Origin of the sequence: Exiguobacterium abrahamii, assembly GCF_015645365.1 — a bacterium.
Lineage (GTDB): Bacteria > Bacillota > Bacilli > Exiguobacteriales > Exiguobacteriaceae > Exiguobacterium_A > Exiguobacterium_A abrahamii.
On sequence record NZ_JADOYC010000001.1, the window covers coordinates 861992 to 977334 of the forward strand.

Genomic DNA, 115343 nt, shown 5'->3' on the forward strand with positions numbered 1-115343 from the left:
AGAAACACGGTAAAGGGAATCAAATCGAAGGTGTCATTCAACCTGGACAACGTGTCGTCGTCATCGAAGATTTATTATCGACGGGGATGTCTGCAATCGAAGCGGCGGAAGCCTTGCAAGCGAAGGGAGCAGATGTCATTCGCATTCAAGCGATCTTCTCGTACGGAATGGAGCGCTTGTCAAATAATCTCCGCGACGCAAAGATTGAAGCGGATGCATTACTGACGTTCGAAGCGTTACTCGAAACCGCACATCAACAAGGCGATATTACTATAGAAGAGCAAAAACAGTTGGCGGATTGGTCGAAAGATCCAGTCGCTTGGAGCGAACATTTTACAGCGAACGTCTAAAATCGATAGATTCCGTCGGACGACCTACGATTTCTAGTGAATGTTTTGGTACACTAGAAAAATAAAGGAGGTCGTCGACTATGGTGACGCATTATCGTGATTATGAACAGTTCAAAAAGGTCGTCCTCCCGTTTTTGCTTGAACGTCCGGATACCCATCAGTTGATTCTTGGCATATTAGAACGTGGGGATGAACCGCTTTTGATGGCAACGGCACAAGAAGGCGATCATCGTCTCGTCATATTGCAAACGATACCGGAGCAAGCCATCGTCGCAGGCGATGTGTTCTCAAAAGAGGGAATCCGAAAGCTTGCCAGAATTTTGGATAGCCCAGGATTTGTCGGAGAACAGGCCATCTTAGCGCCACTGTTACTCCCACATTCCATGTATGAGGTACATATGGAACAAGGGATGTATGCACTGACGAAGGTCGAAATGCCACAGGTTCCGAAAAATGTCGTCTTCCGAACGACTTCGGACGATGAAAGACAACAAGCCTTAGCGTTTGCGTCCGGATTTTTATATGAAGTTGAAACACGACCTTCTGAGCGACAGCTTACGCAACTCCATCAGTCGATGACGCGACATATCCAGCAAGGAAGCTTGTTCGGACTGTTTCGTGGAGATGTGCTTGTCGCGATGGCGGCAGCGACACGTCCGACGCAAACGGGGATTACGATTTCTTACGTCTATACGCCGAAAGAACTGCGTGGAAATGGGTATGCCTCTTATCTCGTCGCCAAACTATCTGAACATTTATTACAGTCTTATCCGGTCGTGACGCTCTACACTGATTGGTCGAATCAAACAGCGAATAAGATCTATCAGCATGTCGGTTTCGAGCTAGTCGGACGATCCTTACATATCAAGAAACAAGACCGCTACCGGTAAGTATCGAGTTTCTTGTTTCGATGTCTAGACATTGATATGCACAACAACAGCCGATCATCCTGTTATCTAAGGACGATCGGCTGTTTCATGTCAAACTGAGAAATCAATTGAATGTAGCGATGATTTTACCACGGACGTGGCGTTCAGATAAACGTTGTAATCCTTTGACGATGTCAGCTGCTGGAATCTGTTCTGTAACGAGTGGATCGAGTTCTTTCGTTGCGACGAGTTTTAATAATTCGCTTGCCATATGACCGAGGTTTCGGATCGCACGGTCATCTTCGCTGGCATAAGCAGCCGCGAGTGCCACTTCATGGATCGAAGGGGAGAGCGTGAACGGCTTGATGACCGACTGATCGGGACCACCGGCGATGAATGCGAGTTGCCCCGAGAAGGCAAGACGTCCGAGATCCGCTGTTGCTTCATCTCGACCGACCGTATTGAAAATCAAGTCAGCACCGCGACCGTTCGTCCAATCGCGAATGACATCCGTGACATTTTCTTTTTTGTAGTCGATGGCAAGATCGGCGCCGAGTCGCTTGACCCACTCATGGTTTTCTGTCGAAGCAGTCGTTGCGACTGAGAGACCAAGGCGTTTTGCGAGTTGAATGCCGATGCCACCGACACCACCTGCACCAGCATGAATGAGGATCGTTTCTTTCCCTGTCGTGTTCATCTTCTGAACGATGGCTTCATAGGCAGTCATGCCTGCGCAAAGAATCGCAGCGGCTTCAGCGAATGAGACGTCTTCCGGAATCAGGGCGAGGGCACGTGTATCGACGAGTGCATATTCAGCAAAAGCACCATCGCGTTGCAGATTCGTATGAATCGCTACACGATCGCCGATTTTTACTTCTGCGCCGGGTCCGATTTGTTCGACGACACCAGCTAGATCGACGCCTGGAATATGCGGGAACGTCCAAGCTGGATTGTTGGTCGCCTTATAGTCGACGGGATTCAGTGCGACAGTCTTGACGCGAATCAAGGCTTGACCTTCTCCTGGCGTCGGTGTTGCGACTTCTTCGAATGTCCATTGATCAATGGCTGTACCTGAGTGATTTAACCATGCTTTCATGTTTAATACGCTCCTTCCGAATACGTGAGTTCATACGAGTGAGAGTAGATTTCGACGAGGTTACCGAATGGATCCTCACAGTAGACCATTCGATACGGCTTGTCTCCCGGATAGTATTCGCGGATTGGCATCCGTTGTTTGCCACCGTGGGCGACGATTTTTTCGACGAGACCTTCGACGTCTGGATCTTGGATCGCATAATGGAAGATACCTGTTTTCCAGAATTCGAAGTTGTTCTCGGGCTGTTCATTGTTCGGGAACTCGAACAACTCGATGCCGATGCGGTCACCCGTCGCCAAGTGGGCAATCCGGAACTTGTTCCATCCTGCACCAAAGACATCCGTACACATAACACCAATGGCAGAGTCATCTTCGAGGACATCAGATGGTTCCATGATGATATACCAACCCATCACCTCTTGATAAAAACGGACGGCTTCGTCGAGATTCGGTACGGAAAGACCGATGTGCGAAAAATTACGTGGATACGTCATGCTTAACACTCCTTTTGCAAAATGATTTACGCATACTCTAACTTACGCTACACTCGATTGCATAGTACGCACTTTGAAGTAACTACTCTGGAGGAGAGAACAACATGTCGACAGAACAATTTCCGGTCAATCGGGCGCTCGCCATCATCGGCGGAAAATGGCGTCCACAATTATATTGCACGTTAGAGAACGGTCCGAAACGTTTTTTAGAGTTACAACGTGCCATTCCCGGGATTTCTCGGAAAGTCTTGACGGATCAATTAAAAGAACTCGAACGTCTCGGAATGATTGAACGGATTGAGTATGATGAAGCCGTCTTACATGTCGAATACAAATTGACAGAAGCAGCATTTACACTGCAACCTGCCATGAAAGGTTTATGTGCATGGGGGGAAGGGAATGAATTATCCGAATCCTAAACGAGAGGCAGTGACATTCATGAAATTGACTTATCACGGACAATCGACAGTAACAATCGAGACGAACGGGCATCATCTCGTCATCGATCCATTCTTTAGCGGTAACGATAAAGCGACGACGAATCCCGATGACGTCAAAGCGGATTTCATTCTTTTAACGCATGCGCATGCCGATCATATGCTTGATGCAGAGCGAATCGCGAAAGCGACGGGAGCGACAATCATCGCTACGCATGAGTTGGCGACGTATCTGAGTTTCAAAGGACTCAACGTTCACCCGATGAACCTCGGCGGACAATTTGAATTCCCATTTGGTAAAGTGAAGATGACACAGGCATTCCATTCATCAAGTATCATCGATGAAGAGAAACAAACGATTACGTATATGGGGATGCCAGCTGGATTCTTGCTGACGATCGAAGGAAAGGAAATCTATCATGCAGGCGATACGGCACTGTTCGGGGATTTAGCCCTTTATGGCGCTCATCACGAAATCGATTTAGCCTTCTTACCGATCGGTGATAACTTCACGATGGGTCCGGATGATGCGTTGATCGCTGCAGATATGTTGCAAGCGAAAGCCGTCGTACCAATCCACTACGATACATTTGATTTAATCAAACAAGATGCGAACGCATTCTGTGAAAAGATTGAAGCACAAGGTCAAACGGGTCATCCGCTCGCGATCGGCGAGTCACTCGAATTATAATCCGTTCTTAATCACAGGAGAGGAAACGTCAATGTTCCTCTCCTTTTTGTTGATTATTCTTCTGGAATGTCAGCGGTTCATCCGATGACGCTTCCTTCTTCCGCCCGATGGCGAAACGGTGAACTTCTTCTATGATAAGAAGGGGGCTGTTGACAGCCGATTCAGATATTCGGAATAATGGTAGACATGAGATGGAGGGGCTGACATGGAAGAGCATAATAGTAGGAGTGTGCGGAAACGAAAACAATCGTCGTTCACACGCTTAAAAAATAAACAAAAACAAAAGATGGATGCACGGTTGAACCGGATTGGAGAAAAAGGACCAGTGAAGCGACCGCTTTATTTATACGGTGGTGTCATTCTCGGACTTGTCGTCATCTATTCGATCACATTGCTCGTCTCAACGGAATTGTTATCGCGCGGCGAGTCATTCAAAACGACGAATCGCTATAAATCTCTCGCCATCGAGGCACCGCACGCAACGGTACAATTCGTTCGAAGCACAGACGGAAACGTCCAAATCAAACTCGTCGATAGTGCGTCGAGTGGGAAGCGACTGAAAATCAGTACATCGACGAATACGGTGACGGTGACAGGACGAGATGGTTGGCTGTCTCGACTTGGCAATCGTCCGAGCGAAAAAACAGCAGATTACACGATTCAAGTGGGACTACCAAGTTATATGAACCGTGTCGATGTCGATGCCGGTACATTGAAAGGAATGGGCATCTACGCAAAAACGATCGAGATGGACGGAGAAGCGATGAGTCTCGATAAAGTAAAAGGTGATGAGATTACACTGAATGCAACACGTGCGATTTCTGTCAAGGAAATGGACGCCGTCCATGCGCAGGTGACAGGCGAGAGTGTCTCGCTGGCAGACTATATGGCGAAGTTGAGTCTTGACGTTACGACGATTGACGGCGCGACGAAGCTAAAACCAAATAAATCAGCCGGTACGATTACGATCGACACGGGAGGCGATATTAAAGCCTCTGACCGATATACGAAACAAAAGAATAAGGATGAGACGATTTATGAACTGTCGAAACAAGAAAAACCGGAAGTGACAGTCAATAGTGAAGTCGGGCAGGTGACGCTCGAGTGAAATTAAAGTTTCGGATTGGACTTCGAACGATTAAGACCGGCATCGCGGTAGCTCTTGCGCTCAGCATCTCTTGGTATGTCTTTGGTATTTATTCAGGAATGGGGGCTGTCGCGGCAATCGTTGCGATGCAACCGACGATTCATCGCTCATTTAAAATCGTCTTCAATCGGATTTTCGGAACGGTACTTGGACTAATGTGTGGACTCGCCATCGTTGCGACGCTTGGCGCAAATCCACTGACGATCGGACTTGCCGTCGTCGTCTCGCTTGTCCTCAATTCGATGATTGGACGAACGGATATGTCGACGTTTGCAGCATTTGCGATCGTCTTGATGTTCGAGAGCCCGACCGCTGACTACGTCCACTATGCCTTATCACGGTCGTTGTTGACCGTCGTCGGTGTGTTATCTGCCGTCCTCGTCAATTACATCGTCTTCCCGCCACATTATGAAGACCGCTTACTATTACTCGTCAAAAAAACGACGCAACAACTGATGGAGGACTGGCGGAGTCTTGTACAAGATGACGCACGTCTGCTTGCTGTCCGCAAACAGATCCTCAAACATGAAGAGATGATGTTGATGCTCCAAGAAGATCAAAAGTATCCCTTGATGGCAAGTGGACAAAGTGAAGCGTTCATTCGACTGAAGGAGCTTGTCGATCTTGAAGACAAGTTGCTCGTCTTGCTTGAAAGTATTGCCAGTCATCGGGATATCCCGATGACGGAGGAACAGGAAAAGACGCTCGGTCAGGAAATTGATTTCTTACTCAGCCATCATTACGATGTCATCTTCTCCCACGAACGAAAACAGGCGATGTTCTCATTCGATCAAGAATTAAGCGAGGCGAAGGATATCATTCATGGGCATTTGCTCGATTACCGGGAACAATTAGAAAAAATGAAGTGAAGATGAAAAAGCGCTGTTTCTCCTAAGTAACATTTAGGAAAAACAGCGCTTTTTTGTGTAGCGTCATTGACGCAAGGACTGGACGACATCTGGATCAGGTGTGACATATAGCGTCGTTTGATCCGTGTAGATGACGAATCCGGGCTTTGCACCACTTGGTTTTTTGACATATCGTAGTTCCGTGAAGTCGACCGGGACTTGGCTTGACTCACGTGCTTTCGAGAAATAAGCCGCGACGATCGCTGCTTCCTTCAACGTCGTCTCGTCCGGTGCATCACTTTGAATGATGACGTGCGATCCCGGGATATCCTTCGTGTGTAACCATGTATCAGACCGGCGTCCGAACTTGAACGTCGCGTAATCATTTTGTTTATTGTTTTTTCCGACGAAGAATGGAAGACCAGTCGAAGAACGGTATTCTTCGAGTTGTGGAAGCTGCGGTTTCTTTTTCTTCTTTTGTCGTTCGCGCAGATAACCTTCTTCGACGAGTTCCTCGCGCATTTCCCGGATATCTTCCGGGGATGCGACATCTAGTTGCGCAAGTAAGCCTTCGAAGTACGCAATCTCAGCCTGGTTCTTTTCGAGCTGACGCGCGACTTCGACTTTGGCGGTTTTTAATTTGTTATACCGTTTGTAATAACGTTGCGCGTTCTCATTCGGTGAAAAGCGGGGATCAAGCGAAATCGTGATTTCGGCACCATCTGGATCATAGTAATCGACGACGGTCGCTTCCTTCATCCCGCGTTCGAGCTGATACAGATAGGTCGTCAGCAGTTCCCCTTTATGTTTCCATTCATCCATTCGTAACGTCGCTTCTAAATCTTTTTCGAGTTTCGAGCGTTTTAGAATATTTTTATCATATTCACTCTTGATGAACCGTTCGAGATCGGCTGCTTGTTGTTTGACGCGATCGCGGTTCGCCTTTTGATGGAAGAAGGCATCGAGAACTTGACCACTCGTCTCGAAAGTCTTCTCATCGATGATGGATCCTTCCGTTAGTCGGACCGGTGCAAAGCGTTCCTTCCCGCCATCCATCCGTTGTAAGACATAAGGACCATCGAGTTCCTTCAGGACTTCTTGAAAGGCAGACGCGAGAGTAGTCCGGTTGGCTAGACCTGCCCGCGAGACGATTTCTTTTGCGATTTGCGGGGACAGACCACTGAACAGACCAAGTAACTGGCGATCGAGCTTCCCAGCGTTCCAGTCAATCCGGTGAAGCGCCTTTTCGATATCTCCCGTGAGCGGATCGACTTTATCCTGTGCCGGTGGAAGTTGGTATGTCATCCCTGGCATGATCGTCCGGAAGGTATTTTGACTGAGTGGTAAGTGTTTGATCGCATCGAGGATCTTATCTTGTCCATCGGTCAAAATGATGTTCGAGTGACGTCCCATCAATTCGATATAGATTTTTTTCGCTTCCTCATCGCCAAGTTCGTTCCGGGAGCGGACGCGCAAGACGATGATCCGGTCGCGTTCGAGTTGTTCGATTGATTCGATGAACCCGCCTTCGACATGTTTGCGGAGCATCATACAGAAGAGTGGGGGTTCACTCGGGTTGCTGACCGTTTCCGACGTAATGTGCATCCGTGCATACATGGCATTCGCAGAGGCGAGCAATAATACGTTTTTTCGCTCGGCCCGGACCTGGAATACTAAATCCAATGTGTACGGTTGGTATACCTTATTGATCCGTCCTCCGACGAGCGGTTGGAGTTCTTCGACGACGCGTGTCGTCATCAATCCGTCAAAAGCCATACGATTACCTTCTTTCTTGATTTCGTTCTCACTTTCTAAAGGTAACAGAAATGGCATCGTTATGGTATGATAAAGCAGTCGAGCTAAAAAAGATGACTTGCGAACTTCCCGTCTCTACTGCTAATATGAAACAATGTGAAGTTTGTGAGATGGAGGGGTTTTGAAGTGATTTTCAAAGAGCGTGGCTTATTACTCGTATTATCAGGTCCAAGTGGTGTCGGAAAGGGAACGGTCTGTCGTGCTTTGCGCGAAGATCAGGATAACGATCTGCATTACTCGGTATCCTGTACGACGCGCCAACCGCGTGAAGGAGAAGTAGATGGTGTCCACTATTTCTTTAAATCGCGTGAAGAATTTGAAGAGATGATTGCGAACAATCAACTCTTGGAATATGCTGAATTCGTAGGGAATTATTATGGAACGCCTGTCGAATGGGTGAACCAGATCCTAGATGAAGGAAAAGACGTCATTCTCGAAATCGAAGTTCAAGGGGCCATGCAGGTCAAAGAACATTTTCCGGAAGCTGTCTTCTTATTCCTTGCACCTCCAAGCCTCCAAGAATTGCGGAACCGCCTCGTAGGGCGTGGAACGGAATCGGAGGAAGTCATCAAGCAACGTCTTCTCGTCGCTAAGGAAGAGATTGAGATGATGGATGCGTATGACTATGTCGTGACGAACGACGAAATTCATAAAGCCTGTGATCGAATTCAAGCGATCGTCACAGCGGAACATTGCAGTCGGGAACGTGTCGCGTCCCTATATAAAAAAGCCATGGAGGTTAAGTGATATGTTATATCCATCAGTTGATAAGCTTCAAAAGAAAGTACCATCGAAATATACGATCGTTACAGTTGCCGCTAAGCGTGCACGTCAAATCCAAGACGGGAAACGCGTGAAAGTCACGAACCCAAAATCGCATAAACCGGTCGGGAAAGCTTTAGAAGAGCTTTATTTCGAAGAAGTATCCGTCACGAACCAACCGCAAGACTAATTTTGAAGCAGCCACTTGTCATCGTGGCTGTTTTTTTCAATAAGGAGGACACCTACATGTTAACCAACCGAAACATTCTACTGTGTGTCGGCGGTGGAATCGCTTCCTATAAATCAGCAGCACTCGCTTCAAAACTTGTTCAAGCAGGCGCGCACGTCCAAGTCGCGATGACGCGTAATGCGCAACAATTCGTTGGTAAGACGACGTTTGAAGCACTGACGCGAAAAGCGGTCTATGATGACGTCTTCATCGAGCATGATCCGTCAAAAATCGCCCATATCGATTTAGCGGACGAAGCGGACTTGATCATCGTCGCACCAGCGACCGCGAACTTGATTGCTAAACTCGCACACGGGATCGCAGATGACTTCATTACGACGACAATTCTCGCAGCGACATGTCCCGTCATCGTCGCACCGGCGATGAACGTCAATATGCTCGAACATCCGGCGACTGTCCGCAATATTGAACAACTCAAGCAGGATGGTGTCCAGGTGATTGCACCGGGAGTCGGAAATCTCGCATGTGGTTGGGTCGGAAAAGGTCGTTTACCGGAACCAGAAGATTTGGTCGCAACACTCTCAACGTTCTTTGAAGAAAAATATCTAGCCGGACGAAAAGTCTTGATCAGTGCAGGACCCACAGTAGAACGGATTGACCCTGTTCGTTATTTGACAAATGATTCTTCAGGGAAAACTGGAATTGCGCTCGCAGAGGCGGCACGAGATGCAGGAGCCGATGTCACGCTCGTCCATGGTCCCCTTCGGATCGGATTACCGACCGGGATAGCGACGATTGCCGTCGAGTCGGGAGAAGAAATGCTTGAAGCCATGTTACGTGACTATGAGACGCAAGACATCGTCATCATGTCTGCTGCTGTAGCTGACTATCGACCGTCTGTCCAATACGAGCAAAAGCAAAAGAAAATTCATGGACCATTACGGATTGAACTCGAGGAGACGACGGATATCCTGAAGACACTCGGTGAGCAGAAACAACATCAGCTATTAGTTGGATTTGCAGCGGAGACGACGGACGTCGAGACGTTCGCGAAACAGAAACTCGCCCGAAAGAAAGCGGATTTCATCGTCGCGAATGATGTTTCACGTTCTGATATTGGATTCGTCAGCGCCGAAAACGAGGTCGTCGTCTTCGGGAAGAATGATTCTGTCACGCGATACGATCAACAATTGAAATCGACGCTCGCTAAAGCGCTCATGCGCCAATTCGCGGAGGCATTGGCATGATAGCCGAAGTCATCGTCGATGTCGCAGCAGCAACCGTCGATCGTCCGTTTGATTATGCCGTGCCGGAACTTTGGCAGGAGCTGATCGTTCCCGGGATGCGCGTCGAGGTACCATTTGGTCCACGTGCGTTGCTTGGCATCGTCGTCGGAACGAAAGCCACCTCTGATCTGACGAACGTCAAATCAATCGTTCGTGTCTTAGATGAGACGCCGACCTATACACAGGAATTACTTGAGTTATCAGCGTATCTATCAGAAACGACCTTGTGTTTTCAGGCGACGGCGTTGCTTGCGATGCTGCCGGCTGCCTTAAAGGTGAGTTATGATAAACTGGTCATAGTCGAGTCGGGCCCACTTCGGGCATATCATGGTAAGAAAATGAGTCAATTACCAACGGAAGTCCAACAAATCATCTTAACAGCAGCGAAACACGCTGACGTGACGCTTCAACCGGTCATTCGCGAGAAAAAGACGTCTAAGACTGATAAACGGATTCTTCTCCTCGAGGAGCAAGCAACCTTTACAAAACAAGCGAGCCAACAAGCGGCACTGTATGCGTATATCCAAGAATTTCCGAATGCGTTGTGGAGTGAAATCAAGCAGGCGACAGGTGCAACGAGCGCAACATTGAACGCCCTTGAGAAAAAGGGCATCATTGAAGTCGAGACGATCGATGTGCGGCGTAATCCTTACGAGCATCTCGTCCAAGACATTTTTGTGCCGTCCTCTTTGACGGAAAAGCAACAGGAAGCCGTTTCAGCGATAACAGCTGAAGCGGAGACGGGAACGTTCTTGTTACATGGCGTAACAGGAAGCGGTAAGACGGAAGTCTATCTTGAATCGATTCATGCCCAACTTGAACGCGGTAGACAAGCGATCTTGCTCGTCCCAGAAATCAGTCTGACACCGATGATGGTCAAACGGTTCAAACGTCGTTTCGGAGAACGGGTCGCTGTCTTGCATAGCGGTCTATCGCTCGGAGAAAAGTATGATGAGTGGCGTAAAATCGAACAAGGTGAAGTCGATGTCGTCGTCGGTGCACGATCCGCCGTTTTTGCACCGCTGACGAATATCGGAATCATCATTCTCGATGAAGAACATGAAACAACCTATAAACAAGAAGAGAATCCGCGCTATCATACGCGTGATGTCGCAAAATGGCGTGCAGCCTATCATCGGTGTCCCGTCGTGCTCGGAAGTGCGACGCCGTTACTCGAGACATATGCACGAGCACAAAAAGGGGTCTATCGTTACTTACCGCTTCGCGAACGATTCGGTGGAGAACTGCCTCCGGTCGACATCGTTGATATGCGTAAGGAACTTGAACGGGGCAATCGGACGCCGTTCAGCCTCGCGCTCATCGAAGGCATCAAAGAACGAATCGAGCGTGGGGAACAGACGGTATTACTTTTAAACCGTCGTGGGTACACGACATTCGTCTTATGTCGGGATTGCGGGGAAACGTTACAATGTCCGCATTGTGCCGTCAATTTAACGTATCATCAACATGAAGATCGCTTAAAGTGCCACTATTGTGGATTCGAGGCAGCGATGCCGAAAACTTGTCCGTCCTGTGAATCGACGAAGATCCGTCAGTTCGGAACGGGGACACAAAAGATTGAGGAAGAGTTGGCGCATTTGATTCCGGAAGCGCGCATTATCCGGATGGATCAGGATACGACGTCTCGTAAAGGAGCACACGAGAAGTTACTCGATGCCTTCGAGCGTAAGGAAGGAAACATTCTACTCGGAACACAGATGATCGCAAAAGGTCTCGATTTTCCAAATGTCACGCTCGTAGGGGTGCTCGCTGCCGATGCGACGCTTGGTATTCCGGATTTTCGGGCAAGTGAGCGAACGTTTCAGTTGATCACGCAAGTGTCGGGTCGTGCCGGGCGGGGGCAACTCGCCGGACAGTCGATCATCCAGACCTATAATCCGGAACACTACGTCATTCAGACGGCAAAACAGCATGATTTCGAAACGTTCTATAAGCGGGAGATGCAGTTGCGCAAACTCGGGGGACACCCTCCATTTTGGTTCCTTGGTCTGATTACGGTCTCGGCGACACATCCACTCGAAGCACAAGCCGAAGCGCAACAGATCGCTTCCGAGCTGCGGGCTTTCGAATCGGAGAACTTAGTCGTCAATGGACCGTTCGATGCGCCACTTGCTCGACTGAAAAATATGTACCGACAACAGGTCTTAATTAAACATAAAGGGCAGGAAGATGTCCGGACACATCTCCGTGATATCTTAGCCCGTCGTCAAAAGTCAAAAACACAAGTCGCGATCGACTTGAATCCATTTGTATTCATGTGAGGTGTCTGTATGTATAAAGTAGTAGAAGTACCCAACGATGTATTACGACAGGTGTGTGAACCTGTCACGAAGTTCGATAAAAAACTTGGTAAGATGATCGACCGGATGTTCGATACGATGTACGAATATGATGGTGTCGGCTTAGCGGCACCGCAAATCAATCAACCGATTCGTGTTGCCGTCGTTCATACGGATGATGAGACAGGACCGATCGAGCTGATCAATCCGGAAATCATCGAAGCCGATGGTTCACAGATCGATGACGAAGGATGCCTCAGCATGCCTGGCATCTTCGGTCCTGTCGAACGGTTCGACCGCATCGTCGTCAAGTCGCAGGATCGTCTCGGACGGACGGTCAAAATCAAGGCAAACGGCTTTTTTGCACGTGCCATCCAGCATGAGATGGATCATTTAGACGGTGTCCTGTTTACGGATAAACTCGTCGAGCAAGAAAAACCGCGCGTCGTCTTCATGGGGACGCCTGAGTTTGCGGCAGGAACACTGCGTGAAGTGATCGATGCCGGGTATGACGTCGTCGGTGTCGTCTCACAACCAGATAAGCCGGTCGGACGAAAACGGGAAGTCAAACCGACACCAGTGAAACTCGTCGCGATGGAACACGATATTCCTGTGTTGCAACCGAAACGGATTCGCGAGGATTATCAAGATGTTCTCGATTTAAAACCAGATCTCATCATCACGGCAGCTTACGGTCAGATCGTACCGACGGTGATTTTGGAAGCACCACGTTTTGGGGCGATCAACGTCCATGCGTCACTCTTGCCGAAATATCGTGGCGGTGCACCGATTCATCAAGCGATCATCGATGGTGAAAAAGAGACGGGCGTGACGATCATGTATATGGTCGATCGACTTGACGCGGGTGATATGTTGTCAAAAATCATTGTTCCGATCGAAGAAAACGATACAGTCGGAACGATGTTTGAAAAATTAGCGGACGCAGGAGCGCGTCTGTTGCTTGAAACCTTACCGCGTCTGTTCGCAGGTGAATTGACACCGGAAGCACAAGTCGAGGCAGAAGCGACGTTTGCACCGAATATCTCACGTGAACGGGAACGGCTTGATTTTACGTTACCGGGTGAGACACTTTATAATCAAATCCGAGGAATGAATCCTTTCCCGAGCACGTATACGATGCTCGGTGATGACCGATTGAAAGTCTTTTTCGCGACGAAAGTCAAAGGAACGGGACGACCGGGTGAAATCATTGCTTTAGAAGCGGATGGCCCCGTCATCGCGACAGGTTCGGAAACAGCGTTGAAGCTGATCGACTTACAGCCGTCCGGAAAAAAACGGATGGATGGTGCCACGTTCATGCGCGGAATCGGTCAATCGCTTGAACTCGGACAACAAGTAGGTGAGAACGCATGAACGTACGCGACGCAGCAGTAACGACACTGATGAAAATTGGTCAAGGTGGTGCCTTCTCGACGATCACGGTCCACCAGATGCTTGAAAAGCGTGCTATCTCAGCAACGGATGTCGGTCTGTTCACGGAACTCGTCTACGGGACGCTCAGTCGTGAATTGACACTGGATTATATTTTGGAGCCGTATCTAGCAAAACAGAAAAAACTTGACCCATTCATGCGTCCGTTGTTACGGATGAGTGTGTATCAATTGTTTTATCTTGATCGTGTACCGGATCATGCCGTCATCCATGAAGCTGTCGAGATTGCTAAAAAACGTGGGAAAGTCCACGTCTCGAAAGTCGTCAACGGAGTACTCCGGAATGTATTACGGGCGGGGATGCCTCACTTCGCTGAGATTGAGCCTGTTGCAAAACGAATCAGCATCGAAACGAGTCATCCGCAGTGGCTCGTCGAACGCTGGATTGAACTGTTTGGTCCGGAAGAAACGCTTCAAATCTGTCAATTGAATAACACACCTGCACCGGTCACGGTTCGCATCAATCGGACGAAGACGACGCGGGAGGAAGCGATCGAGCTTCTACTCGACCAAGGTGTGACGGCAAAACCATCTACGGTCGCGCCAGACGGTCTCGAAATCGAACGAGGAAGCGTTCAAAAAACGGACTTGATTGACCGTGGGTATCTTTCTCTGCAGGATGAGAGCTCAATGCTCGTCGCTCGTGCACTTGGTGCAGAAGCATCTGATCATGTTCTCGACAGCTGTGCCGCACCTGGTGGGAAAGCGATGCACATTGCTGAAGGTTTGACGACGGGAACACTACAGGCACTTGATCTTCATCCACATAAGATTAAATTGATTGAACAGCAAGCGACACGATTAGGTCTTACGACTGTTCAAGCAGAAGCGTTAGATGCCCGTAAAGCAGGAGACCGCTTTGAAGTAGAATCGTTTGATCGGATTCTTGTCGACGCACCTTGTTCAGGACTCGGTGTCATTCGGAGAAAACCAGATATCAAATGGACGAAACGCCCGGAACAACTCGAGCAACTCCCGAAAATTCAACGAGATATTCTGACATCTGTCTTACCACTCGTGAAAAAGGGTGGAACCTTTGTCTATTCGACTTGTACGATTGATCCGACCGAGAACGAAGACCAGACAGCGTTCATTCTCGATCAAGGATTTGAATTTGACACATCCTTTGCGGCACGGATGCCGGAATCCGTGCGACATCTGATCGGGGATCGAGCAGAACTCAAGTTGTTACCGACGACAGTCGGAACGGACGGCTTCTATATTGCCGCGTTTAAAAAACGAGAAGATTGACACGAACGGAGGACTGTCATGGAGTTAGCTCACCTTTCGACTACTGGGAAAGTCAGGACTAAAAATGAGGATACGGTATTACTCGTCGGGAACGCTGAACGTGGTCTTGCCGTCGTTGCGGACGGTATGGGAGGTCATGCTGCTGGCGATATCGCAAGTGCGATCGTTCGCGAGGTATTCGAAGCATCCTTTTCACTCATGCCAAATCGTCCGATGGAATTGTCTGAATGGATAGAACAACGTGTAGCCGAGGCAAATGCCCGGATTCTTCAGTTTTCAAAAGAAGAGCAACTTGCAATCGTCGGAACGACCATTGCCTGCGTATGCTGGGTCGAGGATTTGCTCGTCATCGGTCATGTTGGAGATAGTAGGGTCTATGCCCTTGAAGGTACGGCGTTAAAACAATTGACGGATGATCATTCTTACGTCAACATGTTACGACAAATGGGGGAACTTTCGGATGAGGAAGTCGAAAATCATCCTCGTAAGAATGTCATCACACGGTCGGTCGGCTCGAACGAAACGGTCGAAGTCGACATTCAAGTCAGAGATGCTCCAGACTATGACCTCGTCCTCGTCTGTAGTGACGGGTTGACCGATGAAGTGCCAGATGATGTCATCGAACAGATCATCTTACAGGATGAGCCGCTTGATGAGATCGTCGGACGATTGGTGAAAGAAGCGAATGCTCGAGGAGGCGCGGATAATATTACGATTGCCGCCATCCGGTTCAAAGAAAGAAAGAGGGTCTGAATATGCGATACGGAGATCGATTAAATGACCGCTACCGCATAGAACGGCTAGTTGGAAGTGGCGGGATGGCGAATGTCTATCAAGCCTATGATGAGATTTTAAAGCGTCATGTTGCCATTAAGATTTTACGGACTGAATTTTCGCATGACGAACAGTTCATTCGTCGATTCGAACGTGAAGCGCATGCTGCTACCAGCTTGAATCATCCAAACATCGTTGCCGTCTATGATGTAGGCGAAGAAGATGCCATCTATTACATCGTCATGGAGTATATCGATGGTATGACATTAAAGACATTTTGTGAAAATCAAGCATTACCTGTGCCGCAGGCCGTCGATATCATCGCTCAAATTTGTGATGCGATCGATCATGCCCATGCACACCGGATCATCCATCGCGATATCAAACCGCAAAACATGTTGATTCGAGAGGATGGTACCGTCAAAGTAACGGATTTCGGAATCGCTGTGGCGATGTCGAATGCGACGCTGACGCATACGATGTCCGTCCTTGGGTCTGTCCATTACTTTTCACCGGAACAAGCAAAAGGTAAATTTGCGGATGAGAAGTCGGATATCTATTCACTGGGTGCTGTCTTATACGAACTTGTGACAGGACAAGTCCCGTTCGAGGGTGATTCACCGGTTGCGATCGCTTTGAAGCATCTGCAAGATACACCGCGTCGTCCATCCGTCTTGAATCCGAAAGTGCCACAAGCGCTTGAGAACTGTATCATGCAGGCGCTCGCAAAAGCACCGCATGACCGCCAACAGTCCGTCGCAGCCTTTAAGGCAGATATGGTGACGGCGTTGTCTGACGAACGAGCAAATGAAGGCATCCGAGGTGCAGAAGAGGATGAGATGGAAAAGACGATGGTCTTATCGCCTGTCCAAGTGCCAGAAGAATCAAAAGCGGAACCAGAATCACCCGCTGTCACGACCGTTCAACCGAAAACACCGGAAAAGAAAAAGAAAAAACGCTGGTGGATCGTCCTCTTATTGCTCATATTGCTAGGTGGTGCAGCTACGACGTTTGCGATGTGGCCAGATCCAACGGTCACCGTACCATCTGTCGTCAAGACGGATGGAGACGAAGCGGAAACGAAGCTTGAGAAACTTGGATTCGTTGTCGAGACGACAGAACGAAATAGCGATACAGTCGATGAGGGAGACGTCATCAGTCAGACACCGCGTGAAAACGCACAGGTCAAGAAGGGCTCGACAGTCAACTTGGTCGTCTCTACCGGAAGTGCTCCGGTCGAAGTACCGGATGTGACAGATGACGCTGAAAAAGAGGCGATTGCGACGTTAAAAGAGGCTGGATTCGCTAAAGTCGAGGTCGAACGCGAAAAGTCGGATGAAATCGCGCGAGGTAATGTGATCCGGCAATCGATCTCTGCTGGGACGGAAGTGATCGCAAAAGAACAGACGATTACGATCACTGTCTCAGAAGGAACGTCGTCCTTTGAATTGAAAGACTTGACGAACTTATCGAGTGATGAAGCGAAAGCGTATCTCGATGAAATGGGTCTCGACGGTACGTTTGAACAAGAATTCTCAAGTGATGTCAAGCTCGATCAAGTCATCCGTCAATTCCCGCAAGCAGGAGCACAAGTCGAACCGAACGACTCCGTGACGGTCTTCATCTCAAAAGGTGAGGAAGAAAAAACGGTGACAGCGACGTTCCCTGAAAAGGTCGTCTATGATGCGGTCAGCGAGAACGAGGACGAGGAACCACCGAAACAAGTCATCCGGATTGAGACGGAAGATGCGAAAGGGAAGCGGACCGTCATCGAGGAATCGATTGACCAAGATGAGACATTCGACGTGCCGGTGACGATTGATCCGGGAGAAGAAGGCAAGATTACGATTTATAAAGACGATACGGTGTATCGTTCAAAAACCATCACGTACAATCAAGCAAAAGACGCACAGTGAATGTGATGAAAAAGGAGTGCATAGGATGACGGAACAACGCATCGAAGAGAATCGAGAAGGAACGATCATACGCCTGCAGGGTGGCTTTTATGATGTCATGACACCAGAAGGAGAGGTCCGTTCACGGGCAAGAGGGAATTTCCGAAAACGCGGCATCAGTCCAGTCGTTGGAGACGAAGTCGTTCTTCATATCGAAAGTGAGACGGGATATATTCTCGAAGTGAAGGAGCGGGACAACTTTTTAGTACGCCCGCCTGTCGCGAATATCGACCAGGCATTGCTCGTCGTTTCGGCGGCAGAACCTGATTTTTCAGCGCACTTGCTCGACCGATTTCTCGTTTTGATCGAAGCGAAGGAAATTCAACCCGTCATCCTGTTGACGAAAATGGACTTGCTTGACGATGTTAAAGGACCGGCTGTCCGAGAGGCAATTGCCGCTTACCGGAAGATTGGATATACGGTCATCGAGACATCAAGTGAGACGTTGTCGGGTGTTGAGCAAGTCCGTCCGTTGCTTGCTGGAAAAACGAGCGTTCTCGCGGGACAATCTGGTGTTGGGAAAAGTTCATTGCTCAATGCACTGGAGCCCTCTCTTGATTTAGAAACAAGTGCCATCTCGAAATCACTCGGACGCGGACGTCATACGACGCGTCACGTTACGTTGATGCCGCTTGCCGAAGGATTGATTGCTGATACACCGGGTTTCTCGAACCTTGATTTTCCGTATGAAATGGAAATCGAGGATGTACGATGGAGTTTTCCTGAATTCGTGGCTGTACAAGATGAGTGCAAATACCGAGGTTGCTTGCATTTGAATGAACCCGGTTGTGCCGTCAAGGAAGCCGTCGAAGCCCAAGAAATCATGTCCTCTCGTTATGAGAACTATGGTATGTTTATAGACGAAATCAAGAATCGAGCCCGGAGGTATTGAAGATGATTAAAATTGCACCATCTATCTTATCAGCAGATTTTGCGAATCTCGAACGCGATGTTAAAGCCGTCGAAGCAGCAGGCGCGGACTATATCCATTTTGATGTCATGGACGGTCAGTTCGTACCGAACATCTCATTTGGATTACCTGTGCTTAGCAGTTTACGTCAAAAGACGGATATGATTCTCGATGTCCATTTGATGATCGACCAGCCAGAACGTTTCGTTGAAGATTTCGTCAAGGCAGGGGCAGACATCGTGACGTTCCACGTCGAAGCGACGAATCATGTCCATCGTGTCTTACAACAAATCAAAGCAGCGGGCGCAAAGGCAGGAGTCGTCTTGAATCCGCACACGCCATTATCAACGATTGAACACGTCCTTGAGGATGTCGACATGGTCTTATTGATGACGGTCAATCCGGGCTTCGGTGGACAAGCCTTCATCGAGCGTGTCATGCCGAAACTCGCAGCACTCGCGCAAATGAAAGCAGATCGTGGTCTGACATTTGAAATCGAAATTGACGGTGGCGTCAATCCGGAAACGGCAAAACTTTGCATCGATAATGGTGCGAACGTTCTCGTCGCAGGATCAGCAATCTACAATGCACCGGATTATGCGGAAGCGATCACTAGCATTCGTCAAGGGGCTGCCGTATAATAAATATGATGACCGCAAGGGGTGTCGCTTGAAAAGCGGCTGAGAGGAGTCTTTTAGACTTTAACCCTTCGAACCTGTTCCGTTCAAACGGACGTAGGGATGTGGCGCACGCAGGCAGTACGGCGTTCGTCGTACTGCCTTTTTGCGTCCTCTCGTACAATGAAGGAGGAAAAAATAGCATGAAACGGTTACAAATGATGATGGAAATTGCCATCTTCGCCAGTCTCGGAGTCGTCTTTGATTTACTGATTCCATTCAAAATGCCACAAGGTGGTTCGATCAGCTTAGCGATGCTACCGATCTTCGTCATGGCGTTTCGCCACGGTGTCGTCGGAGGGGTCGTCACGGGAGCGCTTGTCGGTACGATTCAATTGATGTTCGCTCCACAAGTCTTGACGATCGTTCAACCGATGCTTGACTATACGATTGCGTATGGTGTCGTCGGATTAAGTGGTCTGTTCGCGCGTCAAGTCAGACTAGCCGCGCGCAATGGACAAAAGAAAAGCTTGATGGCGTTCGTTCTCCTGGCGACGTTATTAGGCGCAGGACTCCGTTATATCTGTCATGTCATCAGTGGCATCGTCTTTTTTGCCAAGTATGCAAAAGGTCCAGTCGTGGAATACTCTTTCGTCTATAACGCAACGTATATGGTTCCCTCGTACATCTTATGTGGAATCGTAGCAGGAATTCTATTCACGACTGCGCCACGCTTACTCCGTTATTCGGCACGAGGCGTCTGAGATGCGGGCGATTCTCGTTTGTGCCGGTCCGCGAGAAGAAGTACCGGATTTACAGATGTTTTGTCAGCCGGGTGATTTCATCGTCGGTGTCGATGGTGGTGTTCAGACGGTCGAATCGTTTGGGCTGACATGCGACCTGACAATCGGTGATTTTGATTCGCTTGGTTATGTACCAGAAGGGGCAATCGTTCATCCGGCTGAGAAAGATGAGACGGATCTTGAACTGGCCCTTCGTACAGTGTCTGAGAGGGAACAGCATGAGGAGATCATCATCATCGGGGCGACTGGTGGGCGGCTCGACATGACCGTCCAAAATGTCTATCTATTGAAGCAATATTCAGAGGCACGACTCGTGACGAAACGAGAAGAGGTGCGATACTTGGCTGAGGGAACGTATGCAGTCGAAGCAGGGAGCTATCATTATCTTTCGTTCATTCCACTTGTGCAGTCGACCTTAAGCTTATCCGGAGTCAAATATCCACTTGATGCACATCCCGTACCCGTCGGAGGTTCCTTGACTGTCAGTAATGAATGGCGTGCGTCAGAAGCGAAGGTAGAGCTCCATCAAGGCGAATTATTAATGATGCGGACGCTTAAGGAATAGAACAATCATACAAAAAGAGGCCATGGATGATTCCGCGGCCTCTTTTTAGATGAAATTATTCTTCAAGTTGAGAAGGGGCGACACGGATGTCGCTTTGAGCGGATAGATGTTTTCCTTTGACGAAGAGATGATAACTTCCCCACATGACAAGAAAGAAAGGAACACCGATGTATAGCGCGATTCGTTGATCCGCTTGAAACGCAAGACTGACGAGGACGACGACGTTAAGTGTCAACGAAATCAGTGGTAACACCGGATAGAGTGGTGTCTTGAATTTCAGTTCGGATACATCGTGTCCGTTTCGGACGAACTGACGACGAAATGCAAGCTGAGAAGCAGAGATGGAAATCCAGCCGACTTGAGCCCCGAGTCCGGCTAAGGACAAGAGCCAAATGAAGACGGTATCTTCTGCGAAAAATGCGGTCAAAAGCGATAACATCGCGAACATCATCGTAAAGAGCAACGCCCGCATCGGCACACCACGTGCATTGACGTAAGATAATTTCTTTGAAATCATCCCTTCTTGCGCCATCGCCCATAACATCCGGGTCGCCGCATATAGTCCGGAGTTTCCGACGGACAATAGTGCCGTCAAGACGACGATGTTCATCAAATCAGCAGCGTACGGAATACCGATCGCATCAAAGACCATGATGAACGGACTGCTGACTCCGCCAGCTGTTTCATACGGAATTAATGCACCAACGATCGTAATCGATAAGACGAAGAAGATGAACGTCCGCCAGACTGTATTGCGGATGGCTTTTGGAATCGATTTTTCTGGCGTGTCGGACTCCCCAGCCGCAACACCGATCAATTCCGTTCCTTGGAAGGCGAAGTTGACGGCAATCATCGTCGTCAAGACACCGAGAATCCCGTTTGGAAACCAACCGCTTGCCGTAAAGTTCGCAAATAACGATGTTGGGCGATCTGCTTCCATCGGTAACCAGCCGAACCAAGCAGCGCCACCTAGAATGATGAAGAACAGGATCGCGAGGACCTTCAAACTTGAGAACCAGAATTCAGCTTCACCGAATGCTTTGGCGGAGACGGCATTCAGACCGAACAGCAAGACCGTAAAGACGGTACACCAGACGACAACGGGTACATTCGGAAACCAGCGATCCATCAAACTGCCGGCAGCTGTGATTTCGAGTGCCACCGTCACTGCCCAGCCGAGCCAATAAATCCAACCGACGGCAAAGCCGACCCCTGGTCCAATGAAGCGGGTCGTATAGGTCTGAAATGACCCCGAGACCGGCAGATAAACCGCTAATTCTCCTAAACATAACATCGTCAGATACATGATGGTCCCACCCACGATGTAACTGAGGACCGCCCCGAGAGGTCCTGCTTGTGAAATCGTTAATCCTGACCCTAAAAATAAGCCTGTTCCGATGATTCCGCCGAGTGAAATCATGAACAGGTGTCGACTCGTCATCTCTCGTTTGAGTTGCATGATGACTTCCCCCAATTCTGACAAAATAAAGTACGTTCCTATTGTAAGCGTTTTCAATAAAAGCGACAATTAGTTTATGAGAAAAATAAATGAGAGCATAAAAAAACCGGAAGGGAAGATTCCCATCCGGTGGTTGCGCCTTATACGCGTTCGACTTTACCTGATTTAAGAGCTCGAGCTGAAACCCAAACCTTTTTCGGCTTACCGTCGACGAGGATACGTACTTTTTGTACGTTGACTCCCCAAGTACGTTTTGTTTTGTTCAATGCGTGTGAACGGTTGTTACCCGACTTTGGCGATTTCCCAGTAACGTAGCATTTACGTGCCATGCGTTCCGCCTCCTTTTATGTTGTTTTGCGTTCGTCCTAATAGACACTTTGCTATCTTAGCATGGTGTCAGGGCGGTTGCAACATAAAAAAAGTAGCTGACAAGAAAAAAACTTGACAGACAACCTCGAAATTTAAAATAATGGATGAGGATGATGGTAAAAGTTCATTTGACCGCTACTATTTTTCACTTATTCATTGTATAGTCAGTACGGCGACTTTTCAATAGTAGGTCCTTATAGTAGAATTATGAGAAGAATACAATATTCAAAGGGGGCTACTCAGGTGGCGATCGAGATGAAAACGACCTATGGAAAGATTGATGTAGATAATGATGTCGTCGCGCAACTTGCGGGCGGCGCAGCAATGGAATGTTTTGGTGTCGTTGGTATGGCATCCCAGTCTCAAATCAAGGATGGTCTTGCTGAACTCTTAAAACGTGAGAACTTTGCACGCGGTGTCATCGTTCGACAGGCTTCAGAGCAGGTCCATATCGATATGCATATCATCGTAAGCTATGGAACGAAAATCTCAGAGGTGGCGAACAACGTACAGAGTCGCGTGAAATACACGCTCAGTCAGGCACTAGGTCTTGACGTGACATCTGTGAACATCTTTGTCCAAGGAGTCCGCTTGACGAATGTCTAAGGCGGGAATAGAGGAGGAAACTTTAGTGAGTGTAGATCGTTTAACAGGAGCGCAGTTAGTCAAGATGATTCAAAATGGCGCGGCGAATCTCTATCAAAATGCAGATTTCGTCGATTCATTGAACGTCTTCCCTGTGCCAGATGGTGATACGGGAACGAACATGAATTTGACGATGACTTCAGGAGCAAAAGAAGCAGGTAAATCAACTTCGGATTCTGTATCGGAAGTCGCGAACGTCTTCGCACGTGGATTATTGATGGGGGCGCGCGGAAACTCTGGCGTCATCTTAAGTCAATTGTTCCGTGGATTCTCGAAATCAATCGAAGGCAAAACAACGATTGATACGAAGGAATTCGCAGATGCGTTACAAAAAGGTGTCGATACAGCATACAAAGCAGTCATGAAACCGGTCGAAGGGACAATCTTGACGGTTGCCCGTGAAACAGCGGTCGCTGCTATCGCACAATCTGAGACGACGACGGATTTCTTAGAGTTGATGCGTCAACTCGTCGAAGCTTCGAAAGTATCGCTCGACGGTACACCAGAACTTCTTCCGGTATTAAAAGAAGTCGGTGTCGTTGACTCTGGTGGTCAAGGTCTCGTCTGTATCTATGAAGGATTCCTCGCAACACTCGAAGGAAAAGAACTCGACAAACCGCATGCGCCTGTCATGGAAGCACTCGTCGAAGCAGAGCATCATAAAACGGCTCAAAGCTTCATGTCGACAGAAGAAATCCATTACGGTTACTGTACGGAAATCATGGTTCGTTTCCAAGATGACAAGCTTGCGAATGCACCATTTAGCGAAGAAGACTTCCGTAACGAATTAGCGGAATTCGGTGATTCGTTGCTCGTCGTCGCGGATGAAGAACTGTTGAAAGTTCACGTCCACGTTGAAACACCAGGAGAAGTCATCACAAAAGGACAACGTTTCGGTGAACTCGTCGCTGTTAAGATTGAAAACATGCGTCAACAACACTCGACGATCCTTGAAGAAGAAGGTGCGAACCAAGTCACTCCAGTCGCTGCACCGAAGGCAAAAGCGAAAGCAGCCCTCGTGACAGTCGCAATGGGTGAAGGAATCAGCGAACTCTTTAAATCACTCGGTGTCAGTGTCGTTATCGAAGGCGGACAAACGATGAACCCGTCGACGGAAGATATCGTTAAGGCGATCGAGGATGCACATGCGGAACACGTTTATGTCTATCCAAACAACTCGAACATCATCATGGCCGCTGAACAAGCAGCATCTGTCGCGAATTGTGGTGTGACGGTCGTGAAATCAAAAACAGTCCCACAAGGTTTAGCAGCAACAATCGTTTATAACCCGGAAGCGACTGTCGAAGAGAACGAAGCGCATATGGCAGATGCGATTGCAGCCGTTAAGTCGGGGCAAGTCACATATGCCGTACGTGATACGAACATCGATGGTGTAGAAATCAAGAAGGACGACCATATGGCGATTGCTGAAAAACAAATCGTTGCTACGGATTCTTCAAGTCTTGGTGCCGTCAAGAAACTCGTCGATACACTCGTCACGGAGGACGACGAAATCATCACGGTTCTTTACGGTGAAGGCGTTTCGACAGAAGAAGTCGACGACCTCGTCGCGTACATCGAATCGGTTAATCCGGATGCTGAAGTGGAAGTCCACGACGGCAAACAACCACTTTATTCGTACATTTTAAGCGTCGAATAAAACCATCATACTGAAAAAGGGCGACTAGCCTTTTCACGAATCCCACCATCTGCGATAATAGAGGTGGGATTTCGTTTGTTTCATAGAGAGGGGAAAAGAGATGAAATATCGTAGCGTCTTTGACATCATCGGACCAGTCATGGTTGGTCCATCGAGCTCGCATACAGCGGGAGCTGCACGGATCGGATTGATGGCGGGTAAATTATTCGGGGAAACACCTACTGTCATCCACATCACGTTTTACGGTTCATTCGCGGATACGTATCGTGGACATGGAACGGACGTCGCCATCATCGGCGGTGTTCTCGGATACGATACGTTTGACGACCGAATTCCGCAATCGATCGATATCGCGAAGTCAAAAGGGATCGAGATTCATTTCGAGACGAGCGAAGCATTGACGGATCATCCGAATACGGCACGTGTCCACTTGACGAACGGGTTAGAAGAGTTTGAATTGGTTGGTATTTCAATTGGTGGGGGAACGATTGAAATCACTGAATTAAATGGTGTACCGCTTCGTTTGTCCGGTGGGGGACCGGCACTCGTCGTCTTGCACCATGACCGCTTTGGTGCGATTGCAGCCGTGACGAGCATTTTGGCTGATTACGAAATCAACATCGGGCACATGGAAGTGTCACGGCATGAAAAAGGAAAACAAGCACTCATGGCAATTGAGATTGATGACCGGATAACGGCAGAAGTGTTGGAAGAAATCGATCGGTTACCTCAAGTCGAGCGTGCCGTCATGATGGGAGAGTGAAGACATGTTTAAATCCGTAAAAGAACTCGTCGCCATCGCGACGGAACGAAATATTCCGATTTCGGAAGTCATGATCGAGCAAGAGATGACGGTTCGTCATTTAGAGCGAGATGAAGTCTATGCGATGATGGAACGAAACCTACAAGTGATGGAAGAAGCAGTCGCTCGTTCACTTGATGGTGACGGTGTCCAGTCGGTGACAGGACTAACCGGTGGGGATGCTGTCTTGCTTCAACGGTACCGTGCTTCAGGTAAAGGTTTATCCGGTGATTTATTACTGGACGCCGTTAGTAAGGCAATCGGAACGAATGAAGTCAATGCTGCGATGGGGAAAATTTGTGCGACACCAACGGCAGGGAGTGCCGGCGTCGTGCCAGGTACTTTATTTGCGGTCAAAGATCGCTTAAACCCAACGCGTGAGCAAATGCTACGCTTCTTGTTCACATCCGGTGCGTTCGGCTTCGTCGTCGCGAACAATGCGTCGATTTCCGGAGCGGCTGGTGGCTGTCAGGCAGAAGTTGGTTCAGCAACAGCGATGGCAGCTGCTGCGATCGTTGAGATGGCGGGCGGAACACCGGATCAGTCAGCACATGCTTTTGCGATCGCGTTGAAGAACATGCTCGGACTCGTCTGTGATCCTGTTGCAGGACTCGTCGAAGTACCATGCGTGAAACGAAATGCGATGGGCGGGGCGAATGCTGTTGTCGCTGCCGACATGGCTCTCGCTGGAATCACGTCACGGATTCCGTGTGATGAAGTCATCTCAGCCATGCATGAGATTGGTCAGATGATGCCGTCTGCGCTTCGCGAGACAGCAAAAGGTGGACTCGCGAATACGCCGACTGGTCGCTGGCTCGAAGCGAAAATCTTCGGAGAGTTATCGAATGAATCCATCACGTGACGTCAAGACATTAAAAGGTGTCGGACGGGATTTAGCGAAAAAACTAGAAGAGATGAATATTCTCACCGTTGCGGACGTGCTCGAGCACGTCCCGTTTCGTTATGACGACTTCGTGACGGGAAGTCTAACGGAAGCAATCCATGAGGATAAAGTCAAGTTCACGGGTCAAGTCCAGTCTGAACCACTTGTGCGCTATTACGGCAAAGGGAAAAATCGTTTAACGTTCCGTCTGCTCGTTGAAGAACGGTATAGTGTGACCGTAACGATGTTCAACCGGGCATTCTACAAAGACCAATTGCAACTCGGGGCAGAAGTGACGGTCAGTGGCAAGTGGGATTTACACCGGATGACGATCTCTGCGACGGAATTGCAATTCGGGGCAATCGAAGGCGAATTGACACCCGTTTACTCGCTCCGGGGTGACATGCGGATGAAGACATTCCGACGCGTCGTCGACTTGGCGTTCAAGGAGACTGAGGCATTAGCTGAACGAATCCCGGACAGCATCCGGAAGACGTACCGGTTACAGGACCGGATGACGATGTTAAAGTCGCTCCATTTCCCAACGAATCGACAAGAGTTGACGGCTGCTCGTCGCAGTTATGTCTACGAGGAGTGCCTCTATTTCCAACTGAAATTACAGGCGTTACGTCTTGGGCGACGGAAAGGTCAAGGAGTTGCCTTGCCTTTACATGAAACGGATATTGCCAATTTCATCAAGAGCCTGCCGTTTCCGCTGACAGGTGCCCAGCAACGTGTGACAAAAGAGATCCTAGACGACATCGGTCGCGGTGAACGAATGAATCGGTTGCTGCAAGGCGATGTCGGAAGCGGAAAGACCGTCATCGCAGCCATCGCCTTGTTCGCGACGGTTCGTGCCGGAAAACAAGGTGCCTTGATGGTGCCGACCGAAATTTTAGCGGAACAGCATGCAGCGTCACTCGCCCCATTGCTTGAACCACTTGGGATTCGGGTCGGTCTGCTGACGAGTTCTGTTAAAGGGAAAGCGCGCGCACATTTGCTCGAAGCCCTCGCAACAGGAGAAATCGACGTCTTGGTCGGGACACATGCGCTGATTCAAGACACTGTCCAGTTCAAGGCATTACACCTCGTCATCACCGATGAACAACATCGCTTTGGTGTCGAGCAACGGAAACGATTGCGCGCGAAAGCTGAACAGGCAGATGTATTATATATGACAGCGACACCGATTCCGCGTACGCTTGCGATATCGGTCTTTGGAGATATGGATGTTTCGATCATCGATGAGATGCCGGCGGGACGAAAGGAAATCGAGACCTACTGGGCGAAACCGCAACAGATGGAACGCGTTTTCGGGTTCGTCGAGAAAGAATTGTCGCAAGGTCGACAAGCCTACGTCATCACGCCATTGATCGAGGAATCCGAATCACTCGAAGTTCAAAATGCGATCGAATTACATGCGACATTGACCGAGCGGTTCAAGCCCTATCATGTCGGTTTGATGCATGGGCGCTTGACTTCTTCAGAAAAAGACGAGATCATGCAGGCGTTTAAGGAGAATACTGTTCAAATCCTTGTTTCAACGACGGTCGTCGAGGTCGGCGTGAACGTTCCGAACGCGTCGATCATCGTCATTCATGATGCAGAACGCTTTGGTCTTGCGCAGTTACACCAATTAAGAGGGCGCGTCGGTCGAGGCGATGCCCAGTCTTACTGTATTCTAATCGCCGATCCCTCTTCCGATACGGGAAAAGAACGGATCAAGACGATGACGGAGACGAACGATGGCTTCAAGCTAGCGGAAAAGGATTTAAAACTGCGCGGAGCCGGAAATTTCTTCGGTACCGAACAAAGTGGATTACCGCGATTCGTCTTGACTGATCCCGCGCTCGATATACAAGTCATGGAAACTGCGCGACAAGATGCAGTCCGCTTACTGCGATCGGACGCCTTTTGGCAAGCGCCGGAATACGATGTCTTGCGTGACTATATCGAACGACAAGGGCTACTTGAAGGAGAAAGAATCGAATAATACTTGAAAGTGAACAACAAGGGATATATACTACTGTTAGTACCAGGTAATAATAGTGGTCATCCTTCTTGTGGGAGGAACATACATGCGGGTACCTAAAAAAGAGAGACAACAAGAATTATTACAGACGATCGAGCAAAATCCGTTCATCACGGATGAAGCGCTGGCGACACGATTCCGTGTCAGTATCCAGACGATTCGTCTCGACCGGATGGAATTAAAGATTCCGGAATTACGGGAGCGAATTAAACACGTCGCGACCGAACGACTGGATGATGTGCGTACGTTGACTGAAAATGAAGTCATTGGTGATATGATTGACCTGAAACTCGATACATCTGCGATCTCGATCCTTGAGATTTTGCCGGAACATGCGTTTAGTCGGAATGCGATCGCCCGCGGACATATTTTGTTCGCGCAGGCAAACTCGCTTGCGATTGCGCTCATCGACGATGAACTCGCGTTGACGACACGTGCGAACGTTCAGTTCACACGCTCCGTTCATGTCGGGGAACGCGTCGTTGCGAAGGCATTCGTCAGTTCCCATCGTCAAGATGGTCGTTCTGACATCACGGTGGAGAGTTATGTCGGTGAAGAATGTGTCTTCATCGGTGAGTTCACGGTGTATCGAAGTAGTAAGGAGGAATCGAAATGATTTTAGCAGTTGACGCTATGGGGGGCGACCACGCACCCCGTGCCATCGTAGAAGGGGTCGTTGCCTATTTGGCAGAACGTCCAAACGAAAACATCGATATCCGACTAGTCGGAGATGAGTTGAAATTACGCTCATACTCAATCGAGGATCCGCGCGTGACGATCGTCCACGCGGCATCCGTCATCACCGGAGAAGACGAACCGGTACGTGCGATTCGCCGCAAGAAAGATAGCTCACTCGTTGTGGCTGCAAACCTGGTGAAATCAGGAGAGGCAGATGCCTTGATTTCAGCAGGCAACACGGGAGCGCTCATGACTGCCGGATTGTTCGTCATCGGTCGAATCGAAGGAGTTGACCGTCCTGCACTGGCCCCGACTTTCCCGACACGTAATGGGAAAGGTGTCGTCATCTTAGATGTTGGCGCCAACCCGGATGCGAAGGCAGAGCATTTGCTCGATTATGCCATCATGGGGTCTGTCTACGCAGAACAAGTTCGCGGCATCACACGTCCAAAAGTCGGACTCCTGAATATCGGATCAGAAGCCGGTAAAGGGAATGCACTGACGAAGGAAACGTATCCGCTACTTGAGACAGCACCGATTCATTTCGTTGGGAACGTCGAGGCGAGAGAAGCGATGAGCGGTGACGTCGATGTCATCGTCACGGAAGGTTTTGCCGGTAACACGTTACTTAAGAGTACTGAAGGGGCAGCCAGTATGATCATGGGTGTCATGAAAGAACAATTCATGAGCTCGTGGACATCAAAGCTAGCCGCTCTCGTACTGAAACCGAAGTTAAAAAAAATGAAGCAGTTGCTCGCTTATGAAGAATATGGCGGTGCCGGACTATTCGGCATAGCGGCTCCGGTCATTAAGGCGCATGGTTCAAGTAATGCCTACGCATTCAGCCGAGCGCTCGTTCAAGCAGAAAAGATGGTTGAACAAGAAGTCGTTGCCAAAATCGTTCAAGCGAAGGCAACAGAAGCACGTTAAGAAGGAGTGAGACGAGATGGGGAAAACAGTTTGGATGTTTCCGGGACAAGGGTCACAGACGCCTGGAATGGGACAGACGCTCATCACGCAAGACGAGACACGCCAAGCACTCGCTGACCTCGGAACGCGAATTGGTCTGGATCTGACGACGCTGATGACGACAGGGACGAAGGATGAATTGAAAGCGACAGACATTGCTCAACCAGCCATCGTCGCACACAGTGCATTACTCGCACAGCAGTACGCAGCACAAGGACATACACCTGATTTCGTACTCGGACACAGTGTTGGAGAATATAGCGCGCTCGTTGCAGCTTCTGTCATCACACCGTCTGAAGCCGTCTATCTCGTCCGCGAACGCGGAAAACTCATGAATCAAGTCACGGGTGGAACGATGGCGGCGGTCATCGGCATGAATGATGTCGAGGCAGCCCATCACGCGGTCGAATCGATTGCGGCGACGGGAGAAATCGTTCAAATCGCCAACTACAACTGTCCTGGGCAATTCGTCATCTCCGGACAAATCGCAGCGGTCGAATCCGCTACAGCGAAGTTAAAAGAGCTCGGAGCAAAACGTGTCTTACCGCTTGATGTCTCAGGTGCGTTCCATTCGTCACTCATGACACCATTCGCACCACGATTCGAAGACATTCTCGTCTCGTCACCGTTTGAAGCGGCGAAGACGAAATTCATCTCGAACGTCGACAGTGCGTTCCACGATCAACCAGACGAATTGATTCGTTTGCTCGTTCAGCAGCTCTACTCACCGGTTCGATTCGAATCATGCGTCGAGCGTCTGATCGAAGAAGGTGCGGATACATTCATCGAGTTTGGTCCATCATCTCCGTTGAGCGGTCTCGTGAAACGAATCAAAAAAGATGCGAAAATCATCAGCATCAAGACACTTGAGCAATTGGAAGCGGAGGGAATTCGTTGAGTAAAGTAGCACTCGTCACTGGCGCGTCACGCGGCATCGGAGCTGCCATCGCGAAGCGATTGGCAACAGATGGTTTCCGTGTCGTCGTCAACTATGCAGGAAGCACGGACAAGGCGGAAGCAGTCGTCCGTGAAATCAAGGAAGCAGGCGGAGAGGCACTCGCGATTCAAGCGAATGTCGCTGAAGCAGATGCTGTCAAACAGATGATCAAACAGACGATCGACACGTTCGGTCAACTGGATTGTGTCGTCAATAATGCCGGCATCACGCGTGATGGTTTGCTGATGCGCATGAAGGAAGCGGATTTCGATGCTGTCATCGATACAAACCTCAAAGGTGCGTTTCTCGTCACGCAAGCTGCGACACGTCCATTGTTAAAAACAAGCGGTCGTATCATCAACATCGCATCAGTCGTCGGTATTTCCGGAAATCCAGGGCAAGCGAACTATGTCGCAGCGAAAGCGGGTCTGATCGGGCTGACGAAATCCGTCGCACGTGAACTCGCGAGTAAAGGCGTCACAGTCAATGCCATCTGTCCAGGATTCATCGAAACGGACATGACGGACGAATTGACGGAAGAACAGCGGAACCTGTCACTCGGGCAAATTCCGTTGAAACGCTTCGGTCAAACCGACGATATTGCTTCACTCGTCAGTTTCATCGCTTCAGATGAAGCGCGATACATCACAGGACAAACTCTTGCCGTCGATGGCGGCATGACGATGTAACACAACTAACGGTAGTACTTTGCCAAATCGGCAATCATCTTATATACTCAACTCATGGAGGGATTTTAAAATGACAAAAGAACAAATCTTAGTAGACGTACAAGAAGCAATCGCAGAAAAATTAGGAAAAGAACAAAGTGAAATCACACTTGATAAATCGTTCAAAGACGACCTCGGTGCAGACTCTCTCGAAGTCATGGAACTCGTCATGGACTTAGAAGACAAGTTCGAAATCACGATCGAAGATGAGCAAGCAGAAAACTTGAAGACTGTCGGCGATGTCGTCAACTACATCGAAACACAAGTCTGATCATTGAAGCTGACCCACCGCAATTTGCGGTGGGCTTTAGCTGTTTAGGAGGAACTATGACGAATCAAAAAGGACGTCGTGTCCGAAAAGGACCCTATGTAAAACGACGCAAGGATGCTCGGACGCTCGCTCAAATCGAGCAGAAATTCGAAGCGTTACAAGAGCGCCTGAATATCACGTTTTCTAATGTCGAGCTATTAAAACAAGCCTTCACGCACTCTTCGTTCGTCAATGAACAACGCGAGTCTGAAGGGGATAACGAACGCCTAGAATTTTTAGGGGACGCGGTCTTAGAGTTGACGGTGTCACGCTATCTATTCGAACACTACCCGGAACGTTCCGAGGGGGAATTAACGAAATTGCGAGCGGCAATCGTCTGTGAACCGTCACTCGTCCAATTTGCGAATCACTATCAGTTTTCCGATATGATTCTGTTAGGTAAGGGGGAAGAACTGACCGGTGGTCGGAATCGTCCAGCCTTACTTGCGGATGTCTTCGAATCCTTCATTGGCGCCTTGTATCTTGACCAAGGCATCGAAGCAGCCGAACGATTCCTCGCCGAAGCGGTTTTTCCGAAAGTGGCGACAGGCTTCTTCGAAGAACAGACGGACTTCAAGAGTCAATTACAGGAAGCGATTCAACGTGTCGGCTTAGGTGTCATCGAGTATGAAATCATCGAAGAGCGCGGTCCGGCGCATAGTCGGGAATTCATCTCGCGTGTCCAAGTCGCGGATGAGCTGGAAGGGATCGGGACTGGTCGATCGAAAAAAGAGGCAGAGCAACAGGCGGCAAAACAAGCCTTACTTGAATTAAAGAAACAGTTTTAAGCAACAAAAGGCCGACCATCTCTCGAATACGTGAGAGATGATCGGCCTTTATCGTGTGAAGTTCGTTTGATTAGACAGTCTTAAGGGATTTCAGTTCGTCAACGATCGCGTCGACCTCTGCAAGTGATAACGAGTCGCGCATCATGACGAACTCATAAATCTCTTTTAAGTCCTCATTTTTTGAGCCGTCGAACTGTTCTGCTTTAATGACCCCTTTGTTGATGATGTTCAATTTATCTAAGATCGCTTCAATCATTTGTTCAATCGTCATCGTGTTATTCGCTCCTCTTCTTCTTGTTTCGCGTGATACTACCTTAAAACCTATCATGTTGCTAGCGTTTCGGCTATGGTAAACTGAAAGAAATTCAAAAGAAATTTAAACATACGGGTGATCAAGATGTACTTAAAACGAATTGAAATCAATGGCTTCAAATCATTTGCCAGTCGAACTGAACTAGAATTCCTTCCGGGTGTCACGGCAGTCGTCGGACCGAACGGAAGTGGGAAATCAAATATATCGGACGCTGTCCGTTGGGTACTCGGAGAACAATCTGCGAAGTCACTGCGTGGGGCGAAGATGGAAGACGTCATTTTTGCCGGCAGTCTGTCTGAACACCGGAAACAATTTGCCGAGGTGACGCTCGTCTTAGACAACGAGTCGGGAACGGTTGCGTTGCCGTATCAGGAAATCAGCGTCACGCGGCGTGTCAGCCGCAACGGAGACAGCGATTATTTTTTAAATAAAAAACCATGTCGCCTGAAGGATGTTCTTGATCTGTTCATGGACACAGGCTTGTCGCGTGATGCTTTTGCAATCATCGGACAAGGGCGAGTTGAACAAGTCATTTCGGGTAAACCGGAAGAACGTCGTGCTGTCATTGAAGAAGCAGCAGGCGTTTTGAAGTATCGTCATCGCAAGAAGCAAGCCGAGCGGAAATTAAGTGATACGGAAGCGAATCTATCGCGTGTCGATGATATTTTATATGAACTCGGCGGACGAATCGAGCCGTTACGTGAACAAGCGGCGCTCGCGAAGGAGTATCTCGTCGCTCGAGAACGGCATGATGTCCTCGAGCGTGGTATCTTGGCGCATGAAATCACGACGTATCAGACGGAGCTCGAAACATTGGCGCGTGACATCGCACAATGTGAAGAACGCCTTGCGTCTCAAAAGACGACTTACGAAGAGACCGTCGTGTCCCGAGAGAATCAAGAATCGGCGCTTGAAGAAGAACGACAACAAGAAAACGCGTTGCAGGAGCAACTTCGACATGTCTCGACGCGACTGGTTGAAATCCAAGGTGCCCTTAATCTAGCGAAAGAGCGTGAAAAACACGGGACCGAGACGAAAGAGCGACTCGAACAAGAGGTTGCCGTTGTCGAAGAACGCGTCAAGGAACTGGAACTCGAACTGACCGCTTTACAGGAACGCCAAGCAGAAGTCGATCAGGAAGCAAAACAGATCACGGCTGAGCGAGAACGAGCCGATCAAGCGCTGACACAAACCGATCGTGATTTTGATAAGGAAGCCGAAGTATTACGTTCGGAAGCCTTTGAAGTGGCGAGTCGATTAGCTGCGACGAATAATGCCTATAACCGGGCGAAGCAAGATCTCATGCAGGCAGAAGAACAACAACGTTCATTTACGGCGGACAGCGGTACGAAACAATCGACGCGTCGTCAACTCGAGGAAGACGTCGCACGACTAGAAGCGGATGTCGCTTCAATCCGGACGAAGTTGGACCAAGCAACAGAAGAAGAGACAACGGCACTTGCAGCACGAAATGAACAACAACATGCGTTACGCCAAGTCGAACAGTCCGTTGCGGATTTAGAGCGACGTCGGCATAAGACGGAAGACCGAATTGAATTCCTTGAATCCGTCAAAGCCGACTATAGCGGTTATTTCGGTGCCGTTAAGACGATTTTAAAACAACGAGATCAGCACCCAGGTATTTACGGAGCGGTCGCGGAGCTGATTTCGGTTCCGGCGCGGTTTGAAGCGGCAATCGAGACAGCACTTGGTGGGGCGATGCAAAACATCGTCGTTGATACCGATGCGACAGGACGTCGTCTGATCCAGGAGCTTCGACGATTAAATGCCGGTCGAGCGACGTTCATGCCGCTCGCCTCACTCCAAGCACGCGAAGTCAATCGTTCCGTGCGAGAACAAGTCGGGGGGATGTCTGGATTCGTCGGGATCGCAAGTGATCTCGTGACGACAGACGAGACGTTGACGAAATTAAAGATGAACTTGCTCGGTACGACACTCGTCGTCGAGTCACTTGAACAGGCGAACCAAATCGCCCGTTCAACAGGACATCGCTATCGTCTCGTCACGCTCGAAGGAGATGTCGTCAACGTCGGTGGTACGATGACCGGCGGAAGTCGGAAAAAAGGTACACCATTGTTCAGTCAATCGCGCGAACTTGACGAGTTAAAAGAGGGACTGACGCGCGGGCAAGCGGTCATTCGGGAGCAGATGCGGCGCTTGGAAGATTTGAGAGCGGCGATTCAGACTCTTGATGCTACTGCTCGGACACGGACAGAAACGATTCAAGCATTACAAGGGCAACTCGAACAATCGCGCGATACGTTAGCAGATGCGAACCGTCATCTCGCTGTCATGACGTCTGAATTGTCGGTTGAAGATCGACAGATGGCACGTGTACTCGAACAAGAACAGGAAGCACGTCGAATCATCGAGACGTCGGAAGTCGAGATTGCAAAATGGACGGAGCGTCAAACAGAGCTCAGACAAGCCTTAGATCGTCTCAAGGATGCGCAAGCCCGTGGTGCCGTCACGATGGACGAACTGAAGAAGGAACAAGCAGAAGCAGTTCTCGAAGAGCGAACGATTCAAATGAAACAAGCGCAGCTTTCTCAAGAGATCGAACGCCTGACGGAACAGGTCAGTCACGCGAAGCTTGAACGTGGTCATAAACGCCGTGACTTGCGTCATGTCCTTGAAGGATTCGATGAAGCGAAGATTGATTCCTTGCACGCGGAACAGCGCGAACAGGAACAGGAACAGGAACGGGTCGAGACCGAACTCGTCGCAATCGGGCAACGGATTCAAGTACAAGCAGAATCCCTGCGCTTGATCCGGATCCGCGAAGCGAAGACGAAGGACGATCAACAAACGACGAAACAGGCACTCGAGCAACTACGACTCTCGCAAGGGAAAACGAGCACGCGTCTTGAGACAAGACAAGAAATGCTGGAAGAAATGGGATTACTGCTCGAACTGATTGCACCTCTTGATTTATCGTATGAAGAGGCAAAAGAGGAAATTCATCTGCTCAAACGCCAACTCGAAGAAATCGGTATCGTCAACATCGGTGCGATTGAGGAATTCGCAGAGGTCGATGAACGGTTTACGTTCCTATCCGCGCAACGGGATGATCTCGTCGCTGCTAAAACGGATCTCTATGGCGTCATCGAAGAGATGGACCGAGAAGTCATTCGGTTGTTCCGTCAAACGTATGATGCTGTCCGAGAACACTTCCGAGAAACATTCCGAGAGTTATTCGGGGGCGGTGAAGCCGATCTAGTCCTTGTTGACCCGAGTGATCTGTTGACGAGTGGAATTGATATCGTTGCGAAACCGCCTGGTAAGAAGCTGCAGAATTTATCGCTCTTGTCCGGTGGAGAGCGTGCCTTGACAGCCATCGCCTTATTATTTGCGATTCTAAAGACACGTCCTGTCCCGTTCTGTGTCCTCGATGAGGTCGAGGCGGCGCTTGACGAAGCGAACGTCGCGCGATTCGGCGAGTTCGTCCATCAGCTAGCACGCGAAACACAGTTCGTCATCATCACCCATCGAAAAGGAACGATGGAGGCGGCAGACGTCCTTTACGGCGTCACGATGCAACAAAACGGGATATCTGAAGTGTTATCCGTTAAACTAGAAGAGGCACGACGTACATTAAGTGAAGAACCAAAGGAGATTAAACGATGAGTTTCTTTAAAAAACTGAAAGACCGCTTGACGACTTCGACACAAGAAGTCACGACTAAATTTACGGAAGGCTTGACGAAGACACGCGACGGATTAGCGAGTGCTGTCAATGATCTCGTCTACCGCTTCCGTGAAGTCGATGAAGACTTTTTCGAAGAGTTAGAAGAAGTGTTGATCCAAGCAGACGTCGGTGTGACGACGACGATGGATTTGGTCGAAGAATTAAAGACAGAAGTCAAACGACGTAACGTCAAGGATCCAAAACAAGTCCGGGATGTCCTCGTTGAAGTCGTCGCGAACATGTTAGTCGAAGAAGAAGAGACAGCCCTTGATCTTGATCATGAGCTGAATGTCATCCTCTTCGTTGGTGTCAACGGGGTCGGTAAGACGACAACGATTGGGAAACTTGCGAACCGATTAAAACAAGAAGGTAAGAGCGTCATGTTAGCAGCGGGGGATACGTTCCGGGCTGGTGCGATCGATCAACTGCAAGTCTGGGGCGAACGCTCCGGTGTACCGGTCATTCGTCAAGGCGAAGGCTCCGATCCGGCTGCTGTCGTTTATGACGCCGTCCAAGCAGCAAAAGCACGTAAGGTCGACGTCCTGATTTGTGATACGGCAGGACGCCTACAAAACAAGGTCAATTTGATGAACGAGCTCGAAAAGGTCAAACGCGTCATCGAACGTGAAATTCCAGGCGCCCCCCATGAAGTGTTACTAGCACTTGACGCAACAACAGGGCAGAACGCGATGGTGCAGGCAAAAGCCTTCAAACAAGCGACGGACGTCAGCGGAATCGTTTTAACGAAACTTGACGGAACAGCAAAAGGTGGGATTGTTCTTGCGATCAAGAACGAGCTGAATCTGCCGGTTAAGTTCGTGGGTCTCGGTGAAAAGATCGATGATTTACAACCGTTTGACGCAGAACAATTCGTGTATGGACTGTTCGGCGATGTCTTTGAAGAAAAAGAAAACGTCGACACGGAAGAAAGCGCGGAATAAGCGACGTTTCATGTAAAGAAAAAAACTTGACAACACACTGTGAGGGCTGTACTATACTATCTGTAAAGGAATTTCACTTAACATTGCGGAGGTGCTCGAATGACACTTGATAAAACGAACCGGATGAATTATCTGATTGACTTTTATCAGGAGCTTTTGACGCCAAAACAACGGAATTACATGTCACTCTATTACTTAGATGACTTTTCCTTAGGTGAGATCGCCGATGAGTTTGAAGTCAGCCGACAAGCAGTCTACGACAACATAAAACGCACGGAAGCCATGCTCGAGCAGTATGAAGAACGACTATCGCTGTTCAAGAAACACGAACGGCGAAAGCAGTTACTCGATCAGCTGAAGCAATGCGACCTTCCGGGTGAAGCCCTAGTGATCATTGAGACATTGGAGCAATTAGAGTAGGAGGCATTCTTAATGGCATTCGAAGGATTATCGGAACGGCTTCAAGCCAGTCTCGCTAAAATGCGAGGTAAAGGTAAGATTTCTGAAGCAGACGTCAAAGAGATGATGCGCGAAGTTCGCTTAGCGCTACTCGAAGCCGACGTCAACTTCAAGGTCGTCAAACAATTCGTAAATGATGTAAAGGAACGCGCCGTCGGTCAAGATGTCATGACGTCATTGACGCCAGGGCAACAAGTCGTCAAAATCGTCCACGATGAATTGACGAATCTGATGGGTGCAGAAGTGTCACCGTTGACGCTTGCGAACCGTCCCCCGACCGTCATCATGATGACCGGTCTGCAAGGGGCAGGTAAAACAACGACAACGGGTAAACTTGCCAATCATTTACGTAAAAAACATAATCGTAGTCCTTTGCTTGTTGCGGCGGATATTTATCGTCCGGCAGCAATCAAACAATTAGAGACACTTGGTAAACAATTGGAGTTGCCGGTCTTCTCGATGGGAGATCAGGTTAGTCCACAAGAAATCGTTACCGGTGCACTCGATTATGCAAAAGAGCATCATCACGATATCGTGTTGATCGATACGGCAGGTCGCTTACACGTCGATGAGGAACTGATGCAGGAACTCGTTGATGTTAAGGAGATCGCCAAACCGCATGAAATCTTCCTTGTCGTCGATTCGATGACGGGTCAGGATGCCGTCAACGTCGCAGAGAGCTTCAACGAAAAGCTTGGCGTAACGGGAGTCGTTCTGACGAAGCTCGACGGAGATACGCGAGGTGGTGCAGCACTCTCCATCAAGGCAGTCACCGGAGCACCGATTAAGTTCGTCGGTCTTGGAGAGAAGCTCGATGCCATCGAACCATTCTATCCCGAGCGGATGGCGTCTCGGATTCTAGGCATGGGAGACATGCTGACACTGATTGAAAAAGCAGAGTCACAAATGGACGCTACGCGTGCCAAAGAGTTAGAAAGCAAAATGCGCGATGCATCGTTTACATTCGATGATTTCATCGAGCAGTTGCAGCAAGTGAAACAGATGGGTCCACTCGACGAACTGTTGGGAATGATCCCTGGGGCAGGTAAAGGGAAGATGAAGGGGTTGAAAAACGCCCAAATCGATGAGAAGCAACTCGTGTATGTCGAAGCGATCATCCAATCGATGACGAAGCGAGAGCGGACTGAACCTGAAATCTTGAATGCGAGCCGTCGGAAGCGGATTGCCCGCGGTAGCGGACGCAGTATCCAAGAAGTCAACCGCCTCATTAAACAGTTCGAAGACATGCGGAAAATGATGAAACAATTTTCCGGACAGATGGGCAAAGGGAAAAAGAAAGGCTTTGGTCTTCCATTCTTTTAAAAGTCTTTTCTCTTTCGCTGTAACGTTGTATACTAATGAAGTTGTCAATTTGACTAAACGAAAAAATCATTTATTATTTGGAGGGACTTACGAATGGCAGTTAAAATTCGTCTTAAGCGCATGGGCGCAAAAAAATCACCTTTCTACCGTGTGGTAGTAGCAGACTCACGTGCACCACGTGATGGTCGTTTCATCGAGCAAATCGGATACTACAATCCAGTTGCTAAACCAGAAGCAGAAGTTAAAATCAACGAAGAGCTAGCTCTTAAATGGCTCTCTGAAGGTGCTAAACCTTCGGACACAGTTCGTAACCTCTTCTCACAAGCTGGTATCATGGAGAAATTCCACAACGCGAAACTCGCGAAGTAAGACGTTAGGAGGTGAGCGAAAGCTTACCTCCTTTTTTTAATTCAAGAAAGGAAGTGAAACATATGGAATGGTTGGAAATTGCGAAAATCGCCAACACGCACGGTCTAAAAGGGGAATTGAAGCTACTTGCAAGCACGGACTTCCCGGAAGAACGCTTTAAGGTCGGAAAAGAAGTCTTTCTCGGCTCTGAAGGCACGTATACACCGGTAACGATCAGTGGCTACCGGAAGCATAAACAATTCATCATGGTGACGTTCAAAGGGATGCATCATATCAATGACGTCGAGAAGTACAAAGGATTGAAGCTCTATGTCCACGCAGAAGACTTACAGGACTTAGACGAGCATGAATTTTACTATCATGAGATCATCGGTTGTACGGTTTATGACGGTGAGACGAAAATCGGAGTCGTATCCGACATTCTCGAAACGGGCGCAAATGACGTCTGGACGATCAAACGTGACGGAAAAAAAGACGTCCTGATTCCGTATATCGAACAAGTCGTCGCTTCCGTCGACGTCGAACAGAAACGCATTCAGATCACGCCGCTTCCGGGACTGATTGAAGAATGAACATCCGTGTATTGACGTTGTTTCCAGAAATGTTTTCAGCGCTTGACCATTCGATTGTCAAGCGAGCGCAAGACGATCAACACGTCATACTTGAAACCATCAATTTTCGAGATTTTTCAACGAATCGACATGGTAAGGTCGATGATTATCCGTATGGGGGAGGAGCGGGCATGCTGTTGACACCTCAACCCGTCTTTGATGCGATGGCAAGTCTGCCGGAACGAAAGCGACGAATCATCGTCATGACACCGACCGGTAAACGGTTTTCGCAACGAATGGCGGAAGAGTGGGCAAACGAAGAAGAACTCGTCTTCTTATGTGGTCACTATGAGGGGTTTGATCAGCGAATCCATGATCAGTTGGTGACGGATGAGGTTTCGCTCGGAGATTTCGTCTTGACGGGAGGAGAACTCGCTGCGATGACGATGATTGACGCCGTCGTCCGCCTCTTACCGGACGTCCTCGGTGCGTCTGCGAGTCACGAAGATGATTCCTTCTCAACAGGACTTCTCGAATACCCGCACTATACACGTCCTGCAGAATATAAAGGGTACCGAGTACCCGATGTTTTGCTATCAGGCAACCATGCTCGGATTGAAAAATGGCGACGGGAACAGTCGCTGAAGCGGACATATGAGCGGCGCCCTGATCTTCTCGTGGATGCATCGTTAACGGATGAAGATCAGCGTTATTTAGACTCGATTTCAGGATTGTCAAACGACTGAATCTATGATAAGTTAAAACATGTGGCAAAAGCCACCCATTAACGATGTTCCGCTGTCGGATGCTTGAAGCAAATGAAGATAAGAACATTGGTGAAAAAAGGAGAAATCATTCATGAACACACAACAATTGTTCCGTGAACTTACACAAGAACAAATCAAGTCAGACGTCCCTGCGTTCCGTCCTGGGGATACAGTCCGTGTACACGTTAAAGTCGTCGAGGGTACGCGTGAGCGTATTCAGCTCTTCGAAGGCGTAGTCATCAAACGTCACGGTGGCGGCATCAGTGAAACATTCACAGTCCGTAAAATTTCTTACGGAGTTGGCGTTGAGCGTGCTTTCCCGCTCCACTCACCACGTGTTGCACAAATCGAAGTCGTTCGCTACGGTAAAGTCCGTCGTGCGAAACTTTACTACCTCCGTAACCTTCGTGGTAAAGCGGCGCGTATTAAAGAAATTCGTCGTTAATCATGTGAAAAAGTGGCTTGTCTCCGGACAAGCTTCTTTTTTTTACAGTTTATGCGTATACTAGTCCTTAGGAAGAAATTGCGTTAATCAAGGGAGTGGAATTCGTGAAGGAGTTATTTAGTTGGGTAAAGGCGCTCGTCGTAGCGCTCGTCATCGCGTTCATCATTCGAACGTTTCTGTTCGTACCCGTCATCGTTGATGGGGAATCGATGATGCCAACCTTACACAATGCGGATCGAATGATCGTCAATAAGGTCCCATACTATTTTAATGAACCAGAAAGAGGCGATATCGTCGTCTTCCATGCAACGGAAACGCGAGACTACATTAAACGGGTCATCGCTGTTCCGGGAGATACGATGTATTACAAAGACGATACATTGTATGTCAACGATAAGAAAGTCGCCGAACCGTATTTGAAAGAATACAAAGCCCAGATGAGTGGTGTGCCATTGACGGAAGACTTCACGCTTGAAGAGCGAACAGGAGAGACGACTGTTCCAAAAGGGAAAGTATTCGTCATGGGAGATAATCGTCAAAATTCAAAAGATAGTCGTGATATCGGTTTTGTGGATGAAGATCAAATCGTCGGAACGACGAACTTCGTCTTCTATCCATTCAATGATGTACGCTCTGTCGATTAAAACGAAAGAAGATGAGACGCTTGCCGTTAAAAGTAAGCAGCTCATCTTCTTTTCTTGTCTGAAGTTGCGTATACTAGGGAGTGGATGTTTTTTCATGTATCGTATGATCAGCAAGAAGTCCAGGAATATATGAACGAGGTGAAGGATATGACGATTCAATGGTTCCCCGGTCACATGGCCAAAGCACGTCGGGAAGTCACAGAAAAATTAAAGTTGATCGATGTGGTGATCGAACTCGTCGATGCCCGTCTTCCGATGTCGAGCCGTAATCCGATGGTCGAGCAGATCACAGCAGGTAAGCCACGATTGATCGTCCTCAACAAGGCGGATATGGCGGACAAACGAGTGACGGAGCAATGGATGCAGGCATTACGAGCAGATGGTGTTGATGTCGTTGCGGTTGACGCGAAGCACAATAAAGGATTGAATCAAATCCATGAGGGCGCTTTACGACTAATGAAAGAAAAACATGCACGGATGCGGGAGAAGGGTCGGAACCCGAGTGCAATCCGTGCCTTGATCATCGGCATTCCGAACGTCGGGAAATCGACGCTCATCAATCGACTTGCTGGCCGAAATATCGCTATCACGGGTGACCGTCCAGGTGTGACGAAACGCCAGCAGTGGATCAAGATGAAGACAGGTGAGATGGAATTACTTGATACGCCGGGTATCCTCTGGCCGAAGTTCGACGATCAAGTCGTCGGCTATCGGTTAGCAGCGACGGGAGCGATCAAGGATGATATCTTAAACATCGACGATATCGCGCTATTTGCCCTTCGTGAGCTAAAGACACGGTATCCGGAGCAGTTACGTGAGCGCTATCGACTCGACGAAGTATCGGGAGAAGCGGTTGATGTACTTGAAGAAATCGGTAAAAAGCGTGGATTCGTCTCAGGTGGCTATGTCGATTTCGAGCGGACGAGCGAAATGCTCCTGCATGAGCTACGAACGGAAAAGCTCGGTCGGGTGACGCTTGAAACAGTCGAAGAGTGGGAAACGCATGCATAACGGACTTGGACATCCTTTGATGTCCAAGTTTTTTTCAAAGGAGCAGGATGTATGAAGATAGCAGAAGTAAAAGAACGATTGCAAAAAGCAACACTAGAAGAATTTATTCAACTGAAGCAGGAACTGGCTTTAGATACGCGAAAAGGGGTGCATACCCTGTTTCGTCAGACAGAACGACGATTTGCACTCGAAGAGCAGCAACGGATCGATTTCAAGGAACGGCTCGCATTTGAAGACGAGTATCGTCAACAAGGGTACGTTCGAATTGCAGGAGTGGACGAAGTAGGACGAGGTCCACTAGCTGGTCCTGTCGTCGCAGCAGCGGTCATCTTACCAGACGGTTTCTATCATCCAGGACTAACGGATTCAAAACAGATGAGTAAAGTACAGCGGCAAGCGGCACTGAAGCATTTGCAAGAAGTGGCTGAGATTGCAATCGGCATCATCGAACCGGCTGAAATCGACGAAATCAATATCTATCAAGCATCGAAACGGGCGATGCAAGACGCAGTACACCACTTGCAACCGGATGCCTTACTTGTCGATGCGATGACACTCGACGACGATACACCACAACTCTCTCTTATCAAAGGAGATGCGCGGAGTGTCTCGATTGCTGCTGCAAGTGTCGTTGCGAAAGAGACACGAGATGCGATGATGGAACAATATGCGATCGAGTATCCGGGATATGGATTTGAAACACACGCAGGTTACGGAACACCGATACATTTACAAGCGCTCGATACACTGGGCGTCACACCGATTCACCGGAAAACATTCCGTCCTGTCAAAGAACGTCTTTAGGAGGAATCGAGCATGCAAATCGAACATCGCGCCTTACTTCCATTTAAAATCATCGATCATGCGAACCTACCGTTACGGGAAGGCGCAAACATCGTCGGTAAAGTTCTAAAGCTGTTGCCGGACGGATTGATGGAACTCCAAGTCGGGCAACGCGTCTTGACGGCAGGGACGACGGCTGAACTAAAAGAAGGGAACATGTATCGCTTTCAAGTCGTTTCAGCAGAGGGACAACCAGTCTTAAAAATCATCTCGACCGAGTCTGTTCCGCAAAAGTCGGCTCTCCCCCAGTTACTCGACTCCTTTTTACAACGTCAGGCGGTACCGACTGCACAAACACGGGAACTCCTAAGGCAAATTGGTCAACCGGTGACGGAAGGAGAAGCGAAGCAGTTAAAGCACGCCCTTACCGAACTCGTTCAACTGGCAAAGGGTGACGAGACAGGTCGAACGCTTGATCGAAAGACGAGTGATCAGATTTTAGCGCAACAACTCGTCCAAGCAACGAACGAGGCAGGGAAAGGAGTCTATTTATTTCAATTACCTCAATTTGGACCGTTCGAAGATGTGGATCTCATGATGGAAGCACCGTTCGAACGGACGTTTGATCCAAATCATGCCCGCGTTGTCTTGTATCTTCAATTACCGACGCTCGGTGAGGTCGCTGTTGACGTCTTGATCGCAGACCGGAATGTTTCGATTTCCGTCTTTCATCCGAACGCGCACGTCAATACGTTCATGCAAGCCTACACACCGCAAATCCAGACTCGTCTTGAGGAACAAGGCTATGCATTGATGCGATTCGATTGGGTCGAACAGACGAAAGAGCGCGTACCGCATGATATCTCAACGCGTAACGGAAGGGTGGATCTTCATATATGAAAAAAGCAATAGCTCTATCATACGAAGAACAGATGCATGCCCCAAAGGTCGTTGCTAAGGGATCGGAACATATCGCAGAACGGATTTTAGAAGAGGCATTAAAACATGATATTCCGATCCGGCAGGACGAAACGTTGATGACGTTACTAGATGCTGTTCAAGTATCAGAACAGATTCCGGAAGAATTATACGGTGTCATCGCTGAGTTATTCGCCTTTTTATATCGTCTCGATCAAGATGAAATTCTGAAAAAATAAAGCTTTCGGTCGATAACGATAGACAGCGCTTCCAATTTTAACTACAATGAAAGAGCCGAAACTAAAGGGGTTAAGGGGGATTTTTTCATGAATGTACATGAGTATCAGGCAAAAGAATTACTTCGTTCGTACGGTGTACCCGTACCAAACGGAATCGCAGCCTTCACCGTCGAAGAGGCGGTCGATGCATCAGAACAATTGTCAGGCCCGATTAAAGTCGTCAAAGCTCAAATTCACGCGGGGGGACGCGGTAAAGCAGGTGGCGTCAAGCTTGCGAAATCGCAAGAAGAAGTGAAGGAATATGCGACGGAGTTACTCGGCAAAACGCTCGTCACGCACCAAACAGGTCCAGAAGGAAAAGTCGTTCAACGTCTTCTTGTCGAAGAAGGGTGTGCGATTGACAAAGAATACTATCTTGGAATCGTACTTGATCGTGTGACAGGCCGTGTCGTCATCATGGGATCAAGCGAAGGTGGTATGGACATCGAAGAGGTGGCGGAAGCGACACCAGAAAAAATCATCAAGGAAGTCGTCGATCCTGCAGTTGGTCTTCAAGGATTCCAAGCGCGTAAACTTGCGTTCGCAATGGGTGTTCCTGTGAAGCTCGTCAACAAGTTCGTCGGTATGGTCACGAAACTCTACAACTTCTTCGTCGACAAGGATTGTTCGATCGCAGAAATCAACCCACTCGTTACGACGAAAGATGGCGAAGTCCTCGCACTCGATGCGAAGTTGAACTTCGACTCAAATGCATTGTATCGTCATGCGGACATCGTGGCGTTACGTGATGAAACAGAAGAAGATCCACGCGAAGTCGAAGCATCAAAGAGTGATTTGAACTACATCGCGCTCGATGGAAACATCGGTTGTCTCGTCAATGGTGCTGGTCTTGCCATGGCAACGATGGATATCATCAAACACTTCAGTGGTGATCCTGCGAACTTCCTTGATGTCGGTGGTGGTGCGACGAAGGAAAAAGTAACAGAAGCCTTCAAACTGATCTTATCGGATGAGAACGTCAAAGGGATTTTCGTCAACATCTTCGGTGGAATCATGAAATGTGACGTCATCGCAGAAGGTATCGTTGCGGCGACAAAAGAAGTCGGTCTCGAATTGCCACTCGTCGTTCGTCTTGAAGGGACGAACGTTGATGCAGGGAAACAAATTCTCAAAGATTCAGGTCTAGCGATTACAGCAGCTACATCAATGGCAGACGGCGCAGAAAAAATCGCTGCGCTCGTGAAGTAAGGGGGAGCTAAAGATGAGTATTTGGGTGAACGAATCGACGAAAGTCATTATTCAAGGGATTACTGGTAACCAAGGGATGTTCCACGGTGAACAGATGATCGACTACGGCACAAACCTCGTAGGCGGTGTCACACCAGGAAAAGGCGGTACGGAAGTACTCGGTGGTGTTCCTGTTTTTGATACGGTCGCACAAGCGGTCGAAAAAACGGGTGCGAACGCATCGATCATCTACGTTCCACCAGCATTCGCAGCGGATGCAATCATGGAAGCAGCAGATGCGAACATCGCGTTGATCATCTGTATCACAGAAGGTATTCCAGTTCTTGATATGGTCAAAGTAAAACGTTACCTCGAAGGCAAACCAGTTCGTCTCATCGGACCGAACTGCCCGGGCGTCATCACTCCAGGTGTTGCGAAACTTGGTATCATGCCAGGATACATCCATACACCAGGTCATGTCGGTATCGTCTCACGTTCTGGGACTTTGACATATGAAGCTGTCCATCAATTGACGACGGCTGGCATCGGTCAATCGACAGCTGTTGGTATCGGGGGCGACCCGGTCAATGGAACGGACTTCATCGATACGCTCAAAGCGTTCAATGAAGATCCAGAAACAAAAGCCGTCATCATGTTAGGAGAAATCGGTGGAACAGCTGAAGAAGAAGCGGCTGAGTGGGTCAAAGCGAACATGACGAAACCAGTCATTGGTTTCATCGGTGGTCAAACAGCTCCTGCCGGCAAACGGATGGGTCACGCAGGTGCGATCATCTCTGGCGGTAAAGGAACAGCTGCTGAAAAAATCAAGACACTCCGTGCAAACGGAATCGAAGTGGCAGAAACACCAGCTGTCATTGGTGAGACGTTAATCCGTGTCATCAAAGAAGCAGGGATCTATGACGAGTGCGTGACGAACAGCACAGTCAAATAAATCAAAAAAGAAGCTGTCCTGATCAAATCAGGACGGCTTTCTTCTATATAAATAAGAAGCTTAAATAAGGAGCGCTGATCTCATGAAACGTGAACTGTATGTCCGCTTCGCCATGTGTCAGGTACCGTACACGATCGTCCAATTGATTGAGCAATTCGGAATCGTTCCCAGTCATGAATTACCCGTTTCGACGCGTCTTCGAAAACGGTATGAACAAGCACTCCAGCTTGATTGGATCGAAGAATCGATTCTAGTCAAAGGAGATCCACTGTTTCCGACTGTGTTACTGACGATCCCTCAACCGGTCTATGCCCTCTTTTACCGCGGTGATCCGTCCAGTCTAACACTTCCACGCGTCAGTATCATCGGTAGTCGAACCCCCTCACCGCACCATCTTTCCCGTATGCGTTTCCTGCAACCCTTCTTTCATCCAGATCTCGCCACCGTTTCCGGAGGTGCCTATGGTATCGATGCCCTCGTCCATCGCTTGTCCTTAAAACATCAGCAGACAACGATTGCGGTTCTCGCAGGAGGACTTGATCGTCTGTATCCTACTTCTCACTCCAGTCTTTTTGAACGTATCCTCTCACACGGTCTTCTTCTCTCTGAATATCCACCCGGAACTCCTATTCAAAAATTTCAATTTCTAGAACGGAACCGGATCATTGCTGGATTGTCCTCATCCTTGATCATCGTCGAAGCGGCGAAACGAAGCGGTACGATGAATACTGCCAGTCATGCGCTTGACCAAGGAAAAGATGTCTATTGTTTGCCGGGTTGTCCCACGGAATCGTTCTTTACCGGAACGAATCAATTGATCGCAGAAGGAGCGATTCCACTCCTTGATCCGGAAGAAGTTTCAAAAAGTATTCGGCTGAACGTTGACAAATGGGAATCGAGACTACTATGATAAGTGAGATTAAAATACGAGTACGCCTCTAATAGGGAGCGATTGCAATGGCAAAATATCTAGTAATCGTCGAGTCACCCGCTAAGGCAAAAACCATTAAACGTTATCTCGGATCCAACTATACCGTGAAAGCGTCGATGGGGCACGTCATTGACTTGCCGAAAAGCCAAATGGGAGTCGACGTCGAACATGACTATGAACCGAAATATATCACGATCCGTGGTAAAGGTCCGGTCTTAAAAGAACTCAAGACAGCTGCGAAAAAAGCACAAAAAATCTATCTCGCAGCCGACCCCGACCGTGAAGGGGAAGCGATCGCATGGCATTTAGCTAAAGCATTAGGCGTTGATGAATCAACGGAGTGCCGCGTCGTCTTCAATGAAATCACGAAAGATGCCATCAAGGATTCGTTCAAGCGACCACGCAAGCTCAACTATGATCTTGTCGATGCGCAGCAAGCCCGTCGTATCTTGGACCGCCTTGTTGGTTACAGCATGAGTCCGTTATTATGGAAGAAGATTAAAAAAGGGTTATCTGCGGGACGCGTTCAATCCGTTGCCGTCAAGATGATCATTGATCGTGAACAAGAAATCAATGCGTTCATGCCTGAAGAATACTGGACGATCAAACTCGAACTTGATGCAAACGGTGAAAAGCTCGAAGCGAACTTCTACGGAGTCGACGGCAAGAAGCGTGAACTTCATTCGCAAGAAGAAGTCGATCAAATCTTGAATCAACTCTCAGAAGACTTCACAGTTGATTCCGTCACGAAAAAAGAGCGGAAACGGAATCCAGCGTTACCGTTTACGACGAGCTCTTTGCAACAGGAAGCAGCACGTAAGCTGAACTTCCGAGCGAAGAAGACGATGATGATCGCACAACAGCTATACGAAGGAATCGAAATTGGAAAAGAAGGTACAGTCGGTTTAATCACGTATATGCGTACCGATTCGACGCGGACGTCAGATTCGGCGAACCTCGAAGCACACAGTTTCATTGAGCAGGCGTACGGAAAAGAATACATCGCAAGCGAGAAACGTAAAGAAAAGAAATCAGCGAACTCACAAGATGCACACGAAGCGGTTCGTCCGACTTCGACGATGCGCGAGCCACAACTCGTCAAATCGTATTTATCGCGTGATCAGTTCCGCTTATATAAACTAATTTGGGAACGGTTCGTCGCAAGCCAGATGGCGCCAGCGATTCTCGATACCGTCAAGATCGATCTCGTCTCGAACGACGTCACGTTCCGTGCGAACGGGTCGACCGTTAAATTCCCGGGCTTCATGAAGGTCTATATCGAAGATACGGACGATGAGGCGGTTTCAGACGTCAAGGAAGGACTACTTCCTCCACTCGATGAAGGAGAAGAGTTGAAACAATCAGCAATCGAACCGAAACAACACTTCACACAACCACCGCCACGGTATACGGAAGCACGTCTCGTCCGGGCGATGGAAGAGCTCGGCATCGGTCGTCCGTCGACGTATGCGCCGACACTCGATACGATTCAAAAACGGGGTTACGTGACGCTTGAAGAGAAGAAATTCTTACCAACGGAACTTGGTGAACTCGTCATCGATATGATCAGCGACTATTTCCAAGAGTTCATCACTGTCCAGTTCACGGCAGACATGGAAGCTTTACTCGATGCGATCGAAAAAGGTGACATGCAGTGGACGGAAGTCGTCGATCCAATCTATAAGTCCTTTGCAAAGCGTCTGACACGAGCAGAAGCAGAAATCGAGAAGATTGAAATCAAAGATGAACCGGCTGGAGAAGATTGTGAAGTCTGTGGTCATCCGATGGTCATCAAGATGGGGCGTTATGGCAAGTTCATGGCGTGCTCGAACTTCCCAGAGTGTCGTAACACGAAACCGATCCAAGTCGAGATCGGTGTGAAGTGTCCGACATGTGGAACGGGCGACATCGTCGAACGTCGTAGTAAAAAAGGACGTTTGTTCTACGGTTGTTCGAACTATCCGGAGTGTGAGTTCGTCTCATGGGATAAACCGGTCGAAGAACCATGTCCGGTATGTAGCAGTATGATGGTACAAAAGAAAATCAAGAACGGTGTGAAAGTAGAATGTACATCTTGTGGACATCATGAAACACGCATCGATCAGGAGCAAGAGGAGGAATGACCGTTGAAACGTGTAACGGTAATCGGCGCGGGACTTGCAGGTTCTGAAGCAGCATGGCAACTTGCAAAACGCGGCGTACAAGTAGACTTATATGAAATGCGACCTGTCAAACAGACACCCGCGCACCATACAGACCAATTCGCTGAACTCGTTTGTTCGAACTCACTTCGAGCGAACCAGTTAACGAACGCAGTTGGTGTCTTAAAGGAAGAGATGCGTCAGCTCGATTCCTTGATCATGAAAGCAGCAGACTTAGCAAGCGTTCCAGCAGGTGGAGCACTTGCTGTCGATCGGCATGACTTCGCAGGATATGTGACGGAAACGTTGAAAAACCATCCGAACGTTACCGTCCATCATGAAGAAATCGAAGCGATTCCAGATGGTCCGACGATCGTCGCGACGGGTCCGTTGACGAGTGCGGCATTATCGGAATCACTTAAACAATTCACAGGTGAAGATTATCTATACTTCTTCGATGCAGCAGCACCGATTCTCGATGGAGACACAATCGATCGTGAGAAGGTTTATCTGAAATCACGATATGATAAAGGCGAAGCTGCCTACTTGAATTGTCCAATGACGGAAGAAGAATTCCAGCTCTTCTATGATGAGCTGATTAATGCGGAAGTCGTTCCACTGAAGGAATTTGAAAAAGAGATTTACTTCGAGGGCTGTATGCCATTTGAAGTTCTCGCTTCTCGCGGACCGAAAACACTCTTGTTCGGACCAATGAAGCCAGTCGGACTGGAAGATCCGAAGACAGGCAAACGACCATATGCTGTCGTTCAATTGCGTCAGGATAACTCAGCTGGAACATTGTTCAACCTTGTCGGCTTCCAGACACATTTGAAATGGGGCGAACAAAAGCGCATCATTCGCTTGATTCCTGGTCTTGAGAATGCAGAAATCGTCCGTTATGGTGTCATGCACCGTAACACGTTCGTCAACTCACCGAATTTGTTGAAACCAACGTATCAGACACGTACACGTGACGACTTGTTCTTTGCTGGTCAAATGACAGGTGTCGAAGGATACGTCGAGTCAGCAGCGTCCGGCTTAACGGCAGGAATCAACGCTGCACGTCTCATCAATGAGGCTGAACCGGTTACGTTCCCGCAGGAAACGATGATGGGTGCGATGTCGCACTATATCACGACGACGGAAGGGAAGAACTTCCAGCCAATGAATGCCAACTTTGGATTGGTACCAGCACTCGTCGGGCATCCGGTTCGGATGAAAAAACCTGAGAAGTATGCGCTCTATGCAGAGCGAGCACTTGAAGCAATCAAAGATTTCACGGATATGTGATTTTTGATGGGGAGAAAGGCGTGATTTAGCGCTCTTTCTCCCCATTTCTTAATTTGTCATAAAAGCGTGATAATTTCGTTAATTTTTCGGTTTTTGGTCTATTGTCAGACTACTTGGTCTGTGCTATGCTAAGGGCGATTCGAGAATGAAATGGTCAGAAGGGGGCGCATTCATGGGGATAGACACTGCTTTTGAGCGACTGCTAGAAGATTTCATGCGGTATGTTCATATTGAACGTCAATTATCTCCGAATACAGGTCGCTCTTATGATCAAACACTTCGACAATACGCCGCTTTTTGCCGCGATCATCAGTTACGATCGATTGAATTGGCAAGTGCACGGCGTTATTTGTATGCTCTTTACGATCAGGAGCTGGCGCGGGCAACGATTGCACAAAAAGTTTCCTGCCTCAAACAATTTGGTCGTTTTTTGACACGTGACACCGATGAGCCTAATCCATTCGATGGATTAAAAGCACCAAAACGACAACAAGGACTTCCGACATTCCTCGTCCCAACGGAATATGAACGTTTCCTCGATGCCTTTCGATCGAGTGATACGCTTGGTAACCGGAATGTGGCGTTAGTAGAACTTTTATATGCGACGGGTATGCGGGTCAGCGAGGTCGTTCAACTAGATCTTCGTGATCTCGCGACTGATCACTCCTACGTCCATGTGTATGGAAAAGGTGGGAAGGAACGCATCGCACCGATCGGAACCTTTGCTAAAGATGCATTAGAACTGTACTTACCATCACGAGATCCAGTCGCAGGTCATGAGCAAGCGTTGTTCTTGTCTCATTCAGGGCGTCGATTGACGACGGATGCGATTCGGAAAATCATGAAAAAAGGGGAACAACTTGTTGGGAAACATGTGACACCACATGCGCTTCGTCATAGTTTCGCGACAGATTTACTGGAAAGAGGCGCCGATTTGCGAGCGGTCCAGGAGTTACTTGGACACGCATCACTGTCGACGACCGGTCAGTATACACACGTAACGACGGAACGATTACGACATGTTTATCAACAAGCACATCCTCGTGCCTAAGGGAGGAAACATTGATGTTTCATGCAACGACGATTTTTGCGATTCAACATAACGGACAATCCGCGATGAGCGGAGACGGACAGGTGACTTTCGGAAACCAAGTCATCATGAAGAAAAGTGCGAAAAAAGTACGGCGCCTCTACGGTGGCAAAGTCATTGCCGGATTTGCTGGAAGTGTCGCGGACGCGTTCACACTCTTTGAAAAATTCGAAGCGAAGCTTGAAATGTATAACGGGAACTTACAACGGGCAGCAGTTGAGCTGGCGAAGGAATGGCGCGGCGATAAGATGCTGCGTCAACTAGAAGCACTCTTACTCGTCATGGACGGAACACATCTCTTACTTGTATCCGGAAACGGGGAAGTCATCGAACCGGATGACGGTATTCTCGCAATCGGTTCAGGTGGTAATTATGCGCTTGCAGCAGGTCGGGCGTTAGCTCGACATGCAAATCATCTCACAGCAGAGGAGATCGCCCGCGCAGCTCTTGAGACGGCTGGTGAACTCTGTGTCTTTACGAACGATCAAATCATCCTAGAAACGATCGGAGGCAATGACCATGCATGAATTGACGCCAAGACAAATCGTCGAGAAGTTAAATGAACATGTCATCGGACAAGCGGATGCTAAACGTGCGGTGGCGATTGCTTTACGTAATCGGTACCGTCGACAATTACTCGATGCATCGATGCGGGATGAAGTCACACCGAAGAATATCCTGATGATCGGACCGACCGGAGTCGGGAAAACAGAGATTGCGCGACGTCTCGCGAAACTCGTCCGTGCGCCGTTCGTCAAAATCGAAGCGACGAAGTTCACGGAAGTAGGGTACGTCGGTCGTGATGTGGAGTCAATGGTGCGGGATCTTGTAGAAGCGTCTCTACGTCTTGTCAAAGATGAGAAAAAGGAAGCGCTCAAAGATCGAGCGGAAGCAGTGGCGAACGAACGAATCGTCGATGCGTTGTCTGGTAAAAAAGCGTCATCTGGTCTCGGTGGTGGAACGAATCCGTTTGAGATGTTGTTCGGCGGGAACCAGAAGCAACAAGAGCCGGATACATCGGAAGCGACAGCCGACCGTTCGTTACTTCGTCAGCAATTACTGACAGGGCAACTCGAGGATCGCATGATTGAAGTCGATGTCGAAGAACGTCAAGTGGATTTATTCTCTGGGCAACAAGGTATGGAGGGGCTCGCGAATCTTCAGGATATGCTCGGACAAGTCATGCCGAAGAAAACGAAGAAGCGTCAGCTCACAGTCAAGGAAGCACGACCAATCCTGACGGCAGAAGAAGCGGAACGGTTGCTTGACTTGAACGAAGTCCATGACGAAGCGGTCCGTCGCGCAGAACAGATGGGTATCATCTTCGTCGATGAGATCGATAAGATCGCGACAAAAGGACATGATTCAGCTGGTGTTTCACGAGAGGGTGTTCAACGAGACATCTTACCGATCGTTGAAGGATCGACGATCGTTACGAAATATGGTCCAGTCAAGACGGATCACATCTTGTTCATCGCTGCAGGTGCGTTCCATATGGCGAAACCATCTGATCTGATTCCTGAACTCCAAGGGCGTTTCCCGATCCGTGTCGAACTCGACAGTTTGACAGAAGATGACTTTGTTAAAATTTTGACTGAACCGAATCAAGCATTACTCAAACAATATAAAGCATTACTAGGGGCAGAACATGTTCATGTCACCTTTACAGAAGAAGCCATTCGTGAAATCGCACGGATTGCTGCACAGGTAAACGATGAGACGGATAATATTGGAGCACGACGCTTGTATACGATCATGGAGCGCGTTCTTGAAGAATTATCCTTCGAAGCAGCAGACATGCCGGAGACGGATGTGACGATCACGCCACAATACGTGACGGAACGAGTTGGAAAAGTAGCAGATGATCGAGACTTAAGTCAGTTCATCTTATAAAGTGGAGGAAGAAAAAATGAATTTATTGGCGAAAACGCGGAAGCTGAATACGATGTTACAACAAGAAGCGAGCACACATGTTGATTTCAAGGTCATGGCTGATCGACTCAGCGAAGTCATGGAATCGAACACATTCATCGTAAGTCGGCGCGGTAAGTTACTAGGTATCGCAATCAAGCAACAAATCGAAAATGACCGGGTCCGTGGTTTCTTAGAAGAACGTCAATTCCCGGAAGATTACACGAAAAAGTTATTTAACGTCACGGAAACGACAGCAAACATTGCCATCGATAGTGAACATACGGCATTCCCAGTCGACAACCGTGATACGTTCGAAACGTCGAAAACGACGATTGTACCGATCATCGGTGGTGGCGAACGCCTTGGGACACTTGTCCTCGGTCGTATGGTGGAAGACTTCAACGAAGAAGACCTTGTGCTTGCTGAGTATGGGGCAACTGTCGTCGGAATGGAGATTCTTCGTGAGAAGGCTCATGAGGCGGAAGACAAGGCACGCAAGAAAGCGGTCGTTCAGATGGCGATCAATTCATTGTCTTATTCAGAACTCGAAGCGATCGAACATATCTTCGAAGAACTCGAAGGCAATGAAGGACTCCTTGTCGCCTCAAAGATTGCCGATCGCGTCGGCATTACGCGTTCCGTCATCGTCAACGCGCTTCGTAAACTCGAAAGTGCAGGCGTCATCGAGTCACGTTCGCTCGGAATGAAGGGAACATACATCAAAATCTTAAACGATAATTTCCTATATGAATTAGAGCGAATTAAATCGAACTAAAAAAAGGAAAATGCTGCTAATACAGAGAAGACCTAGTTAAGCACTAGGTCTTTTTTGTTTGACTAGGTATTATTTATCATTTTTATAAGAAAAGGGAATAAAAAACAGAATATTAACATCTCATTACCCTATTTTTCAAAAAACTTCTTTTCAAACATTGACCTATTTGTTTCAATTATTTCAGATATATTACTAACGACTTACTTTTTTCATGAATTTAAATATAGTTGCCACGAGTGGAGGAAAGAAGATGAATTGGTTAGGATCTGACTATAACGTAATGACACAAGCCGTCAATCGAACGGTCATGGCACAGGAAGTCATCGCTAAAAATATCGCGAATGTCGATACGCCTGGGTATAAAGCAAAGCGTGTCACGTTTGGAGATGTTCTCGATTCAGAGATGAAAATGAGTTTAAAGCGACATGCAACAATCGGAACTTCTGGTAGCATCGTTGATCGACCAAATACGATGCGTAACGATGGAAACGGTGTCGATATCGATCTTGAGATGTCTGAATTATCACGCAACCAAATTGAGTATGAGGCATTGGTCGAACAGCTGAATCGTAAATTCTCAGGTATTCAGTCTGTTATCCGAGGAGGAAAATAATCGATGAGTATGTTCAACGGATTCCATACATCTGCTTCCGGGTTGACTGCCCAGCGTTTGCGGCTCGATACAGTCTCGGCAAACATCGCAAATGCTCAAACGACACGAGGTGAACTCGTCAATGGACAGTGGCAACCGTATGCGAGAAAACTCGCTGTGTTGAAAGAGACTGCCAATGGTGTCACGGTCAGTGAATTGAAGAAAGATCCAGAACCATTCAAATTAGAATATAACCCGACGCATCCAGATGCGGATGAACTCGGGTACGTCAAGATGCCCAATGTCGATATCTTAAAAGAAATGGTCGACATGATGGGAGCGACACGCTCTTACGAAGCGAATGTAACGGCCTTGAACGCCACAAAAGCGATGCTCGTCAAAGCGATGGAGATCGGTAAATAAGTAGAGGAGATGACGGGATGGCAATTCAACCAATTCAAAACATGCAGATGGTACTACCCACGCAGACGGTCGCTAAGACGACACCAAGTGATTTTAGTGAGGTGCTCAGTGAAGCGATGAACGGACTGAATGCAACGCAACACGCCTCATCTCAAGCGCGCGTCGACCTCGCGACAGGAAAGACGACGGATCTACATAACATCATGATTAAAACAGAAGAGGCATCGCTTTCTATGCAACTCGCCCTTGAAGTCCGCAACAAAGGCATCGAAGCATACCAAGAAATGATGCGTATGCAACTGTGACTGTTAAGGAAAGCGTGGGAGATGTTGAATGAACGAACGAATAAAAGCTCGATTAGGAGCTATGAATACGACATGGAAAGAATGGTCACTTGCGAAGAAGGCGACGATTTTAGGAATCATCGTCGTCGTTTTAGCGGCGTTGATTGTTGCCATCATCTGGTTATCTAAACCAACGATGACGCCTCTTTATTCGAAGCTATCCCCTCAAGAAGCAGGACAAGTGACGGAAAAGCTAAATGAAGATGGAATCGCATCGGAAGTCGTTACTGAAGCGAATGGTGTGACGATTCTTGTTCCAGAAGCAAATGTCGAAAACTTAAAAGTCGAATTAGCGACGGCTGGTATACCGAAATCCGGTCAAATCGATTATTCCTTCTTTAGTGAAAATGCTGGATTCGGAACGACGGATAAAGAGATGAATATTCTTGAACGCGATACAATGCAGACGGAACTTGAAAACTTGATCACACAAGTAAATGGGATCGAGTCAGCAAAAGTCATGATCACTCTCCCTGAGAAGAGTGTTTTTCTATCGGATGAAAAGGAATCTTCAACGGTTTCTGTCGTCTTGACTTCTAGCGCGGGCAGTAATCTTAACAATCAAACGGTTCAAGGACTGTATCATTTGATTGCAAAGAGTATTCCAAACCTTAAAGAAGAAAACATTACGATCATGGATCAGTATTTCACGTATTACGAGCCGGGTTCTGCTACGCAAACAGCGGGTGGAACCGATCCGATGGCGCTGAAGAAAACGACGGAAAACGATTTACGCAAGCAGATTCAGCAGATGCTATCTGTCGTTCTCGGTCCACAAAAAGCACTCGTATCTGTTACGGCAGATGTCGATGTGACGAAACGTCAGGAAGAACAAAAGCTTGTCGAGCCAGTAGATCCCGATAAAATTGAAGGAATCGTCACGTCAGCTGAAAAAGTAGCAGAAGCGTACACAGGCTCTGCAAATGCTGGTACAGCAGGTACGGGGCAAAATGAGACAACGAATTTCCCAGCGGGTACTGGAACGACGGGTGATACGAGTGAAAAAACACACGATATCATCAACTATGAAGTCAATCGAATCACGAAACAAATCACAGGAGCTCCTTATGAGATTCGCGATTTAGGAATTCAAATCATCGTCGAGCCACCAAAAGGTCAGAATCAAATCGATCCACAATTACAAACGGACTTACAGACGATGATGTACTCAATCATCCGGACATCATTAACGAAGACAGATGCGAAAGCAACACTGACGGATGCAGAGCTAGCCAATAAGGTCGTTGTCATGTCTCGACCATTCGCGGAAACGACGACAGCGACGAAAACGACGACGGCAACACCAATGTGGGTATGGTTCGCACTTGGTGGAGCAGCGATCCTCGTCATCGGAGCAGTCATCCTCCTCATGCGTCGACGGAGAGCAAATGAATTCGAAGAACTTGAGGAATGGACACCGATTGAGACGGAAATTCCGGAATTATCAACAGAAGATACGAGCGATGGTGCAGTCAAACGCAAACAGCTTGAAAAACTCGCTGAATCCAATCCGGATGAATTTGCGAAATTATTACGTACTTGGTTAGCGGAGGATTGATGAGATGAAGAAGCTAGAAATGAACAGTCGGGAAAAGGCTGCGATTCTCATGATTTCGTTAGGTCCTGAAGTCGCTGCCAATGTATATAAACATTTATCGGAAGAAGAGATGGAATGGTTAACCCTACAAATCTCAAGTATGAAACGAGTCGATCCAGAAGATAAGTTAGTCGTTCTCGATGAGTTTCATGAACTAGCGATGGCGCAAAACTACATCACTCAAGGTGGAATTGGGTTTGCTAAATCGGTTCTTGAGAAGGCGCTTGGTGAAGAAAAGGCGATGGAACTCATCTATCGCCTGACATCGACGTTACAAGTCCGACCGTTTGAGTTTGCACGAAAGGCAGACCCAAAACAGCTATTGAACTTCATTCAAAATGAACATCCGCAAACAATCGCGCTTGTTCTTGCCCATCTTGATCCTGCCAAATCAGGACAGATTCTCTCGGAGCTACCGGCAGAAGCACAATCCGATGTAGCACGGCGGATTGCGACGATGGACAGAATGAACCCGGAGATCATTAGCGAAGTAGAGCAAATTCTCGAACGGAATTTGTCACAAGCAGGCATGCAAGATTTTGCGCAGTCTGGCGGTATCGAGGCGGTCGTTCAAGTATTGAACGGGGTCGACCGGACAACGGAACGAACGATTCTCGATACGCTCGAGATTCAGGATCCAGAACTCGCAGAAGAGATCAAAAAACGGATGTTCGTCTTCGAAGATATCGTCACGCTCGATGCACGGGCGATTCAGCGCATCATTCGCGAAGTATCGAACGAAGATCTACTATTGGCACTCAAAGTATCGTCAGACGACGTCAAGGATATGGTCTACCGCAACATGTCACAACGGATGGTCGAATCGTTCAAAGAGGATATGGAATTCATGGGTCCTGTTCGTCTCCGAGACGTCGAAGAAGCACAAAGTCGAATCGTCGGAATCATCCGCCGCTTAGAAGACATGGGTGAGATCGTCGTGGCTCGTGGTGGAGGAGATGATATTGTTGTCTAACGTCATCAAACGACAAGCAGTGATTGAACGACAGGAGCGAACGCTCGTGCAGGTTCGTTCCAGTCAGGAAGAATCGGCAATCGTTCCAGATACGTTCTATGAAGAGCGGATGGCAGAAGGTCACGCAGAACTAGAACGTCTTCGCCAGGCGATGGTTTTAGAGTTTGAACAGCGTCAGCGTGAGTTTGAACACGAACGTCTTCAGGCATTAGAAGAAGCACGTCAACGAGGATATGAAGAAGGATACCAAGCTGGATTTGAAACAGGACGTGCGGAAGGACAAGCAACGTTCGAAGAGCAAATCGCAACGACGAATACGTTTATTGTACGAATCGAAGAGCAAAATCAAGAGCGATTGATGCGATTGGAACATGAATTGTGTGTGCTTGGACTCCAGGTGACGCATCAGTTTCTAGAGCAGTTACACGATGAAGAAGAAGAGGCATTATACCAATTGTTACATCAGTTGATCATTCAGTTCCGAGATCGTGAAAAAATCATTATCTACGCTTCACCAGTGGACTTTGAACGGGTCGTTCTGCTTGAAGAGCAACTCCAAGGTGTTCTAGGTGCTAATGCGACGATTCAATTACGATTTGATCCAGCGCTAAAAGCACGCGATTATCGGATCGACTCGGAGAACGGAGCAATCACAGGTGGTTTGACAAGTGGCTTTGAAGCCCTACAAACCAAAATCAAAGAGGTTTTACATCATGTTTAACGTAAATGCGATTCAAGCCGCCGTGCGAGAAATTCGTCCGGAAGAACTCGTTCAGCATTCCGGAAAGGTCGTACAAGTGATTGGATTGATGATTGAATCACGCGGACCAACGGCTGTCGCAATCGGCGAGCGTTGTTTGATTCAAATTCAACAACGACAGACGATCGAAGCGGAAGTCGTCGGTTTTAGAGAGGGTCACGTTCTACTCATGCCGTACGGTGAGACGACATCGATTGCTCCAGGCTCAATTGTTCTTGCGACAGGAAAACCACTCCACGTCCCTGTAGGCGATGAACTGATTGGCAAGGTGCTTGATGGTCTAGGGAGACCACTGGACGGAGAGTCATTAGAAAATTTCCGTACTACATCAATCGTTCGCAAACCACCAAGTCCGTTAGAACGTCCTCGTATCAGTGATGTTCTCTCGACGGGCATTCGTGCCATCGATGGTCTACTAACGGTCGGTCAAGGGCAACGCGTTGGTTTGTTTGCAGGATCAGGAGTTGGGAAGTCGACATTACTCGGTATGATTGCAAAACGATCGACAGCAGACATCAACGTCATCGCCTTGATTGGTGAACGCGGACGTGAAGTGAAGGAATTCGTAGAGGCAGAGCTTGGAGAAGAGGGGATGAAACGCTCCATCTTAGTCGTAGCGACGAGTGATCAACCGCCACTTGTTCGTCTAAAGGGCGCCTATACAGCAACAGCCATCGCTGAACATTTTCGAGATCAAGGTAAGAATGTGGTCTTGATGATGGACTCCGTCACACGTTTTGCGATGGCACAGCGAGAAATCGGTCTTGCGACAGGGGAACCACCTGCGTCAAAAGGATATACGCCAAGCGTATTTGCTCTTCTTCCTCAATTGCTTGAACGTAGTGGTAAGACACAGGATGGTTCGATCACGGCTTTTTATACCGTACTCGTCGATGGAGACGATATGAATGAACCGATTGCTGACGCTGTACGAGGAATCTTAGACGGTCATTTCGTTCTTGATCGTAATCTTGCGAACAAAGGACAGTTTCCAGCGATTCATGTCTTACGATCCATCAGTCGTGTCATGAATCAAATCACGACTGCTGAACAAAAGACTGCTGCCGTCGCATTTCGACAGCTGCTATCGACGTATCTTGATTCGGAAGACTTAATCAATATCGGCGCCTACAAAAAAGGGACGAACCCAGAAATTGATCGTGCCGTCGATAAATATCCGGAGCTGATCCGTTTCTTAAAACAACAAATCCATGAAGACAGTGACTTCGAGAAAGCTTGTCAGCAACTCATGGCAACGATTCAGTAAGGAGGGCGGAAGATGAAGACGATTTATGAACGAATCATTCCTTTAGCTGAAGCAGAGAAAGATCGCGTCGCAAAAGAATTGAGCCTTCATAAAAAGCAATATGAGATCGAAGTCGAAAAACTATATCATCTGCTCGTCCGTTATGAATCCTTTCTGAAGGCGCAAGATGAGATTGGCATCGTCGAATTAACGTCTTCGCAATATCGAGAGCGGGCTCGAGATGTCGTGAAGCAAGAAATCGAACGGCAACAACTGTACGTGACACAATCGAAAAATCGCTATGAACGCGCACAGGAAGCACTCGAACGAGCGTTGATCGAGGAGAAGAAGTTTAGTCGTCTTCAAGAGAATCATACGGTTGAAACAAAACGAATCGAAGCTTTGACGGAACAAAATCAATTAGATGAACTGGCATTGTTACAGTTTGGAAGAGGACGGATGATATGAGTGAAAATAAAACGTCAAAAGGATGGATCTTACCTTTATTAATCATTCCTTTGATTTTAATCTTGCTGACAGCTTATTTCGTATTAAATTATGCGAATGGACGTCCACTGCTATCCTTACCGTTCGCAACGGAAAAAACGACTACGAATCAAGCAAATCCGTCAGCAGAACTCGAACGTCGTCTGAAAGTAGCGAATCAAGAAATCAAGAAACTACGCAATCAAAGCAAAGAACAATCGGATACATTAAAAGCGAAAGAGCAGGAAGTCGAACGTTTGATTGCAGAGCGGGATCGTTTGAAACAAACACCGACGCCCGCGACGACGGATCAAACGAAGACGACGAAGAAAAAAGCTGCATCTGTGACAGAGGTCTATGCTGAAATGGCACCAAAGGATGCTGCGCTCATCTTAAACGAACTCAGTCCGACAGAAGTCGTACCGATCATCGAAGACATCGATGCGGAACAACAGGCAGCAATCATTGCCAAGATGGACGCTAAAAAAGCAGCAGCCTTAACACAGCTACTCGCGACGAAGTAAGGAGGGAAGCCTGATGAACATGACGGAAGTAATACAATCGTCCTCCCCGAACTTGAATACTGGAACAGGGAAAAAAGGAGAAATGACAACGGTTGGTGGTCAATTTGCTTCGTTACTGGATTATCTGACGAAGTTACCAACAATGTCACCGTCACCAGTCTCAGCTGATTTGACAGCACTCGAGACGAAAGTGGAGACACCACTATTACCGGATTGGATACAAGAACTCGTAGATCAACCGGACGAGCTTCTCTCTTTACTGAAACAACCGGAAGTAGAGGCGTTAAAACAAGAACCGAAGAAAATGGAACAACTACTAGCGTTCGTCAAACAATTGCTCGAAGGAAATGTCGAGCAGGCGAAAAATCAGTTCGATCAATTGCCACCATTGCTTCAGCAAGTCGTCTTACAGACAGTGACGAACGATACGATCAAAATGAAAGATCATCATACGAACAACTTGAAACAACCATCACTTCCTACGATTGAAGGAGACATTTCCGCGTTGCCTGTGAAACAGACGCTCCCGCAAACTGGTCCTATTGTCGAAACGCTCAAGTCGGACACTGTAGCTGTAGCTGAGCAGGCGAAAGGAAAGACACCGCTTCCGTTGGCATTCGCTTCACTCATGCGAAAAGCGACCATGCCCGTTGATCCCGAAGGCAAAGCCACTCCGCCTCCGATGAGCATGCCGATTTATAAAGGTATCCCGTTGCAAACGATTCGTCCGGTGCCGCTACCTATTCCAGAACAGATTCAACAACGAATCGAAGCCGCACTTCAGCAAGCACCTTTCTTAAAAGGTGCTGACGGGTCAACGCGATTGTCGATTCGTCTTTATCCAGAGCAGCTTGGAGAGGTCGTCGTTCAACTCGATCGTAAGGAGGGGGCATTGACCGTCAAACTGTTTGCGAGTACTGAGCAAGCGAAACAATCGATCGAGCAACAACTTGGAAAATTGCAGACAGCTTTACATCAGCAGACGCCAGTCGTAAAGATCGAGACGGGGATGATTGCTTCTAGTGCACGGGAGTTTCAACAGTCGTTCACACGTGATCAGCAGGAGCATGAGTCCCCTTATCAAGAAACACCCACTCCAGTAGAGGAAGAAGAGGAGGAAGACGATGACTGATGCAATCAAAACAGATGGTACTTCATACCAGCTTCCTGAAAAATCACAAGTACCGACGAATAAAGCGATGGACAAGGATATGTTCATGAAGATTCTGATTGCCCAGCTGTCGAATCAAGATCCGACGGCTCCGATGGAAGACAAGGATTTCATTGCTCAGATGGCACAGTTTTCTTCACTTGAACAGATGCAAGCAATCGGCAAGACGATGGACACGATGGTCTTGAACCAACATGCGACAGCGTTACTATCTTACAGTAATCTAATTGGTAAAAAAGTTAGTTATGAAGCGGAGTCGAAGACGACTGATGCTTCAGGAGCAGAGCAGACGACGACCGTCGAAGAGACAGCCAGTGTCGTTAGCGTAAAACGAGATGGACTGGATATCATGGCTGAACTATCGAACGGAAAACAAATCAGTGTGTATGAACTGACGCAGATTCAATCAAAGGAGGAAAAATAATGTTACGTTCAATGTATTCAGGAATCAGTGGGCTTAAGAACTTCCAAACGAAACTGGATGTCGTCGGGAACAACATCGCGAACGTCAACACGTTCGGTTATAAAAAAGGACGGGTGACGTTTAAGGATCTCGTCAGCCAATCAGTTGGTTCATCATCAGGTGCTGGTGGTAATGTCGGTGGGACGAACCCAAAACAGGTCGGTCTTGGAGCATCGATGTCAACAGTAGATAACGTCTACAACCAAGGAGCACTTCAAAATACGGGACGTGTTCTCGATGTCGGGATTTCTGGTGAAGGGTTCTTCCAAGTCGTCACTGCGGAAGGAATTCGTTATACACGCTCGGGTAACTTCTATACGGATCTTGATGGAAACTTAGTTACAGGTGACGGGAACTACTTAATCGGTACTGGGACACAAGGAGCTGCAAACGGTACTCCGCCAGTACCCCTTCCAGAAGCAGGTGGCGCAGGATTCCAAAAACTAAAAGTACCAACGGATGCGCGTAACTTATCAATTGGTAAAGACGGTCTCGTTACTTATGTCGATACGACAGGAGCATTACAAAACGTCGGTTATATCACGATCGCGAACTTTGCTAACCCGGGTGGTCTAGAAAAATCAGGTGTCAACGTATTCGCAGCGTCACAAAACTCAGGTGCACCGGTACTTGGAACACCAAGCTTGGATGGAATGGGGCAATTGACATCTGGAACGCTCGAAATGTCAAACGTCGACTTATCAGAAGAGTTCACGGAGATGATCATTGCTCAACGTGGTTTCCAAGCGAATACCCGAATCATCACGACTTCTGACCAAGTTCTTGAGGAACTGGTCAATCTGAAACGATGATTACGCTAACGACATTACGTAATGCACCACTCGTACTAAACGCCATACTGATCGAATCTGTCCGTTCCACTCCGGATACGACGATTCAACTCGTCGGTGGACAGATTTATGTCGTGAAGGAATCAATAGAAGAGGTCAAGGCAATCGCAATCGCTTTTTATCAACAAATCGGATTAGCGGGCTTGAACAGTGTAAGGAGGCTCGAAGATGGCCGAGGAAAAGAAGAAGAGTAAATTAAAAATCCCTTTGATCATGATCATTGTCGCAGCATTGATGGTTGGGGCAGGGTATATGATCATGAATTACTTTTTGGCTAATGATACGACAGAAGCGAAAGTCGAACAGCCGACAGGTGAAGAACTTGATGCACGAAGTCTTCAGACAGACGACTTGACGACGAATATCGCTGATGAACGATTCTTGAATGTCCAATTCACGATCGTTACAGACGATCAAGCAACACGCGATGATTTAGAATTACGAAAGTTTCAAATCAATAACATCATCTTAGGTGATTTATCTGCGATGAAAAAGTCGGACTTAGATTCAAAAGCGGATATGGAAAAGCTTGAAGAACGGTTGCGGATGCAGTTCAAGAAGCTCATCCAAGAAGGTGATGTCCAGCGTGTCTATACGACGAAAAAAATCATCCAGTGAGGTGGCAGCATGAGCGAAGTATTATCCCAACATGAAATCGATGCCTTGCTATCAGCCATTTCAAGCGGAGATATGGAAGTCGAGGAAATCCGAAGTCAAGAGGAGCAGCGCCGTGTCAAAGTCTATGACTTTAAACGAGCGCTTCGCTTCTCAAAAGATCAATTACGGAATTTAACGCGAATCCATGAACAGTTCGCCCGAGTGTTGACGACGCATTTTTCTGCACAACTTCGGACGTACGTCCAGTTCACGGTCAATACAGTCGAGCAACTCCCGTACGATGAATTCATTCATTCCATTCCGAATATGACATTGATCAATCTAGTCAATCTTCATCCGCTTGATGGTAAAGTCTTGTTCGAAGTCAATCCGAACATTGCTTATGCGATGCTCGATCGATTACTTGGAGGACCGGGTGAAGGGATGAACAAGATTGAAAATTTAACGGAGATTGAGACGCGTATTCTGACACAATTGTTCAAACGTGCCTTCGTCCAATATGGTGCCGCTTGGGAGTCGGTGACGGAAGTCGAGGCGGAGTACGACGATTTGGAGATCAATCCGCAGTTTCTACAGCTCGTTTCTCCGAATGAGACGGTCATCCTCGTTTCGATTTATGTAACGGTTGGAGAAGTGAGCGGTACGTTGAATGTCTGTTTGCCGTTCGTAACACTTGAATCCGTTCTTCCGAAATTATCAAGTCATTATTGGATGCAACAAGAAAAGCGAACGACAGCAGATAATCAAGAGTCTGAACACATGCAAACGCAGTTGATGAGTTCCGTCGTCGATTTAAAAGCAGTGCTCGGCCAAACAGAGCTATCGTTTGGTGAATTGTTACACCTCGAAGTAGGCGATTGTTTATCCCTGAAGACGCGAGCCTCGGATGCCGTCGATGTATTCGTCGATGACCGGAAGATGTTTAAAGCCCGACCGGGACTAAACGGGAAACACCTCGCTTTGCAAGTCTTACAACGAATTGAGGAGGAATAACATGAGCGATATGCTTTCGCAAGATGAAATCGATGCGTTGTTACGCGGAACGCCATCAAACGATGAACCGCAAGATTCGGACGCAGACGAAATATTAGATGATATGGAAATCGATGCGCTAGGGGAAGTCGGAAACATCTCACTTGGGAATTCAGCAACGGCCTTATCGGCATTGTTGAATCAAAAAGTAGAAATCACGACACCGCACGTCCGGATGATTTCGATGGAAGAATTACGAAGTCGTTACCCGATTCCACACGTCGCGTTGCGTGTCGGCTATACAGAAGGATTTAAAGGAGAAAACGTCCTGATCCTGACACAGCGTGATGCTTCCGTCATCGCGAATCTGATGATGGGAGGCGATGGTGTCATTGATGAATCACTTGAGATGGACCCGATTGCTCTATCTGCTGTACAGGAAGCGATGAATCAGATGATGGGAGCTGCTGCGACATCGATGTCGACCGTGTTCTCCATGCGAATCGATATCTCACCACCTGCTGTTGAAATTTTTGATTTTTCACAAGATAAGAGCATCGTCGATAGCTTTTCTCTTTGGGAAAACATGGTCATCATCGAGTTTGATTTGAAGATTGGCACGATGATCGATTCCAAAATCGTTCAATTGGCACCACTGGACTTCTCGAAACAATTGATTCAAAAACTCTTTAGCGCGAGTACGACCCAACAAGCAGAACCTGCACCACAAGCAACGGCACAAGCGCAACCAGAACAACCACAAGCACAACCGACACCGGCACCCGCGATGGAACAACGGACAGTCGCCCCACCACCTGAGCCGAAAGCAACGCCAGTCAGTGTCAGTCCGGTTCAATTCAGCCAGTTAGGCGAGATGGAAGTAGAGGGGACACCAGGCAATATCGGAATGTTATATGACGTTCCATTGAACGTCACGGTTGAGTTAGGGCGGACACGCCGCTCCGTTCGTGACATATTGGAATTAACACAAGGTTCTGTCATCGAGCTGGATAAACTGGCAGGCGAACCAGTTGACGTTCTCGTCAACAATACATTGATTGCAACGGGTGAAGTGGTCGTCATCGAAGAGAACTTTGGTGTACGTATTACAGAAATCGTAAATACAAAAGAACGTCTTCGGATGTTCTAAGGAGGAACTATTATGAGTGCAAAAGTATTAATCGTAGACGACGCCGCTTTCATGCGGATGATGATCAAGGAAATTCTATCGAAGAACGGCTATGATGTCGTTGGTGAAGCAGAAAATGGACGCGAAGCGGTCTCAAAGTATAAGGAATTGACACCAGACCTCGTCACGTTAGACATTACGATGCCTGAGATGGACGGAATCTCTGCGCTTAAAGAAATCAAAGCATTCAATCCTGCGGCTAAGGTCATCATGTGTTCGGCGATGGGGCAACAGTCGATGGTCATCGACGCGATTCAAGCAGGTGCAAAAGATTTCATCGTCAAACCGTTCCAAGCGGATCGTGTGCTTGAAGCGGTCTCGAAAACTGTCTCGTCATGAAAAAAGTGACTTTGCTGATTTGTCTCCTGTTTCTGCTGACACTTCCTGTACAAGCGGAAACGGTCGAAGAAAAATTGAATCCAACTCAGAGCGATGCACCGACGACTCAGCAAGTCGATGAGAGTCCTTCCATGGCGTTGACTATCTTCAAAGGAGTCGTCGTTCTCGTCGTCTTGATCGGCGGATTCATCCTCGTGACGCGATTCATTCATGAACGGACACGAGGCGTAAGACACTCCGGTCGATTGACTCATCTAGGTGGTGTACCACTTGGTAAGGATCGATCGGTTCAGTTAGTGAAAGTGCAGGATAAGATTTATGTCGTCGGTGTTGGTGAGAACGTACAACTATTAGACACATTGGACGATTTAGAGGGATACGAACCGACGGATCTTGAAGAGTCTTCTTCGAAATCAGCACCTTCACCATTCCTTGAGACGTTCAAACAACAACTCGAGCAACTACAGAAGAATCGAGGGCGCTCATGAATACGATTGAAAACCTGATTTCACTTGATACTCCGTCAGGGACAGCGACATCGATCAAACTGCTTGTATTACTGACGTTGTTGTCGCTGGCGCCTTCATTACTAATTCTAATGACCTGTTTTACGCGTGTCGTCGTCGTGTTGTCGTTCGTCCGTTCGGCGCTCGGAACACAACAAACGCCACCAAACCAGCTACTCGTCGGACTGGCGCTGTTCATCACGCTTTTCGTCATGTCGCCCGTTTTATCGGAATTAAACACGACGGCCTTAAAGCCATATATGGCCGATAAAATCAGTCAAGATGAGGCGTTTGATAAAGCGGGAGATACGATGAAACGCTTCATGTCGAAGCACACGCGAACGAATGATTTAGAATTATTCTTAAAATACGGTAATTATGAAAAACCGGAAAAGATTGAAGATATCCCACTCGTCGCACTCGTTCCAGCATATGCGATTAGTGAACTGAAGACGGCCTTTCAAATCGGTTTCATGATTTTCATACCTTTCCTTGTCATCGACATGGTCGTCTCGAGTGTTTTGATGTCGATGGGGATGATGATGTTACCGCCGGTCATGATTGCGTTACCGTTTAAGTTATTGTTATTTATTCTAGTTGACGGCTGGCACCTGATCGTTGAATCACTGCTCGTCAGTATGCGTTAGGGGGAGAAAAGATGACTCAAGAAATGATTATTCAGTTGGCAAGCTCTGCTGTCTGGACATTACTCAAGGTATCGGCTCCCTTATTACTTGTCTCGCTCGTCGTCGGTCTGCTCGTCAGTATCTTGCAGGCGACGACACAGATTCAGGAACAGACGTTATCATTCGTTCCGAAGATCGTTGCCGTATTTTTAGCACTTGTCTTCTTTGGACCTTGGATCATGCAGGAGCTACAGACCTTTACGATTGATCTATTCAAACAAATCGCTGAGGTTTCCCGAAAATGACGTTACTTTCTTTCCTGAGTGTTTTTTTACTCGTCTTTGGACGGATCGTTGGTTTTCTTGTCGCGGCGCCTTTGTTTTCATCAAAGCAATTACCAGCGCAACATAAATTAGCGCTTGCTGCGGGACTTGCTTACTTTGCGAGCTACGCCGTGAAGACAGACGTTCGTGTAGAAGACTTCGATTTTTTCTTTCGGATGGGAACGGAAGTCTTAGTGGGGCTAGCTCTTGGCTTACTTGCCAGTTTTTTATTGTATGCCCCACAAATCGCGGGCTCGATCATCGACTTGCAGATGGGTCTTGCGATGGCTTCCGCTTATGATCCGATGTTTGGCGGGCAGTCACCCATCGTCGGACGATTTTATTACATGCTGACGTTACTTGTTCTACTCGCTTCTGATATGCATCTTATTTTACTGGACGGCATCTACACGAGCTTTCAAATCTTTCCGCCGGGCAGTCTGATTGCGGTATCAGGGGACGCTGGAATGAGCCTTGTCATCCGTGTCGTTGGTCTTGCGATGTTGACTGCCTTACAAATGGCGATGCCACTTGTCGTTTCACTCTTTTTAGTGGATCTCGCACTCGGTTTCTTAGCGAAAACGGCACCCCAGTTCAACATTTTTGCGATTGGTTTTTCCGTCAAACTTTTAATGGGGTACGCGATTCTGTTTTTATTAGCAGGAGCGACGATCACAGGAATCGGTCGATTCGTTCCATTGTTGCAAGATGTACTTGCAGACGCCATTCGATTACTAGGAGGTTAAGGACATGCATTCATATCGATTACGCCTTGATCTTCAGTACTTCGCTGGTGAGAAGACGGAAAAAGCGACACCTCGAAAGCGGGATGACTCGCGTAAGAAGGGACAGGTCGCAAAATCAGCAGATTTAACGAGCAGTTTTATGTTATTCGCGATGTTTCTTGTTCTCTATTTTTTTGGTCCATTTCTAGGGCAGCGATTCGTACTCGTCCTACAAGATGGTCTCAGTGCAAGTCAAGTTCTGCAAGCTGTTGAAGAGGGACGAATTGAACAGATTTTAGTCGAGATGCTGATACAAATGGGGATTTTAGTCGCACCGTTCTTTTTAACAGCGGTCGTCATCGGAATCCTTGGCAATTTCGTTCAGATTGGTGTGCTCTTAAGTGGTGAGGCGATTCAGCCGAAGCTGGACCGGATCAATCCGCTTCAAGGCGTCAAACGGATTGTTAGCGTTAAAGCACTCGTCGAGTTTTTGAAATCCGTTTTTAAACTTCTAGTCATCGGTGTCACGAGTGGCACGGTTCTTTGGAACAACAAAGTCGAGATTTCGAGGCTGACTTCGGAACCAATCGGCGATGCGTTAGCTATCATTGGTCATTTAACATTTTTACTCGGTTTGTCGGTCAGTATCGCCTTGATTGCGTTAGCCATTCTGGACTTCGCTTATCAAAAATTTGATTTCGAAAAGTCGATTCGAATGAGTAAACAGGATTTAAAGGATGAGCATAAGAACACGGAAGGTGATCCTCAAATCAAAGGAAAGATTAAACAACAACAACGGGAGATGGCGATGCGGCGGATGATGCAAGAAATACCGAATGCCGACGTCGTCATCACGAACCCGACCCATTATGCGGTAGCGATCCAATACGATGACGGAAAACATATGGCACCGATCGTCGTTGCAAAAGGCGTAGATGCTGTCGCGTTCCGGATTCGGGAGAAGGCGACAGCAGCTGATGTCCCGATTGTTGAAAATCGTCCGCTGGCGCGGGCGTTATTCGCTCAAACAGAGATTGGTATGGCAGTGGATGAAACGTTCTATCAGGCGCTCGCTGAAACACTCGCCTTTGTCTATCAACTGAAACAAGCAAAATGAAAGGATGAAGCATCATGAGTATATCAACACGAGATTTAACGGTTCTGCTAGGCGTCATCATGATTGTCTTCATGCTCGTCATTCCACTACCCGCTATCATGCTCGATTTTTTAATCATCACTAATATCTTAATTGCTTTGATGGTATTACTCGTTGCGATGAATGCCAAAGAAGCACTGGAGTTTTCTGTCTTTCCGACGTTGTTATTGATCGTCACGTTGTTTCGTCTGGCACTTAACGTCTCAACGACACGGGCGATCCTATCAAACGGAAATGGTGGCGAAGTCATCGAGGCTTTTGGGAATTTTGTCGTCGGCGGTAAGGCGCTCGTCGGTTTCGTCGTCTTCTTGATTCTCGTCTTGATCCAGTTCCTCGTCATTACGAAGGGTTCAGAACGAGTCTCGGAAGTGTCGGCACGTTTTACGCTTGACGCAATGCCCGGAAAACAGATGGCAATCGACGCCGACCTGAACTCCGGTATGATTGACGAATTACAAGCTCGGACTCGTCGTCAAAAAATCCAATCGGAAGCAGACTTTTATGGTGCGATGGACGGGGCGTCGAAGTTCGTTAAAGGAGATGCGATTGCCGGAATCATCATCGTCATCATTAACTTGATTTTCGGAATGATCATCGGTGTCGTTCAGCAAGGCTTACCGATAGCGGATTCAGTCGAACTGTACACGTTACTGACAGTCGGGGACGGTCTTGTCAGTCAAATTCCAGCACTTTTGATTTCGGTTGCGACCGGGATCATCGTCACGCGCTCGACATCCGACGGAAACCTTGGTGAGGATGTCATCGGTCAATTGACCCGGACACCGTTACTCGTCGGAATCGCGGCTGGAGCCATCTTCTTACTCGGGCTATTCACAGCGATTCCCGATTACGTCACGATGCCGATTGCAGCGTTGTTCGGCTTCTTCGCTTGGCGAATGAAACAGACGACGAAGACGATGCAAGAAGAGGTCGCCGTTGAGGAAGCGCCGAGCGAAAACTTGCGTTCGAGTGAATCGGTCATTTCCTTACTGAATGTCGATACAATTGAATTTGAATTCGGTTACGGTTTGATTCCACTCGCTGATGAAGCGCAAGGTGGCGATTTACTCGATCGTGTCGTCATGATTCGTCGGCAGCTAGCACTCGAACTTGGATTCGTTCTACCGACCGTTCGGATTCGTGATCACCTGCAGCTATCACCAAACCAGTATCGAATCAAGATTCGTGGAAGTGAGATGGCAAGTGGTGAGCTATTACTGGATCATTATTTAGCGATGAGTCCGGGTGTCGATGATCCAGAAATTCGAGGCATCGAGACGGTTGAACCGGCTTTCGGTATGCCGGCACTTTGGATTGACGAACAGACACGGAGCCGAGCAGAGATGTCAGGCTATACGGTCGTTGATCCACCTTCCGTCGTCGCGACACATTTAACGGAGCTCTTGAAGAAACATGCCGCTGAATTACTCGGACGAGAAGAGACGAAACAGTTGGTTGATCATTTGAAGGAATCGCATCCGATTTTGGTCGAGGAAGTAACACCACAACTGTTATCGATCGGTGAACTTCAAAAAGTATTCGTTCAATTATTAAAAGAAAAAGTCTCGATTCGAAACCTACCATTGATTTTCGAAACACTCGCAGACTATGCGGCGGTGACGAAAGACAGTGAACTGCTTGCCGAATATGTCCGTCAATCCTTATCGCGTCAAATTACGGAACAAGTCATGCAAGGAGATGTCTTGCATGTCGTGACGGTCTCGAGTGAGATGGAACTGGATATCCAGTCGGCCATCCAAAAGACGGAGTTCGGAAATTATTTAGCGCTTGATCCCGAAAAAGCGACACGTTTCATCGAGACGTTGCAAGAACGAGCAATGGAATTTGAACGCTACGGCGCACATCCGATCATCCTGACTTCTCCAAGTATCCGGATGTTCGTCCGTCAATTGACAGAACGGTATTTTCCAGATGTTCCGATTCTATCTTATAACGAATTAATGCCGACGATTGAAGTTAAGAGTATTGGGGTGATTTAAGCGATGATAGTCAAAAAAGTCACGGCGGATTCCGTTAGCGAAGCCATGGAACGCATTAAACGCGAACTCGGTAACGATGCCATCATATTAAATACTCGCCATATCAAAGTGGGCGGATTTTTTGGCTTATTTGCGAAGAAAAAAGTGGAACTGGTTGCATCGGTGGATGAACATGTGTCGAACGAACCAATCGTCTCGAAGCAAGCAACCAGTCGGAAGGACATTGCGGAAACCATCCAACCGATCCCAACGCGTCCGACGATCGTCACGGTCGGCGAACGACCATTGCCAAAAGAATTGCAACATTATGCACCGCTGTTGGCAGAACCAGCGTTACAACAGGTGTCTGAACGATTGCATGAGCGATTACTGACTGCGTACTATCAAACGCAACAAACGGAATTAACGGATCTTTTAACTGAAGAAGTAAAAACGGCATTACGTGTAACAACGTCGACTGCACGTTATGTCATGCTGACAGGACCGACTGGTGTCGGAAAGACGACGACCATCGCTAAACTCGCTGCACATCATACGCTCATTAAAAATCAACGAGTCGGTCTTATCACAACCGATACATACCGGATTTCAGCGATTGAACAACTGAAGACATATGCTGATATATTAGGTATTCCGATTCATGTTGCATACGACCTGGAAGATTTCGAACGAGCAAAGCAGGCGCTAACGTCATGCGACATCGTACTTGTCGATACAGCGGGACGGAATTTTCTTGATGAAGCTTATGTAGAGCAATTACGAAGTCGTCATGACTTTGAGGATACAGATGTATTTTTAGTTCTCAGTTTGACATCGAAATATCGAGATTTATTACAAATCCACGATCGTTTCAGTAAGATTCCCTTATCAGGGATTGTATTTTCGAAAGCAGATGAAACAAGTGAACTGTGGTCAATGTTCGGACTTATGACAGAGACGAAGTTACCAATCTATTGCGTGACAACGGGGCAAGAAGTGCCAGAAGACATCACGTTCGCTACGGCGGATGAGTTATCCCGAATGATCGTCGAGAGAGGGATGAGATGATGCGAGAAGATCAAGCACGTGTCTTACGATCAAAAGTGACCGTCAAGGAAACGAAGACGATTGCCATCGTGAGTGGAAAAGGCGGTGTCGGAAAAACGAATGTCGCGGTGAATCTAGGTGTGGCATTATCGTTGCAAGACAAGCGAGTACTCTTGATTGATCTTGATATTGGAATGGCGAATATCGGCATTCTATTCGGGCAATCATCGAAGTCATCCTTGATGGAATGCGTCAAACGACGAGAATCACTCCAGCATGCAATCGTCGAACAGTCTCCATTCCTTCATTTCATTCATGGCGGGAGTGGATTTACGGAACTGACGAATTTTACAGATGAGGATATCGTCTTCCTGCTGCGGGAATTCCAATTTTTCTATGAATATGATTATGTGTTACTCGATCTAGGAGCCGGTGCGAACCATCAGACGTTCGATTTTATCAGTAGTGCAGACGAAGCCTGGCTGATCGTCACGCCGGAGCCGACTTCAATCATGGACGGTTATGCGTTCGTCAAACTGGCACATCACCATGCAACGGATCTCCCGATTTCCGTCGTCGTTAATCGGGCGACGAATGGTGGAGAAGCGCTTGAAACGTTTGATCGCCTGGCGCTCGTCAGCCAACAGTTTTTACAAAAACCTCTTCGCTTTACCGGTTTTTTACCAGAAGATTCGACAGTCGTTAAAGCAGTCAAGGCGCAGATGCCATTTTACTTGATGGATCGAACGAGCGACGTCAGTTGGCGACTCGATCACATCACGACATCATTGACAGGTGTACAAGTCAAGGAGCGGAAGTTTTTAGATCGATTGTTACATCGTCTGAAAAAGCGAAAAGATCATGTCCGTTAAGATTAAAGGAGGGTATCAGTCATGGACTTAAATGAATACGTAGGGTTGTTCCTCGATGAGTCGATGGAGCATTTACAAGCGATTAACACAAGCTTATTGGTTTTTGAAGAACGATTAGACGATGAAGCGGTCATCGATCAAATTTTCCGTTCTGCCCATACGCTAAAAGGGATGGCAGGAACGATGGGATATGATGCGATCGCTGATTTGACGCATGAGATGGAGAGCGCTCTTGATTTAGTTAGATCAAAGAAACAACCTGCTACAGCTGAGTTGATCGATGTCCTTTTCGTGGCTGCTGAACAACTGGAAACGATGGTAGAAGACATCAGTCGTGGTGGAAAAGGGAAACTTGACGTCACGGAAACAGTGAGACGATTACAGCAGTTCATTCGTCCCGAACAAGAAGAAATCATTTCGGTTACGCCATCAACTGCATCATCAACATTCGAATGTGATGTCTATTCGGAAGCGGTCGTCAAACAATCGATTGCGTCCGGTTACCAGGCGTATATCGTAAAAGTCGAACTTTCAGCGGATGTCATCTTAAAAGCGGCACGCGTCTACATGGTGTTTGATCGTTTACAGCAACTCGGAGATGTCATCTTGTCGAATCCGACCTCGGATGAACTGGAGCAAGAGCATTTCGAGACGACGTTCTCAGTCCTGTTCGTGACGCAACAAGATCAGATGACGATTCAAGAAGCGATTGCTTCTGTATCAGAAGTCGCAACAGTCACGATGGACGTGTTCGAAGCAACACCGGAAGCAGAGGTAGCGACATCCACCCTTCCACAGGAAGTGCCGGTTGCGACATCAGTACCTGCACCAACAGCCTCACCCGAAGCACCAGAGCAGACGGATCTATCTGCTCCTGTCGCTTCGAAAACGATTCGTGTCAATCTCGAGCGAATCGATCGTTTGATGAACCTGTTTGAAGAGTTCATCATCGACCGCGGTCGATTGGAACGCATTGCAGCAGAAGTCAGCTCACCGGAATTGACAGATACGGTCGAACGGATCAAACGAGGTACGAACGAATTGCAATCACTCGTTTTAACGTTACGAATGATGCCGATTGAACAAGTGTTCAATCGCTTTCCGCGGATGGTGCGTTCCGTTTCGAAGGATGTCGGAAAACATATCAAACTACACATTACAGGTGCTGAGACGGAACTTGATCGGACAGTCATCGATGAGATTGGTGATCCACTCGTCCACTTGATCCGTAATGCGATCGATCATGGAATTGAAAACAAAGCGGAACGGATTTTAGCGAATAAACCGGTCGAAGGAAATCTTTCGCTTCGTGCCTATCATTCAGGAAACCGAGTCTTCATCGAGATTGAAGATGATGGAGCAGGTATCAATCACGAACGTGTCACACGGATTGCGATTGAAAAAGGATTGATCACGGAAGAAGAAGCGATGCAATTAACGATCGAAGAGGCTTCGATGCTGTTGTTCGCACCTGGTTTCTCGACGGCAGAAGAAGTCACGGACTTGTCTGGTCGTGGTGTTGGTCTCGACGTCGTCAAATCGAAGATCGAATCATTAGGCGGAGAAGTATTCGTTGAGACGCGCCGCGGAGAAGGAACGATTTTCCGTATCAGTTTACCATTAACGCTTTCGATTATCTCAGCCATGCTCGTTGAGCTCGGACAAGAGACGTATGCGATTCCGCTCACTGCCATCATCGAGACGACATCCTTACGTAAATCAGCGATCCTGCAAGCGCACCGGGAGAAAGTATTTGATTTCCGTGGACAATTGGTTCCACTTATTTCGCTGAATGAAGTGTATGGATTGCCGCAGCATGAAGCAGAAGCCTATTCGGTCGTCGTCGTCCGGAGTGGCGAAAAATTAGCAGGGTTGATCGTATCCGAATTGATCGGTCAACAAGAAATCGTCATGAAACCACTCGGTAGTTATCTAGAAGGTATCCGTGCCATTTCTGGCGCAACGATTCTTGGAGACGGACAAGTCGCGTTGATCATTGACAGCAATGCACTATTACGGAAGTGAGGGGAACGAAGATGGAACAAAAATGGGTTGTTTTTCAATTAGAAGATAATGCATACGGTATTGATGTACAGTCTGTTCGTTCAATCGAACGACTCATCCCAATCACACGGATTCCGAACGCTGCATCTTATGTCAAAGGAGTCATCAATTTGCGGGGTGTCGTCACACCCGTGATTGATTTGCGCGCCCGTCTTGGATTCGAGTTAACAGAAGAGACAGAAGAGACACGCATCATCATCGCCACTTTAGAGCATGGGGATGCTGGATTCATCGTCGACCGGGCAAATGAAGTCGTCGAATCAACGGATGTTCGCATCGAGCCGCTCAGTGAACAAAAGCAGGAGGATGCCTCCTATTTGACTGCGGTCGCCAAAGGTGACCAGCAATTGTTCTCACTGATTGAACCGAATCGCTTATTTGAGGACATCGTTCATGCTTAACCCAAACGAACGAGACATCTTACGGGAAGTCGGCAACATTGGAGCTGGTCACGCAGCGACAGCACTTTCGACCTTACTTGGACAACCGATTGAGATCGAAGTACCTTCCGCTGAGCTTGAGGATTTCACGACGATCATCGAGCGAAGTGGTGGGGCGGAAACGTATACCGCTGGTGCATTGCTACGTTTTTCTGGCGATATTCAAGCAACGTTACTTTTTTTGATGCCACTTCGTGATGCAGAGAAGCTCGTTAGCCAATTGATGCAGACGGAATTCCACTTTTTTTCCGATTCCCACGAAATGGGGGTTTCTGCTTGGGAAGAAATTGGGAATATTTTAATAGGAGCGTATGCTCGGGCTATCTCCGATTGGCTCGATTTATCGTTACATGTCAGTGTTCCTGCATCAGCGTTTGATATGGTTGGTGCGTTACTTGAAGTAGCCTTACTTGAATCTACGACTCCAGGAAATATGGCTGTCTATATCGACACGCACTTGTCTAGTGCAGGAAACGATTTGACCGGACATTTACTTTTATTGCCTGAAGCTAACGCCTTTCAGACGGTCTTCGAACGATTGGGTGTGGACTTGAATGGATGAAATCGTACGGATTGGGATTGCGGAGTACGCCATCAGTAAACGCCCCGTCATTTTACGGACAGCGGGTCTTGGATCGTGCGTAGGCGTCGTCATCTATGACCAGGAACGAGGGTTATCGAGTATGGCGCATGTCATGTTGCCTGATTCAGCGATCAGTCGGAATCGGGAGCTTGAAGTCGGAAAGTTCGCGGATACGGCAATTCTAGAGGTAGCCCGCGAATTACGAGCAAGTGGAGCCATCCGATTACGTGCGAAGATCGCGGGAGGGGCTCAGATGTTTCAATTTAAGTATGAACATGAATCAATGCGGATTGGCGAGCGAAACATCGCTGCGGTCAAAGCAATGCTTCAACAAGTCAAAATTCCACTCGTTGCCGAAGATGTTGGCGGCACGAATGGACGAACGATCGAGTTCCACTCACAATCAGGGCGTCTCGTCATCCGGACGGTGAATGTCGGGACGCTGGAAATCTAGAGGAGGAATGGTCATGCGTGAGGAATTACAACAACTTTGGGATCGATGGCTGACCACACGCGATATTGCGGTGGCAGACCTGTTACTTCACAATTATGAACCACTTGTTCAATACCACGTTCAGCGTTTAAGTGCGACGTTGCCTAAAAGTGTCGATCGAGACGAGTTGAAAAGTTTAGGTATGATGGGATTGTACGATGCGCTTCAAAAATTCGATCAAAATCATAATAATAAATTCGACACGTATGCCGCCTTTCGGATTCGAGGAGCTATTTTAGACGGGCTTCGTAAAATCGATTGGTTACCACGTTCCTTACGGGAAAAAGCAAAACGGGTCGAGGCAGCCGTCGAGATCCTTGAACAATCTTTGCAACGGACGCCGACATTAGACGAAGTCTCTTCCATCGTCGACATGACACCGGACGAGGTCAAGGGTGCTTTAGCAGAAAGCTATTTTGCGAATGTATTATCGATCGATGAAGCAGTCACGCTACAGGATGAGGGGAAGGCGATGACCGTCTCCTATTTAGATCCAGATACTGCTACACCGGAAGATATGTTATTAATGCGTGAGTTGATTGCTAAACTGGCAGAGGAAGTCGAAGGGTTATCCGAAAAAGAACAACTTGTCGTCTCGCTGTTCTATTATGAAGAATTGACGCTTACTGAAATTGGTGAAGTCCTCGGGCTCTCGACTTCCCGTATTTCACAAATCCATTCAAAAGCGCTTCGTAAATTGAAGAATGCGCTCGGAAGTGCCTACTTAGCAGATCGTGTCGCCATGTGAAAGGAAGAATTATGACTGTCGTTTATATTTTATTAGCTGCTTTAGTGTGTTATGCGCTGCTGGTGTTATTTCGCCAGCAGGCAGCGCTTAAAGACCGAATTACACGGTTGGAACGTGAAAAGAATGAGACGGAACAAGTTTTATTACATTTCATGGAGAACGTCAACGCCATGACGGAAACATCCGTAAACGAAACGAACGAACAGGTTGATCAAGTACCGGACGCGTCTCCACATATGGTGGAGGCAGCTACATACGAGAACTCGAAAACCCTCGAAATCGAGCAATCCATTTCAAAAGAACCACCATTAACGGATGTCAAGCAGGCACTACGAGAAGGAACGGATCTTGAGACGCTTGCACGGTCTTTGAATCGGGGGACGGGCGAGGTTGCTTTGATTGCTAAACTTTCTCATCAAACGAAGGTTGCCCCTCGGTAATCTTTATGCTATATTAGTCTACGGTGTTAATTACGCACGCATGTATCGCCAGCTGCGGTGCCTTTAATAGGTTAGCTGGACAGACGATCATCGCGGAGGACATCCAAAACCCAAAAGGAGGAATTCATCATGGCAGTAATCTCGATGAAACAATTGTTAGAAGCTGGTGTACACTTCGGTCACCAAACACGCCGTTGGAACCCAAAAATGGCGAAATACATCTTCACAGAACGGAACGGAATCTACATCATCGACCTTCAAAAAACGGTCAAAAAAGTAGACGAAGCTTACAACTTCATCCGTGAAGTAGCGTCTGAAGGCGGAAACGTTCTTTTCGTTGGTACGAAAAAACAAGCTCAAGACACTGTGAAAGAAGAAGCGATCCGTGCAGGTCAATACTTCATCAACGAACGTTGGTTGGGTGGAACTCTCACGAACTTCTCTACAATCAAAAAACGTATCAACCGTTTGAAACAACTCGAAAAAATGGAAGAGAACGGTACATTCGAAGTTCTTCCTAAAAAAGAAGTCATCATTCTTAAAAAAGAAATGACTCGTCTTGAGAAATTCCTCGGCGGTATCAAAGATATGCCAGGCGTTCCGGATGCACTCTTCATCGTTGACCCACGCAAAGAGCGTATCGCGATTGCAGAAGCACACAAACTCAACATCCCAATCGTTGCGATTGTTGATACGAACTGTGATCCAGACGAAATCGACTACGTCATCCCAGCGAACGACGATGCGATCCGTGCAGTCAAATTGCTCACTGGTAAAATGGCTGACGCAATCCTCGAAGTTAAACAAGGCGAAGATAACGTAGCACCTGAAACTACTGAAGAAGTAGTAGCAGACGCTGAGTAATTCGTGATGCCAGGTGATAAAGGGAATCGACCTTTTATCACCTTTTTTTTGAAACTAAGGATGTTATAAGGAGGAATATCGAATGGCTATTACAGCAGCAATGGTTAAAGAACTTCGTGAAAAAACAGGTGCAGGTATGCTCGACTGCAAAAAAGCACTCGTTGAAACTGACGGTGACATGAACGCAGCAGTAGATTTCTTGCGTGAAAAAGGGATCGCTAAAGCAGCAGCAAAAGGCGATCGTATTGCAGCTGAAGGATTGACTGCAGTTGCAGTTGACGGCAACAAAGCGGCACTCGTCGAAATCAACTCAGAAACAGACTTCGTTGCGAAAAACGAACGTTTCCAAACACTCGTTCAAAACATCGCAGACGCTGTTCTCCGTAACGGTTCTGAGACAGCAGAAGCTGCTCTTGCTTCTGAATACGAAGCAGGTAAAACAATCGACACATACATCTCAGAAGAAGCTTCAACAATCGGAGAGAAAATCTCACTCCGTCGCGTAGCGCTCTTCACAAAAGCAGATGACGCAGCATTCGGTTCTTACCTCCACATGGGTGGACGCATCGGTTCAGTCGTCGTCATCGAAGGTACGACAGACGAAACAGTTGCAAAAGACGTTGCAATGCACATCGCAGCAGCACGTCCACTTTACGTTGACCGTACTTCTGTCACAGAAGAAGAAAAAGCACGTGAAGAAAAAGTCCTCACTGAGCAAGCATTGAACGAAGGAAAACCAGCTAACATCGTTGAAAAAATGATCGTTGGTCGTATGAACAAGTTCTTCGAGGAAATCTGCCTCGTCGATCAAACGTTCGTCAAGGATCCAGACTTCAAAGTTGGTAAATATGTAGAATCTAAAGGCGGTAAAGTCGTGTCATTCGTACGCTTCGAAGTTGGAGAAGGTATGGAAAAACGCGAAGAGAACTTCGCTGAAGAAGTTATGAACCAACTTAAAAAATAAGAATCGGGATCATCCTGATGACAAGAGAAGGAACACGTATGCTTCAATCCACTTTCGTGTGGAAGTGGTTCGTGTTCCTTTTTTACGGAATTTAGCAAGGGGGACATAGTCATGCAACCGAAATATAACCGGATTGTGTTAAAATTGAGCGGAGAAGCGCTCGCAGGAGATCAAGGGTTTGGGATCAATCCTGTCATCGTCAAATCTATCTCGGAACAGATTCGCGAATTAGTTGAATTGAACGTTGAAGTAGCGGTCGTCGTCGGAGCTGGAAACATTTGGCGTGGCAAAACAGGTGCAGAACTTGGGATGGACCGGGCCAACGCCGATTATATGGGGATGTTAGCGACAGTCATGAACTCGCTTGCGCTTCAAGACAGCTTAGAAGATGTAGGTGTTGAAACACGTGTTCAAACATCAATCGAGATGCGCCAAGTAGCAGAACCGTACATTCGCCGCCGTGCGATGCGTCACCTCGAAAAAGGACGCGTCGTCATCTTTGCAGCAGGTACAGGGAACCCGTACTTCTCAACAGATACGACAGCTGCTCTTCGTGCAGCTGAAATTGAAGCAGAGGTCATCTTGATGGCGAAAAACAACGTCGATGGTGTGTACTCAGCTGACCCGAATGTTGATCCAGAAGCGAAGAAATTCGAGACGCTCTCTTACTTGGATGTCTTAAAGGATGGACTTCAAGTCATGGATTCTACAGCAACTTCACTTTGTATGGACAATGACATCCCGCTCATCGTCTTCTCGTTGATGGAAGAAGGTAACATCAAACGTGTCGTCATCGGTGACGAAATCGGGACAATCGTAAGGGGGAAATAATATGTCAAAAGAAATCTTAAAACAAGCCGAAGAACGGATGGAAAAAGCACATCTTTCACTTAAGAAAGAACTTGCGACACTCCGCGCCGGTCGTGCGAACGTTGCGATTTTAGATCCCGTTCAAGTCGAATATTACGGTGCACCGACACCGCTCAATCAAGTAGCGAACGTCAACACACCAGAAGCACGTCTGATCTTGATCACTCCATGGGATAAATCAATGGTCAGCGAGATTGAAAAAGCGATTCAACGCGCTGATCTTGGTCTTGCGCCATCATCTGATGGTACGGTCATCCGTCTTGCGATTCCACCACTAACGGAAGAGCGCCGGAAGGAACTCGTCAAACTCGTCAAGAAGTATACGGAAGAAGGTAAGGTTGCCCTCCGTAACATTCGTCGTGATACGAACGAGCAGTTAAAGAAACAAGAAAAAGATGGTGCATTGACAGAAGATGATTTGCGTGGATACACAGAAGATGTTCAGACGTTGACAGACAAGTTCGTTAAACAACTTGATCAGACAGCAACGGAAAAAGAACAAGAAATCATGGAAGTATGACGCGACGGATCGTCATGGGGGGGACTCTTTGTCACACGAAGAGTCCCTTTCTTCATAATTGAGAGAGGAGGAAGTACGGATGTTTCAATGGTTGAATCAGACGAAAGAAACCGAAACCTATGACCGGGTGCCTGAGCACGTCGCTATCATCATGGATGGAAACGGTAGATGGGCACAAAAACGCGGACTTCCGCGTATCATGGGACATCGCGAAGGCATGAAATCGATTCGTGAGGTCGTTCGGGTTGCAAATGAACTCGGCGTTAAGAGTCTGACATTATACGCCTTCTCGACGGAGAATTGGACGCGTCCGGAAGAGGAAGTGAGTTTTCTCATGAAGCTACCGGCACAATTTCTAGAGTCGGATTTAAAAGAGTTAGACGCGCAAAATGTCAAAGTCGAGGTAGCAGGAGAAGTGTCACGCCTCCCTCATTTCACACGTGAGGCAGTGGAACAAGCGAAACTGGATACGCAACACAATACAGGACTTCGTCTGATTTTCGCTCTGAATTATGGAGGACGCGATGAGCTCGTGCAAGTCATGCAAAAACTGGGCGCACAGGTTCAGGCAGGAACATTGTCACCGGATGCGATTACACCGGAGACGGTCGAGCGCGAGCTAATGACAGGATCCGTAACCGATGTCGATTTCGTGATTCGAACGAGTGGCGAACAACGGTTATCGAACTTTTTACTTTGGCAAGCGGCGTACGCAGAGTTTTATTTTACAGATGTCTTGTGGCCAGAGTTTCGTCGGGATGCTTTCTTGGCAGCAATTGAAGATTACAATCAACGGACACGCCGATTTGGCGGCGTCTGATCAAATGAGGAACTAGCTTATGAAAACTCGGATTATCACAGGGATATGGGCAGGCGCCATCTTTTTGGCGCTTTTGTACATCGGTGGACTTCCCTTTTTAGCGTTTATGGCAGTACTAACGATTCTCGGTTATACCGAGCTTGTCCGGATGCGACAATGGAGCGGCTCGCGCATTCCACGGATTTTATTCGGGATTGGCACATTATTACCATTCGTCGGTATATATGAAGAGGCAGTCGATCGGACACTTCCAATCGGACTTTCACCAATCGCTTGGGCAATGATCATTTTATTGATCGGTCTCTTTTGGAACGTGTTTTCGAAAAATGTCTTTACGTTCGATGATGTCGCCTTTTTACTGCTGACTGCGGTTTATGTCGGTGTCGGTTTTGCATCGTTCGCCTACATCCGCTTACTCGAACATGGATTAACGTGGTCGCTCTTGATCATTCTCTTGATCTGGTTTACGGATTCAGGGGCGTACTTCGTCGGGAAGCGATTTGGTAAGAATAAGCTGTGGCCGTCAATCAGCCCGAACAAGACGATTGAAGGGGCAGTCGGTGGCGTGTTACTTGCCATCTTACTTGGTGTCGTGTTTGAAAGTATCGAACCGACAGTCGGTTTTGGGAAAGTCATTGTCCTTGCCATCATCGTTGCCGTCGTTGGGCAACTTGGTGACTTGGTCCAGTCCGCTTACAAACGCCATTATGGTGTGAAGGATTCTGGAACGTTGCTACCGGGTCATGGTGGTATTCTAGATCGGTTCGACAGCATGATGATCGTCTTTACGGTCCTCGTCGTACTCGATATCTTTGCTTGAGGAGGCGCTTCATTATGAAGAAAATCAGTATCATCGGTGGAACGGGATCGATTGGTACGCAGACGCTTGATGTCATTGCGGCTAATCCAGATCTTTTTGAATTGACGAGTTTTGCATTTGGTCGCAACACGACGGTCGCCGTACCGTGGTTGAATCGTTTGCAACCGATGCTTGTCGGAGTCCAAGATGAGACAATACGTCAAGAACTCGAGCAACAGTTGACCTATCAGCCGACGATCGTCATCGGTGAAGAAGGATTGCTTGATGTCGTGACGCATCCTGAAGTCGATACGGTCATTACAGCGGTCGTAGGGGCTGTTGGCTTACGTCCAACGCTTGCCGCAATCGAGGCGGGTAAGACGATTGGTCTTGCGAACAAAGAAACACTCGTCACGGCAGGGCACCTTGTCATGAAGCTCGCGCGCGAAAAAAACGTGACGATTTTACCCGTTGATAGTGAACATGCGGCGATTTTCCAATGCTTGAACGGGGAGCGGCGAGAAGATGTGCGTCAAATCATCTTAACGGCGTCAGGCGGAAGCTTCCGTGATCAATCACGGGAAGAACTGGCAACCGTGACGGTCGAACAAGCACTGGCGCATCCGAACTGGTCGATGGGAGCAAAAATCACGATTGATTCGGCGACGATGATGAACAAAGGGTTCGAAGTCATTGAAGCGCACTGGTTATTTGATGTCGACTATGCGGATATCGATGTCGTCATTCATCGTGAATCCATCATTCACTCGATGGTCGAATTCAATGATGGAGCTGTCATGGCTCAGCTTGGTATGCCCGACATGCGAGAACCAATACAGTACGCTCTTACATATCCGTCCCGCCTTGAAATCCAAGGTGGAGAACGGTTAAACTTAAAGGAAATCGGACGCTTACACTTTGCTGATGCATCATTTGAGCGTTATCCCTTGTTACGACTTGCTTTTGAAGCGGGTCAAGCGGGTGGATCGATGCCATCAGTACTCAATGCTGCGAACGAACAAGCGGTGGACCGTTTCTTAAAAGGGGACATTCGCTTTTTAGAAATCGAAGCGAGCGTCGAGGCGGCGCTTCAAGCTCATACCCTTATCGACGAGCCTTCCTTGGATCAAATCCTTGAAGCTGATCGATGGGCGCGTGAGTTCGTATCGTCTCTTACATTCGCTAACTAAGGATGGGATAAGTAATGACGACCTTTATTTCAATCGTGCTGATGTTCGGTGTACTCGTCGCCGTCCATGAATGGGGTCATCTCGTAATGGCGAAGCGGGCAGGTATTCTCTGTCGAGAATTCGCGATTGGATTTGGACCGAAGATCTTTTCAGTGTTTAAGAATGAGACGTTGTATACGGTGCGCCTGTTGCCGATTGGCGGTTACGTCAAGATGGCGGGTGAAGAACCTGAACTCGTAGAGATCAAATCAGGTCAAACCGTCGGATTGCAGTTAAAGGACGGTGTCATCGAGACGATTTATTTCGATGCAGATCAGCCACAAGTTGATCAAGTCGTCACTGTCGAGCGGATTGACTTGTTGCGTCAACTTGAACTCGTCGGATTACAAGACGAGGCATCGGTTCGCTATCCTGTTTCACCGACAGCATTTCTTGTTGAAGGTCAGACACGGACACAAATTGCGCCGTATGATCGCACATTTGGTTCGAAATCCGTTTGGAAACGCGTCCTTGCGATTGCTGCAGGACCGTTCATGAACTTTGTTCTCGCGTTCGTCATTTTATTCGGTCTTGCCTTATATAATGGTTCTCCGACAGGGGAAAGCGTCATCGGAACAGTACAAAAAGGTTCACCTGCCGATCAAGCAGGACTTGTTGAAGGTGACCGGATTGTCTCAGTCAATGGACAGGATACAGCCAAGTGGACGGATTTACGTGCTGGATTCCAAGACCGTGCTGGGAAAGCGACAGAAGTAAAATATGAGCGTGATGGGAAAGAGACGACAACTGAAATCACGCCAAAAGTGCAACAGCAAGGCGAACAAAAGGTCGGTATCATCGGTGTTACGAATGAGACAGAAAAATCATTCGGAACAGCACTACAAACGGGCGTTTCAGAAACGTGGCGGATGTCGACGCTCATCGTCGGAGCTGTTGGAGATCTCGTGACCGGTGTTGTTGGCGTCGATCAATTATCAGGACCAGTCGGGATCGTCAAGATGACCGATCAGGTCGCAGATAGTGGGTTCTCGATGCTCTTGACATGGACTGCATTGTTGTCCGTTAACTTAGCAGTCTTCAACTTATTGCCACTTCCAGCACTTGATGGAGGGCGCTTGCTATTCCTCTTCCTTGAAGCCTTACGCGGTAAACCGGTCGATCCTCAAAAAGAAGGATTGGTTCATTTCGTCGGTTTTGCGCTTTTGATGTTACTCATGCTCGTCGTTACTTGGAACGACATTCAAAAATTCTTTTAATTAATCACTCAGTCAAAGGAGTTCGTGACTCATTATGAAACAATCAAAACTATTCATGCCAACGTTGCGTGAAGTACCATCTGATGCAGAAGCCATCAGTCACCAACTCTTGCTTCGTGCAGGATTCATGCGTCAAAATGCCGCTGGGATCTATTCGTATCTCCCACTCGCAAAACGCGTTCTCGCAAACATCGAGACAATCATTCGCGAGGAATTAGAGGCAGCGGGTGCGCAAGAATTACTGATGCCAGCGATTCAACCAGCTGAACTATGGGAAGAAACAGGACGCTGGGATATCTATGGACCTGAATTAATGCGCTTGACGGATCGTCATGATCGCCGGTTCGCGCTCGGAGCGACGCACGAGGAACTGATCACTTCAATCGTTCGTGATGAATTGAACTCGTACAAAAAGTTACCGGTCAATCTCTTCCAGATTCAAATGAAATACCGTGACGAACGTCGTCCACGTTTCGGTTTATTACGCGGTCGTGAGTTCATCATGAAAGATGCCTACTCGTTCCATTCGTCACAAGAGAGCTTAGACGAAGAGTATCAAAACATGTTTGATACGTATTCGCGGATTTTCACACGTGTTGGTCTTGAGTTCCGTCCAGTCGTCGCGGACTCAGGTGCGATTGGTGGTAGTGGAACACATGAGTTCCATGCGTTAGCAGCAATCGGTGAAGACACGATCGTCTACTCGGACCAATCGGATTATGCAGCGAACTTAGAGATGGCAGAGTCGATCGATGCCTATCCGAAGCAAGACAAAGCACCAGAAGCACTTGAAGAAGTGCATACGGCAGATGCGAAGACGATCGAAGCGGTCAGTGCACATCTGAACTTACCAGCAAATGAATCGATCAAGACCGTCATCTTCAAGACGGAACAAGGGCTTGTCATGGCACTCGTCCGGGGCGATCACGAAGTCAACGATATCAAATTGAAAAACTATCTGGGAGCACTCGACATCACGCTGGCGAGCGACGAAGAGATTGAAGCAGCACTTCACTCGACGCCTGGAACACTCGGACCGATCGGGGCAGACATGAAGATCGTCGCCGATTACGCGGTACGTGCCTTGACGAACGCTGTCTGTGGTGCAAACAAAGCGGAAACACATTATATCCATGTCGACCCAAGCCGTGATTTCGAAGCGGACTACACGGACTTGCGCTTCGTCGAAGAAGGTGACGCGTCACCAGACGGCAACGGAAACGTTAAATTCGCACGTGGCATCGAAGTCGGTCAAGTCTTCAAACTCGGAACACGTTACTCTGAAGGAATGGGAGCGACGTTCCTCGATGAGGGCGGTAAAGCACAACCACTCATCATGGGATGTTACGGCATCGGTGTCTCGCGGACATTGTCGGCAGTCGTTGAACAACATTATGATGAGCGCGGGATCATTTGGCCAAAAGCGATCGCACCATATGATGTCCATTTGATCGTCGTCAATGGTAAAAATGCAGAACAGCTTGAACTCGGAGAAACACTATACCGAGAGTTGACAGCTGCAGGTTTCAGCGTCCTGCTTGACGATCGGAAAGAACGAGCAGGCGTCAAATTCGCCGATGCGGATTTGATCGGTCTACCGGTTCGCTTGAACGTCGGCAAAAAAGCGGCAGAAGGAATCGTCGAATTAAAAGCCCGTCGTGGTGGCGATGCAGAAGAAATTGGACAAGAACAAGTCGTTGAGGCTGTTCGTTCACTCTATGAAGGTTTAGAATAAAGAATGGAGACGGTCACTTTTCATAAAGTGACTGTTTTCTTATCTCACACCCATTCGCCCCTTGGGCAATCCGCAAGAGGAGGAGGAGTTGCTGTCACGGTGTGAAGCGATCAGACAGCACAATTGCGAGTGGATACACAACAACGCATGTCACTGTTGCTGAGTGACTTGGAATTACCGAACGGTATCATTGAAGAATACTTTAACGAAGCAGTTCTTGAGAAGCTTCGTGTCAATAAAGCAAAAGCAACCTGGACATTTGAAATCCGATTGCCACACGTTTTGCCCCAAAACGTCTATCAACTCTTTACGAGTCGTTTGATAAGTCGGTACCAGCAATTCGCCGAAGTCAAAGTCATCCTATACGCGGATAGTCGACCAGACGAACGCCTGTATCATGATTACTGGCCATATGTCGTGCAAGATCTCGCAGACGTCTCATCGGCGATGCGGACACAACTGGGACGTGTCTTACCGGAGTTCAAAGAACAGAAATTATTCATTCCGGTTCGGAGTGAACCGGAAGCAGGATTCTTAAAAAGCAGCTTATGTGGGGAATTGCAGTTACTCTACAGTGCTTACGGATTCCCGAAATTCAACTGCGAACCGATTGTTCAAATCAACGAATCGAAACAAGAAGCGTTGCGCAATCAGGTGAAACAGGAAGACATGGAAGAAGCAAAGCGGATGCTCGAGTTGCAATTCAAACGGGAACAATCGCGGGATGACGATGAAGGACCAGTCGAGATCCGAATCGGGAAACCGATTCAAGATGAGATTGTCCCAATCAAGACGATCCAAGATGAGGAACGACGGATTGCGATCCGAGGTCTCGTTTTCTCAGCTGAAAGTCGTGAATTACGAAGCGGAAAGACGATCTTTACGTTCAAGATGACGGATTATACGGACTCCCTTGTCGTCAAGATGTTTGCGCGTGACGAAACAGACGTCAAGATTCTCTCTGCGATCAAAAAAGGGATGTGGATTCAAGCGGCAGGTCGCGTTGAGTTCGATACGTTCCTGCGCGATCTTTGTATGATGATTGCCCAACTGTCAGAAGTGAAGATGGAAGCACCGGCTGACCCTTGGGCAGGCGAGAAACGTGTTGAGCTACATGCGCACTCGCAAATGAGTCAGATGGACGCGGTCATGAACGTGACGAAATACGTCGAGCGGGCGGCAAAATGGGGACATCCTGCTGTTGCGATCACGGATCACGCGGGTGCCCAAAGTTTCCCGGATGCCTACTATGCCGGAAAGAAAAACGATATCAAGGTATTGTATGGAATCGAAGCGAATGTCGTCGATGACGGGGTGCAAGTCGCCTATCATCCGGTGGATCGTAACTTAGATGACGCGACATTCGTCGTCTTTGACGTCGAGACAACTGGTTTATCGGCGATGTACAACAAGATCATCGAACTTGCAGCCGTCAAGATCCACGACGGTGATATCATCGATAAGTTCGAAGCGTTAGCGGATCCGAAGCATCTATTGTCGGCGACGACGATTGATTTGACAGGAATCACCGATGATATGGTCCGGGGAAAACCAGACCCGGAACAAGTCGTCAAGGAATTCATGGACTGGGTCGGCGACTCGATTCTCGTTGCCCATAATGCCTCATTCGATATCGGATTCTTGAATGCAACACTACGATCCGGTGGACACGATGAATCGGTCTTGCCAGTCATTGATACGCTTGAGCTAGCCCGTGTTTTGATGCCGACGCTAAAAAACCACCGATTGAACACACTCGCGAAACGATTTGACATCGAATTGACGCAGCATCACCGCGCCATTTATGACGCGGAAGCGACAGGCTACTTGATGGTCAAGTTGCTGCAAATGGCGGATGAGATGTTCGACATGAAGACACACGCCTCACTCAACCGGGAGATGGGGAAAGATATCTCGCGGGCACGACCATACCATGCGACGGTCTATGCGAAGAACCGGACGGGCCTGAAGAACCTATATCAATTGATTTCGATTGCTCATACGAAACACGTGCACCGTGTCGTCCGCACACCACGCTCGCAACTCGTCGCGCACCGAGATGGATTGATCATCGGATCAGCTTGCGATAATGGCGAAGTGTTTGATGCTGCCTTGAACAAGTCAGACGAAGATTTAGCAAAAGTGATGCAGTTCTATGATTTCATCGAGATTCAGCCACCTGCGATGTATGGTCATTTGATCGAACGGGAAATCGTTCAGAATGAACTCGAACTTCGCGAACTGATCAAAAAGATCATCCGCGTCGCGGAAGAACATGATATCTTACCAGTCGCGACAGGGAACGTGCATTACCTCGATCAACATGACGCGACGTACCGGGAGATTTTGATTCGGACGCAAGGCGGAGCGAACATGCTGAACATGCGAAAACAACTGCCACCGGCGCACTTCCGGACGACGAAGGAAATGATGGACGACTTCAAGTTCCTCGGACCGGATGTGTCGGAACGTCTCGTCATCACGAACAGTCAAGCCGTCGCGGAACAGTTCGAGAATATCGACATCATTCCAAAAGATCTCTATACACCGAAAATCGAAGGGGCGGATGAAGAAGTTCGAAACTTGTCGTACGACATGGCGCACCGGATTTACGGCGACACGTTACCGGAGATCGTCGAAGCCCGACTCGAAAAAGAGTTGAAGTCGATCATTGGTCATGGATTCGCCGTCATCTATCTGATTTCCCACAAACTCGTTAAAAAGTCGCTCGACGACGGCTATTTAGTCGGTTCACGAGGATCGGTCGGATCAAGTCTCGTTGCGACGATGACCGAGATCACGGAAGTTAATCCATTACCACCGCATTATGTCTGTCCGAATTGTAAGGAATCGGAGTTCTTCGATGACGGTTCCGTCGGTTCGGGATTCGATTTACCGGATAAGTCTTGTTCGAAGTGTGATGTCCCATTGTTTAAGGATGGTCATGATATTCCGTTCGAGACGTTCCTCGGATTTAAAGGGGATAAAGTACCGGATATCGATTTGAACTTCAGTGGAGAATACCAGCCACAAGCACACGCCTATACGAAAGTCCTGTTCGGTGACGATTACGTCTATCGTGCTGGAACGATCGGTACGATCGCTGAGAAGACAGCGTATGGCTACGTCAAAGGGTATCAGTCGGAGAATGAGTTGACGTATCGGAATGCGGAAGTCGATCGTCTCGTCAGTGGTGTCACCGGTGTCAAACGGACGACTGGACAACACCCGGGTGGGATCATCGTCGTACCGGACTATATGGATATTTACGATATTAGTCCGATTCAGTATCCGGCAGACGATATGGGTTCTGAATGGAAGACGACACACTTTGACTTCCACTCGATTCACGATAACTTACTCAAACTCGATATCCTCGGTCACGATGACCCGACGATGATCCGAATGCTACAGGATTTATCAGGACGTGATCCGAAGACGATTCCGGTCGATGACCCGGAAGTCATGAAAATCTTCAGTTCGACGGAATCGATCGGCGTAACGCCGGAACAGATTGATTCGAAAACGGGAACGCTTGGTATTCCGGAGTTTGGAACAAAGTTCGTCCGCCAAATGTTAGAAGAGACGAAACCGACGACGTTCTCAGAGCTCGTTCAGATTTCAGGACTCTCGCACGGAACGGATGTCTGGCTCGGAAACGCCAGCGAATTGATTTACAACGGAACGTGTGAACTAAAAGACGTCATCGGTTGTCGAGATGACATCATGGTCTATTTGATCTACGCCGGTCTTGAACCGTCACTTGCCTTTAAAATCATGGAGTCGGTTCGTAAAGGGAAAGGACTCTCGATTGATATGGAAGAGGCGATGATCGAGAACGATGTGCCGCTCTGGTATATCGATTCCTGCAAGAAAATCAAGTACATGTTCCCGAAAGCCCATGCTGCTGCCTACGTCTTGATGGCTGTCCGGATTGCTTATTATAAAGTCCATCATCCGATGTATTACTACGCTTCGTACTTTACGGTACGTGCGGGTGATTTTGATATCGGTGCGATGAATAAGGGCTCTGCTGCCGTTCGGAAAGTCTTGCAAGACATCAAGGACAAAGGTTTCGAAGCGACGGCGAAGGATAAGGGATTGTACACGGTTCTTGAAATTGCACTTGAGATGATCGAACGCGGCTTTACGTTCCAAAAGGTCGATCTCTACCGCTCGAGTGCAACGGAATTCCTCATAGACGGGGATACGTTGTTACCACCATTTAATGCCGTGACAGGTCTCGGAACGAATGCTGCGAAGCAAATCGTCGAAGCACGTAAAGGAGGGGAATTCCTTTCGAAGGAAGACCTCCAAAAACGCGCCAAATTGTCGAAATCAATCATCGAGACGCTCGATAACCTAGGCTGTCTCGAAGGGTTACCAGACGAGAATCAGCTCTCCTTGTTCGACTTGTAAGCCCTAGGAACACTTGCTTTGAGCGCTTTCCTATGCTATATTGAGTGAGAAAATGTTTTTTATACTACGACTTGGAAGGAGTAGGGGGACCTGCTCCTTTCTTGTTTGTTTTTTGAAGGAGGATGAAGATGACGAACGTAACGGAAAAGGTCGAAGCGCTCGCAAAACCAATCGTCGAACGAGAGGGGATGGAGCTAGTCGACGTTGAATTCGTCAAAGAAGGGGCGGATTGGTTCCTACGTGTCTCCATCGACAAAGAGGGTGGCGTGGATCTTGAAGACTGCGTCAAAATCAATGAACAGTTATCGGAAGCATTGAATGACAATGATCCGATCGACGAGCCGTATTACCTCGACGTCGCTAGTCCAGGAGCGGAACGTCCACTGAAGAAAGACGAGGACTTCGAAAAGGCGATCGGGAAACATGTGTACATCAAAACGCACGATCCAGTAAAGAATGCGGTTGAATTCGAAGGAACGTTGCTCGCGTACACACCTGAGATGCTTGAAATCGAAGTGCGTGTCAAAACAAGAAAATTGAAAATTGAGATACCGGTCGACAAGATTTCACTTGCGCGACTTGCGGTAATGTTCTGACGGAAAGGAAGAGAACGATGGGACCACAGTTACTCGAGGCGATCAATCAAATCGCGAAAGAGAAGGAAATTGACAAGAACATCATCATTGATGCGCTCGAACAGGCATTGATTTCAGCGTACCGACGCAACTTCGGAAAAGAATCGGAGGCTGTAAAGGTCGAATTCGATCAGCAGACAGGAGACATCCGTGTCTTCGCGCTTAAGGAAGTCGTCGAACGATTGACACAACCAGAAGAGCAACTTTCGCTTGAAGAAGCGCACGAGATCGATCCGACATATGAACTCGGCGATTTCCATAAAGTCGAAGTGACGCCAGGCGACTTCGGTCGTGTTGCAGCACAAACGGCGAAACAGATCGTCACACAAAAAATGCGTGAAGCAGAACGCGAACGCATCTACAATCACTTCGCGGATCGTGAAGACGAGATCATGACAGGTATCGTCGAGCGTCAAGATGCACGCAACTTGTACGTCAACCTAGAAGGGATCGAAGCTGTCTTGACGACACACGAACAAATGCCGAATGAGCGTTTCGGGATTCGTGATCGCATCAAGGTGTACGTCACGAAAGTTGATCCAATGGTCAAAGGATCAGGGGCATCGATTCTTGTATCACGGACACATCCAGGTCTCTTAAAACGTCTTTTCGAAATCGAAGTACCAGAGATTTCAAGTGGCGAAGTCGAAGTCAAGTCTGTGGCGCGTGAAGCGGGCGACCGTTCGAAAATCGCAGTCGCGGCGGACGACATCGATCCAGTCGGCGCATGTGTCGGACAAAAAGGGGCGCGTGTTCAACGCATCGTCAATGATTTAAACGGGGAAAAAATTGATATCGTCCGTTACTCGGATGATCCGAAAGAATATGTCGCGAACGCACTCAGCCCAGCTCAAGTCGTTGCGGTCTATGTCAACGAACCAGCGAAAGCGACAATCGTCGTCGTTCCGGATTTCCAATTGTCGCTTGCCATCGGGAAACGTGGTCAAAACGCGCGTCTCGCAGCGAAATTGACAGGATGGAAAATCGACATCAAGAGCGAGTCTGAAGCGGAAGCGATGGATCTCGAAGATGTCTTCGCGACGGAAGAGCCGGCTGTAGAAGCGGTCCAAGTCGAAGGCGAGGAATAATTCGTGCAAAAAAAGGTACCATTACGCAAGTGTGTCATCACACAAGAAATGAAACCGAAAAAAGAATTAATTCGTGTCGTCCGGACACCTGAACAAGAGGTCGTCATCGATTTAAATGGTAAGATGAATGGGCGAGGTGCCTATTTATCGAAAGATGCGGCAGTCATTGCGACGGCGAAGAAAAAACGGACGCTTGATCATCATTTGAAGGTCAAGACGACAGATGCCTTATACGATGAATTGCTTGAAATCGCGGGAGGTACAAATGAGTAAATGGGAATCCCTTCTCGGTCTCGCGAATCGAGCTAGAAAAGTGACGACGGGAGAAGAACTCGTACTGAAAGAAGTACGAGGAGGACAAGCAAAGCTTGTTCTTTTAGCAGCAGATGCGGGGGCTGCCACGCGTAAGAAAGTCACAGATAAATGTACGAGTTATCAGGTTCCTTACCTAGAAGTCGCCGACCGGACGATTCTCGGTCAAGCATTAGGAAAGGATGCGCGTGTTGTCGTGTCAGTCAATGAAGCCGGATTTGCGAAAAAGCTAACTGAACTCCTCTCGAACGACTAATTGGAGGTGGATCCTTTGGGTAAACGTGTATACGAATTCGCCAAGGAACAAAACGTAACAAGTAAGCAGGTCATCACCCAGCTCGAAAAGCTGGAGAAACCAGTCAAGAATCATATGGCAGTATTAGATGAACAGACAGTACAGCAACTCGATCAAGTATTTAATCCCGAAAAATATCGGGCTCAAAAGACGGAGGCTCCAAAACAAGTGAAATCAGATAATAAACCGAACCGACCAGGAAGTACAAACAAACCAGCAGGTAACCAATCACGTAACAGCAAAGGCGGACGCCCAGAATTCGGCAACCGTAACAACCGTGGCGGCAAACGTCGTCCGAACCAAAAGAAAGCAGAACCACGCAAACTTGAAGTAGCGGATCCGAACTCGAAGTCGAGTCAACGGAAAGCAGCTCGCCGGGCTCAAGAAGAGGCGATGGCAAACGTCGTTCAATATTCTGACAACTTGACAGTCGGTGAACTCGCTGAAAAAATGGCGAAAAAACCGAATGAACTGATCATGAAATTGATGGGTCTCGGTGTCATGGCGACGATCAACCAAGATCTTGATGACGAGACAGTTGAACTGCTCGCGACAGAGTTTGGTTTTGAAGTCGAAAAGACTGTCCAAGTCGATGAGACGGACTTTGATCAATACGAATTGAACCTTGACCAGTACGAATTGTCTGAGCGTCCACCGGTCGTTACGATCATGGGACACGTCGACCACGGTAAAACGACATTGCTCGACTCGATCCGTAACACGAAGGTCACTGCAGGCGAAGCCGGCGGGATCACGCAGCACATCGGTGCTTACCAAGTTGAGATCGACGGCAAGAAGATCACGTTCCTTGATACACCAGGTCACGCGGCGTTCACGACGATGCGTGCACGTGGAGCAGATGTCACGGATATCGCAATCATCGTCGTTGCAGCAGATGACGGTGTCATGCCGCAGACAGAAGAAGCGATCAGCCACGCGAAAGCAGCTGGCGTCCCAATCATCGTCGCGGTCAACAAGATGGATAAAGAAGGTGCAAACCCTGACCGTGTCAAACAAGAATTGACAGAGTTCGAACTCGTTGCAGAGGACTGGGGCGGCGATACAATCTTCGTACCGGTTTCAGCTCTTAAAGGAGACGGTATCGACGAATTGCTCGAGATGATCCTTCTCGTTTCAGAAGTTCAAGAATACAAATCAACACCAGACATGAACGGTCGCGGAACAGTTATCGAGGCGAAACTCGATAAAGGACGCGGTCCCGTCGCTACACTTCTCGTTCAACACGGAACACTTCGTGTTGGTGACCCGATCGTCGTCGGTCACACGTTCGGTCGTATCCGGGCAATGGTCAACGATATCGGTCGTCGTGTCAAAGAAGTCGGACCATCGACGCCAATCGAAATTACAGGTTTAAACGATGTCCCGAAAGCGGGCGATCAATTCTTCGCATTCGAAGATGAGAAAAAAGCACGCCAAATCGGTGAAGCACGTTACCAACGTGAAATCGAAGCACAACGTCGTGATTCAGCGAAAGTTAGCTTAGAAGATCTCTTCGACCGCATCAAAGAAGGCGAAGTCAAGGACCTCAACATCATCATCAAAGGTGATGTCCAAGGTTCAGTTGAAGCCTTAGCCGGTTCATTGAAGAAAATTGATGTCGAAGGTGTTAAAATTAACATCGTACACTCTGGTGTTGGGGCAATCACGGAAGGTGATGTCATCCTCGCCTCAGCAGCAAATGCGATCATCATCGGATTCAACGTTCGTCCGGATGGTAACGCGAAATCAATGGCAGATCAGGAGAAAGTCGAAATTCGTCTTCACCGGATCATCTACAATGCGATTGAAGAAATCGAGCAAGCGATGAAAGGTCTCCTTGATCCTGAATTCGTTGAGAAAATCATCGGTCAAGCTGAAGTCCGCGATGTCATCAAAGTATCGAAAGTCGGTACGATCGCAGGTGGATATGTCACGGAAGGTAAGTTGACGCGTGATGCAGGTGTCCGTGTCGTTCGTGACAGCATCGTCATCTACGAAGGAAAACTCGATACACTTCGCCGCTTCAAAGATGATGTCAAAGAAGTCGCTGCTGGTTACGAGTGTGGTATTAAGATCGAACGTTATGATGACGTAAAAGTCGATGATGTCATCGAAGCGTTCATCATGGAAGAAGTCAAACGGAAGTAACAGAACGGAATCCATTCTTCCGAACTGGAGGGAACAAACATGAGTTTACGCTCGAATCGTGTCGCCGAACAGGTGCGTAAGGAAATTACGCAACTGCTCATCAAAGATGTCAAGGATCCACGCGTTAAGCCGATTACCGTCACAGGTGTCGAAGTGACAGGAGACTTGCAACAAGCGACGATCTTCTATTCGGTTCTCGGTGACGAAAAAGCACGTGAGGATGCGCGCATCGGCCTTGAAAAATCAAAAGGCTTCATGCGTAAGGAAATCGGATCGCGGATTCGTCTGCGGAAAACACCTGAACTATTGTTCGAGGTCGATTCTTCTGTCGAATACGGATCACGCATTGATGAGTTGCTTCGGAATTTGAACAAAGATTAACACCTAAGGCAACCACGCGTGTGGTTGCCTTTTTTCAAGGAGGACATCACGTGGAACCCATCGGAGTATTACCACTAGATAAACCAGCCGGCATGACGAGTCATGATTGTGTCTTTCGTCTACGTCGCTTGTTTCAGACGAAAAAAGTCGGACATACAGGGACGCTTGACCCGGAAGTAACAGGTGTCTTACCGATTTGTCTCGGTCGAGCGACGAAGCTTGCCCGATTCATCACGGATGAAGGAAAACGCTACGCGGCGGAAGTGACGATCGGCTTCGCGACGACGACAGAAGATGCACACGGAGAGACGGTTCGTGAAACACCGGTCGAACCCGATAGTATTACTGAAGCGGCAATTGCCGGTATCCTGAGCGCCTTGACAGGAGAGATCGAACAGACGCCACCGTATTATTCAGCAGTCAAAGTGAACGGGAAGAAACTATACGAATATGCCCGTAAAGGGATTGAAGTCGAGCGACCGACACGGATCGTCCGTATCGATCGATTGGAACGGACATCGGACCTTGTGTTCGAAGATGGTCTCTGTCGCTTCCGCCTCGATATCGCCTGCGGAAAAGGGACGTATATCCGGACACTAGCAGTCGAAATCGGAGAACGACTCGGTTATGCCGCACACATGAGCGACTTACGCCGGACAGGTTCAGGTGCGATTGCTGAGACGGACACCGTCACACTTGAGACACTCGAATCGTATGAGACAGTCGAAGAGCGGATGCAGCATGTCCTACCGATCGAACACGTCATCCAAAAATGGCCACGATTGACGGTCGATGCAGCAACAGCGCAGCGTGTCTTAAACGGAGCCAAGCTGACGAGCATTCCAGTCGAATTCGAGCTGTTTACTGTCTATAATGAAGAAGACGTACCTTTAGCACTATATCGACGTCTTCCAGAAGAACAGGTAGCACGCGTCGAGGTCATGCTACAAATCGATTAAGATCGGAGAGAGCATCATGGACATCATACATTTGACATATCCGGAACAGCCTCAAAAAGCCCCTGCTGTCATCGCGCTCGGCTTTTTTGACGGTGTACATCTCGGACATCAGCAAGTCATCGCAGCAGCACGGAAAGAAGCGGAGGCTCGTCGCCTGCCCTTGGCTGTCATGACCTTTGATCCACATCCGAAACAAGTACTTGGTAAAGGGGATGAACCGGTCCGCTACATCACGCCGCTGGAACGAAAATTAGAGAAAATCGAATGCCTTGGTGTCGATCGTGTTTACGTCATTGAGTTCACGATTCCTTTCTCGGAATTGTCACCGCAAGCGTTCGTCGATGAATATCTGATTGCGTCTGGAGCAGAGCACGTCGTCGCTGGATTTGATTATTCCTACGGTCGCTTCGGAGCTGGAAAAATGACGACGCTTGATTTTCATAGTCGGGGCACGTTCACACACACCGTCGTAGCAGAATTTCAGGAAGAAGCGGAAAAAATCAGTTCAACCCGGATTCGTCGTTTGCTTGCTGCAGGAGAAGTCGAACCGGCTGCACGTTTACTCGGAGAACCCTACCAAATCAAAGGTACAATCATTCACGGTGACGCACGCGGTCGACAAATTGGCTTCCCGACAGCCAACATGCGCCCAGAATTCGCCTACGTCATACCGAAACTTGGTGTGTATGCGACATTCGTTCGTTTAGCGGACGGTCGTCGGTTCAAAGCGATGACAAACGTCGGAAGACGCCCGACGTTCTATGAGACAGGAGACGTCAGTATCGAAACACATCTTCTTGACTTTGATGAAGATCTTTATGGTCAAGAATTGACGCTTGAATGGATCGCTTATCTACGCGATGAAAAAGCCTTCAACGGTATCGATCAATTGAAAGAACAATTGGCGCGTGACCGCGAAGAGGCAAATACACGATTAAGCGTTTGACAGTACGGACAGGGTTCGTTATGATAGGTCAGTACGATCACGTACAGCCGATTCACTTGGCATCTGGTCTCACCATCCGATGCTCGGGAATACGGTCATTCATAAGATGGAGGTGGAGTGACAATGGCACTCACAAAAGAACGTAAAAACGAAATCATCGAAGCATATGCTACGAAACAAGGCGATACTGGTTCGCCGGAAGTACAAGTTGCTGTTTTAACTGAACAGATCACAACTTTGAACGATCACTTACGTACACACAAAAAGGATCACCACTCACGTCGTGGTCTCTTGAAAATGGTCGGTCGTCGCCGTAACTTGCTCACATACCTTCGTAACAAGGATGTTGCACGTTACCGTTCGTTGATCGAGCGTCTTGGTCTCCGTCGCTAATCCCGACGAGAACGAGGTAGGGAAGCAGGAGCATCGTCTCCTGTTTCTTTTTTTTGCCGATTCATGGACTTTTTGCGCAAGAACCTACATAATTAGATTTGAATGAAAAAACGGATAGCAGTGAGAGGAGATTTGTGCATGTCACAAACAAAACAGACGTTTTCGACCGAACTCGGTGGACGTCCATTAACGATTGAAATCGGTCAATTAGCAAAACAAGCGAACGGAGCAGCATTGATTCGTTACGGCGATACAGCCGTTCTTGCTACGGTCGTTGCATCAAAACAACCGAAGGACCTAGATTTCTTCCCATTAACAGTGAACTATGAAGAAAAATTATATGCGGCAGGGAAAATCCCAGGTGGATTCCTCAAACGTGAAGGACGTCCTGGAGAGAGTGCGATCTTGACTTCGCGTCTGATCGACCGTCCAATCCGTCCATTATTCCCGGATGGTTTCCGTCACGACGTTCAAGTGGCAACGACGGTCCTTTCGTCAGATGCTGACAATTCACCAGAAGTCGCTGCGATGATCGGGGCTTCGATTGCGCTTTCGATCTCGGATATTCCATTCGACGGTCCAATCGCAGGCGTGACGATCGGTCGCGTTGACGGAGAATTCGTTGTGAACCCAACTTCAGCGCAAATGGAAGTCAGCGACATCGACCTTCAAGTTGCCGGAACAAAACATGCCGTCAACATGGTTGAAGCAGGTGCGAAGGAAGTATCGGAACAAGCAATGCTTGAAGCGATCTTGCTTGGACACGATGTCATCAAGGAAATGATCGCGTTCCAAGAAGAAATCGTCGCACAAGTCGGTAAAGAGAAGTTCGAATATACGGTATCAAGCTTCGATGAGACAATCGTCAATCGCCTGAAAGCAGAAGCATTGGCAGAAGTCACACAAGCAGTTCAAGTCGAAGAAAAACAAGCACGTGACGTTGCCATCAACGAAGTCATCGCAAAATACATCGAGTTGTATGCAGCTGACGAGTCAGTCACAGCAGAACAATTGGCAGAAGTATCAGGCGTTCTCAACAAGTTCGTCAAAGACGAAGTCCGTCGTCTCATCACGGAAGACAAAGTGCGTCCAGATGGTCGTGGTCTTGCTGAGATCCGTCCACTCGATTCAGAAGTCGGTCTCTTACCACGTGCGCATGGTTCAGGTTTGTTCACACGCGGTCAGACACAAGTCTTGTCTGTTGCGACACTCGGTGTTGCAGCTGACGCACAGATCATCGATGGACTGGGTCTGAAAGAAGAGAAACGCTTCATGCACCACTATAATTTCCCGCCATTCTCAGTCGGGGAAGCACGTCCGATGCGCGCACCAGGTCGTCGTGAAATCGGTCACGGTGCACTCGGGGAACGCGCACTCTTACCAGTTCTACCGAATGAAGTTGATTTCCCGTACACGATTCGTCTCGTGTCGGAAGTCCTTGAGTCGAACGGTTCTTCATCACAGGCGTCAATCTGTGGTTCGATCCTTGCCATGATGGATGCGGGTGTTCCACTCAAAGCACCTGTCGCTGGTATTGCGATGGGCTTGATCATGGAAGGCGACAATTACTCGATCTTGACAGATATCCAAGGGATGGAAGATCATCTCGGCGATATGGACTTTAAAGTCGCTGGAACTCACGAAGGTGTCACAGCTCTGCAAATGGATATGAAAATTGGCGGAATCACGCGCCAAATCCTCGAAGAAGCACTCGAACAAGCACGTCTTGGTCGTCTGCACATTCTTGAGCATATGCAAACGGTCATCGCTGAACCACGTGTCGAATTGTCACAATACGCACCAAAAATCGTCACACTCAAAATCAATCCAGATAAAATCCGTGATGTCATCGGACCTGGTGGTAAAGTCATCAACGGTATCATCGATGAGACAGGCGTCAAGATCGACATCGATCAAGACGGAACCGTCTTCATCGCTTCGACGGATCAAGCTGGCATCGATCGTGCCCGTCAATTGGTCGAAGATATCGTCCGTGAAGTCGTCGTCGGTGAAGAGTTCGATGGAACAGTTCGTCGTGTTGAGAAATTCGGTGCATTCGTCGAATTGTTCAAAGGAAAAGACGCACTCGTCCACATTTCGGAACTCGCACTTAACCGTGTCGGTCAAACGGAAGATGTCGTCAAACTTGGAGATAAGCTAAAAGTCCGTGTCACGGAAATCGATGACAAGGGACGTGTCAACGCTTCACACAAAGTCCTGCTCGTCGAAGGCTTAAGTGAAGAAGATCGTGCTGCATACGAAGAAAAGAAAAAGACAGAGCGTGAGAACCGCCCGCCACGCCGGGATCAAGGTTCACGCCCACCACGTGATGGACAACGTCCACCACGTCGTAACTAATGAATCCAAGGTGGCTCGACGGTGCAGAGAATGCAACGAGAGCCACCTTGTTTCCTATATTTGGAGGAATTACTATGATCGAACGGATACAATTAGAAAACGGAGTTCGACTGATCGTTGAACGGATGCCGGAAGCACGCAGTGTCGCGACCGGAATCTTCATTCAAGCAGGAAGTCGGACGGAACAGATCGAGGAGCATGGTATCAGTCATCTCATCGAGCATATGATGTTTAAAGGAACAAAACGCCATACGGCAAAAGAGATTGCGGTTTACTTTGACCGACTTGGTGGAAATATTAATGCGTTCACGAGTAAGGATCAAACGTGTTATTACGTCAAGACATTAGATGAACATGCAGGAGAAGCCTTTCACGTGTTGGCGGATATGTTCCTCGAATCGACGTTTGACGCGGATGAACTGGAAAAAGAGAAAAAGGTCGTCATTGAAGAGATTAAAATGTACGATGACACACCGGATGATCTCGTACATGAGTTATTAGCTGTTGCGGCTTACGGAGAGGATGTCATGGCTCGTCCGATTCTTGGAACGGAAGAGAGTGTGCTTCGGATTGATCGAACGATGATTGGGCGGTATCTCGAAGAAGCATATGCTCCGGATCAAATCGTCATTTCCGTTGCCGGAAATGTCTCAGACGAGTTGATTGCGCAGATTCAAGAGCGGATGTCAATCCTCGAATCACGATCGAAGACACGCGAGACGACAGAACCAAGGTTACAAAATGGTGTGATTCGCAAGGAAAAGGATACGGAACAGGCTCATATTTGTTATAATTTCCGTGCGATTCCTTCTGCTGACCCACGTTTGCCTGCCCTCGCCTTACTCAATAATGCATTCGGTGCGACGATGTCGAGTCGCTTGTTCCAATCCATCCGAGAGGAACGCGGTCTTGCCTATTCAGTCTTTTCCTATTACACGACGTTTGATGATCATGGAACGTTCACGATCTATGTCGGCACGTCTCCGGAATCAGTCGAAGAGGTCGAACAGGTCCTCGCTGCTGAAATCGATCGCTTGAAGCGGGATGGATTATCGACGAAGGAACTCGAAGATGGGATTGAACAGCTGAAAGGTTCTCTGATTTTAGGGAACGAAGGCACATCGAGTCACATGAATCGAAACGCCCGAAATGAGTTGCATCTGCATCGCCATCCATCACTTGAAGAAGTGTTAGCGGATGTCGAACGGATTCGTCCATCGGACATCGAAGGGCTGATTGAGCACATCTTTTCGGAGGAACCGGCAAAGGCCTATATTCTTCCGGCAGACGAAGAAGAGGAAGCATGATAGCAGAACGGAATAGATGAAACATATGAAATGACGATGTCGAGAAAGAAGGAATACCGTTGAATTTAGCTGAATTGATTCAAGTCATACAGACGCAAAAAATCGAACGAATGGTAGAGGTGGACGTTACGTCCATCACGACCGATTCACGGGATGTTAAACCGGGAACATTGTTCGTCGCCATCAAAGGATATACTGTTGATGGACACGACTATGCTAAACAGGCGGAAGCACAAGGAGCGGTCGCAATCGTCGCGGAACAACCGGTCGATGTGTCGATTCCTGTCATTCTTGTTCGTAGTACATCACGTGCCATTGCCGAGTTGGCTGGCAAATTCTATGATTATCCTTCTGAAAAGATGCGGATGATTGGTATTACGGGAACGAATGGGAAAACGACGACGACGACGATCGTTCGTGATATATTAGCGCACCTCGGCCGGAAGACGGGGATCATCGGTACGGTCGAAGTCAAGATTGGTGACCGCGTCGTGCCAAGTCGCAATACGACACCACAAAGCTCCGAGTTACAAGCCTTTCTGCATCAAATGCATGAAGAAGATGTCCAAGATGTCATCATGGAAGTCTCTTCACATGGATTAGAGCTTGGTCGGGTAACAGGTGTCGATTACGACGTTGCGGGATTTACGAATCTGACGCATGATCACCTTGATTTTCACAAAACATTTGAAAACTATGCGCGTGCCAAAGGATTGTTATTCGCACAACTCGGTCAACGGCTGTCGACAGAGAAAGTCGCAGTCTTGAATGCGGATGATCCGACGAGCGAGCTGTATGAGATGATGACAGGTGCTCGTGTCATGACATACGGCATCGACAACGCAGCTGACCTCCGAGCAACAGCGATTGAACAGTCGCTTCAACAAACGACGTTTACGATGCTGTACAAGGAAGAACAAGTCGATGTCACGGCGAATTTCATCGGTCGCTTTAACGTCTACAATCTGTTGCTTGCAACAGGAATCCTCTTATCTTGCGGATACGATCTAGCGACGATTGCTGGCGCGATTTCAGCAATCCGTCCGGCAAAAGGTCGGATGCAACGCTTGCCGATTGAAGGATATAACGTGTATGTCGACTATGCGCATACGCCAGACGGTATCGAACAGTGTCTGAAAGCACTCGTTGACGTACCAAAGGAAAAGATCGTCTTCCTGATCGGGACAGGTGGAAATCGCGATGTGACGAAACGACCAAAAATGGGCGAACTCGCTTCGACTTACGCAGGAACCGTCGTCATCACGACGGATGATCCACGATATGAAGCTTATGAGTCGATTACATCCGGCATCGCCAAAGGGATGACCCACGATCAGTTCGTTGAAATCGGTGATCGAGAAGAGGCCGTGCGTTACGCAGCACGACTCGCACGACCAGATAATATCGTCATCTTAGCCGGTAAGGGCCATGAAAAATATCAAATCATTGGGGATGAGAAATTCCCGCTCGATGAGGAAATCATCGTCAAAGAGATGATACGGCAAATGGAGGAACAGAAGTGACTTATCAACCAATCGTTGTAACCATAGATCAATTTGAAACATTCGTAAAAACACATCCAAAAGGTGATTTACTCCAGCTTCCGGCATGGGGAGAAGTCAAAAGCGCGACAGGGTGGACACATGAACGGATTGCGGTCGGAACGGCTTCCGGTGAGATTGCCGGAGTTGGTCTTCTTTTGTTCAAGAAAGTACCGAAGCTACCGTTCACGCTTTGTTATGCACCGCGCGGTTTCGTCGTCGACTATACGGATTCGGACGCGCTTCGCGCTCTTCGTGACGAAGCGATTCGTGTCGCAAAACAACAGAAGGCGATTGCGATTAAATTTGATCCGAACGTCGAGCGGGAAGAATATCCTGGTCTGTTACAAGACATGCAAGGACTTGGCTTCAAACATAATGGCTTCGGTGGCGGTTTTGACTATGCGCAACCACGCTTTACGATGGAGACGAGTCTTGTAGGGACAGAAAAAGAGATCTTCGACGGTTTCCATTCGAAGTTCCGTTACAACGTCCGCCTTGCTGAACGTAAAGGGATCGTATGTGAACAAGCAGATCGCGAAGGGCTAAAGACATTCGCGAAGCTGATGGTCGAGACGGGCGAACGGGATGGTTTTTCAATCCGTGGTCTGGATTATTTCGAAAATCTGTACGATCATCTTCACCCAAAAGGGGATGCGGTCTTGTTTTTGACGAAACTCGATGTCGTTCGTGCGCTTGAGAATACAGAAGCCTTATTACTTCAAGCTGACAAGGAACTCTCGAAAATTCATCGTCAGCTCGAGAAAGAGACGGCCGAGAAGAAGCTAAAAAGCTTAAACAATCGCTTGGAGCAGACGACAGCACAAATCGAAAAAGCAGAGAAGTCGAAGACAGAACTGATGACGATTGCTGCTAAACATCCAAACGGTGTCATCCTGTCTGGTGGTCTTTTGACGCTTGCTGGTCGTCGCTCGTATTACTTATATGGCGCTTCATCGAACGAATATCGGGAGTTCATGCCAAACCACTTGATGCAATGGACGATGATGCAATATGCGAAAGAACATGGCGCGCTCTCTTATGACTTCGGTGGAGTCAGTGGTTCGACAGACCCGGATGATCATTACGCGGGACTCTACGCCTTTAAATCTGGTTGGGGCAGCCGGATGATTGAAAAAATCGGTGAGTTCGATTATGTACTCAATCGTCCGCTCTATCTGTTGCTTGAGACTGGGTTACCGATTCTACAAAAACTTCGGAAGAAGCTTCGCCGCTGATGAAACGGGGAACAATCTTCGGTTGGATCGTATTTTTATTGACGATGTTTGCGATTGGATTGTTTCTTGCGGCATCCATGAATCGGATGCCGACGATTTTAATGGATCAACCGGAGCTCGGGATTGATAGTTGTCCACGGGACGTAGCGGGAGAAAATCGTTTGATTAATGCAAGCGAGACGAACCTGAAGCGTCTCCACCCAGCTGTCGAAGCAGGGGCAAAGGATCTGATCCGTGTGGCGCATTCTTGCTACAATATCGATATCAAGATTACGCAAGGATACCGCTCGATTCAGCAACAGAATGCGCTTTATGAACAGGGACGTTCTGAGGCAGGGGAAGTCGTCACGAATGCACGAGGTGGTGAATCGATGCACAATTATGGACTCGCTGTCGATTTCGTTCAGCTCGTGAATGGACAGATTTCGTATGACCTTGAGTATGACGGGAATCGGTCAGGGAAAAGTGATTGGCGCGAAGTCGCGGACATCGGAAAAGCGCTCGGTTTCGAATGGGGAGGCGATTGGAAACGATTCGTCGACTATCCTCATTTTGAGATGACGTTTGGGTATTCGCTCGACGAACTAAAGGCTGGTGAACGTCCAAGTCGTTCGGAAAAAGCAAAACGAACGGAAGAAGTCGAAGATTTGTTGAATACGTGATCAACGTCATTCCTGGAGTAATGTGGCAGGAATGACGTTTTTTTTAGATTTCCTAGTCCGATTGTTGGCAGATTGTGAAAATTCGGCTAGAATAGTGATAGTGATAAGTGGACGGCTCACGAAAAGTGAATATGAATTATAGGAGGTCATGTTGTGTCAAAGAAGAAGACGGAAAAAGTAAGCGTCTTTGCTCTTGGTGGCGCCGGTGAGATCGGGAAGAACATGTACGTCGTCGAACTCGACGAGGACATCTTCGTCATCGATGCCGGATTAATGTTCCCAGGAGACGAGATGCTTGGAATCGATAAAGTCATTCCAGACATCAGTTATTTAAAAGAAAACAAAGAGCGGATTCAAGGGATTTTCATTACCCATGGTCACGAGGATCATATCGGAGCACTCAGTTACGTCTTGCGTGACTTAAAAGTACCGGTTTACGGAACACGTTTGACGCTCGGTTTGATTGAACACAAATTAAAAGAAGCCGGTTTATTGAAAAAGGCAGATCTTCGTCCAATTGATGCCAAGACGAAATTAACCGTTGCAGGTCATTTTATTACGTTCTTCCGGGTCAACCACTCGATTCCGGATGCAGTCGGGGTATGTATTCAAACATCTCAAGGTGCGATCGTCCATACAGGGGATTTCAAGTTCGATTACACACCAGTTGATGGAAAACAGGCGGATTTCGGGAAGATTGCAGCAATTGGTCAACGGGGAGTGCTTTGCTTACTGTCTGACTCAACGAATGCAGAGCGACCAGGGATGTCTGGATCAGAATCGATCGTCGGTTCTGAACTGAACGACGTCATCTATGAGGCACCAGGTCGTGTCATCGTCGCTTCATTCGCTTCGAACATTCATCGTCTACAACAAGTGTTTGCGGCAGCAGAAGCGAACAATCGAAAAGTAGCGGTCGTCGGTCGTAGCATGGTCAATAACGTCGAAGTGGCACAGCGTTTGAATTACTTACGCTTCAAACAGAAAACATTGATTGATCTATCTGACATCAACCGCCTCGACGATAACCAAGTCGTCATCTTGACGACGGGATCACAAGGTGAGCCGATGGCAGCCTTGACACGAATGGCGCGTAACGCACATAAGCAAGTCAATATTCGCTTGAACGATACGGTCGTCGTTGCGGCTTCGCCGATTCCAGGTAACGAAAAGTCGGTTTCGAAAACGATCGATCTCTTATTCCGTGCTGGTGCGAATGTCATTTACAACCAACGAAAAGTACACGTGTCCGGTCACGGTCATGCGGAAGATCTGAAGTTGATGCTCAACTTGATCAAACCGAAATTCTTCCTACCGATTCACGGAGAATTCCGGATGCAAAAGGCACACAGTCGTCTCGCGCAGACGGTTGGCGTTAATGCGAACAACATCTTCATCATCGAGAATGGGGATGTCGTTGAGTTCGAGAAGCGTAAAGCACGGATGTCACGCAAAGTGAACGCTGGAAACGTCTTGATCGACGGAATCGGTGTGGGTGATGTCGGAAACATCGTCCTTCGTGATCGTCGCTTGTTATCGCAAGACGGTGTCGTCCTTTGTGTCATTACGATCAGCCGGAAAAATAAAACGATCGTATCGGGACCGGAAATCATCTCTCGCGGATTCGTCTATATGCGTGAATCAGAGGATATGATCAACGAAGCGAACCGAATCGTTGCGAAACAACTACAAGGTAAATTAAACGGAGAATTGGATTGGACGGAGATGAAGTCGTTGATTCGAGATAAACTGAGTGCTTATCTCTATGAACAGACGAAACGCCGCCCGATGATTCTTCCAATCATCATGGAGATTTAACAAACGAGCGGCTCAGATTGACCAATACCTGGTCCACTGAGCCGTTTTTTTATCAGGAGGGATGACGTATGGCGACGACGAAACGAAAACCTGTACGAAAAAAAACGCCGCCACGGAAACGACCGGCAGCGAAGAAACAACGTCAGCCGATTGCGTATCGTACATATGCGACCATCATCGCAATCGTCTCATTACTAGCTTTCGTTCTCGCTTTCGGGGAGTTCGGGAAAGTCGGACTGACGCTAGCTGATGGAGGAGAGCGGTTAATTGGTCAGTTCGGTTCCTTATTATACGGTGGAATCGGTGCTGTGCTACTTCTACTTCTCTCGAATGCGTCGCGTGCTCAGAAATGGGCATGGTCGATGTTACTGATGGGTTCAGTCGTCTGGATTGATCTATTGCTCGGAGCACCGCGTGGTATTCTCAACGGATGGCTCTATCAAAACGCAGCTTATTATATATCGAGCGCGGGTGCCTTCTTGATTGGTCTGTTCTTCATCGGAACGGCCGTTCATATACTAAGCCCCTCGTTTTATGGAGAGCTGTGGCTTGGGCTTCGGGAACGTGCAGAAGAGTTTCGCAATCGTGAACGAACACCACGTCCTCGTGTCGAAAAAGAGTTAAAACCGAAACCGGTTCGTGAGAAAAAACCGAAGACGTTGCGACCAGCAACTGTCGAGGAACCAATCGAAACGGAACAAGAAGCAGAAGATCCGTCCGTCAATATTCAAGACGTTCCGATCATCGGTTTCACGGATCACGTTGAACCGCAAGCAGCGGAGACACAAGGACCGTTGACGATGACAGAGACACCAGACGGTTATCAATTGCCGTCGCTTGATTTGTTAGCAGAACCGACATCAAAAGATTTGTCCGGTGAGAACAAACGACTGAAGGACAATGCGACGAAATTGATTGCGACCTTAAAGTCGTTCGGAATCGGAGCAAAAGTCTTAAAGATTCATCTCGGACCAAGTGTTACGAAGTACGAGATTGAACCAAAACAAGGAATCAAGCTTAGTCGAATCACGGGACTCGCCGATGACTTAGCGCTAGCGTTAGCCGCAAAAGATATCCGGATCGAAGCACCGATTCCAGGTAAAGCAGCTGTCGGAATCGAGGTGCCGAACCGTGAAGTCGCCATGGTATCACTTCGAGAAGTACTAGGAGCGGAGAGCGTCCAATCCGACAGCGATCGTTTGCTCGTCGCACTCGGACGGAGCATTTCTGGTGAGACGGTGACAGCGAAGTTGAATAAGATGCCACACGTCTTAGTTGCCGGCTCGACGGGTTCCGGTAAATCGGTCTGTATCAACGGGATGATTGTCTCGATATTGATGCGGGCACGACCGGATGAAGTCCGTTTGATGATGATTGACCCGAAAATGGTCGAATTGAACGTCTACAACGGCATTCCGCACCTCTTAGCACCGGTCGTCACCGATCCGAAAAAAGCGGCACAGGCATTAAAGCAGGTCGTCTCGGAAATGGAACGTCGTTATGAGATCTTCAGTCAAAACGGAGCGCGCAACATCGAAGGCTACAATGCACTGATCGATAAGATGAACGCAGAGGAGAAAGTGCATCAACGATTACCGTACATCGTCGTCATCGTCGATGAGTTAGCTGACTTGATGATGGTTGCGTCAAACGAAGTCGAAGATGCAATCATGCGACTTGCACAAATGGCGCGAGCAGCAGGAATTCATATGGTCATCGCAACGCAGCGTCCGAGTGTTGACATCATCACCGGTGTCATCAAGGCGAATATCCCGTCGCGGATCGCATTCAGTGTATCGAGTGCGACCGACTCGCGGACGATTCTTGATACGGGAGGCGCTGATAAATTGCTCGGACGAGGAGATATGTTGTTACTTGGTAACGGCATGAACAAACCGGTCCGCGTACAAGGAGCCTTTTTATCGGATGAAGAAGTCGAAAAGGTCGTCAATCATGTCATCAGTCAGCAAAAGGCACAGTATGTTGAAGCGATGATTCCAAAAGATGTACCAGAGGGCGAAACAGAGGTCGACGATCCACTTTACGATGAGGTCGTCCAGTTCATTCTGACACAAGAGACGGCATCAACGTCGATGATTCAACGAAAGTACCGCATCGGTTACAACCGAGCTGCCCGTCTTATTGATGCGTTAGAAGAAAACGGTCTGATTGGTCCATCTGAAGGATCTAAACCACGTCGCGTCATGGGACGTTAATCGAGTAGAAAGGAAGTCGTGGAATATTTCAAGGCTTCCTTTTCTTTTCTAGAAAAATGTATAGATTAAGAACCGGTGTCTCGAAAAAAAGAAAAGACACATGAAAAAAGACATGATGATTTTGTATAAATAGAAATGACTGGAAAAATTAATGAATGAATCAAAAATAAAATCGCTTTCATGAAAATAGTTGTCAGACGTCTGTTGATTTTCAGTAGTGTTTTTGGCATACTCAGTCATATGAGTGACCGACCTTCAACACGAGGGCTGGGAGCGGATTTTTCACAAATAGATAATGAAAGCGCTCTCATAATTGCAGAGGAGATGGATGAAATGAAGAAAAAACAGGTAATCGTATCGATGATGTCAGTAGCGACAGTTGGTCTTGCTGCTTGTGGTGGTTCAGGTGAGAAAGCCGATCAAAAAGATCAATTCTCTGTTGCGATGGTAGCCGATAAGGGTGGGATCGATGATAAATCGTTCAACCAATCCGCTTGGGAAGGTCTGCAAGCGTACGGTAAAGACAATAAACTTCAAAAGAATGAAGGGTTCTCTTATCTACAATCTAAATCGCAACAAGATTATCAGCCGAATCTATCGCGCCTTGCTCGTGGGGGAGAAGATTTAGTTTTCGGAATCGGGAATACGTTCAATGAGGACATCAAAACAGTTGCTGATCAATTCAAAGACACACAATTCGCAATCATCGATAACGTCGTTGAAGGAAAGAACGTCACGTCGATCACATTTAAAGAAAATGAAGGAGCATATCTTGCAGGGATCGTTGCTGCAATGGAGACGAAAAAAGATCATATCGGTTTCGTTGGTGGGATGAAGATGGACGTCATCGAGCGTTTCCGTGCCGGTTTCGAAGCAGGTGCTAAATCCGTCAATCCGAAGATTAAAATCGATGTCCAATATGCGGAGGACTTCGCAGCACCAGAAAAAGGTCAAGCGATCGCAGCTGGAATGTATGGTAAAGGCGCAGATATCATCTTCCCAGCAGCAGGTGGTACAGGAAACGGTGTCTTCACAGAGGCGAAGAATCGTAAGAAAAACGGTGAAAACGTCTCAGTCATCGGTGTCGACCGCGACCAAAAAGAAGAGGGTATGCCGGAAGATGTTACATTAACTTCTGTCATCAAACGTGTCGACCGTGCAGTCGAAGATACAGCAAACGCAGCAAAAGACGGTAAACTCGAGGGCGGAAAAACGATTCGTTATGGTTTGAAAGAAGATGGCGTTGATATCGTACCATCTGAAAAGATTTCGAAGAAGACGTTGACTGCGCTTGAGAAAGCAAAAACAGATGTCGTTTCTGGAAAAATCGAAGTACCTGAGCAATAAGCGTTGAAAAAAGAAGGGGCATTCTTAGGTAGAATGCCCTATTTTCTTCCATTATTGATTGCGTTATGAAAAGGGTTACAAAAGCGCCAGAAGTCAGACTTCTAACCTGTTACAAAATGATTGCAGGATTGTGTTGGGCGTCATATACTTATCTTGGCTGGAGTTCTCATACGTCAGAAGTCTGAGCACTGGTTACAACTAGATAGAGGATGGAGATGCGTCATGTCGATTAAATTAGATCATCGTTTGCTTTATTTACGTGTGATTGAAAAGATCAAGTCTGACATCGATGACGGCGTTTACAAGGAAGGCGAGAAGCTCCCTTCAGAGTTTGAACTTTCAAAGCAACTTGGCGTCAGTCGAGCTACTCTTCGAGAGGCATTACGAATTCTTGAAGATGAGAACATCGTCATCCGTAAACACGGTGTCGGTACGTTTATCAATGCAAGACCACCGTTTACTTCTGGAATCGAAGAATTGTACAGCGTAACAGAAATGATTGCGCGCGCAGGTATGGTTCCGACATCAGAAGTGTTATCATCCGAGATGGTCCAACCGACTGAGCGCGACCGAGAGCGTTTTCAACTTGGTCCGGATGAATTGGTTTATCGAATCGAACGAATCCGACTCGCAGGAGATGTTCCTGTCGTCTATTGTATCGATAAGATTCCAAGCCATTATATTAAAAATGAAGAGCAGTTCACCTCTTCGACATCATTATTTGATGCTTTAGAAAAAGAACTTGGACGACGTGTCACGCATGCTGTGACGCATATCGAGCCACGTATTGATCCGAAAATCGCTGAACAATTACATACGGACCAACCTTTGCTCGCTTTGCGTCAAACGCATTATGATGAGCTCGACCGTTCCGTTCTTTTTTCAGCGAACTATTTCCGAGCAGATAAGTTTGATTTCCACGTCATCCGTAAACGTGTGTGAGCCATTGTTTTAGGATGATTACTGAAAGCGCTTTCCGTCATAACCTACGTAACGCTCCTCATCGCCAGCCTCGGGTGCTAGACGTAGTCTTGAACTTTGTATGACCATATTCGAAAGGGGATTTTCCAGATGAAAAAGAAGTCACTTCTCGCATTAGCAGCAACAGGTTTAGCAATGAGTTCGGTCCTTGCAGCATGTGGTGGCAACGACGATTCGAAAGATTCAGGTAGCGACAGCAAATCAGACGGCTTTAAAGTAGGTATGGTTACAGATACAGGCGGCGTGGATGATAAATCATTCAACCAATCTGCTTGGGAAGGTATCCAAAAGTTCGGAAAAGAAAACGACTTAAAAGAAGGTACTGGCTACAAATATCTTCAATCTGCAAAACAATCGGATTACCAACCGAACCTTCAGCAATTAGCACGTGCGAAATACGACCTGATTCTCGGTATCGGATTCTTGATGGCTGAAGATATCGGTAAAGTAGCGGATCAGTTCAAAGATAATAACTTCGCAATCGTTGACCAAGTCGTTGACAAAAAAAATGTCGCGTCAATCGTCTTCAAAGAAAATGAAGGATCATTCCTCGTTGGTGTCGTTGCTGGTTTGACGACGAAATCAGATAAAGTCGGATTCGTCGGCGGCGTTAACTCTGACTTGATCAAGAAGTTCGAGAGTGGATTCAAAGCAGGTGTTAAAGCAGTCAACCCAGATGCTGACATCGAAGTTCAATATGCAGAAGACTTCAACGCTGCTGAAAAAGGACAAGCGATCGCTTCAGGAATGTACGGTAAAAAAGTCGACGTCATCTATCACGCAGCTGGTGGTACAGGACAAGGGGTATTCACAGAAGCGAAAAACCGTAAGAAAAACGGTGAAGATGTTTGGGTCATCGGTGTAGACCGTGACCAAGTCGAAGAAGGTATGCCAGAGAACGTCACATTGACATCGATGGTCAAACGTGTTGATACAGCAGTTGAGCAAGTCGCTAAAGATACGAAAGACGGCAACTTCCCAGCTGGTAAAGAAGTTGTATTCGGTCTAAAAGACGGCGGTGTTGATATCGCACCTTCAAAAGACAACGTTTCGAAAGAAGCGCTCGACA

The 115343-nt window shown here is 47.9% G+C and carries 117 protein-coding genes, 1 pseudogene and 1 riboswitch (2 of these 119 running past the window's edge); of the genes and pseudogenes, 112 read left to right on the top strand and 6 right to left on the bottom strand.

What is annotated here, in order from left to right; genetic code table 11:
- Both pyrE and ITJ88_RS04245 read left to right on the top strand, forming a co-directional pair.
- Positions 1-350 carry the 3' portion of an orotate phosphoribosyltransferase gene (pyrE, locus tag ITJ88_RS04240; RefSeq protein ID WP_195864743.1) on the top strand. The gene continues 286 nt to the left of window position 1, outside the view, so 350 of the gene's 636 nt are visible here — the last part of the coding sequence; its start codon lies off the left edge, out of view; its stop codon occupies positions 348-350.
- An 80-nt stretch (positions 351-430) separates the two neighbouring features.
- Positions 431-1240: a GNAT family N-acetyltransferase gene (locus ITJ88_RS04245; RefSeq protein WP_195864744.1), complete on the top strand. Its 810-nt coding sequence runs from the start codon at positions 431-433 to the stop codon at positions 1238-1240.
- Positions 1241-1343: 103 nt separating this feature from the next.
- Here ITJ88_RS04245 and ITJ88_RS04250 read toward each other — a convergent pair whose 3' ends face one another.
- The gene (locus tag ITJ88_RS04250) at positions 1344-2315 is read right to left on the bottom strand and encodes a zinc-binding dehydrogenase (RefSeq protein ID WP_195864745.1); all 972 of its coding nucleotides are present in this window, start codon (positions 2313-2315) and stop codon (positions 1344-1346) included.
- Positions 2316-2317: 2 nt separating this feature from the next.
- Entirely contained in the window at positions 2318-2809 is a 492-nt protein-coding gene (locus ITJ88_RS04255; protein WP_195864746.1) for a lactoylglutathione lyase family protein, read from the bottom strand.
- A 104-nt stretch (positions 2810-2913) separates the two neighbouring features.
- On the opposite strand from ITJ88_RS04255, the gene ITJ88_RS04260 reads away from it, so the two are divergent.
- The 4 genes from ITJ88_RS04260 (at position 2914) to ITJ88_RS04275 (ending at position 5953) form a co-directional block, all read left to right on the top strand.
- Positions 2914-3228 carry a winged helix-turn-helix transcriptional regulator gene (locus ITJ88_RS04260; RefSeq protein WP_195864747.1) on the top strand — a complete coding sequence of 105 codons (315 nt, stop codon included), beginning with the start codon at positions 2914-2916 and terminating at the stop codon, positions 3226-3228.
- 19 nt (positions 3229-3247) lie between these two features.
- Complete coding sequence (locus ITJ88_RS04265; RefSeq protein ID WP_195865510.1) at positions 3248-3937, top strand: metal-dependent hydrolase; 690 nt, start codon at positions 3248-3250, stop codon at positions 3935-3937.
- A gap of 205 nt (positions 3938-4142) precedes the next feature.
- Positions 4143-5045: a DUF4097 family beta strand repeat-containing protein gene (locus ITJ88_RS04270; RefSeq protein WP_195864748.1), complete on the top strand. Its 903-nt coding sequence runs from the start codon at positions 4143-4145 to the stop codon at positions 5043-5045.
- Positions 5042-5953 carry an FUSC family protein gene (locus ITJ88_RS04275; protein WP_195864749.1) on the top strand — a complete coding sequence of 304 codons (912 nt, stop codon included), beginning with the start codon at positions 5042-5044 and terminating at the stop codon, positions 5951-5953. Before ITJ88_RS04270 ends, ITJ88_RS04275 begins: the two co-directional genes overlap by 4 nt.
- A 63-nt stretch (positions 5954-6016) precedes the next feature.
- Here the strand turns inward: ITJ88_RS04275 and ITJ88_RS04280 are convergent, their stop codons facing one another.
- Positions 6017-7708 (bottom strand): Rqc2 family fibronectin-binding protein, encoded by a 1692-nt coding sequence (locus ITJ88_RS04280; protein ID WP_195864750.1) that lies wholly within the window; start codon positions 7706-7708, stop codon positions 6017-6019.
- A gap of 168 nt (positions 7709-7876) precedes the next feature.
- Between ITJ88_RS04280 and gmk the strand changes: the two genes are divergently transcribed.
- From gmk to ITJ88_RS04340, 13 genes and pseudogenes are all read left to right on the top strand, one after another.
- The gene (gene gmk / locus ITJ88_RS04285) at positions 7877-8494 is read left to right on the top strand and encodes a guanylate kinase (RefSeq protein WP_174316772.1); all 618 of its coding nucleotides are present in this window, start codon (positions 7877-7879) and stop codon (positions 8492-8494) included.
- Between the two features lies 1 nt (position 8495).
- Positions 8496-8699 carry a DNA-directed RNA polymerase subunit omega gene (rpoZ, locus tag ITJ88_RS04290; protein WP_029342114.1) on the top strand — a complete coding sequence of 68 codons (204 nt, stop codon included), beginning with the start codon at positions 8496-8498 and terminating at the stop codon, positions 8697-8699.
- A gap of 56 nt (positions 8700-8755) precedes the next feature.
- Positions 8756-9946: a bifunctional phosphopantothenoylcysteine decarboxylase/phosphopantothenate--cysteine ligase CoaBC gene (gene coaBC / locus ITJ88_RS04295; protein WP_195864751.1), complete on the top strand. Its 1191-nt coding sequence runs from the start codon at positions 8756-8758 to the stop codon at positions 9944-9946.
- Positions 9943-12267 (top strand): primosomal protein N', encoded by a 2325-nt coding sequence (priA, locus tag ITJ88_RS04300; RefSeq protein ID WP_195864752.1) that lies wholly within the window; start codon positions 9943-9945, stop codon positions 12265-12267. The genes coaBC and priA overlap by 4 nt, the downstream gene beginning before the upstream one ends.
- 9 nt (positions 12268-12276) lie before the next feature.
- Positions 12277-12666 (top strand): annotated as a pseudogene (gene def, locus ITJ88_RS16450) (peptide deformylase); the annotation flags it as partial.
- Positions 12667-12669: 3 nt separating this feature from the next.
- Positions 12670-13659: a methionyl-tRNA formyltransferase gene (gene fmt / locus ITJ88_RS04305; protein ID WP_370567789.1), complete on the top strand. Its 990-nt coding sequence runs from the start codon at positions 12670-12672 to the stop codon at positions 13657-13659.
- On the top strand, positions 13656-14987 hold the full coding sequence (gene rsmB, locus ITJ88_RS04310; protein ID WP_195864754.1) for a 16S rRNA (cytosine(967)-C(5))-methyltransferase RsmB: 1332 nt from the start codon (positions 13656-13658) through the stop codon (positions 14985-14987). Before fmt ends, rsmB begins: the two co-directional genes overlap by 4 nt.
- 18 nt (positions 14988-15005) lie before the next feature.
- Positions 15006-15740 (top strand): Stp1/IreP family PP2C-type Ser/Thr phosphatase, encoded by a 735-nt coding sequence (locus ITJ88_RS04315; RefSeq protein ID WP_029342109.1) that lies wholly within the window; start codon positions 15006-15008, stop codon positions 15738-15740.
- Between the two features lie 2 nt (positions 15741-15742).
- On the top strand, positions 15743-17677 hold the full coding sequence (gene pknB / locus ITJ88_RS04320; protein WP_195864755.1) for a Stk1 family PASTA domain-containing Ser/Thr kinase: 1935 nt from the start codon (positions 15743-15745) through the stop codon (positions 17675-17677).
- A 25-nt stretch (positions 17678-17702) separates the two neighbouring features.
- Complete coding sequence (gene rsgA / locus ITJ88_RS04325; protein WP_195864756.1) at positions 17703-18608, top strand: ribosome small subunit-dependent GTPase A; 906 nt, start codon at positions 17703-17705, stop codon at positions 18606-18608.
- Between the two features lie 2 nt (positions 18609-18610).
- Positions 18611-19267 (top strand): ribulose-phosphate 3-epimerase, encoded by a 657-nt coding sequence (rpe, locus tag ITJ88_RS04330; protein WP_029342106.1) that lies wholly within the window; start codon positions 18611-18613, stop codon positions 19265-19267.
- Positions 19268-19274: 7 nt separating this feature from the next.
- Positions 19275-19384, top strand: a riboswitch (TPP riboswitch).
- Between the two features lie 62 nt (positions 19385-19446).
- The gene (gene thiT / locus ITJ88_RS04335) at positions 19447-20007 is read left to right on the top strand and encodes an energy-coupled thiamine transporter ThiT (protein ID WP_195864757.1); all 561 of its coding nucleotides are present in this window, start codon (positions 19447-19449) and stop codon (positions 20005-20007) included.
- A gap of 1 nt (position 20008) precedes the next feature.
- Positions 20009-20611, top strand: a complete 603-nt coding sequence (locus ITJ88_RS04340) for a thiamine diphosphokinase (protein ID WP_195864758.1) — start codon at positions 20009-20011, stop codon at positions 20609-20611.
- Positions 20612-20666: 55 nt separating this feature from the next.
- Here the strand turns inward: ITJ88_RS04340 and ITJ88_RS04345 are convergent, their stop codons facing one another.
- On the bottom strand, positions 20667-22070 hold the full coding sequence (locus tag ITJ88_RS04345; protein WP_064299638.1) for an amino acid permease: 1404 nt from the start codon (positions 22068-22070) through the stop codon (positions 20667-20669).
- A 140-nt stretch (positions 22071-22210) separates the two neighbouring features.
- Positions 22211-22399, bottom strand: coding sequence for a 50S ribosomal protein L28 (rpmB, locus tag ITJ88_RS04350; RefSeq protein ID WP_023468758.1), 189 nt, complete (start codon positions 22397-22399; stop codon positions 22211-22213).
- 283 nt (positions 22400-22682) lie between these two features.
- Between rpmB and ITJ88_RS04355 the strand changes: the two genes are divergently transcribed.
- The 11 genes from ITJ88_RS04355 (at position 22683) to rnc (ending at position 32871) form a co-directional block, all read left to right on the top strand.
- On the top strand, positions 22683-23045 hold the full coding sequence (locus tag ITJ88_RS04355; RefSeq protein WP_023468757.1) for an Asp23/Gls24 family envelope stress response protein: 363 nt from the start codon (positions 22683-22685) through the stop codon (positions 23043-23045).
- A 25-nt stretch (positions 23046-23070) separates the two neighbouring features.
- On the top strand, positions 23071-24744 hold the full coding sequence (locus tag ITJ88_RS04360) for a DAK2 domain-containing protein (RefSeq protein ID WP_370567758.1): 1674 nt from the start codon (positions 23071-23073) through the stop codon (positions 24742-24744).
- A 100-nt stretch (positions 24745-24844) separates the two neighbouring features.
- On the top strand, positions 24845-25507 hold the full coding sequence (gene sdaAB / locus ITJ88_RS04365; protein WP_195864760.1) for an L-serine ammonia-lyase, iron-sulfur-dependent subunit beta: 663 nt from the start codon (positions 24845-24847) through the stop codon (positions 25505-25507).
- 4 nt (positions 25508-25511) lie between these two features.
- The gene (gene sdaAA / locus ITJ88_RS04370; protein WP_023468754.1) at positions 25512-26408 is read left to right on the top strand and encodes an L-serine ammonia-lyase, iron-sulfur-dependent, subunit alpha; all 897 of its coding nucleotides are present in this window, start codon (positions 25512-25514) and stop codon (positions 26406-26408) included.
- Positions 26392-28422: an ATP-dependent DNA helicase RecG gene (gene recG, locus ITJ88_RS04375; RefSeq protein ID WP_195864761.1), complete on the top strand. Its 2031-nt coding sequence runs from the start codon at positions 26392-26394 to the stop codon at positions 28420-28422. The genes sdaAA and recG overlap by 17 nt, the downstream gene beginning before the upstream one ends.
- Before the next feature lie 85 nt (positions 28423-28507).
- Positions 28508-29077 carry a transcription factor FapR gene (fapR, locus tag ITJ88_RS04380; RefSeq protein WP_023468752.1) on the top strand — a complete coding sequence of 190 codons (570 nt, stop codon included), beginning with the start codon at positions 28508-28510 and terminating at the stop codon, positions 29075-29077.
- On the top strand, positions 29074-30069 hold the full coding sequence (gene plsX, locus ITJ88_RS04385) for a phosphate acyltransferase PlsX (protein ID WP_195864762.1): 996 nt from the start codon (positions 29074-29076) through the stop codon (positions 30067-30069). The genes fapR and plsX overlap by 4 nt, the downstream gene beginning before the upstream one ends.
- Before the next feature lie 16 nt (positions 30070-30085).
- On the top strand, positions 30086-31006 hold the full coding sequence (gene fabD / locus ITJ88_RS04390) for an ACP S-malonyltransferase (protein ID WP_195864763.1): 921 nt from the start codon (positions 30086-30088) through the stop codon (positions 31004-31006).
- Positions 31003-31734, top strand: a complete 732-nt coding sequence (fabG, locus tag ITJ88_RS04395; RefSeq protein ID WP_035396763.1) for a 3-oxoacyl-[acyl-carrier-protein] reductase — start codon at positions 31003-31005, stop codon at positions 31732-31734. Before fabD ends, fabG begins: the two co-directional genes overlap by 4 nt.
- Before the next feature lie 70 nt (positions 31735-31804).
- A complete protein-coding gene (gene acpP, locus ITJ88_RS04400) occupies positions 31805-32044 on the top strand; it encodes an acyl carrier protein (RefSeq protein ID WP_029342095.1) in 240 nt (79 codons plus the stop codon).
- A gap of 56 nt (positions 32045-32100) precedes the next feature.
- The gene (gene rnc / locus ITJ88_RS04405; RefSeq protein ID WP_023468747.1) at positions 32101-32871 is read left to right on the top strand and encodes a ribonuclease III; all 771 of its coding nucleotides are present in this window, start codon (positions 32101-32103) and stop codon (positions 32869-32871) included.
- Positions 32872-32941: 70 nt separating this feature from the next.
- Here rnc and ITJ88_RS04410 read toward each other — a convergent pair whose 3' ends face one another.
- Positions 32942-33142 (bottom strand): DUF1128 family protein, encoded by a 201-nt coding sequence (locus ITJ88_RS04410; protein WP_023468746.1) that lies wholly within the window; start codon positions 33140-33142, stop codon positions 32942-32944.
- Positions 33143-33268: 126 nt separating this feature from the next.
- Between ITJ88_RS04410 and smc the strand changes: the two genes are divergently transcribed.
- From smc to ITJ88_RS04825, 82 genes are all read left to right on the top strand, one after another.
- On the top strand, positions 33269-36832 hold the full coding sequence (gene smc / locus ITJ88_RS04415; protein ID WP_195864764.1) for a chromosome segregation protein SMC: 3564 nt from the start codon (positions 33269-33271) through the stop codon (positions 36830-36832).
- Positions 36829-37833 (top strand): signal recognition particle-docking protein FtsY, encoded by a 1005-nt coding sequence (ftsY, locus tag ITJ88_RS04420; protein WP_195864765.1) that lies wholly within the window; start codon positions 36829-36831, stop codon positions 37831-37833. The genes smc and ftsY overlap by 4 nt, the downstream gene beginning before the upstream one ends.
- Before the next feature lie 99 nt (positions 37834-37932).
- Positions 37933-38253 carry a putative DNA-binding protein gene (locus ITJ88_RS04425; protein WP_023468743.1) on the top strand — a complete coding sequence of 107 codons (321 nt, stop codon included), beginning with the start codon at positions 37933-37935 and terminating at the stop codon, positions 38251-38253.
- A 12-nt stretch (positions 38254-38265) separates the two neighbouring features.
- Complete coding sequence (ffh, locus tag ITJ88_RS04430; protein WP_023468742.1) at positions 38266-39615, top strand: signal recognition particle protein; 1350 nt, start codon at positions 38266-38268, stop codon at positions 39613-39615.
- 93 nt (positions 39616-39708) lie between these two features.
- Positions 39709-39984: a 30S ribosomal protein S16 gene (gene rpsP, locus ITJ88_RS04435; protein WP_023468741.1), complete on the top strand. Its 276-nt coding sequence runs from the start codon at positions 39709-39711 to the stop codon at positions 39982-39984.
- A 62-nt stretch (positions 39985-40046) separates the two neighbouring features.
- A complete protein-coding gene (gene rimM, locus ITJ88_RS04440; RefSeq protein WP_023468740.1) occupies positions 40047-40556 on the top strand; it encodes a ribosome maturation factor RimM in 510 nt (169 codons plus the stop codon).
- Positions 40553-41281: a tRNA (guanosine(37)-N1)-methyltransferase TrmD gene (gene trmD, locus ITJ88_RS04445; RefSeq protein WP_023468739.1), complete on the top strand. Its 729-nt coding sequence runs from the start codon at positions 40553-40555 to the stop codon at positions 41279-41281. Before rimM ends, trmD begins: the two co-directional genes overlap by 4 nt.
- Positions 41282-41393: 112 nt before the next feature.
- The gene (rplS, locus tag ITJ88_RS04450) at positions 41394-41747 is read left to right on the top strand and encodes a 50S ribosomal protein L19 (RefSeq protein WP_023468738.1); all 354 of its coding nucleotides are present in this window, start codon (positions 41394-41396) and stop codon (positions 41745-41747) included.
- A gap of 104 nt (positions 41748-41851) precedes the next feature.
- The gene (gene lepB, locus ITJ88_RS04455) at positions 41852-42391 is read left to right on the top strand and encodes a signal peptidase I (RefSeq protein WP_064299642.1); all 540 of its coding nucleotides are present in this window, start codon (positions 41852-41854) and stop codon (positions 42389-42391) included.
- A gap of 147 nt (positions 42392-42538) precedes the next feature.
- On the top strand, positions 42539-43402 hold the full coding sequence (ylqF, locus tag ITJ88_RS04460) for a ribosome biogenesis GTPase YlqF (RefSeq protein WP_195864766.1): 864 nt from the start codon (positions 42539-42541) through the stop codon (positions 43400-43402).
- Between the two features lie 51 nt (positions 43403-43453).
- The gene (locus ITJ88_RS04465; protein ID WP_195864767.1) at positions 43454-44206 is read left to right on the top strand and encodes a ribonuclease HII; all 753 of its coding nucleotides are present in this window, start codon (positions 43454-43456) and stop codon (positions 44204-44206) included.
- Between the two features lie 12 nt (positions 44207-44218).
- Entirely contained in the window at positions 44219-45085 is an 867-nt protein-coding gene (locus tag ITJ88_RS04470) for a flagellar hook-length control protein FliK (protein ID WP_195864768.1), read from the top strand.
- The gene (locus tag ITJ88_RS04475; RefSeq protein ID WP_023468733.1) at positions 45082-45342 is read left to right on the top strand and encodes an EscU/YscU/HrcU family type III secretion system export apparatus switch protein; all 261 of its coding nucleotides are present in this window, start codon (positions 45082-45084) and stop codon (positions 45340-45342) included. Before ITJ88_RS04470 ends, ITJ88_RS04475 begins: the two co-directional genes overlap by 4 nt.
- An 87-nt stretch (positions 45343-45429) precedes the next feature.
- Positions 45430-46590: an ADP-forming succinate--CoA ligase subunit beta gene (sucC, locus tag ITJ88_RS04480; RefSeq protein ID WP_023468732.1), complete on the top strand. Its 1161-nt coding sequence runs from the start codon at positions 45430-45432 to the stop codon at positions 46588-46590.
- A 13-nt stretch (positions 46591-46603) separates the two neighbouring features.
- Positions 46604-47521: a succinate--CoA ligase subunit alpha gene (sucD, locus tag ITJ88_RS04485; RefSeq protein ID WP_023468731.1), complete on the top strand. Its 918-nt coding sequence runs from the start codon at positions 46604-46606 to the stop codon at positions 47519-47521.
- A gap of 82 nt (positions 47522-47603) precedes the next feature.
- Positions 47604-48431 (top strand): DNA-processing protein DprA, encoded by an 828-nt coding sequence (gene dprA / locus ITJ88_RS04490; RefSeq protein ID WP_195864769.1) that lies wholly within the window; start codon positions 47604-47606, stop codon positions 48429-48431.
- Between the two features lie 47 nt (positions 48432-48478).
- Positions 48479-50575, top strand: coding sequence for a type I DNA topoisomerase (gene topA, locus ITJ88_RS04495; protein WP_195864770.1), 2097 nt, complete (start codon positions 48479-48481; stop codon positions 50573-50575).
- A gap of 3 nt (positions 50576-50578) precedes the next feature.
- Positions 50579-51883 (top strand): FADH(2)-oxidizing methylenetetrahydrofolate--tRNA-(uracil(54)-C(5))-methyltransferase TrmFO, encoded by a 1305-nt coding sequence (trmFO, locus tag ITJ88_RS04500; protein WP_058264804.1) that lies wholly within the window; start codon positions 50579-50581, stop codon positions 51881-51883.
- 172 nt (positions 51884-52055) lie between these two features.
- Entirely contained in the window at positions 52056-52934 is an 879-nt protein-coding gene (locus ITJ88_RS04505; protein ID WP_023468728.1) for a tyrosine recombinase XerC, read from the top strand.
- A 14-nt stretch (positions 52935-52948) separates the two neighbouring features.
- The gene (gene hslV / locus ITJ88_RS04510; protein ID WP_195864771.1) at positions 52949-53500 is read left to right on the top strand and encodes an ATP-dependent protease subunit HslV; all 552 of its coding nucleotides are present in this window, start codon (positions 52949-52951) and stop codon (positions 53498-53500) included.
- Positions 53493-54866, top strand: a complete 1374-nt coding sequence (hslU, locus tag ITJ88_RS04515; RefSeq protein WP_023468726.1) for an ATP-dependent protease ATPase subunit HslU — start codon at positions 53493-53495, stop codon at positions 54864-54866. The genes hslV and hslU overlap by 8 nt, the downstream gene beginning before the upstream one ends.
- 16 nt (positions 54867-54882) lie before the next feature.
- Positions 54883-55662 (top strand): GTP-sensing pleiotropic transcriptional regulator CodY, encoded by a 780-nt coding sequence (gene codY / locus ITJ88_RS04520; protein WP_023468725.1) that lies wholly within the window; start codon positions 54883-54885, stop codon positions 55660-55662.
- A gap of 250 nt (positions 55663-55912) precedes the next feature.
- Entirely contained in the window at positions 55913-56275 is a 363-nt protein-coding gene (flgB, locus tag ITJ88_RS04525; protein ID WP_058704849.1) for a flagellar basal body rod protein FlgB, read from the top strand.
- Between the two features lie 3 nt (positions 56276-56278).
- Positions 56279-56677 carry a flagellar basal body rod protein FlgC gene (gene flgC, locus ITJ88_RS04530; protein ID WP_029342078.1) on the top strand — a complete coding sequence of 133 codons (399 nt, stop codon included), beginning with the start codon at positions 56279-56281 and terminating at the stop codon, positions 56675-56677.
- Positions 56678-56694: 17 nt separating this feature from the next.
- Positions 56695-56982 carry a flagellar hook-basal body complex protein FliE gene (gene fliE, locus ITJ88_RS04535; RefSeq protein ID WP_029342077.1) on the top strand — a complete coding sequence of 96 codons (288 nt, stop codon included), beginning with the start codon at positions 56695-56697 and terminating at the stop codon, positions 56980-56982.
- A gap of 61 nt (positions 56983-57043) precedes the next feature.
- The gene (gene fliF, locus ITJ88_RS04540; RefSeq protein ID WP_230088525.1) at positions 57044-58579 is read left to right on the top strand and encodes a flagellar basal-body MS-ring/collar protein FliF; all 1536 of its coding nucleotides are present in this window, start codon (positions 57044-57046) and stop codon (positions 58577-58579) included.
- Positions 58580-58583: 4 nt separating this feature from the next.
- Positions 58584-59591 (top strand): flagellar motor switch protein FliG, encoded by a 1008-nt coding sequence (gene fliG / locus ITJ88_RS04545; RefSeq protein ID WP_195864773.1) that lies wholly within the window; start codon positions 58584-58586, stop codon positions 59589-59591.
- Positions 59575-60312 carry a FliH/SctL family protein gene (locus tag ITJ88_RS04550; protein ID WP_195864774.1) on the top strand — a complete coding sequence of 246 codons (738 nt, stop codon included), beginning with the start codon at positions 59575-59577 and terminating at the stop codon, positions 60310-60312. Before fliG ends, ITJ88_RS04550 begins: the two co-directional genes overlap by 17 nt.
- Positions 60305-61618, top strand: a complete 1314-nt coding sequence (gene fliI, locus ITJ88_RS04555; RefSeq protein ID WP_195864775.1) for a flagellar protein export ATPase FliI — start codon at positions 60305-60307, stop codon at positions 61616-61618. The genes ITJ88_RS04550 and fliI overlap by 8 nt, the downstream gene beginning before the upstream one ends.
- Positions 61619-61630: 12 nt before the next feature.
- Positions 61631-62065 carry a flagellar export protein FliJ gene (locus ITJ88_RS04560; RefSeq protein ID WP_029342072.1) on the top strand — a complete coding sequence of 145 codons (435 nt, stop codon included), beginning with the start codon at positions 61631-61633 and terminating at the stop codon, positions 62063-62065.
- A complete protein-coding gene (locus ITJ88_RS04565) occupies positions 62062-62607 on the top strand; it encodes a MotE family protein (RefSeq protein WP_195864776.1) in 546 nt (181 codons plus the stop codon). The genes ITJ88_RS04560 and ITJ88_RS04565 overlap by 4 nt, the downstream gene beginning before the upstream one ends.
- 13 nt (positions 62608-62620) lie before the next feature.
- Positions 62621-63739, top strand: coding sequence for a flagellar hook-length control protein FliK (locus ITJ88_RS04570; protein ID WP_195864777.1), 1119 nt, complete (start codon positions 62621-62623; stop codon positions 63737-63739).
- Positions 63732-64202 carry a flagellar hook capping FlgD N-terminal domain-containing protein gene (locus ITJ88_RS04575; RefSeq protein WP_058704854.1) on the top strand — a complete coding sequence of 157 codons (471 nt, stop codon included), beginning with the start codon at positions 63732-63734 and terminating at the stop codon, positions 64200-64202. Before ITJ88_RS04570 ends, ITJ88_RS04575 begins: the two co-directional genes overlap by 8 nt.
- Positions 64202-65053: a flagellar basal body rod protein FlgG gene (gene flgG, locus ITJ88_RS04580; protein ID WP_195864778.1), complete on the top strand. Its 852-nt coding sequence runs from the start codon at positions 64202-64204 to the stop codon at positions 65051-65053. Before ITJ88_RS04575 ends, flgG begins: the two co-directional genes overlap by 1 nt.
- Positions 65050-65286, top strand: coding sequence for a flagellar FlbD family protein (locus ITJ88_RS04585; protein ID WP_029342067.1), 237 nt, complete (start codon positions 65050-65052; stop codon positions 65284-65286). Before flgG ends, ITJ88_RS04585 begins: the two co-directional genes overlap by 4 nt.
- Positions 65261-65710 carry a flagellar basal body-associated FliL family protein gene (locus ITJ88_RS04590; RefSeq protein WP_029342066.1) on the top strand — a complete coding sequence of 150 codons (450 nt, stop codon included), beginning with the start codon at positions 65261-65263 and terminating at the stop codon, positions 65708-65710. Before ITJ88_RS04585 ends, ITJ88_RS04590 begins: the two co-directional genes overlap by 26 nt.
- Positions 65711-65719: 9 nt before the next feature.
- The gene (fliM, locus tag ITJ88_RS04595) at positions 65720-66703 is read left to right on the top strand and encodes a flagellar motor switch protein FliM (protein ID WP_029342065.1); all 984 of its coding nucleotides are present in this window, start codon (positions 65720-65722) and stop codon (positions 66701-66703) included.
- Between the two features lies 1 nt (position 66704).
- Complete coding sequence (gene fliY / locus ITJ88_RS04600) at positions 66705-67832, top strand: flagellar motor switch phosphatase FliY (RefSeq protein WP_195864779.1); 1128 nt, start codon at positions 66705-66707, stop codon at positions 67830-67832.
- A 12-nt stretch (positions 67833-67844) separates the two neighbouring features.
- Positions 67845-68210 (top strand): response regulator, encoded by a 366-nt coding sequence (locus tag ITJ88_RS04605; protein WP_035407009.1) that lies wholly within the window; start codon positions 67845-67847, stop codon positions 68208-68210.
- Positions 68207-68698, top strand: coding sequence for a flagellar biosynthetic protein FliO (locus tag ITJ88_RS04610; RefSeq protein ID WP_195864780.1), 492 nt, complete (start codon positions 68207-68209; stop codon positions 68696-68698). The genes ITJ88_RS04605 and ITJ88_RS04610 overlap by 4 nt, the downstream gene beginning before the upstream one ends.
- The gene (gene fliP / locus ITJ88_RS04615) at positions 68695-69363 is read left to right on the top strand and encodes a flagellar type III secretion system pore protein FliP (protein ID WP_023468706.1); all 669 of its coding nucleotides are present in this window, start codon (positions 68695-68697) and stop codon (positions 69361-69363) included. Before ITJ88_RS04610 ends, fliP begins: the two co-directional genes overlap by 4 nt.
- An 11-nt stretch (positions 69364-69374) precedes the next feature.
- Positions 69375-69647, top strand: a complete 273-nt coding sequence (gene fliQ / locus ITJ88_RS04620) for a flagellar biosynthesis protein FliQ (RefSeq protein ID WP_023468705.1) — start codon at positions 69375-69377, stop codon at positions 69645-69647.
- A complete protein-coding gene (gene fliR / locus ITJ88_RS04625; protein WP_195864781.1) occupies positions 69644-70411 on the top strand; it encodes a flagellar biosynthetic protein FliR in 768 nt (255 codons plus the stop codon). The genes fliQ and fliR overlap by 4 nt, the downstream gene beginning before the upstream one ends.
- A 4-nt stretch (positions 70412-70415) precedes the next feature.
- The gene (gene flhB, locus ITJ88_RS04630) at positions 70416-71507 is read left to right on the top strand and encodes a flagellar biosynthesis protein FlhB (protein WP_195864782.1); all 1092 of its coding nucleotides are present in this window, start codon (positions 70416-70418) and stop codon (positions 71505-71507) included.
- A 14-nt stretch (positions 71508-71521) separates the two neighbouring features.
- Complete coding sequence (gene flhA, locus ITJ88_RS04635; RefSeq protein WP_195864783.1) at positions 71522-73546, top strand: flagellar biosynthesis protein FlhA; 2025 nt, start codon at positions 71522-71524, stop codon at positions 73544-73546.
- A gap of 3 nt (positions 73547-73549) precedes the next feature.
- Complete coding sequence (locus ITJ88_RS04640) at positions 73550-74593, top strand: flagellar biosynthesis protein FlhF (protein ID WP_195864784.1); 1044 nt, start codon at positions 73550-73552, stop codon at positions 74591-74593.
- Entirely contained in the window at positions 74593-75444 is an 852-nt protein-coding gene (locus ITJ88_RS04645; RefSeq protein ID WP_304999647.1) for a MinD/ParA family protein, read from the top strand. The genes ITJ88_RS04640 and ITJ88_RS04645 overlap by 1 nt, the downstream gene beginning before the upstream one ends.
- A gap of 21 nt (positions 75445-75465) precedes the next feature.
- On the top strand, positions 75466-77469 hold the full coding sequence (locus tag ITJ88_RS04650; protein WP_195864786.1) for a chemotaxis protein CheA: 2004 nt from the start codon (positions 75466-75468) through the stop codon (positions 77467-77469).
- 11 nt (positions 77470-77480) lie between these two features.
- A complete protein-coding gene (locus ITJ88_RS04655) occupies positions 77481-77909 on the top strand; it encodes a chemotaxis protein CheW (protein ID WP_195864787.1) in 429 nt (142 codons plus the stop codon).
- The gene (locus ITJ88_RS04660; RefSeq protein WP_029342053.1) at positions 77902-78510 is read left to right on the top strand and encodes a chemotaxis protein CheC; all 609 of its coding nucleotides are present in this window, start codon (positions 77902-77904) and stop codon (positions 78508-78510) included. The genes ITJ88_RS04655 and ITJ88_RS04660 overlap by 8 nt, the downstream gene beginning before the upstream one ends.
- The gene (locus ITJ88_RS04665; protein WP_029342052.1) at positions 78503-78985 is read left to right on the top strand and encodes a chemotaxis protein CheD; all 483 of its coding nucleotides are present in this window, start codon (positions 78503-78505) and stop codon (positions 78983-78985) included. Before ITJ88_RS04660 ends, ITJ88_RS04665 begins: the two co-directional genes overlap by 8 nt.
- A gap of 13 nt (positions 78986-78998) precedes the next feature.
- Complete coding sequence (locus tag ITJ88_RS04670; protein WP_047393832.1) at positions 78999-79772, top strand: FliA/WhiG family RNA polymerase sigma factor; 774 nt, start codon at positions 78999-79001, stop codon at positions 79770-79772.
- 11 nt (positions 79773-79783) lie between these two features.
- Positions 79784-80212, top strand: a complete 429-nt coding sequence (locus ITJ88_RS04675) for a hypothetical protein (RefSeq protein WP_195864788.1) — start codon at positions 79784-79786, stop codon at positions 80210-80212.
- A 129-nt stretch (positions 80213-80341) separates the two neighbouring features.
- Entirely contained in the window at positions 80342-81076 is a 735-nt protein-coding gene (rpsB, locus tag ITJ88_RS04680; protein WP_012370721.1) for a 30S ribosomal protein S2, read from the top strand.
- A gap of 82 nt (positions 81077-81158) precedes the next feature.
- A complete protein-coding gene (tsf, locus tag ITJ88_RS04685; RefSeq protein WP_029342048.1) occupies positions 81159-82040 on the top strand; it encodes a translation elongation factor Ts in 882 nt (293 codons plus the stop codon).
- Between the two features lie 111 nt (positions 82041-82151).
- Positions 82152-82871 carry a UMP kinase gene (pyrH, locus tag ITJ88_RS04690; RefSeq protein ID WP_029342047.1) on the top strand — a complete coding sequence of 240 codons (720 nt, stop codon included), beginning with the start codon at positions 82152-82154 and terminating at the stop codon, positions 82869-82871.
- 1 nt (position 82872) lies between these two features.
- A complete protein-coding gene (gene frr / locus ITJ88_RS04695; protein WP_058704863.1) occupies positions 82873-83430 on the top strand; it encodes a ribosome recycling factor in 558 nt (185 codons plus the stop codon).
- 79 nt (positions 83431-83509) lie between these two features.
- Positions 83510-84250 carry an undecaprenyl pyrophosphate synthase gene (gene uppS / locus ITJ88_RS04700; RefSeq protein WP_195864789.1) on the top strand — a complete coding sequence of 247 codons (741 nt, stop codon included), beginning with the start codon at positions 83510-83512 and terminating at the stop codon, positions 84248-84250.
- Positions 84251-84269: 19 nt separating this feature from the next.
- Positions 84270-85070, top strand: coding sequence for a phosphatidate cytidylyltransferase (locus ITJ88_RS04705; protein WP_023468689.1), 801 nt, complete (start codon positions 84270-84272; stop codon positions 85068-85070).
- A gap of 14 nt (positions 85071-85084) precedes the next feature.
- A complete protein-coding gene (locus ITJ88_RS04710) occupies positions 85085-86239 on the top strand; it encodes a 1-deoxy-D-xylulose-5-phosphate reductoisomerase (RefSeq protein WP_195864790.1) in 1155 nt (384 codons plus the stop codon).
- A 14-nt stretch (positions 86240-86253) separates the two neighbouring features.
- Positions 86254-87495 carry an RIP metalloprotease RseP gene (gene rseP / locus ITJ88_RS04715; protein WP_195864791.1) on the top strand — a complete coding sequence of 414 codons (1242 nt, stop codon included), beginning with the start codon at positions 86254-86256 and terminating at the stop codon, positions 87493-87495.
- Between the two features lie 34 nt (positions 87496-87529).
- Positions 87530-89230, top strand: coding sequence for a proline--tRNA ligase (locus ITJ88_RS04720; protein ID WP_195864792.1), 1701 nt, complete (start codon positions 87530-87532; stop codon positions 89228-89230).
- A 147-nt stretch (positions 89231-89377) separates the two neighbouring features.
- Complete coding sequence (locus tag ITJ88_RS04725) at positions 89378-93649, top strand: PolC-type DNA polymerase III (protein WP_195865511.1); 4272 nt, start codon at positions 89378-89380, stop codon at positions 93647-93649.
- Positions 93650-93777: 128 nt separating this feature from the next.
- Positions 93778-94245, top strand: coding sequence for a ribosome maturation factor RimP (gene rimP / locus ITJ88_RS04730; RefSeq protein WP_023468684.1), 468 nt, complete (start codon positions 93778-93780; stop codon positions 94243-94245).
- A gap of 17 nt (positions 94246-94262) precedes the next feature.
- Complete coding sequence (gene nusA / locus ITJ88_RS04735; RefSeq protein WP_023468683.1) at positions 94263-95372, top strand: transcription termination factor NusA; 1110 nt, start codon at positions 94263-94265, stop codon at positions 95370-95372.
- Positions 95373-95375: 3 nt separating this feature from the next.
- A complete protein-coding gene (rnpM, locus tag ITJ88_RS04740; protein WP_023468682.1) occupies positions 95376-95645 on the top strand; it encodes an RNase P modulator RnpM in 270 nt (89 codons plus the stop codon).
- Positions 95638-95940: a YlxQ family RNA-binding protein gene (locus ITJ88_RS04745; protein ID WP_023468681.1), complete on the top strand. Its 303-nt coding sequence runs from the start codon at positions 95638-95640 to the stop codon at positions 95938-95940. Before rnpM ends, ITJ88_RS04745 begins: the two co-directional genes overlap by 8 nt.
- Before the next feature lie 15 nt (positions 95941-95955).
- A complete protein-coding gene (gene infB / locus ITJ88_RS04755) occupies positions 95956-98127 on the top strand; it encodes a translation initiation factor IF-2 (protein WP_023468680.1) in 2172 nt (723 codons plus the stop codon).
- A 39-nt stretch (positions 98128-98166) separates the two neighbouring features.
- Positions 98167-98508 carry a 30S ribosome-binding factor RbfA gene (gene rbfA, locus ITJ88_RS04760; RefSeq protein WP_023468679.1) on the top strand — a complete coding sequence of 114 codons (342 nt, stop codon included), beginning with the start codon at positions 98167-98169 and terminating at the stop codon, positions 98506-98508.
- A 50-nt stretch (positions 98509-98558) separates the two neighbouring features.
- Positions 98559-99467, top strand: a complete 909-nt coding sequence (gene truB, locus ITJ88_RS04765) for a tRNA pseudouridine(55) synthase TruB (RefSeq protein ID WP_195864793.1) — start codon at positions 98559-98561, stop codon at positions 99465-99467.
- Between the two features lie 16 nt (positions 99468-99483).
- Entirely contained in the window at positions 99484-100413 is a 930-nt protein-coding gene (locus ITJ88_RS04770) for a bifunctional riboflavin kinase/FAD synthetase (RefSeq protein WP_195864794.1), read from the top strand.
- 123 nt (positions 100414-100536) lie between these two features.
- Positions 100537-100806, top strand: coding sequence for a 30S ribosomal protein S15 (gene rpsO / locus ITJ88_RS04775; protein ID WP_023468676.1), 270 nt, complete (start codon positions 100537-100539; stop codon positions 100804-100806).
- A gap of 138 nt (positions 100807-100944) precedes the next feature.
- The gene (pnp, locus tag ITJ88_RS04780; RefSeq protein WP_195864795.1) at positions 100945-103164 is read left to right on the top strand and encodes a polyribonucleotide nucleotidyltransferase; all 2220 of its coding nucleotides are present in this window, start codon (positions 100945-100947) and stop codon (positions 103162-103164) included.
- Between the two features lie 74 nt (positions 103165-103238).
- Positions 103239-104471, top strand: a complete 1233-nt coding sequence (locus ITJ88_RS04785; RefSeq protein ID WP_047393854.1) for a M16 family metallopeptidase — start codon at positions 103239-103241, stop codon at positions 104469-104471.
- Between the two features lie 74 nt (positions 104472-104545).
- Positions 104546-105994, top strand: a complete 1449-nt coding sequence (locus ITJ88_RS04790; RefSeq protein WP_414651122.1) for a UDP-N-acetylmuramoyl-L-alanyl-D-glutamate--2,6-diaminopimelate ligase — start codon at positions 104546-104548, stop codon at positions 105992-105994.
- Positions 105991-107250, top strand: a complete 1260-nt coding sequence (locus tag ITJ88_RS04795) for a lipid II:glycine glycyltransferase FemX (RefSeq protein ID WP_195864796.1) — start codon at positions 105991-105993, stop codon at positions 107248-107250. Before ITJ88_RS04790 ends, ITJ88_RS04795 begins: the two co-directional genes overlap by 4 nt.
- Positions 107250-107912 (top strand): M15 family metallopeptidase, encoded by a 663-nt coding sequence (locus ITJ88_RS04800; protein WP_230088526.1) that lies wholly within the window; start codon positions 107250-107252, stop codon positions 107910-107912. The genes ITJ88_RS04795 and ITJ88_RS04800 overlap by 1 nt, the downstream gene beginning before the upstream one ends.
- Positions 107913-108065: 153 nt before the next feature.
- On the top strand, positions 108066-109730 hold the full coding sequence (locus ITJ88_RS04805; RefSeq protein WP_023468670.1) for a ribonuclease J: 1665 nt from the start codon (positions 108066-108068) through the stop codon (positions 109728-109730).
- Positions 109731-109798: 68 nt separating this feature from the next.
- Complete coding sequence (locus ITJ88_RS04810) at positions 109799-111946, top strand: DNA translocase FtsK (RefSeq protein ID WP_195864797.1); 2148 nt, start codon at positions 109799-109801, stop codon at positions 111944-111946.
- A 333-nt stretch (positions 111947-112279) separates the two neighbouring features.
- A complete protein-coding gene (locus ITJ88_RS04815) occupies positions 112280-113293 on the top strand; it encodes a BMP family lipoprotein (RefSeq protein WP_050677452.1) in 1014 nt (337 codons plus the stop codon).
- A gap of 222 nt (positions 113294-113515) precedes the next feature.
- Positions 113516-114235, top strand: coding sequence for a GntR family transcriptional regulator (locus ITJ88_RS04820; protein WP_023468666.1), 720 nt, complete (start codon positions 113516-113518; stop codon positions 114233-114235).
- Positions 114236-114364: 129 nt separating this feature from the next.
- Positions 114365-115343, top strand: the 5' portion of a protein-coding gene (locus tag ITJ88_RS04825) for a BMP family lipoprotein (RefSeq protein ID WP_195864798.1). It continues 95 nt past the right edge of the window; 979 of the gene's 1074 nt are visible here — the first part of the coding sequence; it begins with the start codon at positions 114365-114367; its stop codon lies beyond the right edge, outside the window.

Bases quoted from the DNA above. Each gene is read 5' to 3' on its own strand.
- tsf (WP_029342048.1), top strand. From the start codon at position 81,159: ATGGCTATTACAGCAGCAATGGTTAAAGAACTTCGTGAAAAAACAGGT.
- ITJ88_RS04245 (WP_195864744.1), top strand. From the start codon at position 431: ATGGTGACGCATTATCGTGATTATGAACAGTTCAAAAAGGTCGTCCTC.
- ylqF (WP_195864766.1), top strand. From the start codon at position 42,539: ATGACGATTCAATGGTTCCCCGGTCACATGGCCAAAGCACGTCGGGAA.
- pyrH (WP_029342047.1), top strand. From the start codon at position 82,152: ATGCAACCGAAATATAACCGGATTGTGTTAAAATTGAGCGGAGAAGCG.
- flhB (WP_195864782.1), top strand. From the start codon at position 70,416: ATGCATTCATATCGATTACGCCTTGATCTTCAGTACTTCGCTGGTGAG.
- rplS (WP_023468738.1), top strand. From the start codon at position 41,394: ATGAACACACAACAATTGTTCCGTGAACTTACACAAGAACAAATCAAG.
- hslV (WP_195864771.1), top strand. From the start codon at position 52,949: ATGTTTCATGCAACGACGATTTTTGCGATTCAACATAACGGACAATCC.
- rpmB (WP_023468758.1), bottom strand. From the start codon at position 22,399: ATGGCACGTAAATGCTACGTTACTGGGAAATCGCCAAAGTCGGGTAAC.
- rpoZ (WP_029342114.1), top strand. From the start codon at position 8,496: ATGTTATATCCATCAGTTGATAAGCTTCAAAAGAAAGTACCATCGAAA.
- flhA (WP_195864783.1), top strand. From the start codon at position 71,522: ATGAGTATATCAACACGAGATTTAACGGTTCTGCTAGGCGTCATCATG.
- ffh (WP_023468742.1), top strand. From the start codon at position 38,266: ATGGCATTCGAAGGATTATCGGAACGGCTTCAAGCCAGTCTCGCTAAA.
- pnp (WP_195864795.1), top strand. From the start codon at position 100,945: ATGTCACAAACAAAACAGACGTTTTCGACCGAACTCGGTGGACGTCCA.
- ITJ88_RS04815 (WP_050677452.1), top strand. From the start codon at position 112,280: ATGAAGAAAAAACAGGTAATCGTATCGATGATGTCAGTAGCGACAGTT.
- rsmB (WP_195864754.1), top strand. From the start codon at position 13,656: ATGAACGTACGCGACGCAGCAGTAACGACACTGATGAAAATTGGTCAA.
- ITJ88_RS04590 (WP_029342066.1), top strand. From the start codon at position 65,261: ATGGCCGAGGAAAAGAAGAAGAGTAAATTAAAAATCCCTTTGATCATG.
- rbfA (WP_023468679.1), top strand. From the start codon at position 98,167: ATGAGTTTACGCTCGAATCGTGTCGCCGAACAGGTGCGTAAGGAAATT.
- ITJ88_RS04570 (WP_195864777.1), top strand. From the start codon at position 62,621: ATGAACATGACGGAAGTAATACAATCGTCCTCCCCGAACTTGAATACT.
- ITJ88_RS04800 (WP_230088526.1), top strand. From the start codon at position 107,250: ATGAAACGGGGAACAATCTTCGGTTGGATCGTATTTTTATTGACGATG.
- rsgA (WP_195864756.1), top strand. From the start codon at position 17,703: ATGACGGAACAACGCATCGAAGAGAATCGAGAAGGAACGATCATACGC.
- ITJ88_RS04655 (WP_195864787.1), top strand. From the start codon at position 77,481: ATGGAACAAAAATGGGTTGTTTTTCAATTAGAAGATAATGCATACGGT.
- priA (WP_195864752.1), top strand. From the start codon at position 9,943: ATGATAGCCGAAGTCATCGTCGATGTCGCAGCAGCAACCGTCGATCGT.
- ITJ88_RS04345 (WP_064299638.1), bottom strand. From the start codon at position 22,070: ATGCAACTCAAACGAGAGATGACGAGTCGACACCTGTTCATGATTTCA.
- ITJ88_RS04410 (WP_023468746.1), bottom strand. From the start codon at position 33,142: ATGACGATTGAACAAATGATTGAAGCGATCTTAGATAAATTGAACATC.
- ITJ88_RS04550 (WP_195864774.1), top strand. From the start codon at position 59,575: ATGATATTGTTGTCTAACGTCATCAAACGACAAGCAGTGATTGAACGA.
- nusA (WP_023468683.1), top strand. From the start codon at position 94,263: ATGGGACCACAGTTACTCGAGGCGATCAATCAAATCGCGAAAGAGAAG.
- ITJ88_RS04610 (WP_195864780.1), top strand. From the start codon at position 68,207: ATGAAAAAAGTGACTTTGCTGATTTGTCTCCTGTTTCTGCTGACACTT.
- rpsB (WP_012370721.1), top strand. From the start codon at position 80,342: ATGGCAGTAATCTCGATGAAACAATTGTTAGAAGCTGGTGTACACTTC.
- ITJ88_RS04575 (WP_058704854.1), top strand. From the start codon at position 63,732: ATGACTGATGCAATCAAAACAGATGGTACTTCATACCAGCTTCCTGAA.
- ITJ88_RS04280 (WP_195864750.1), bottom strand. From the start codon at position 7,708: ATGGCTTTTGACGGATTGATGACGACACGCGTCGTCGAAGAACTCCAA.
- ITJ88_RS04665 (WP_029342052.1), top strand. From the start codon at position 78,503: ATGGATGAAATCGTACGGATTGGGATTGCGGAGTACGCCATCAGTAAA.
- dprA (WP_195864769.1), top strand. From the start codon at position 47,604: ATGAAACGTGAACTGTATGTCCGCTTCGCCATGTGTCAGGTACCGTAC.
- rimP (WP_023468684.1), top strand. From the start codon at position 93,778: ATGACGAACGTAACGGAAAAGGTCGAAGCGCTCGCAAAACCAATCGTC.
- ITJ88_RS04710 (WP_195864790.1), top strand. From the start codon at position 85,085: ATGAAGAAAATCAGTATCATCGGTGGAACGGGATCGATTGGTACGCAG.
- ITJ88_RS04265 (WP_195865510.1), top strand. From the start codon at position 3,248: ATGAAATTGACTTATCACGGACAATCGACAGTAACAATCGAGACGAAC.
- ITJ88_RS04770 (WP_195864794.1), top strand. From the start codon at position 99,484: ATGGACATCATACATTTGACATATCCGGAACAGCCTCAAAAAGCCCCT.
- fmt (WP_370567789.1), top strand. From the start codon at position 12,670: ATGGATCATTTAGACGGTGTCCTGTTTACGGATAAACTCGTCGAGCAA.
- flgB (WP_058704849.1), top strand. From the start codon at position 55,913: ATGAATTGGTTAGGATCTGACTATAACGTAATGACACAAGCCGTCAAT.
- trmD (WP_023468739.1), top strand. From the start codon at position 40,553: ATGAACATCCGTGTATTGACGTTGTTTCCAGAAATGTTTTCAGCGCTT.
- recG (WP_195864761.1), top strand. From the start codon at position 26,392: ATGAATCCATCACGTGACGTCAAGACATTAAAAGGTGTCGGACGGGAT.
- fliI (WP_195864775.1), top strand. From the start codon at position 60,305: ATGTTTAACGTAAATGCGATTCAAGCCGCCGTGCGAGAAATTCGTCCG.
- ITJ88_RS04605 (WP_035407009.1), top strand. From the start codon at position 67,845: ATGAGTGCAAAAGTATTAATCGTAGACGACGCCGCTTTCATGCGGATG.
- ftsY (WP_195864765.1), top strand. From the start codon at position 36,829: ATGAGTTTCTTTAAAAAACTGAAAGACCGCTTGACGACTTCGACACAA.
- ITJ88_RS04425 (WP_023468743.1), top strand. From the start codon at position 37,933: ATGACACTTGATAAAACGAACCGGATGAATTATCTGATTGACTTTTAT.
- fliM (WP_029342065.1), top strand. From the start codon at position 65,720: ATGAGCGAAGTATTATCCCAACATGAAATCGATGCCTTGCTATCAGCC.
- ITJ88_RS04745 (WP_023468681.1), top strand. From the start codon at position 95,638: ATGAGTAAATGGGAATCCCTTCTCGGTCTCGCGAATCGAGCTAGAAAA.
- fliG (WP_195864773.1), top strand. From the start codon at position 58,584: ATGAAGAAGCTAGAAATGAACAGTCGGGAAAAGGCTGCGATTCTCATG.
- rpsP (WP_023468741.1), top strand. From the start codon at position 39,709: ATGGCAGTTAAAATTCGTCTTAAGCGCATGGGCGCAAAAAAATCACCT.
- flgG (WP_195864778.1), top strand. From the start codon at position 64,202: ATGTTACGTTCAATGTATTCAGGAATCAGTGGGCTTAAGAACTTCCAA.
- ITJ88_RS04255 (WP_195864746.1), bottom strand. From the start codon at position 2,809: ATGACGTATCCACGTAATTTTTCGCACATCGGTCTTTCCGTACCGAAT.
- ITJ88_RS04340 (WP_195864758.1), top strand. From the start codon at position 20,009: ATGCGGGCGATTCTCGTTTGTGCCGGTCCGCGAGAAGAAGTACCGGAT.
- sdaAB (WP_195864760.1), top strand. From the start codon at position 24,845: ATGAAATATCGTAGCGTCTTTGACATCATCGGACCAGTCATGGTTGGT.
- ITJ88_RS04475 (WP_023468733.1), top strand. From the start codon at position 45,082: ATGAAAAAAGCAATAGCTCTATCATACGAAGAACAGATGCATGCCCCA.
- fliE (WP_029342077.1), top strand. From the start codon at position 56,695: ATGGCAATTCAACCAATTCAAAACATGCAGATGGTACTACCCACGCAG.
- frr (WP_058704863.1), top strand. From the start codon at position 82,873: ATGTCAAAAGAAATCTTAAAACAAGCCGAAGAACGGATGGAAAAAGCA.
- ITJ88_RS04505 (WP_023468728.1), top strand. From the start codon at position 52,056: ATGGGGATAGACACTGCTTTTGAGCGACTGCTAGAAGATTTCATGCGG.
- thiT (WP_195864757.1), top strand. From the start codon at position 19,447: ATGAAACGGTTACAAATGATGATGGAAATTGCCATCTTCGCCAGTCTC.
- rpe (WP_029342106.1), top strand. From the start codon at position 18,611: ATGATTAAAATTGCACCATCTATCTTATCAGCAGATTTTGCGAATCTC.
- ITJ88_RS04645 (WP_304999647.1), top strand. From the start codon at position 74,593: ATGCGAGAAGATCAAGCACGTGTCTTACGATCAAAAGTGACCGTCAAG.
- ITJ88_RS04565 (WP_195864776.1), top strand. From the start codon at position 62,062: ATGAGTGAAAATAAAACGTCAAAAGGATGGATCTTACCTTTATTAATC.
- hslU (WP_023468726.1), top strand. From the start codon at position 53,493: ATGCATGAATTGACGCCAAGACAAATCGTCGAGAAGTTAAATGAACAT.
- fapR (WP_023468752.1), top strand. From the start codon at position 28,508: ATGCGGGTACCTAAAAAAGAGAGACAACAAGAATTATTACAGACGATC.
- pknB (WP_195864755.1), top strand. From the start codon at position 15,743: ATGCGATACGGAGATCGATTAAATGACCGCTACCGCATAGAACGGCTA.
- plsX (WP_195864762.1), top strand. From the start codon at position 29,074: ATGATTTTAGCAGTTGACGCTATGGGGGGCGACCACGCACCCCGTGCC.
- ITJ88_RS04705 (WP_023468689.1), top strand. From the start codon at position 84,270: ATGAAAACTCGGATTATCACAGGGATATGGGCAGGCGCCATCTTTTTG.
- smc (WP_195864764.1), top strand. From the start codon at position 33,269: ATGTACTTAAAACGAATTGAAATCAATGGCTTCAAATCATTTGCCAGT.
- sucD (WP_023468731.1), top strand. From the start codon at position 46,604: ATGAGTATTTGGGTGAACGAATCGACGAAAGTCATTATTCAAGGGATT.
- fabD (WP_195864763.1), top strand. From the start codon at position 30,086: ATGGGGAAAACAGTTTGGATGTTTCCGGGACAAGGGTCACAGACGCCT.
- fliF (WP_230088525.1), top strand. From the start codon at position 57,044: ATGAATACGACATGGAAAGAATGGTCACTTGCGAAGAAGGCGACGATT.
- sdaAA (WP_023468754.1), top strand. From the start codon at position 25,512: ATGTTTAAATCCGTAAAAGAACTCGTCGCCATCGCGACGGAACGAAAT.
- fliY (WP_195864779.1), top strand. From the start codon at position 66,705: ATGAGCGATATGCTTTCGCAAGATGAAATCGATGCGTTGTTACGCGGA.
- ITJ88_RS04820 (WP_023468666.1), top strand. From the start codon at position 113,516: ATGTCGATTAAATTAGATCATCGTTTGCTTTATTTACGTGTGATTGAA.
- rimM (WP_023468740.1), top strand. From the start codon at position 40,047: ATGGAATGGTTGGAAATTGCGAAAATCGCCAACACGCACGGTCTAAAA.
- flgC (WP_029342078.1), top strand. From the start codon at position 56,279: ATGAGTATGTTCAACGGATTCCATACATCTGCTTCCGGGTTGACTGCC.
- ITJ88_RS04660 (WP_029342053.1), top strand. From the start codon at position 77,902: ATGCTTAACCCAAACGAACGAGACATCTTACGGGAAGTCGGCAACATT.
- ITJ88_RS04585 (WP_029342067.1), top strand. From the start codon at position 65,050: ATGATTACGCTAACGACATTACGTAATGCACCACTCGTACTAAACGCC.
- topA (WP_195864770.1), top strand. From the start codon at position 48,479: ATGGCAAAATATCTAGTAATCGTCGAGTCACCCGCTAAGGCAAAAACC.
- ITJ88_RS04470 (WP_195864768.1), top strand. From the start codon at position 44,219: ATGCAAATCGAACATCGCGCCTTACTTCCATTTAAAATCATCGATCAT.
- rpsO (WP_023468676.1), top strand. From the start codon at position 100,537: ATGGCACTCACAAAAGAACGTAAAAACGAAATCATCGAAGCATATGCT.
- rnc (WP_023468747.1), top strand. From the start codon at position 32,101: ATGACGAATCAAAAAGGACGTCGTGTCCGAAAAGGACCCTATGTAAAA.
- rseP (WP_195864791.1), top strand. From the start codon at position 86,254: ATGACGACCTTTATTTCAATCGTGCTGATGTTCGGTGTACTCGTCGCC.
- ITJ88_RS04560 (WP_029342072.1), top strand. From the start codon at position 61,631: ATGAAGACGATTTATGAACGAATCATTCCTTTAGCTGAAGCAGAGAAA.
- codY (WP_023468725.1), top strand. From the start codon at position 54,883: ATGAATTTATTGGCGAAAACGCGGAAGCTGAATACGATGTTACAACAA.
- ITJ88_RS04810 (WP_195864797.1), top strand. From the start codon at position 109,799: ATGGCGACGACGAAACGAAAACCTGTACGAAAAAAAACGCCGCCACGG.
- ITJ88_RS04250 (WP_195864745.1), bottom strand. From the start codon at position 2,315: ATGAAAGCATGGTTAAATCACTCAGGTACAGCCATTGATCAATGGACA.
- ITJ88_RS04650 (WP_195864786.1), top strand. From the start codon at position 75,466: ATGGACTTAAATGAATACGTAGGGTTGTTCCTCGATGAGTCGATGGAG.
- ITJ88_RS04640 (WP_195864784.1), top strand. From the start codon at position 73,550: ATGATAGTCAAAAAAGTCACGGCGGATTCCGTTAGCGAAGCCATGGAA.
- fliQ (WP_023468705.1), top strand. From the start codon at position 69,375: ATGACTCAAGAAATGATTATTCAGTTGGCAAGCTCTGCTGTCTGGACA.
- ITJ88_RS04720 (WP_195864792.1), top strand. From the start codon at position 87,530: ATGAAACAATCAAAACTATTCATGCCAACGTTGCGTGAAGTACCATCT.
- ITJ88_RS04670 (WP_047393832.1), top strand. From the start codon at position 78,999: ATGCGTGAGGAATTACAACAACTTTGGGATCGATGGCTGACCACACGC.
- ITJ88_RS04675 (WP_195864788.1), top strand. From the start codon at position 79,784: ATGACTGTCGTTTATATTTTATTAGCTGCTTTAGTGTGTTATGCGCTG.
- ITJ88_RS04785 (WP_047393854.1), top strand. From the start codon at position 103,239: ATGATCGAACGGATACAATTAGAAAACGGAGTTCGACTGATCGTTGAA.
- ITJ88_RS04465 (WP_195864767.1), top strand. From the start codon at position 43,454: ATGAAGATAGCAGAAGTAAAAGAACGATTGCAAAAAGCAACACTAGAA.
- uppS (WP_195864789.1), top strand. From the start codon at position 83,510: ATGTTTCAATGGTTGAATCAGACGAAAGAAACCGAAACCTATGACCGG.
- coaBC (WP_195864751.1), top strand. From the start codon at position 8,756: ATGTTAACCAACCGAAACATTCTACTGTGTGTCGGCGGTGGAATCGCT.
- fliR (WP_195864781.1), top strand. From the start codon at position 69,644: ATGACGTTACTTTCTTTCCTGAGTGTTTTTTTACTCGTCTTTGGACGG.
- sucC (WP_023468732.1), top strand. From the start codon at position 45,430: ATGAATGTACATGAGTATCAGGCAAAAGAATTACTTCGTTCGTACGGT.
- ITJ88_RS04315 (WP_029342109.1), top strand. From the start codon at position 15,006: ATGGAGTTAGCTCACCTTTCGACTACTGGGAAAGTCAGGACTAAAAAT.
- ITJ88_RS04725 (WP_195865511.1), top strand. From the start codon at position 89,378: ATGTCACTGTTGCTGAGTGACTTGGAATTACCGAACGGTATCATTGAA.
- ITJ88_RS04270 (WP_195864748.1), top strand. From the start codon at position 4,143: ATGGAAGAGCATAATAGTAGGAGTGTGCGGAAACGAAAACAATCGTCG.
- acpP (WP_029342095.1), top strand. From the start codon at position 31,805: ATGACAAAAGAACAAATCTTAGTAGACGTACAAGAAGCAATCGCAGAA.
- fliP (WP_023468706.1), top strand. From the start codon at position 68,695: ATGAATACGATTGAAAACCTGATTTCACTTGATACTCCGTCAGGGACA.
- ITJ88_RS04260 (WP_195864747.1), top strand. From the start codon at position 2,914: ATGTCGACAGAACAATTTCCGGTCAATCGGGCGCTCGCCATCATCGGC.